General features: G+C 34.3%; 103 protein-coding genes, 1 tRNA gene and 1 other annotated feature (1 of these 105 running past the window's edge). Of the genes, 19 read left to right on the top strand and 85 right to left on the bottom strand.

From position 1 onward, the window contains the following. The 4 genes from C8E03_RS10240 to C8E03_RS10225 all read right to left on the bottom strand — a co-directional run. Window positions 1-2,435, bottom strand: the 5' portion of a protein-coding gene (locus C8E03_RS10240; RefSeq protein WP_110290993.1) for a hypothetical protein. Its footprint begins 2,986 nt before the window's first position; the window shows 2,435 of its 5,421 coding nt (coding positions 1-2,435); the start codon lies at window positions 2,433-2,435; its stop codon lies beyond the left edge, outside the window. A gap of 685 nt (window positions 2,436-3,120) precedes the next feature. Continuing rightward, window positions 3,121-3,393 carry a septation regulator SpoVG gene (spoVG, locus tag C8E03_RS10235; protein ID WP_094377767.1) on the bottom strand — a complete coding sequence of 91 codons (273 nt, stop codon included), beginning with the start codon at window positions 3,391-3,393 and terminating at the stop codon, window positions 3,121-3,123. Between the two features lie 34 nt (window positions 3,394-3,427). Further along, entirely contained in the window at window positions 3,428-4,546 is a 1,119-nt protein-coding gene (glgD, locus tag C8E03_RS10230) for a glucose-1-phosphate adenylyltransferase subunit GlgD (RefSeq protein ID WP_094377766.1), read from the bottom strand. Further along, complete coding sequence (locus C8E03_RS10225; protein WP_094377765.1) at window positions 4,543-5,817, bottom strand: glucose-1-phosphate adenylyltransferase; 1,275 nt, start codon at window positions 5,815-5,817, stop codon at window positions 4,543-4,545. The genes glgD and C8E03_RS10225 overlap by 4 nt, the downstream gene beginning before the upstream one ends. A 669-nt stretch (window positions 5,818-6,486) precedes the next feature. On the opposite strand from C8E03_RS10225, the gene C8E03_RS10220 reads away from it, so the two are divergent. Together C8E03_RS10220 and C8E03_RS10215 are read left to right on the top strand one after the other, a co-directional pair. Beyond that, window positions 6,487-6,876, top strand: a complete 390-nt coding sequence (locus C8E03_RS10220) for a Fur family transcriptional regulator (RefSeq protein WP_094377764.1) — start codon at window positions 6,487-6,489, stop codon at window positions 6,874-6,876. Between the two features lie 159 nt (window positions 6,877-7,035). After that, window positions 7,036-7,578: an NADH peroxidase gene (locus C8E03_RS10215; protein WP_094377763.1), complete on the top strand. Its 543-nt coding sequence runs from the start codon at window positions 7,036-7,038 to the stop codon at window positions 7,576-7,578. Window positions 7,579-7,699: 121 nt separating this feature from the next. On the opposite strand, the gene ftsH is transcribed toward C8E03_RS10215, so the two are convergent. From ftsH to C8E03_RS10125, 18 genes are all read right to left on the bottom strand, one after another. Then, window positions 7,700-9,520 (bottom strand): ATP-dependent zinc metalloprotease FtsH, encoded by a 1,821-nt coding sequence (gene ftsH, locus C8E03_RS10210; protein WP_094377762.1) that lies wholly within the window; start codon window positions 9,518-9,520, stop codon window positions 7,700-7,702. 33 nt (window positions 9,521-9,553) lie between these two features. Further along, window positions 9,554-10,075: a hypoxanthine phosphoribosyltransferase gene (gene hpt, locus C8E03_RS10205; RefSeq protein WP_094377761.1), complete on the bottom strand. Its 522-nt coding sequence runs from the start codon at window positions 10,073-10,075 to the stop codon at window positions 9,554-9,556. After that, window positions 10,075-11,457 (bottom strand): tRNA lysidine(34) synthetase TilS, encoded by a 1,383-nt coding sequence (gene tilS, locus C8E03_RS10200; protein WP_170122966.1) that lies wholly within the window; start codon window positions 11,455-11,457, stop codon window positions 10,075-10,077. The genes hpt and tilS overlap by 1 nt, the downstream gene beginning before the upstream one ends. 83 nt (window positions 11,458-11,540) lie before the next feature. Beyond that, a complete protein-coding gene (locus C8E03_RS10195) occupies window positions 11,541-12,953 on the bottom strand; it encodes a SpoIIE family protein phosphatase (RefSeq protein ID WP_094377759.1) in 1,413 nt (470 codons plus the stop codon). Window positions 12,954-13,195: 242 nt separating this feature from the next. Then, a tRNA-Met gene (locus C8E03_RS10190) sits at window positions 13,196-13,269 on the bottom strand. A 47-nt stretch (window positions 13,270-13,316) separates the two neighbouring features. After that, window positions 13,317-13,610, bottom strand: coding sequence for a septum formation initiator family protein (locus C8E03_RS10185; protein WP_242993492.1), 294 nt, complete (start codon window positions 13,608-13,610; stop codon window positions 13,317-13,319). A gap of 13 nt (window positions 13,611-13,623) precedes the next feature. Then, window positions 13,624-14,070, bottom strand: a complete 447-nt coding sequence (yabQ, locus tag C8E03_RS10180) for a spore cortex biosynthesis protein YabQ (protein WP_094377757.1) — start codon at window positions 14,068-14,070, stop codon at window positions 13,624-13,626. Window positions 14,071-14,077: 7 nt separating this feature from the next. After that, the gene (yabP, locus tag C8E03_RS10175) at window positions 14,078-14,362 is read right to left on the bottom strand and encodes a sporulation protein YabP (protein WP_094377756.1); all 285 of its coding nucleotides are present in this window, start codon (window positions 14,360-14,362) and stop codon (window positions 14,078-14,080) included. Window positions 14,363-14,453: 91 nt separating this feature from the next. Further along, window positions 14,454-14,693 (bottom strand): RNA-binding S4 domain-containing protein, encoded by a 240-nt coding sequence (locus C8E03_RS10170; protein WP_094377755.1) that lies wholly within the window; start codon window positions 14,691-14,693, stop codon window positions 14,454-14,456. Window positions 14,694-14,851: 158 nt separating this feature from the next. Then, window positions 14,852-15,127, bottom strand: coding sequence for an HU family DNA-binding protein (locus C8E03_RS10165; protein ID WP_094377754.1), 276 nt, complete (start codon window positions 15,125-15,127; stop codon window positions 14,852-14,854). A 177-nt stretch (window positions 15,128-15,304) separates the two neighbouring features. Then, the gene (mazG, locus tag C8E03_RS10160) at window positions 15,305-16,015 is read right to left on the bottom strand and encodes a nucleoside triphosphate pyrophosphohydrolase (RefSeq protein WP_110290991.1); all 711 of its coding nucleotides are present in this window, start codon (window positions 16,013-16,015) and stop codon (window positions 15,305-15,307) included. 19 nt (window positions 16,016-16,034) lie between these two features. After that, entirely contained in the window at window positions 16,035-17,768 is a 1,734-nt protein-coding gene (locus tag C8E03_RS10155) for a phospho-sugar mutase (protein WP_110290990.1), read from the bottom strand. Window positions 17,769-17,829: 61 nt separating this feature from the next. Continuing rightward, the gene (locus tag C8E03_RS10150) at window positions 17,830-19,116 is read right to left on the bottom strand and encodes a hypothetical protein (RefSeq protein ID WP_094377751.1); all 1,287 of its coding nucleotides are present in this window, start codon (window positions 19,114-19,116) and stop codon (window positions 17,830-17,832) included. Window positions 19,117-19,221: 105 nt separating this feature from the next. Then, complete coding sequence (locus C8E03_RS10145; RefSeq protein WP_094377750.1) at window positions 19,222-20,217, bottom strand: CotS family spore coat protein; 996 nt, start codon at window positions 20,215-20,217, stop codon at window positions 19,222-19,224. A 183-nt stretch (window positions 20,218-20,400) separates the two neighbouring features. Beyond that, window positions 20,401-21,741 carry a CCA tRNA nucleotidyltransferase gene (locus tag C8E03_RS10140; RefSeq protein WP_094377749.1) on the bottom strand — a complete coding sequence of 447 codons (1,341 nt, stop codon included), beginning with the start codon at window positions 21,739-21,741 and terminating at the stop codon, window positions 20,401-20,403. A 46-nt stretch (window positions 21,742-21,787) separates the two neighbouring features. After that, on the bottom strand, window positions 21,788-23,227 hold the full coding sequence (gene proS / locus C8E03_RS10135; protein WP_094377748.1) for a proline--tRNA ligase: 1,440 nt from the start codon (window positions 23,225-23,227) through the stop codon (window positions 21,788-21,790). Window positions 23,228-23,487: 260 nt separating this feature from the next. Beyond that, window positions 23,488-23,692 (bottom strand) — a binding site (T-box leader). Between the two features lie 78 nt (window positions 23,693-23,770). Beyond that, window positions 23,771-25,648 (bottom strand): glycosyltransferase, encoded by a 1,878-nt coding sequence (locus C8E03_RS10130; RefSeq protein ID WP_110290989.1) that lies wholly within the window; start codon window positions 25,646-25,648, stop codon window positions 23,771-23,773. A gap of 56 nt (window positions 25,649-25,704) precedes the next feature. Continuing rightward, the gene (locus C8E03_RS10125; RefSeq protein WP_094377746.1) at window positions 25,705-26,376 is read right to left on the bottom strand and encodes an RluA family pseudouridine synthase; all 672 of its coding nucleotides are present in this window, start codon (window positions 26,374-26,376) and stop codon (window positions 25,705-25,707) included. 177 nt (window positions 26,377-26,553) lie between these two features. Here C8E03_RS10125 and C8E03_RS10120 point away from each other — a divergent pair, with 177 nt between their 5' ends. Continuing rightward, a complete protein-coding gene (locus C8E03_RS10120; RefSeq protein WP_094377745.1) occupies window positions 26,554-27,624 on the top strand; it encodes an HD-GYP domain-containing protein in 1,071 nt (356 codons plus the stop codon). Window positions 27,625-27,799: 175 nt separating this feature from the next. Here C8E03_RS10120 and C8E03_RS10115 read toward each other — a convergent pair whose 3' ends face one another. The 3 genes from C8E03_RS10115 to C8E03_RS10105 form a co-directional block, all read right to left on the bottom strand. After that, a complete protein-coding gene (locus C8E03_RS10115; protein WP_094377744.1) occupies window positions 27,800-28,489 on the bottom strand; it encodes a response regulator transcription factor in 690 nt (229 codons plus the stop codon). Next, entirely contained in the window at window positions 28,482-29,987 is a 1,506-nt protein-coding gene (locus tag C8E03_RS10110) for a sensor histidine kinase (protein ID WP_110290988.1), read from the bottom strand. The genes C8E03_RS10115 and C8E03_RS10110 overlap by 8 nt, the downstream gene beginning before the upstream one ends. A gap of 113 nt (window positions 29,988-30,100) precedes the next feature. After that, window positions 30,101-30,979 (bottom strand): helix-turn-helix domain-containing protein, encoded by an 879-nt coding sequence (locus tag C8E03_RS10105; RefSeq protein WP_094377742.1) that lies wholly within the window; start codon window positions 30,977-30,979, stop codon window positions 30,101-30,103. A gap of 212 nt (window positions 30,980-31,191) precedes the next feature. Here C8E03_RS10105 and uxuA point away from each other — a divergent pair, with 212 nt between their 5' ends. Further along, window positions 31,192-32,259: a mannonate dehydratase gene (gene uxuA / locus C8E03_RS10100; RefSeq protein ID WP_094377741.1), complete on the top strand. Its 1,068-nt coding sequence runs from the start codon at window positions 31,192-31,194 to the stop codon at window positions 32,257-32,259. A gap of 19 nt (window positions 32,260-32,278) precedes the next feature. Further along, entirely contained in the window at window positions 32,279-33,895 is a 1,617-nt protein-coding gene (locus C8E03_RS10095; protein ID WP_110290987.1) for a mannitol dehydrogenase family protein, read from the top strand. 69 nt (window positions 33,896-33,964) lie between these two features. Here C8E03_RS10095 and C8E03_RS10090 read toward each other — a convergent pair whose 3' ends face one another. From C8E03_RS10090 to C8E03_RS10045, 10 genes are all read right to left on the bottom strand, one after another. Continuing rightward, a complete protein-coding gene (locus C8E03_RS10090; RefSeq protein WP_110290986.1) occupies window positions 33,965-35,023 on the bottom strand; it encodes an FAD:protein FMN transferase in 1,059 nt (352 codons plus the stop codon). Window positions 35,024-35,235: 212 nt separating this feature from the next. Then, complete coding sequence (locus C8E03_RS10085) at window positions 35,236-36,342, bottom strand: hypothetical protein (RefSeq protein WP_094377738.1); 1,107 nt, start codon at window positions 36,340-36,342, stop codon at window positions 35,236-35,238. A gap of 105 nt (window positions 36,343-36,447) precedes the next feature. Further along, the gene (locus tag C8E03_RS10080) at window positions 36,448-37,347 is read right to left on the bottom strand and encodes a UbiA family prenyltransferase (protein WP_094377737.1); all 900 of its coding nucleotides are present in this window, start codon (window positions 37,345-37,347) and stop codon (window positions 36,448-36,450) included. A 54-nt stretch (window positions 37,348-37,401) separates the two neighbouring features. Continuing rightward, window positions 37,402-38,349, bottom strand: coding sequence for a polyprenyl synthetase family protein (locus tag C8E03_RS10075; protein ID WP_242993489.1), 948 nt, complete (start codon window positions 38,347-38,349; stop codon window positions 37,402-37,404). A gap of 22 nt (window positions 38,350-38,371) precedes the next feature. After that, the gene (locus tag C8E03_RS10070; RefSeq protein ID WP_110290984.1) at window positions 38,372-40,384 is read right to left on the bottom strand and encodes an NAD(P)/FAD-dependent oxidoreductase; all 2,013 of its coding nucleotides are present in this window, start codon (window positions 40,382-40,384) and stop codon (window positions 38,372-38,374) included. 376 nt (window positions 40,385-40,760) lie between these two features. Further along, complete coding sequence (locus C8E03_RS10065; RefSeq protein WP_094377734.1) at window positions 40,761-41,459, bottom strand: TrmB family transcriptional regulator; 699 nt, start codon at window positions 41,457-41,459, stop codon at window positions 40,761-40,763. Window positions 41,460-41,498: 39 nt separating this feature from the next. Beyond that, window positions 41,499-42,767 (bottom strand): diaminopimelate decarboxylase, encoded by a 1,269-nt coding sequence (locus C8E03_RS10060; RefSeq protein WP_110290983.1) that lies wholly within the window; start codon window positions 42,765-42,767, stop codon window positions 41,499-41,501. Window positions 42,768-43,039: 272 nt separating this feature from the next. Further along, on the bottom strand, window positions 43,040-43,249 hold the full coding sequence (copZ, locus tag C8E03_RS10055; protein ID WP_207657801.1) for a copper chaperone CopZ: 210 nt from the start codon (window positions 43,247-43,249) through the stop codon (window positions 43,040-43,042). Between the two features lie 79 nt (window positions 43,250-43,328). After that, window positions 43,329-44,042 (bottom strand): hypothetical protein, encoded by a 714-nt coding sequence (locus C8E03_RS10050; RefSeq protein ID WP_110290982.1) that lies wholly within the window; start codon window positions 44,040-44,042, stop codon window positions 43,329-43,331. Continuing rightward, the gene (locus tag C8E03_RS10045; RefSeq protein ID WP_110290981.1) at window positions 44,039-46,534 is read right to left on the bottom strand and encodes a heavy metal translocating P-type ATPase; all 2,496 of its coding nucleotides are present in this window, start codon (window positions 46,532-46,534) and stop codon (window positions 44,039-44,041) included. Before C8E03_RS10045 ends, C8E03_RS10050 begins: the two co-directional genes overlap by 4 nt. Window positions 46,535-46,827: 293 nt before the next feature. Here C8E03_RS10045 and C8E03_RS10040 point away from each other — a divergent pair, with 293 nt between their 5' ends. After that, window positions 46,828-47,214 (top strand): winged helix-turn-helix transcriptional regulator, encoded by a 387-nt coding sequence (locus C8E03_RS10040; RefSeq protein ID WP_110290980.1) that lies wholly within the window; start codon window positions 46,828-46,830, stop codon window positions 47,212-47,214. Window positions 47,215-47,380: 166 nt separating this feature from the next. Here the strand turns inward: C8E03_RS10040 and C8E03_RS10035 are convergent, their stop codons facing one another. The 17 genes from C8E03_RS10035 to C8E03_RS09950 form a co-directional block, all read right to left on the bottom strand. After that, window positions 47,381-48,298 (bottom strand): zf-HC2 domain-containing protein, encoded by a 918-nt coding sequence (locus tag C8E03_RS10035; protein ID WP_094380249.1) that lies wholly within the window; start codon window positions 48,296-48,298, stop codon window positions 47,381-47,383. Then, window positions 48,288-48,785, bottom strand: a complete 498-nt coding sequence (locus tag C8E03_RS10030; RefSeq protein WP_094380247.1) for an RNA polymerase sigma factor — start codon at window positions 48,783-48,785, stop codon at window positions 48,288-48,290. Before C8E03_RS10030 ends, C8E03_RS10035 begins: the two co-directional genes overlap by 11 nt. 331 nt (window positions 48,786-49,116) lie before the next feature. Then, entirely contained in the window at window positions 49,117-49,518 is a 402-nt protein-coding gene (locus C8E03_RS10025) for a hypothetical protein (RefSeq protein ID WP_110290979.1), read from the bottom strand. A 104-nt stretch (window positions 49,519-49,622) separates the two neighbouring features. Then, window positions 49,623-51,374, bottom strand: coding sequence for an Ig-like domain-containing protein (locus tag C8E03_RS10020; protein ID WP_094380243.1), 1,752 nt, complete (start codon window positions 51,372-51,374; stop codon window positions 49,623-49,625). A gap of 59 nt (window positions 51,375-51,433) precedes the next feature. Next, window positions 51,434-52,564, bottom strand: coding sequence for an HlyD family secretion protein (locus tag C8E03_RS10015; RefSeq protein ID WP_094380241.1), 1,131 nt, complete (start codon window positions 52,562-52,564; stop codon window positions 51,434-51,436). Continuing rightward, the gene (locus C8E03_RS10010) at window positions 52,557-53,027 is read right to left on the bottom strand and encodes a hypothetical protein (protein ID WP_110290977.1); all 471 of its coding nucleotides are present in this window, start codon (window positions 53,025-53,027) and stop codon (window positions 52,557-52,559) included. The genes C8E03_RS10015 and C8E03_RS10010 overlap by 8 nt, the downstream gene beginning before the upstream one ends. A 93-nt stretch (window positions 53,028-53,120) precedes the next feature. Further along, window positions 53,121-54,263: a site-2 protease family protein gene (locus C8E03_RS10005; protein WP_110290976.1), complete on the bottom strand. Its 1,143-nt coding sequence runs from the start codon at window positions 54,261-54,263 to the stop codon at window positions 53,121-53,123. A 1-nt stretch (window position 54,264) separates the two neighbouring features. Beyond that, the gene (locus C8E03_RS10000; RefSeq protein ID WP_094380235.1) at window positions 54,265-54,453 is read right to left on the bottom strand and encodes a hypothetical protein; all 189 of its coding nucleotides are present in this window, start codon (window positions 54,451-54,453) and stop codon (window positions 54,265-54,267) included. Window positions 54,454-54,544: 91 nt separating this feature from the next. Continuing rightward, window positions 54,545-54,946 carry a hypothetical protein gene (locus C8E03_RS09995; protein WP_094380233.1) on the bottom strand — a complete coding sequence of 134 codons (402 nt, stop codon included), beginning with the start codon at window positions 54,944-54,946 and terminating at the stop codon, window positions 54,545-54,547. 749 nt (window positions 54,947-55,695) lie between these two features. Further along, window positions 55,696-55,878: a hypothetical protein gene (locus C8E03_RS09985; RefSeq protein ID WP_094380230.1), complete on the bottom strand. Its 183-nt coding sequence runs from the start codon at window positions 55,876-55,878 to the stop codon at window positions 55,696-55,698. Window positions 55,879-56,104: 226 nt separating this feature from the next. Beyond that, window positions 56,105-56,464 (bottom strand): hypothetical protein, encoded by a 360-nt coding sequence (locus C8E03_RS09980; RefSeq protein WP_110290974.1) that lies wholly within the window; start codon window positions 56,462-56,464, stop codon window positions 56,105-56,107. Between the two features lie 84 nt (window positions 56,465-56,548). Next, window positions 56,549-58,783 (bottom strand): peptidase domain-containing ABC transporter, encoded by a 2,235-nt coding sequence (locus C8E03_RS09975; RefSeq protein WP_110290973.1) that lies wholly within the window; start codon window positions 58,781-58,783, stop codon window positions 56,549-56,551. A 97-nt stretch (window positions 58,784-58,880) separates the two neighbouring features. Then, entirely contained in the window at window positions 58,881-59,156 is a 276-nt protein-coding gene (locus C8E03_RS22595) for a LytTR family transcriptional regulator DNA-binding domain-containing protein (protein WP_110290972.1), read from the bottom strand. A 179-nt stretch (window positions 59,157-59,335) separates the two neighbouring features. Next, window positions 59,336-60,085 (bottom strand): MBL fold metallo-hydrolase, encoded by a 750-nt coding sequence (locus C8E03_RS09965; protein WP_094380222.1) that lies wholly within the window; start codon window positions 60,083-60,085, stop codon window positions 59,336-59,338. Window positions 60,086-60,266: 181 nt separating this feature from the next. Next, complete coding sequence (locus C8E03_RS09960) at window positions 60,267-61,352, bottom strand: substrate-binding domain-containing protein (RefSeq protein WP_094380220.1); 1,086 nt, start codon at window positions 61,350-61,352, stop codon at window positions 60,267-60,269. Between the two features lie 70 nt (window positions 61,353-61,422). Further along, a complete protein-coding gene (locus tag C8E03_RS09955; RefSeq protein ID WP_094380218.1) occupies window positions 61,423-61,698 on the bottom strand; it encodes a hypothetical protein in 276 nt (91 codons plus the stop codon). Beyond that, window positions 61,691-62,971, bottom strand: coding sequence for a Y-family DNA polymerase (locus tag C8E03_RS09950; RefSeq protein WP_094380216.1), 1,281 nt, complete (start codon window positions 62,969-62,971; stop codon window positions 61,691-61,693). The genes C8E03_RS09955 and C8E03_RS09950 overlap by 8 nt, the downstream gene beginning before the upstream one ends. Before the next feature lie 276 nt (window positions 62,972-63,247). On the opposite strand from C8E03_RS09950, the gene C8E03_RS09945 reads away from it, so the two are divergent. The 4 genes from C8E03_RS09945 (at window position 63,248) to C8E03_RS09930 (ending at window position 66,485) form a co-directional block, all read left to right on the top strand. Then, window positions 63,248-63,484 (top strand): uberolysin/carnocyclin family circular bacteriocin, encoded by a 237-nt coding sequence (locus C8E03_RS09945; RefSeq protein ID WP_094380214.1) that lies wholly within the window; start codon window positions 63,248-63,250, stop codon window positions 63,482-63,484. A gap of 204 nt (window positions 63,485-63,688) precedes the next feature. Beyond that, complete coding sequence (locus C8E03_RS09940) at window positions 63,689-65,314, top strand: hypothetical protein (protein ID WP_094380212.1); 1,626 nt, start codon at window positions 63,689-63,691, stop codon at window positions 65,312-65,314. Continuing rightward, on the top strand, window positions 65,292-65,813 hold the full coding sequence (locus tag C8E03_RS09935; RefSeq protein ID WP_094380211.1) for a stage II sporulation protein M: 522 nt from the start codon (window positions 65,292-65,294) through the stop codon (window positions 65,811-65,813). Before C8E03_RS09940 ends, C8E03_RS09935 begins: the two co-directional genes overlap by 23 nt. Window positions 65,814-65,837: 24 nt before the next feature. Further along, entirely contained in the window at window positions 65,838-66,485 is a 648-nt protein-coding gene (locus tag C8E03_RS09930; RefSeq protein WP_110290971.1) for an ATP-binding cassette domain-containing protein, read from the top strand. 371 nt (window positions 66,486-66,856) lie between these two features. On the opposite strand, the gene C8E03_RS09920 is transcribed toward C8E03_RS09930, so the two are convergent. From C8E03_RS09920 to C8E03_RS09865, 12 genes are all read right to left on the bottom strand, one after another. Continuing rightward, the gene (locus tag C8E03_RS09920) at window positions 66,857-68,536 is read right to left on the bottom strand and encodes an ABC transporter transmembrane domain-containing protein (RefSeq protein WP_170122964.1); all 1,680 of its coding nucleotides are present in this window, start codon (window positions 68,534-68,536) and stop codon (window positions 66,857-66,859) included. A 209-nt stretch (window positions 68,537-68,745) separates the two neighbouring features. Beyond that, window positions 68,746-69,633: a zinc dependent phospholipase C family protein gene (locus tag C8E03_RS09915; RefSeq protein ID WP_094380203.1), complete on the bottom strand. Its 888-nt coding sequence runs from the start codon at window positions 69,631-69,633 to the stop codon at window positions 68,746-68,748. A gap of 259 nt (window positions 69,634-69,892) precedes the next feature. After that, a complete protein-coding gene (locus tag C8E03_RS09910) occupies window positions 69,893-70,474 on the bottom strand; it encodes an SOS response-associated peptidase (protein ID WP_110290969.1) in 582 nt (193 codons plus the stop codon). Window positions 70,475-70,582: 108 nt separating this feature from the next. Continuing rightward, a complete protein-coding gene (locus tag C8E03_RS09905; protein WP_094380200.1) occupies window positions 70,583-71,338 on the bottom strand; it encodes an exodeoxyribonuclease III in 756 nt (251 codons plus the stop codon). A 266-nt stretch (window positions 71,339-71,604) separates the two neighbouring features. Further along, complete coding sequence (locus tag C8E03_RS09900) at window positions 71,605-72,045, bottom strand: RbsD/FucU family protein (RefSeq protein ID WP_094380198.1); 441 nt, start codon at window positions 72,043-72,045, stop codon at window positions 71,605-71,607. A 134-nt stretch (window positions 72,046-72,179) separates the two neighbouring features. Further along, window positions 72,180-73,313, bottom strand: coding sequence for an ABC transporter substrate-binding protein (locus tag C8E03_RS09895; protein WP_110290968.1), 1,134 nt, complete (start codon window positions 73,311-73,313; stop codon window positions 72,180-72,182). A gap of 109 nt (window positions 73,314-73,422) precedes the next feature. Then, window positions 73,423-74,448: an ABC transporter permease gene (locus tag C8E03_RS09890; RefSeq protein WP_094380194.1), complete on the bottom strand. Its 1,026-nt coding sequence runs from the start codon at window positions 74,446-74,448 to the stop codon at window positions 73,423-73,425. 16 nt (window positions 74,449-74,464) lie between these two features. Beyond that, on the bottom strand, window positions 74,465-75,958 hold the full coding sequence (locus tag C8E03_RS09885; protein WP_094380192.1) for a sugar ABC transporter ATP-binding protein: 1,494 nt from the start codon (window positions 75,956-75,958) through the stop codon (window positions 74,465-74,467). Window positions 75,959-76,217: 259 nt separating this feature from the next. Further along, complete coding sequence (locus C8E03_RS09880) at window positions 76,218-77,189, bottom strand: substrate-binding domain-containing protein (RefSeq protein ID WP_242993487.1); 972 nt, start codon at window positions 77,187-77,189, stop codon at window positions 76,218-76,220. Further along, on the bottom strand, window positions 77,179-78,978 hold the full coding sequence (locus C8E03_RS09875; protein WP_094380188.1) for a sensor histidine kinase: 1,800 nt from the start codon (window positions 78,976-78,978) through the stop codon (window positions 77,179-77,181). Before C8E03_RS09875 ends, C8E03_RS09880 begins: the two co-directional genes overlap by 11 nt. Then, window positions 78,979-80,595 carry a response regulator gene (locus C8E03_RS09870; protein WP_170122963.1) on the bottom strand — a complete coding sequence of 539 codons (1,617 nt, stop codon included), beginning with the start codon at window positions 80,593-80,595 and terminating at the stop codon, window positions 78,979-78,981. Window positions 80,596-80,768: 173 nt separating this feature from the next. Further along, window positions 80,769-82,562 (bottom strand): L-fucose isomerase, encoded by a 1,794-nt coding sequence (locus tag C8E03_RS09865; RefSeq protein ID WP_094380184.1) that lies wholly within the window; start codon window positions 82,560-82,562, stop codon window positions 80,769-80,771. Between the two features lie 299 nt (window positions 82,563-82,861). Between C8E03_RS09865 and C8E03_RS09860 the strand changes: the two genes are divergently transcribed. Next, entirely contained in the window at window positions 82,862-83,788 is a 927-nt protein-coding gene (locus tag C8E03_RS09860) for a helix-turn-helix transcriptional regulator (protein WP_094380182.1), read from the top strand. Between the two features lie 23 nt (window positions 83,789-83,811). On the opposite strand, the gene C8E03_RS09855 is transcribed toward C8E03_RS09860, so the two are convergent. The 5 genes from C8E03_RS09855 to C8E03_RS09835 all read right to left on the bottom strand — a co-directional run bounded on the left by C8E03_RS09855 (window position 83,812) and on the right by C8E03_RS09835 (window position 91,003). Next, a complete protein-coding gene (locus tag C8E03_RS09855) occupies window positions 83,812-85,134 on the bottom strand; it encodes a glycoside hydrolase family 28 protein (protein ID WP_094380180.1) in 1,323 nt (440 codons plus the stop codon). Between the two features lie 72 nt (window positions 85,135-85,206). After that, complete coding sequence (locus C8E03_RS09850) at window positions 85,207-87,642, bottom strand: hypothetical protein (RefSeq protein ID WP_110290967.1); 2,436 nt, start codon at window positions 87,640-87,642, stop codon at window positions 85,207-85,209. 24 nt (window positions 87,643-87,666) lie between these two features. Beyond that, entirely contained in the window at window positions 87,667-88,539 is an 873-nt protein-coding gene (locus C8E03_RS09845; RefSeq protein ID WP_094380176.1) for a carbohydrate ABC transporter permease, read from the bottom strand. Between the two features lie 14 nt (window positions 88,540-88,553). Continuing rightward, window positions 88,554-89,459 carry a carbohydrate ABC transporter permease gene (locus tag C8E03_RS09840; protein ID WP_207657800.1) on the bottom strand — a complete coding sequence of 302 codons (906 nt, stop codon included), beginning with the start codon at window positions 89,457-89,459 and terminating at the stop codon, window positions 88,554-88,556. A gap of 92 nt (window positions 89,460-89,551) precedes the next feature. Next, window positions 89,552-91,003, bottom strand: a complete 1,452-nt coding sequence (locus C8E03_RS09835; RefSeq protein WP_110290965.1) for an ABC transporter substrate-binding protein — start codon at window positions 91,001-91,003, stop codon at window positions 89,552-89,554. Between the two features lie 316 nt (window positions 91,004-91,319). On the opposite strand from C8E03_RS09835, the gene C8E03_RS09830 reads away from it, so the two are divergent. Next, window positions 91,320-91,649, top strand: coding sequence for a cupin domain-containing protein (locus C8E03_RS09830; RefSeq protein WP_094380171.1), 330 nt, complete (start codon window positions 91,320-91,322; stop codon window positions 91,647-91,649). A 197-nt stretch (window positions 91,650-91,846) separates the two neighbouring features. Here C8E03_RS09830 and C8E03_RS09825 read toward each other — a convergent pair whose 3' ends face one another. The 11 genes from C8E03_RS09825 to C8E03_RS09775 form a co-directional block, all read right to left on the bottom strand. Beyond that, complete coding sequence (locus tag C8E03_RS09825) at window positions 91,847-93,655, bottom strand: sensor histidine kinase (RefSeq protein ID WP_094380169.1); 1,809 nt, start codon at window positions 93,653-93,655, stop codon at window positions 91,847-91,849. Window positions 93,656-93,680: 25 nt separating this feature from the next. Further along, window positions 93,681-95,315, bottom strand: coding sequence for a response regulator (locus tag C8E03_RS09820; RefSeq protein ID WP_110290964.1), 1,635 nt, complete (start codon window positions 95,313-95,315; stop codon window positions 93,681-93,683). Window positions 95,316-95,339: 24 nt separating this feature from the next. Beyond that, window positions 95,340-95,825: a deoxycytidylate deaminase gene (locus C8E03_RS09815; RefSeq protein WP_094380165.1), complete on the bottom strand. Its 486-nt coding sequence runs from the start codon at window positions 95,823-95,825 to the stop codon at window positions 95,340-95,342. Between the two features lie 97 nt (window positions 95,826-95,922). After that, the gene (gene upp / locus C8E03_RS09810) at window positions 95,923-96,552 is read right to left on the bottom strand and encodes a uracil phosphoribosyltransferase (protein WP_094380163.1); all 630 of its coding nucleotides are present in this window, start codon (window positions 96,550-96,552) and stop codon (window positions 95,923-95,925) included. Between the two features lie 18 nt (window positions 96,553-96,570). Continuing rightward, the gene (rpiB, locus tag C8E03_RS09805) at window positions 96,571-96,999 is read right to left on the bottom strand and encodes a ribose 5-phosphate isomerase B (protein WP_110290963.1); all 429 of its coding nucleotides are present in this window, start codon (window positions 96,997-96,999) and stop codon (window positions 96,571-96,573) included. A 45-nt stretch (window positions 97,000-97,044) separates the two neighbouring features. Then, on the bottom strand, window positions 97,045-98,097 hold the full coding sequence (locus tag C8E03_RS09800; RefSeq protein WP_110290962.1) for an L-threonylcarbamoyladenylate synthase: 1,053 nt from the start codon (window positions 98,095-98,097) through the stop codon (window positions 97,045-97,047). A gap of 57 nt (window positions 98,098-98,154) precedes the next feature. Then, window positions 98,155-98,847: an N-acetylmuramoyl-L-alanine amidase gene (locus C8E03_RS09795; RefSeq protein ID WP_110290961.1), complete on the bottom strand. Its 693-nt coding sequence runs from the start codon at window positions 98,845-98,847 to the stop codon at window positions 98,155-98,157. 65 nt (window positions 98,848-98,912) lie between these two features. Next, window positions 98,913-100,670, bottom strand: coding sequence for a glycosyl hydrolase family 18 protein (locus tag C8E03_RS09790; protein WP_094380155.1), 1,758 nt, complete (start codon window positions 100,668-100,670; stop codon window positions 98,913-98,915). 268 nt (window positions 100,671-100,938) lie between these two features. Continuing rightward, a complete protein-coding gene (locus C8E03_RS09785; protein ID WP_094380153.1) occupies window positions 100,939-101,145 on the bottom strand; it encodes a hypothetical protein in 207 nt (68 codons plus the stop codon). 111 nt (window positions 101,146-101,256) lie between these two features. Next, entirely contained in the window at window positions 101,257-101,862 is a 606-nt protein-coding gene (locus C8E03_RS09780) for a hypothetical protein (RefSeq protein ID WP_110290960.1), read from the bottom strand. Further along, entirely contained in the window at window positions 101,859-103,202 is a 1,344-nt protein-coding gene (locus C8E03_RS09775) for a serine/threonine protein kinase (protein ID WP_170122962.1), read from the bottom strand. The genes C8E03_RS09780 and C8E03_RS09775 overlap by 4 nt, the downstream gene beginning before the upstream one ends. A gap of 289 nt (window positions 103,203-103,491) precedes the next feature. Between C8E03_RS09775 and C8E03_RS09770 the strand changes: the two genes are divergently transcribed. From C8E03_RS09770 to C8E03_RS09740, 7 genes are all read left to right on the top strand, one after another. Continuing rightward, on the top strand, window positions 103,492-104,301 hold the full coding sequence (locus C8E03_RS09770) for an adaptor protein MecA (protein WP_110290958.1): 810 nt from the start codon (window positions 103,492-103,494) through the stop codon (window positions 104,299-104,301). Window positions 104,302-104,515: 214 nt separating this feature from the next. Next, a complete protein-coding gene (locus C8E03_RS09765) occupies window positions 104,516-104,722 on the top strand; it encodes a DUF1858 domain-containing protein (RefSeq protein ID WP_094380145.1) in 207 nt (68 codons plus the stop codon). Window positions 104,723-105,045: 323 nt separating this feature from the next. Continuing rightward, window positions 105,046-107,085, top strand: a complete 2,040-nt coding sequence (gene pflB / locus C8E03_RS09760) for a formate C-acetyltransferase (protein ID WP_094380143.1) — start codon at window positions 105,046-105,048, stop codon at window positions 107,083-107,085. Window positions 107,086-107,112: 27 nt separating this feature from the next. After that, on the top strand, window positions 107,113-107,322 hold the full coding sequence (locus tag C8E03_RS09755) for a hypothetical protein (RefSeq protein ID WP_094380141.1): 210 nt from the start codon (window positions 107,113-107,115) through the stop codon (window positions 107,320-107,322). A 63-nt stretch (window positions 107,323-107,385) separates the two neighbouring features. Next, on the top strand, window positions 107,386-107,637 hold the full coding sequence (grcA3, locus tag C8E03_RS09750) for an autonomous glycyl radical cofactor GrcA3 (RefSeq protein WP_094380139.1): 252 nt from the start codon (window positions 107,386-107,388) through the stop codon (window positions 107,635-107,637). 41 nt (window positions 107,638-107,678) lie between these two features. Further along, window positions 107,679-108,458 (top strand): pyruvate formate-lyase-activating protein, encoded by a 780-nt coding sequence (gene pflA / locus C8E03_RS09745; RefSeq protein ID WP_110290957.1) that lies wholly within the window; start codon window positions 107,679-107,681, stop codon window positions 108,456-108,458. A gap of 122 nt (window positions 108,459-108,580) precedes the next feature. Next, window positions 108,581-108,748: a DUF362 domain-containing protein gene (locus C8E03_RS09740; protein WP_094380135.1), complete on the top strand. Its 168-nt coding sequence runs from the start codon at window positions 108,581-108,583 to the stop codon at window positions 108,746-108,748. Between the two features lie 67 nt (window positions 108,749-108,815). On the opposite strand, the gene C8E03_RS09735 is transcribed toward C8E03_RS09740, so the two are convergent. The 5 genes from C8E03_RS09735 to C8E03_RS09715 all read right to left on the bottom strand — a co-directional run bounded on the left by C8E03_RS09735 (window position 108,816) and on the right by C8E03_RS09715 (window position 114,826). After that, a complete protein-coding gene (locus C8E03_RS09735; protein ID WP_094380133.1) occupies window positions 108,816-109,478 on the bottom strand; it encodes a helix-turn-helix domain-containing protein in 663 nt (220 codons plus the stop codon). 290 nt (window positions 109,479-109,768) lie between these two features. Next, on the bottom strand, window positions 109,769-111,100 hold the full coding sequence (gene dnaB / locus C8E03_RS09730) for a replicative DNA helicase (RefSeq protein ID WP_094380131.1): 1,332 nt from the start codon (window positions 111,098-111,100) through the stop codon (window positions 109,769-109,771). A gap of 12 nt (window positions 111,101-111,112) precedes the next feature. After that, window positions 111,113-111,559 carry a 50S ribosomal protein L9 gene (gene rplI / locus C8E03_RS09725; RefSeq protein ID WP_094380130.1) on the bottom strand — a complete coding sequence of 149 codons (447 nt, stop codon included), beginning with the start codon at window positions 111,557-111,559 and terminating at the stop codon, window positions 111,113-111,115. 65 nt (window positions 111,560-111,624) lie between these two features. Continuing rightward, window positions 111,625-113,667, bottom strand: a complete 2,043-nt coding sequence (locus C8E03_RS09720; RefSeq protein ID WP_094380128.1) for a DHH family phosphoesterase — start codon at window positions 113,665-113,667, stop codon at window positions 111,625-111,627. A 70-nt stretch (window positions 113,668-113,737) separates the two neighbouring features. Further along, window positions 113,738-114,826: a PucR family transcriptional regulator gene (locus C8E03_RS09715; RefSeq protein ID WP_094380126.1), complete on the bottom strand. Its 1,089-nt coding sequence runs from the start codon at window positions 114,824-114,826 to the stop codon at window positions 113,738-113,740. Window positions 114,827-115,343: the final 517 nt, after the last annotated feature.

Genomic DNA, 115,343 nt, shown 5'->3' with positions numbered 1-115,343 from the left:
GATAAGTTAATTGGCGAAGAATCATCTACCTTTATTGTTATATCCTTAACTGGCCTTGTCATACCACCTGCATTGTCTGTGGCATAACAAATAAATTGGTTAGATCCCTCATTTGTGACTTTAATGCTTCTTTTGTCTCCTACAGTTGCATTATTATTCACTGTGATAGATTTTACGCCTGAACCTCCTGTGTCCGATGCAGTTAGATTCAAATTTGCTGATTCCTTGTACCATCCATTCAAAAAATTTCCTGTAACAGCATGGGAAAGTTTTGGATCGTAAACATCAATATTAGTTACCTTAAAAACAGAACTTATTGTCGTATGTCCTACCCGATCAGTTGCCATTACCCGATAATATCCGTTATTAGTTGCGTAGATTGATGTCACTGTCTCTAATGCTGTGCTGCCCATATATTTTACCATTCTATAGTCTGTCCATAGACTGTTATTTAATGAATACTGAACTTTTAACGATTCAAGTCCTGAGTATGTATCCTGCCCTTTTACGGTTAGCTGCACATTATTTTTTGTCCATTCCGTTGGAGCCGTGACCGACACATTTATCGGAGCCGACGCATCTACGCTGAGTGAAATTGCCTTTGTGCTTTCTATATTCCCAGTACCATCTACACTATAATAATAATAGATATTATTTCTTCCTTCTGCTACATTTATCACTTCTCCATTTTCAATGTTTACATTATTACGGTACAATTCCCCTATCCCTGTTAAATTATCCATACTACTGATTGTTAAACTTGTATCATCCCTATACCAGCCATTGATAAGAATACCATTAATCGTTGCCGTAGAAATTGGCGCAGTATAGTCCATCCGCTTAGTAAAGTAGGCCGTTGCATTAAAAGCGCACTTATCATAAATAACAGCACGATAACATCCATATCCCTCTTCAGTCGTCGTAAACTGGCTCGTATAAGAATTTTGTGTATCACCGCTTGCCACAGAGTCTGCCTTTAATGTCTCCCAATTCGTGCCGTCATTTGTTTTTTGCCATACCACACGAGAAATTCCTGATTGTTGATCATAAGCATTCACGGTAAAGGTAAGGCTTTTTACGTTCGTCCATGGACCGTTTTGAGTATCATAATGATTCGTAACAGAAGTAGTATACGTCGGTTTTTGTCGATCTATCGGAATACTAATTTTTTTAGATTTTGGCCATGTTAGACGTCCGTTTGTGGATAGCTTTACCGTTACATTTTTATAAATACCGTCCACTTCCAACCCATAACTCATATTTTCTTTATTGGGAGTGAAAGGAAACACCCAGCTTTTCAAACTTTTAATAAAGTGGTCAGGACAATTTTTATCACATCCATTATATTCGTCAGAGCCTGTATACCAAGTTCGTAGAACCCCTGTTGATTCATTATAATTGCTTACAGTTGCTTTCACACATACTCCATATCGGTACCATCCATTATCTGACACTCCCTGACCATTGTCACATGTATAATGAGAAGTATCTATATCCTTGTATTTAGAAGGTGCTGCATTTAACCTGTCTAAAATTTCTAAGACCAATGACTGGCCATATGCCGTCTGCGCCTCAAGTACCAATTGTTGTTTTGATAATAAGGAGGATATTTGATCAGACTGTTGATCCGGTTGAATCGTAACCGTAATGAATGGTAATGTAAGTTCACCATTTTCATACTTTTCTTTTAATTCATCCATTAAAATATAATCTTGAGGAAGAGTTAATTGATAGCAATAAGAAATATAATCCGTTGTTAAAATATCATTTTCACATATCCAAACAGCGTCTATCTCCACTATTTCATTATTCACGTTCAATATTGAAATTTTTGTCGGTAAAGAAAGAGCATTTCGATCCGAAATCGCAATCTCTCCAAAAGGCTCTTGTCTATACAAATCATATTCCTCAAAACCAACTATAATTGTTTCATTTTGCTTTTGCTTTTCCTGTTCCTCTGCTAATGTTTTCTTAATCGCAGCCTCTTTCTCCGTTATTGTGGTTGCTTGGTTTTCTATTGTACTGTCTGTTTGTTCATTACTCTTTCTTGTATCCTTGCTTTCTTCGCTCTCTTGCGCAGCTTTGTCATCAATGCTCTCGGCGCGCTCCGACTCTCTTTCGTTTTCTAAACCCTCTTCACTCTCTGACACACCCTTTTCTGTGCTTTCTTCGTTTTCTTGCTCTTGTATTTTTTCAACTATTTGTGTGCCGTCAGTTGTCTTATCACTATCTGCTTGTATATTTATTTTTGTTTCAATTTCTATTTTCTCATCCGTTTCTTTCGTCTCAGCTAAACCGTTTGTCATTCTAAACATGCCTTCAGACTGTATATTTTCTATTTGTACACTTTCTGCCATCACATTTTTACTAAACATGATAGGCATTAATATGATACCTGCCAGCGAGACAGCTATGTATTTTTTTAATTTCCTCATTGATATACCCTCTTGAAATAATAATGATAAGCCTACTTTTTCAGATCTTGCAGGCTTGTGTTTTAAGTAGTAAAATATATCTATCTATTATTCTATAAAGCCATTTTTTAGAGTTCCTCCTTTCTTATTCTTTCGCTCTAAGTTAAATATTGACAATTTTGCTCCATAATTGGGGGAATAAATACATTTAAGATGACAGGATAATAAGAAAAATATGAAACATATTTCCAATGATATAAATCTAGATATAATATTAATACAAAAGCTCATATAAAAATAGTACAACGAATAGACATGTTAAATATTGTAAAGAAATAAATATAAATTTAAAAATGGAAAACTCTCTGAATTATAGAGATAGATTTAATCAGATAAAATCATAAGCGTAAAGATATTAAAATTATTTATTAAAATTTAACTTAGAAACTTACTATAAAAAGAATAAATTATTTAGTAGCTCTATATTACAATAAGATTTCACATAATGCAAGCGGATAATGCAAATTATATAATTTGATTCTTAGAATAACTTCTTCTTATTGTATTTTTGCTCATTTCGAACAATTGAATTTTCTTAGGATTCATACACTTTATCATTTTGTGATCGTTATGTATTTCTTGTAAAAAGAATAGAGCCGCACACTGATACAGCGTCACAGCTCTATTATTTAACCGAAATATCCGGCTATTCTTCTGATTCTTCAAGAAGCGCCGCCGAATACTTATCTAAAATAATCTGCTGAATCTTCTCTCTTGTGTCAGAGTTAATTGGATGAGCAATATCTCGATATTCTCCATCTGATGCTTTTCTACTTGGCATAGCAATAAACAAACCTTTTTCTCCTTCAATTACCTTAATGTCATGAACTACAAATTCATCATCAATTGTAATTGAAACTACTGCTTTCATTTTTCCTTCTTTCGCTACCTTGCGCACACGCACATCTGTAATTTTCATGTCTCGTACCCCTTTCATCTGCCATTGATTTTAGCTATAAAACATACCTCTCGTTTTTCTCAACCACAATTTTTATTCCATCTTCACCACAGTGGTATGAGTTAGCTCGAATTGTATCACGACTCTCAACAATACAATTCTCTATATGAATATTATCGCCAAGATAAACATCATTCAATATGATAGAATTCTTTATAACACAATTGTTTCCTACAAAAACCTTTTTAAACACAATAGAATTTTCAACCTGTCCGTTAATGATACAGCCGCTGGATATCAGACTATTTTTAACATCTGCACCAGGGTTGTACTTTGCGGGCGGCAAATCATCCACCTTTGAATAAATATCAGGATATTGTTTAAAGAAATAATCTCGAATTTCTGGCTTTAAGAAATCCATATTAGTTTTAAAATAGGCCTCGACAGTTGATATATTACTCCAGTAATCCTTTATTTTATAACCATAAATACGTTTTAGATTCTTATACCGGATTAAAATATCCTTGACAAAATCATGCCTGTCCTCCTGTGCGCATCGCTCAATTAATTCAATGAGCTGGCGGCGTCTTATTACATAGATGCCTGTAGATATTGTATTTGATCTAGCAACCATAGGCTTTTCGTCAAATTCTTCAATTCTAGCATCTTCATTCATACGTAGTACTCCAAAACGTCCCACATCTTCACTGGCAGGCATATCCTTACAAACCACAGTAATATCAGCTTTTTTAGAAATATGATACTCCAAAACCTTATTGTAATCCAATTTATAAATGCAATCTCCAGATGCAATTACCACATATGGCTCATGACTATTTTTTAAAAAACTTAAATTTTGATAAATTGCATCGGCCGTTCCTCTAAACCACCAACTGTTATCTATTGTAATAGTTGGTGTGAATACAAACAGCCCGCCTTGCTTTCTGCCAAAATCCCACCATTTTGAGGAACTTAAATGCTCATTCAGGGATTTCGCATTATATTGTGTCAAAACGGCTACCTTTTGAATATGAGAATTAGACATATTACTTAAGGCAAAATCAATGCTTCGATAGCAGCCCGCAATAGGCATTGCAGCAATGGCACGTTTATTAGACAATTCTCTCATTTTATTATTATTGCCGCCTGCTAATATGATACCGATTGCTCTCATCGTCTGTCACCTGCCTTAATCAATGTTTCTCCACCTGCCAGAATGGAATCCGGATAATCTTCCACTTTTGTAACCCCGGATATCGCTGTGTTTTTTCCAATCTTAACATTAGAAGGAATAATTGAATTTTCACCTATTGTAACTAATCCAAATGCATAGACATTTGGTTTTAATTTATTCGGAACCTCTTCACCAATTCCAAGTTCAACATTATTTCCAATTACTGAGCACTCAGCAATAATGGCTTTATTTATAATACTATTATCACCTATCTCCGCATCTTTCATTATAATAGAATCACGGATGACTGCTCCTTTTCCAATGGTAACTCCTGAGCCAATAACAGAATTGTAGACTTTTCCGTAAATACTTGTCCCCTCACCAATAATACTCTTTTCTATATTAGATTCGCCCGAAATATACTGCGGGGTAATCCTGTCACTTTTTGTATAAATTCTCCAAAACTCCTCATAAAGATTAAATTCCGGAATCAAATCAATAAGCTCCATATTTGCTTCCCAATAGGAGGCTAATGTACCAACGTCCTTCCAATAACCATTATATTCATAGGCAAACAGGTTACCTCCCTGTTCATGGCAATATGGTATAATATGTTTACCAAAATCACAAGCATTTTGCTCTGATAACGTGATCAATGCTTCCTTGAGTACTTTCCAAGAAAATATGTAGATACCCATAGATGCAAGATTACTACTTGGATTTTCTGGCTTTTCCTCAAATTCGATGATTTTATTTTCGTCATCTGTAATCATAATTCCAAATCGGCTTGCTTCCTCCATTGGCACAGGCATAACTGCAATGGTTATATCCGCATTCTTTTCTTTGTGAAAATCAAGCATAACCTCATAGTCCATTTTGTATATATGATCACCTGATAAAATAAGAACATATTCCGGATTATACGATTCCATATAATCCAAATTCTGATAAATAGCATTAGCTGTTCCTGTATACCACTCACTGTTTCCGCTTTTCTCGTAAGGCGGAAGAACTGTAACACCTCCAATATTTCTGTCCAAATCCCATGGAATACCAATACCAATATGTGCATTCAGTCGTAACGGCTGATATTGTGTAAGTACACCAACTGTATCAATTCCAGAGTTTATACAGTTACTTAACGGAAAATCAATAATTCGGTATTTCCCACCAAAACTAACCGCAGGTTTCGCTACTTTCGAAGTTAGTACCCCTAATCTGCTTCCTTGCCCACCGGCAAGCAGCATCGCTATCATTTCTTTTCTGATCACGTAATCACCTCTTGTTGTTTTAGTAAATTTATATCATAAACCAACGTGATGTTTATGAATATTTCACAATAAACTTTTTAAAGTCAAATTGTTTATAGTTATTATAACATAAATACTATAAATAATGAATAAATTTTATGAAATAATTATAATTTCATAGATTAGAACTTTTTAAATTTAATTATATAAACTTATTTTAGTTTTTACTATTTAAAATTAATTTTTAAAGGTTGATTTTCGCATTCTTTCAATATAATTAAAGATAATTAGTTTTTAACTTTATAATTCCTATATAATTTAAAAATACTAAAAAACTCTATTTTTATAAATATTCTTATTCATTATAATATATGTACAAGCCAATTATTTATGACTTAATTAAATAATTACTTAATAATAATTTATGTCATACTTGCAATGTAGGTAGTTATATAATTATTAAACATGCATAATTAAATTATGTTTTGATAATATGTATCTAATATACAAAGCTACTGTATACCACCTTTTGTATATATTCTTAGAAAAATACAAATTGACATACTATGTATATTCTCTTATAATAATATTAGTAATTATTATCATAATATAAAATTTATAACTACGTTCGCATGGAATCATTTTAATTATGATTCAATTTATGCGAAATATCTTGAAAGGAGGATTATTATGCAAGCCTTAAAATACAGCAGGCAGCGAGAGGCAATTAAAGAATTTTTGTTAAGCAGAACTGACCATCCAACCGCAGATACTGTATATACAAATATACGTCAGGAATTTCCGAATATAAGTCTGGGAACTGTATATCGCAATCTTTCACTTTTGGCAGATATTGGCGAAATATTAAAAATCTCAACAAGTGAGGGGGGCGACCGCTTTGATGGCAATACAATGCCGCATTATCATTTTATTTGCACCAAGTGTAATAGTGTTATAGATTTAGATCTTAAAAACATGGAGCATATTAATGAATTGGCCTCTGTTAACTTTAACGGAAAGATAGAAGGACATATTGCACATTTCTATGGTCAGTGCGAGAAATGTATTAGCAAGCATTAAATTTTAAAAATTTCACAAACTACTATTGACACATTTTATCAATTGTGATAAATTAATATTAGTAACTATTACTGATTAGCAATTAAAATTGAAAAGTTGTCAATTGCTAATAAAAATTAATCTAATATTAAAATTCATATAAGAAAAGGAGATTTTAAAATGAAAAAATTCGTATGTCAAGTTTGTGGTTATGTTCATGAGGGAGATTCTGCTCCGGAAAGCTGTCCAATTTGTAAGGCACCAGCAGAAAAATTTACCGAACAGGTTGGAGAAATGACTTGGGCTGCTGAGCATGTTGTAGGTGTTGCTCAGGGTGTAAGTGAGGATATTCTAAAAGATTTAAGAATGAATTTTGAAGGTGAATGTTCAGAGGTCGGTATGTATCTTGCTATGTCAAGAGTAGCCTTTAGAGAAGGTTATCCAGAAATTGGTTTATACTATGAAAAGGCTGCTCATGAAGAAGCAGATCATGCTTCCCGATTTGCAGAATTACTTGGTGAAGTAATCACTGACAGCACAAAGAAGAATCTTGAGCTGAGAGTTGCTGCAGAGAATGGTGCTACCGCTGGTAAGTTCGACCTTGCTAAACGTGCAAAAGCTGCTAACCTTGATGCAATTCATGATACAGTTCATGAAATGGCAAGAGATGAAGCTCGCCACGGTAAAGCATTCCAAGGCTTATTAAATAGGTATTTTGGTTAATTGATTCATAAAATATTTAAAATTGGTTATTTTTTAGTATAGCTTATTTCTTTCCAAATAAAAAAATGGTTTCTACGCATTTCTGTGTGAAACCATTTTTTTCTATTACAAAATTTTCTAATTATTCTGTTGCAAACAAAGCTTCAAATTCTTCTCTTCCAATTTTTTCTTTTTCAAGAAGTACCTGTGCACAGCTATGAAGTACCTTTTCATTTTCTCGTATCATAGTTCTTGCTTTATCATAACACTCATCAATAATGCGCTTTACTTCTGCATCTATAATGGATGCTACATTTTCACCGTAGCCCCTTGTATGAGCCAGATCACGGCCGATGAAAACCTCATCATCATCTCCGCCGCCGTAGTCAATTAAACCAACCTTGTCTGACATACCAAATTTAGTTACCATTGATTTTGCAATTCTGGTTGCCTGCTTGATATCTTGTGATGCACCTGTTGTTATATCATCAAATATCAGTTCTTCTGCAACTCTTCCACCTAGGTCAACAACAATATCCTGAAGCATTCGCCCCTTGGTATTAAACATCTCATCCTTTTCCGGAAGTGGCATGGTATAACCTGCTGCACCCATTCCTGTAGGAATGATGGATATTGTATAAACAGGTCCAACGTCAGGAAGCAAGTGAAATAGGATTGCATGCCCAGCTTCATGATATGCAGTAATTTTCTTTTCCTTTTCAGTCATAACACGGCTCTTCTTCTCTGTTCCAATTCCAACCTTAACAAAGGAATGATTAATGTCCTCTTGCTGTATATAGGTTCTTTCTTCTCTTGCTGCAAAAATAGCTGCTTCATTTAATAAATTTTCCAAATCTGCACCTGTAAATCCGGCAGTTGTTTGTGCTATCATGCTTAAATCCACATCATCACCAAGAGGTTTGTTCTTGGCATGAACCTTAAGTATTTCTTCACGTCCTTTTATATCCGGACGACCGACTCCGACTTTTCTGTCAAAGCGTCCCGGCCTTAAGATAGCAGGGTCTAATATATCCACTCGATTAGTTGCAGACATGACAATGATTCCTTCGTTGACACCAAAACCATCCATCTCAACCAAAAGCTGATTAAGCGTTTGCTCTCTTTCATCATGTCCGCCACCCATTCCTGTTCCTCTTCGTCTGGCTACCGCATCAATTTCATCAATAAAGATAATACACGGTGCATTCTTCTTCGCTTCCTCAAATAAGTCTCTTACTCTGGAAGCACCAACACCGACAAACATTTCTACGAAATCAGAACCTGATATACTAAAAAACGGCACACCTGCCTCACCTGCAACCGCCTTGGCAATCAAGGTTTTTCCGGTTCCCGGAGGGCCTACCAGTAATACACCTTTTGGAATTCTTGCTCCAACCTGAATATATCTTTTCGGATTCTTAAGGAAATCAACAATTTCCTTTAGCTCCTCTTTTTCCTCGTCAAGTCCTGCTACCTCTTTAAACGTCACTTTTTTTCCATCATCTGTACTCATCTTGGCACGGCTTTTTCCAAAGTTCATAACCTTACTTCCACCGCCACCGCCTGCTGCCTGGTTGCTCATAAGCGTAAATAATAAAAATACGATGACAAAAGTGACCAAACAAGGAAGTAGGGTTGTTGTTATCCAACTTTGTCTTGAAACATCATTGACCACCGGATCAATTCCATATTGCTGCAATAATTCTTCCGCCTTATTAACATCAGTCACATATAAGGTTTTTATCACATTATTTTCTAATACTATATCAACCTGTCCTGTAGGCTGCTCGCTATTTGGATTAATCTGCGCGCTCACCACCTTAGAGGCCGTAAGATCCTCCGTTAGTTTTCCGATTGTATAATTATTGTCACGTTTTACACTGTCATTAACCAAAATAGCAACCATTAAGGCTACTACTAAGATTAACAGATAAAAACCAATCCCTTTAAATTTTCGATTCATTTCATTAACCTCCCATCACAGCTTTTTCGCTCCCTATTCCTCTACTACTCCGATAAATGGTAAGTTTCTATATTTTTGTGCATAGTCTAAACCATATCCAACCACAAACTCATCCGGTATGTTAAAGCCCACATAGTCAACAGTTACATCCGTAACACGTCTTTCTGGTTTATCAAGTAAAGTACAAATTTTAAGGCTTTTGGGATTTCTCTTTTTTAAGATTTCAACCAGATAACTAAGTGTTCTTCCAGAATCAATGATATCCTCTACTATAATTACATTTTTACCTTCTAGTGATTCATCCAAATCCTTAATAATTTTAACAACACCGCTTGATTGCTTCTCACTACCATAACTTGAAACAGACATAAAATCCATAGATAAGGGCAACGTTATTCTCTTTGCAAGCTCGCACATAAAGAATACTCCACCCTTTAACACACAAATTACATGAACTTCCTGACCCGCATAATCTTTACTGATTTGCTCTCCAACTTCCTTTATTCTCTTATCGACCTCTTCCTCCGACACTAATACTCTAATCTTATCAGACATTATTCTTTTCCTCCATTTACTTGTACTTTTAAAACCTTCTTGGTATCCAGACTTATTTTATATTTTTCGCTGATTCGATATCCAACCGCCCAAATAATATGATTATTGTCACATAGCAATGGGATACTATCTCGTTTCTCTTTTTCTATTTTTTCATCTATAAAATAGGATTTTAACTTTTTTGTACCACCACAAGAATTGACTACCAAATAATCTCCTGCTTCTTTGGTTCTTAATCGCAAATCATTCCCTATTTTATCATAATCGAACCATTTCGTATATATATTTTCTGGAATAATTTGATTTTTTTCATACTGTTCCAGACTAAATTCAAATTTATAACCCATAAATAAATAACTCCCTGGTGCTTGAATCAATATTTCTTCTTTTTCTAACAACAAAGCTTTGCTTTTAAAGCCTATAATAATTTCATTATATCCACGGCTTGCCTGTAGGGTATTTGGAAGATGAATTGACTTTCCTGTATGATTATTGACCAATGTTAATATACAATCAATGTGTTTATTTGTAATATCCTTAAGACCTTTCTGATAACTTTCAAGACATTTTCTTATTATATTCTTCTTAATAACATCTGATACATGAATAAACTCCGGAATACGAATTACCATATTTTCATCTTTACGTAAAACACATTTACTATATACCTTATCCGTCTCTTCTTCTAAATATTCCCATGTCTCATAAATTATTCTAGAAGCCTGGTCAATGTGTGTCAGTGCTTGTTTATTAATATTTTTCTGTACATATGGAAGAACATTTAGTCTGAGTCGGTTTCTTGTATAATCTTCCTCAAAATTAGTCTGGTCAGTACGGTATGCTATGTTATGCTCTGCCAGCCAAGTCTCTATTTCCTTACGTTCTATACACAACAGAGGACGAATAATATTAAATCTTACGGGTAAGATACCGCTAAGCCCCTTTAAGCCGCTTCCCCGAAATAAATTAAACAGCATTGTCTCTGCATTATCATTCTTATTATGCGCAACCGCAATCTTGTTACAGTCAAATTCCTTTCGAACATTCTCGAAAGCTTGATACCTTATGATTCTTCCCATCTCCTCGGTTCCAAGACCGTTCTTTTTAGCCTCTGTTGCAACATCATAAGAAAATCTGCGAAATACAAGCTTATACTGCAGAGCCATTTTTTCAACAAACTCGGCATCTTTTTCACTTTCAATTCCTCGTATACCATGTTCGATATGTACAACATAAAGCGTAATTGGTATCGTTTTCTTAACCTCCAGCAAAATATTCAAAAGACAAACAGAATCAGCCCCTCCCGACACCCCAACAATAACCTTGTCATTTGGAAGAAGCATTCTATTCTCCACGATATATTTAAGCACCTTGTTTACCATATATTCCACCATTCATTCAAACGCTAAAAGCTTACTATAACTGTACTGTATATCGTAACAAAATATATTGTAAAAATCAAATATTATTTCCCCCACATTCCGGCAACCAGTATTGTCATATCATCTCCCACGCATCCATTGTTATATTCCAATACTCGTTCCAGCAGCCTAGAAGCCATTTCCTTTGGATTATTGCTATCAATTTCTGCAATGATATCCTTTACCATTTCTTCTCCACATTCTGGCGCAAATGCATCAATAATACCATCAGTTACCATGATTATGTAGTCACCATCATACAGTTTTTTAGACATTGCTTTCATTTCAATGTCATAGATAAGACCTGCTGGTAGTGTGGATGCCTCAATCATTTCAACCCAGTTTTTACGCTTAATAAAGGACTGTGATGCACCGACCTTAACAAATTCACACAAACCATTATATAAATCAATTTCACACATATCAACTGTTGTAAATAAAGGCTCGTCCGCTTTGACAACTAAGAGCGAATTTATCATCTTTATTGCAGCTTCTTTTACAAAACCCGCCTCTGTCAACTCTTCAATCAGTTCAATTACCTTTTCGCTTTCACTACAGGCATTAAGACCGGAACCCATTCCATCTGCCAGACATATAATTTTTTTACCTTCTTTGTCCTCCATGAAAGAAAAGTTATCTCCTGATACCCTTTCATTGTCTTTTATCTTTCTTGCAACTCCATATAGCATTTTGAAATTAACGTCCTCTACCAAGGTGACAGGATACCAATCACCATTCACTACATTTTTGCAATCCTTTCCAATCGTATATTTCAAGTTGCAAATACTTCCTAACATATTTGCAATCTCTTTCGTTGGAATGCACCTACCATTCTTGGTTTTTATGGTAAGCCGCATTTCCTTTCTCTTGTCTGTACGATTGATTAGAAATATATTTTTTACAATTATTTTATTGTTTCTTAGAATAAATCGAATGTTTCGCTCGGTTGCATCATTTAGTTTTTCTACAAGGCATACCTCATCCTTTATCTGCATAATTATCTGAGACATTGCTTTTAACTGCTCTGTAACCGCTTCTCTTGCTGAGATTATTTTGTTATTCCATTTTAAATTCATCCGTTCTTTTTGGAATAAAATGCGAGTTTCCTCCAATATTTGAGCAGCTGCAATACACCCCTTTGTAAAACCATGCTCAAGATCTTTGTAGCCTTCGCTCTCCTCTTCATCTATTTTAGTCAAAATATCATATGCAGTCTGATATGTTTTAAAATAGTTTTGCTCCCAGCATAGTTCACATTTGGGACATTCCTTACAAAATTTTTCTCCCAAACTCTCGAATATATTATTAAGCTCTTGTTCAGAAAGCTTGTCCTGTCCCTTAGGCAAACTAGAAAAACTGGCTGCTAACTCATCAAATGCTTTAGCAAGCGTTACAAGTTTTTCCTTATTAAGCTCCCCATTTAAAAATACGGCCTCATCAGCTACATTCGCTTTCATTTATTCCCCTCCCGCCCTAATAGCAGTGAGAATATTATAAATATAATTTGCTGAAATCTTTGTCAAAACGTTGTAAAGATTTAAAAAAGTTTTTGACAAAATATTGCAATTGCAGGCTCTAAAAGGTCTTTCTTATGAAAGTACAAAGGACAAGTGCGCATCCTGCGGAGCATTTTTATGTAATAGGACGCCATTTCCTATTACATAAAAAAAGTGCTCCCAAAAGGAACACTTCAACGAAGTAGCGGAAAAGGGATTTGAACCCATGACACCACGGGTATGAACCGTGTGCTCTAGCCAACTGAGCTATTCCGCCATAACTGACGAAATCCATTATACCCAATTCCACTGCTTTTTGTCAAGTTAATTTTTCGACTTAAATATTATTTCATCATCATAAACCAACCCAAGTTTATCTTTTGCTACATCCTCAATGTATTTTTTTGTTTCCACATATTTTGCATACTCTTCTAAATCTTCCTGCCGATCTAATTCTTCATCACGTTCTTTGACAAGCTGGGTTTCCTTTTGAATGTATTGTTCGTTTTTATCATAAAGCTCTACACTCTTGATTGATACTACAACTAGTAGCATAATTACAACTGCACTGATGGACAGTATACCAAATTTATTTTGTTTTCTCCGCTTACGCTTCATACGAGACATACATTCACCCACTTTCGCCTTTTTGCTTGCTTTCCTTTTTATGTCTGACTAGCATAATTTTAACAGCTTTGTAATATTTTTTCAATATTTTTGAGCACATTTTAATAATCCATTTTATGGGTGCTGTTAAAAAATCCTTTATTTTGTTCAATATCTTAGATATGTATTTCACTAGCAGACTGCTTATTGTAAGATTGTATATCAGCATTCCTAAAATAATTGCTAAAATAGCAAAACCTCTGAGGATTCCATCATTTCTAATGTAAATAATATGAAACACAAAGAAACCGCAAACTACCCAATAGATAAAATCTTCTATACCAATCGCAATTACTCCATGCTTTACTATTCTTCGTAATATCCTAATTAAATCATAACTCGATATTACTGCAATCCCAGTTAATACACAACATCCAAAAAAATATGACTCATTTATAATATTTTGGCTCATTTTGCACCTACTTAAATAATCTTCCAAGGAATGATTCGCCCTGCTTGTTATATCCGGCAATTTCAGAGTATGTAAGGCTATCTATTCTTCCTTCTATTTCCACCTCTCCTTTCTCCAAAGTTAGACGGTTTACGTGTAAATCATTCCCTTTTATCATAAGCATGCCTTGATCTGTCTCCAACAATATTTCCGAAATATCAAAAGATAAAACATCCGAAACTCCATTGATAATACCTGTCCTTCTATTGTTTAAAGTAAGCTTGTGAGCCTTTGGCATCGGTTTTTCTTCCACTAAATATCCCTCCTTACATCAATTGATAAGAATTCTTCCAAGTTAGCATCATTCTTATAAATTATATTAGGAGGGATATCATAATATGCCATTATAAATATTTGTATAATTCTTTTGCCTCATCTTTTTTGACCGTCTCTTGGACATCTGTTACTTGGACTTTAACGGCCTTGGTTCCAAACTGTATCTCAATAATATCGTTTTCTTTTACGTTAACGGAAGCCTTGGCAGGCTTACCGTTTACAAGAACACGTCCCGCATCGCATGCTTCATTTGCTACCGTTCTGCGCTTTATTAAACGAGATACCTTTAAATATTTATCTAATCTCATGTTATTTCTCCTTACAAAACAATATCACTCTTCCTCTTATATTGGTAAACATCTTGCACAGAATAATTTATATAATAGGAAAATCAGAATAATTTCCAATTATATAAAAAGCTGCTGCAAACCACAATTCAGTGCTTCGCAACAGCCTTTTATCATTTTTATGCGTTGATGATATCTTTTAAAGCTTTTCCTGCTTTGAATTTAGGTGCTTTTGAAGCATCAATCTTCATCACTTCACCAGTCTGTGGATTTCTGCCTTCTCTTGCAGCTCTTTCTGCAACTTCAAATGTACCAAATCCTACTAACTGAATTTTTTCACCTTTTGTCAGTTCTTCTGTAACTACGTCAACAAATGCCTTTAAAGCCTTTTCTGAATCTTTCTTTGATAATTCTGTTTTCTCAGCAATCGCTGCAACTAATTCTGCTTTGTTCATGGAAAACTCCTCCTCTAACTCTTTTCTTATAGTTTTTAATATTTTAAATTCACTAAAATTGAATTTTTATAAAACAAGCAAATACGCTACTTGCCTCTTTTCTATTTATATACGTTTCTGAACCATTTGTCAAGGAAATTCATGCATATATTAGTATTTTTCTGCTATTTTTAATTTTTATACCTTCTTTTGCTCTTCTATGCATAAAATCAGCTCATCCAACCTATCAGTAAGTGCCTGTTCCCCATGTACTTTACTAAGTTTTGCTATGGTTGCACAGTTCAGCAGCAAGTTTCCAATGGTTTCATCCAGCTTGCTATTATCTTGTACACTTTGCACTTCAATTTCATTTAGATTTTGTTTAATATTCTCAATTGTTTCTTCCAAATTTTGTGAAATACCATAAACAGAATCCATTTTTTTCAGTACTTTTTGCGCTCTGATTAATGCTGGCAATTCTATCGGAACTTCTCTTAATGGAGAGGTAATCCACGCTTGAGTTTCCTTTTCTTTCTGCTTAATCTCTTCCCAATTTCTTAAAACCTGTTCTGAGTCAGCTACATTAATATCGCAAAACACATGGGGATGCCGTCTTATCATCTTCTCACTGATTTCATCTATAACATTATCTACAGTGAAGCGCCCCTCTTCCTCTGCTATCTGGCTATGCATCATAACTTGAAGAAGTACATCTCCCAATTCCTCTATCAGATTGGTATCATCCTTTGTTTCCCTGTAAATTCGAATAGAGGCAGCTAATTCTGCTGCCTCTTCAATCATACATGGCCTTAAGCTTTCATGTGTTTGTTCCTTATCCCACGGACAACCATTTTCTGAACGCAGAGTCTTAATTATATTTCTAAGCTCTTCAAAACTATATTTTGCCATATTCTACTCCTACTTACATCTATAGCATTGCATTTATCATTTTCAATACTTCATCACCCAATTGTGCTGATTTGAGTTCTGCATCCTCTAAAGATGAGCCTTTAATTCCATAATAGAATTTTACTTTCGGCTCAGTTCCTGATGGTCTGACACAAACCCATGCATCATCACTAAGCTCATAATACAATACATTTGATATCGGAAGCCTCGTCGTACTAGTCTTTCCTGTATTCATGTCCTTTATTACATCTTTTTTATAATCTCGGGCTGCTAATACCGTATAATTACCAATCTTCTTTGGCGTTTCACTTCGTAGAGTTTCAAGAATAGTCTGAATCTTTTCTATGCCTTCGATCCCCTTTAATGTGATGGATTTGATATCATCCTTATAATAACCGTACTTCTCATACATTTGAATCATGGCATCCCAAAGTGTCATTCCCTTTGTTTTATAGTAAGCTGCTGCCTCGCAAAGAGCCATTGTAGCAACAATTGCGTCCTTATCTCTTGCATGTGTTCCGATTAAACAGCCATAGCTTTCTTCGAAACCAAACAGATAATGCCCTTTGCCGCTTTGCTCAAACCCTAAAATTTGCTGTCCAATAAATTTAAAACCAGTCAGTACTTCAATTAATTTAACGTCGTAATACTTAGCAATTGCATCCGCCATATTGGTAGTAACAATAGTTTTTATCAAAGCTCCGTCCACCGGAAGTCCTTTGGACTCTTTCATCTGTCCTATTTCGTAATCTGCAAGTAAACAACCAGACATATTCCCTGTGAGTGTTATATATTCTCCGCACTTTGAATCTTTAACATAGACACCCAATCGGTCAGCATCCGGATCAGTTGCCAGCACTAAATCAGCATCCTTTTCTTTGGCTAAGTCAAGTGCCAGCTTAAATGCTGCTTTATCCTCCGGATTTGGATAACTGACGGTTGGAAACTCTCCGTCTGGAAGCTCCTGTTCAGGTACTACATATACATTTTCAAAACCAAGCTCGTTCAAAACTCTTCTTGCAGGAATATTACCTGTTCCATGAAGAGGAGTGTAAACAATTCTAAGTTCTTTTTGAACCTCGTTAATGCTGTCTGAATGTAATACATTTTTCTTAAGCTCTTCAATATATGGAGTGTCAATGTCCTCTCCGATTACAGCATATAACCCTTGTTCTTTTGCTGATTGCTTGTCCATTGTTTTAACCGTATTAAAATCAACTACTTTTTTTACTTCATCCATAATACCAATGTCATGAGGAGGTGTAATCTGAGCGCCATCCTCCCAATATACCTTATAACCGTTATACTCCGGGGGATTATGACTTGCAGTAATGTTTATTCCTGCTATACATCCAAGCTTTCGAACCGCATAAGAAAGCTCAGGAGTTGGTCTGAGACTCTCAAAAACATAAGTCTTTATTTTGTTGGCACACAAGCATAAAGCTGCTTCATCAGCAAATTCAGGTGACATTCTGCGTGAATCATAAGCAATTGCAACACCCTTATTTTCACCCTGTACGCTCTTAATATAATTAGCAAGTCCTTGTGTTGTTTTTCTTACCACATAAATGTTCATTCGATTGGTACCTGCTCCGATAATACCTCTTAAGCCAGCCGTACCAAATTCTAAGTCAGCATAAAAACGTTCCTTTATTTCATCATTATTATTTGCTATGCTTTTTAATTCCGCTTTCGTTTCTGCATCAAAATATGGGTTATGCAGCCAATCCTCATAATTCTTCTTATAATCCATTTTTGTTCCTCCTTAAATACATAATGTATGAAAAACATTCTTCCCTTTCAATGCTTCCATTCTAATCACTCAATGCCTTATTTAAAGCATCGGTTAATACATTTGAAAGACTTGTACTGTCAGTTGTTTTATCTGTGTCCGTTAATGAACTGCTGCCTGTACTTGTTCCGGTTGAATTTGTGTCTCCTGTTTTATTAATCTCTGGCAGATTAATTCCTGAGCCTAATCCCCCTGTTGATGTACCATTTGTTGAAGAGTTTGTTGTTCCACTGCTTTTCGTTGAATTTGTGGTCGTACTGTCAGAGCTTGCATCCTTGGTTGAATCTGATGTACTTGAGCTAGAAGCGTCTTCTGCATTAATTTCTATTTCCGCATAGCTGCTGCCTACTACTATAGTTTGTGAAATATCAGAGTAACCCTCTGCTTTCACAATAATTCTATGTGCTCCATAATCAACAACAACCAGCTCACTATAGTCGGTTTTAGCCCCATCTACATATAGCGATGCTGTATTTGGTGTTATCGTAAATTTTAAGCTTCCTGATTTTTGTGTTTCGCTTTTTAAGTCTCCTACATCTACCACGGTTTGTTCAAAACGCTTTACTGCAATGCTTTTTGTTCCTCCAACTCCATCTTTAGCAATGGTTACCTTATGGTTTCCCTCAGAAGCTACCACCAGCATATCCTCGGTAATTGGCTTTGCACTTTCCTGTCCTACATCAATCCATCCTCCGATAAAACTGTCTTCGTTTTCGAGAATAATGTATCCATGCCCTTTTGTTACTATGACAGAGCAGATTTTCTTATTGATGCCTTTCACTGTAACAATATCAATTGGATTTAAGTCTAATAAATCTTTTTCCTCACCATTTGAGATAACAGTCAGGCTTTCGCCATATTTATACTTTTCTCCTGCTATATACATAATTTTTTCTGTTCTGTCATATGTTAAGTTCTCAACCTGGGTATATTCCCATGCATCTTCTGAAATCTCTATTTTTCTTGCTATTTTATCCTCAGAATTGTAATAAACATTAATTATTTCACCGATCTGTACCTGCTTGATTGCCAGCACACTGCTATATTTATCGGTAATATTGGTAGCCCCAGAATAGTTAATTGTAAACTTTTCTCCTGAATCTATTCTTTTAATTGTGACCGATTGGCTGCTTTCGTCAATATTGAGTAACACCCCACAATCTTCACTATTATAATTTTCCCCCCATGCTATGCTTTTGTCTGCAGCTACTAACTCAATTGTACTTGGACTATTTATATTTACTCTCTGGCATCCGCCTAATAATCCAACAGTTACAACAAAAAGCATTAATTTTACCCTTCCAGACACGATATCACCTCTTTTGTTCTCTATATCATTACGGTTATTATAACCTAATTTGCTTTAAAAGAAAACCTAAAACATTTCTATGATTTTATCTTATTTTATCATTTACTACATATAACTGCCAAATATTACTTTTAAAAAATTCCATTTTATTCTATTTTGTGCGGCAAGCATTTCTAGCTTTTCTATATTTTTTACTGGTGTCCACGCTTTATTGGAATTATAATAATGGTTTGCTATTTTCCAAAATTTTTCAGGATAAATAAATCGAATCAACAAATTTTCTATTTCATTTTTACTTAGATGTCTTACTTCATCATAGGTATTCAGCATATTTTTTCCAAGATCAATATCCCAATTATTTTTCTCTAATATTTTTCTCATAAAATTGTATAAATCCGTAACCTGAATTCCCACCCTGCACTTATCAAAATTCGTAATTGCAGGCAAACTCTTTGTAATGAGTACATTATGTTGATTATAATCACCATGACATACTGTATTTTGCCTTGCTGACTCTAAAACCAACTCATGATATTTTGACAACTTTAACCGCTCAACAGCGGCAGCTCCATCTTTTTGAAACATATTAAAAACATTAATAAAACAAATTTCATAATCTGACTTTTTATTTTTATCTCTTATAAAATTTCTAACCTTTTTTAGTTCCTTATTATGCTTCTCAAATTCTAATATTAAATCTTCATATCGATAGTTTTGTGTATTCTCTGATTGCCCTAATAACATATTGCAATGAATTGAGGCTAGTAAATTTACAGCTAATAATACTTCATTTTTATTTTTAACATCAATTTCTCTGCCCTCAAACCAATCTTTCATCACGTAGAGAGATTCATCCTTATCTTTTGTTATTAATTCTCCATCCCTATTTTGCACAAAGCAATCTATATCATAAAATTTTGAATTTTTCAGCATACTTTTAACATAGTTTTGAAAGTCTATTTTCTGACTATGGCAATTTAGTTCTTTAACAAGCTTTAACCCTTTGTCTGTTTCGCAAATAATACTTTGTCTTCCTTTATAAGTGCGAATCACATTTACATCATACTTTTCCCATATACCAAGCTCCTTATCACTCACCACAGATTCCCCCTATTAAATATTCTTCTCTATCTTATGTAGCTCATTAAGGAATTATGAATTAAGCATGACAAGATAAAAAGAAATGTAATGAGACAATTTATTTTGATTTTTTATTGTGGATGTTCGTAGAACTTTCCTATTAAATGAAAAAAGACGAGGTGCTTTGCCTTTTTACTTGGCAAATCACTCCGTCCCTTCTTTCATTTGAACTGCCTTATTTATCAGATATTCGTAATGATTACGATTTGGATGATCAATCACTTCTGCTAATAATTCATTTAAAATATCTCCAATCTGCTTACCTGGCTTGATTCCAAGAGATATCAGATCCTTTCCCGTTATGGCCAGAGTTTTTAAGGAAACACATTCCTCATCCTTACAAATTTCATAATAAAGCTTCTCAACTGACAAAAGATTTTCAAACTTTTCTTCTCTCTTATAATAGCTCTGCGCCAATATATCAGCTCTTTTTACCTTAATTAAATCAATAAAATATTCTTCACCTATTTTATGAATCGCTCTGCGAACTGCCTTTTTGGTATTCATAATATCAACATCATGATATTGAATCAAAAGACATACCCTGTTCAAAGTATCATTATCAAACCGAAGCCTTTTTAAAATTTGTCTTGTCATCTCAACTCCAAGCTCAGGATGACCGTGAAAATGATCCAAACCAGCTTTATCCGTCTTTCTAGTCCTAGGCTTAGCAATATCATGAAACAGCATAGTAAGACGAAGTACTTTCGTGTTTTCGATATACCCAACCGCCTTTAGTGTATGTTCACCCACATGATACAAATGATGAGGATTGTTTTGCTCACACAACATCATTTCGTCAAATTCAGGTAATATCACCTTAGTAATACCGGTTTCATACGCCATTTCAAGCTTTTCCGGATGCTTTGATACTATTAATTTAACAAGCTCAATCTGTATTCTTTCCGCACTGATATGAGTAAGATTTTTGGAAAACCTCTCAATTGCTTTTTTAGTTTTTTCCTCAATGTCAAAACCTAACTGAGCCGAAAATCTTACTGCTCTTAAAATTCGTAAAGCATCTTCATGAAATCGATCCTCTGCATTTCCAACACATCGAATTATTTTATGCTTGATATCCTCCATACCACCGAAAACATCTACGATTCCTTTTACCTCATTATATGCCATAGCATTGAGAGTAAAATCTCTTCGCTTTAAGTCTTCTAGCAAATTATCTGTATAAGAAACGCTATTTGGATGCCTGCTATCCCCATATTCTCCGTCAATTCGATAGGTAGTCACCTCAAAACCCTCGTGCTCTAGCATAACAGTTACTGTGCCATGTGCAATTCCTGTATCGATGGTTCGTTGAAATATTTTTTTTACCTCAATCGGCGTAGCAGAAGTAGTAATATCCCAGTCATCCGGAATTCTTCCCATAATGCTGTCACGGACACACCCACCTACTGCATAGGCGTCAAATCCATTCTCAAGCAGCCTGTTAATAATGCAATTTACTTTTTTTGGAAGTTCTATTCTCACTCTATCACCACTTATTATATATTTTAGATAACGATAGTTACTTTTTTTAATATGCTTTTCCCCAGTATACTAATTTTTTGGCTTCTTTTCCACAACAAATACATTTTTCTGAAAGTTTTTCCTGATTAAAAGGCATACAGCGTGAGGTAGCTGTTGTATCATCTTTTATTTTCAGTTCACAGGCTTCATCTCCACACCACATTGCCTTGACAAAGCCTGGTTTCGTATCTAATAATTTATTAAATTCTTCATACTCAGTAGCTTCATAAGTATGCGCATCTCTGTGTGCTCTAGCTCTTTCTAACATATCCCCTTGCATTGTTTCTAATGCTTCAGCAACTTTTGTCTCTAATTCATCCAGAGAAACAATGACCTTTTCTCTTGTATCACGTCTTACAATGACGCACTGTTTTGCCTCCAAGTCCTTTGGTCCGATTTCGATTCGCAAAGGAATCCCTCTCATCTCGGCTTCAGAGAATTTCCAGCCCGGGCTCTTATCCGTATCGTCTACCTTAACTCTAAATCCAGCCTTTAATAGCTGTTCCTTAAGAGCTGCTGACTTTTCCAAAACACCTTCCTTTTTCTGCTGGATTGGAATAATCATAATCTGAGTCGGTGCAATTCTTGGTGGAAGCACTAATCCACTGTTATCACCATGTACCATTATGATAGCACCAATCAATCTGGTTGTCATTCCCCATGATGTCTGATGTACATACTGAAGCTTATTTTCCTTATCCGTATACTGAATGCCAAATGCCTTTGCAAAGCCATCTCCGAAATTATGGCTGGTTCCTGATTGAAGTGCTTTACCATCATGCATTAATGCTTCTATGGTATAGGTAGATTCAGCACCGGCAAATTTTTCTTTGTCTGTTTTCTTTCCTTTAATTACTGGCATAGCTAAGACACTCTCACAGAAATCTGCATAGAGATTCAACATCTGAATTGTCCTTTCCTCTGATTCTTCTTCTGTAGCATGTGCAGTATGGCCTTCTTGCCATAAAAATTCTCTGGAACGCAGGAAAGGTCTGGTTGTTTTTTCCCAACGGACAACGGAGCACCATTGATTATACAGTCTTGGCAAATCTCTGTGTGACTGGATATCCTTTGCATAAAAATCGCAGAATAGTGTTTCAGATGTAGGTCTTACACACATTCTTTCCTGTAACGGTTCTAAACCTCCATGCGTTACCCAGGCTACTTCCGGAGCAAACCCCTCTACATGATCCTTTTCTACCTGAAGCAGACTTTCTGGAATAAACATCGGCATATATACATTTTCTACTCCTGTTGCTTTAAATCGAGTATCAAGCTCCTTTTGAATATTCTCCCAAATAGCATATCCTGCCGGCTTGATTACCATACATCCTTTTACGCTGGAATAGTCAATCAACTCTGCTTTTTTTACTACATCTGTATACCATTGCGCAAAATCCTCCTCCATTGAGGTAATTGCTTCTACCAATTTCTTTTCGTTTGCCATATTTTTGGCTCCTTTCCAAAGTTTTGTAATATCTAAGAATACAACTATTTTTTTCTTTAATCACTCAACATTCTATAACAAAGCGGACAAGTCAGCATCAGCTCCCTAATCTTTCACTCATGAGGGACTTGGCCGCTTTGCCGCGCCGAATGCTGTCACGCAGTGACATTTTTCCACTTGCATTCGTGCGCATCCTGCGGAGCATTTTTATGTAATAGGACACAATATCCTATTACATAAAAAAGCCCTTCAAATCCCCTGAAAGGGACCGAAAGGCTATATCGGCGGTACCACCCTAATTAACTGTTTAAAACAGCTCTGCTTAGATTCTTTATCGCAGAATATACGCTATACTTTCATATAGAGCTCAAAGGCAGGTTCTATAAAATCCAAACAAGAGTCTCACACCATTAACTCTCTCTCTGAGATTTTCATTTATATACTATTCCTCGTCATTGCCATGTTTAAAGGTAAATTCACATTCTTTATGATGTATTCTATGCCATCATGTTTCATTTGTCAACCCGTAATATATTCTTACTTTTATTCTCCCAAGCAAAACTTATTGTAATATTTGTCAATAATCTGGCTTATATCCGCTGTGACTGCCTCTGTCATTTCACCCAGTCCAAGCTGCTTTACACTATCTAGACACAGTTGTTTGCATTGATCACAAATGTTTGTGTAATCATTTTGATAGTACCGTTTGCGAAGTGAAATAAGGAAAAAGGTTTTCCAGCATAAAGATGTATAAGCCCTTACTTTTGCTTTCGCACTTTGAAACTGTACTTGTGCCAGCAATTCTGTAAAGCCCGTATGTTGTGCAAAACGACTTTCGTAATTTCTGTATTTTATCTCTGAGGCAACTTCATCTTCTGATTTTCCATGCTCGAAAATCGGGAGATTGTATTTACAAAAATCATAGTGTAAGCAAAGATACATATCCACAAATTCGTGAGGGTAATATAAATAGGCTATATTATCTTTGTATGTTTCATTCAGTTTCTTGGAAAATTCTTCCGTAATAAAATCAGTTCGATAAATAATTCCTGTCATATAATTATTACCAAGAAAGAATTTATTAAATGCTTCATCTCCTGCTCTGGCATATACCTCCCCACCATCACTATAATATGCTCCTATTCCTGCTGACCTTACTACACCCAGAGATTCGTTATATTTGAGCAAATTGATATATTCGCGAATATTTTCGATTATCACATTATCCTCATCACTGATTAACATGGCATATTTTCCGTTTGCCATTAAAATAACCTTCCAAAAATTTCCTAAAAAAAGTTGATTTTCTTCAAACTCATTATAAATAATTCTTTCATCCCGTTTTGCATATTCCTTGATTTTGGCATATCCTTCTTGATTCCTTATACTACCGTTGTTTGATATTACAAATTCTACCTCTAACTCCTTTGGTACATCCATTAACCGTTCGATTAGTTCAAGTGCTCTGTGCCCTCTGTTATAGGACGGAATACAAATACTTAGTATAATCTCCTTTTTGGTATCTATATTTAGTATCTTCTGTTTTATTTCTGAAGCAGTTGTTGCTGCTTCTATTACAGGTACGACATTTTGTGCCAGCTTAGCAAGCATGCTCCTGCCTAAGTCTATCACACACATTGGCTTTAATTGTTCAATTGTATCAATCAGGGTATCAATCGTTGCTTTATCCGGCATATTATTATCACACTGAAAATAGGGTATGGAAACCCCTTTCCAATTTATTGACTGTTCATATATTTTGTCCTGTATGTATTCTGACGTATGAATCTGATAATATTCAACTGCACCTTTTTGTGAAAGCCGTTCTGCTGTATTAATTAGTAACACATTCTTGTGTAAATCTGTTATGACAGCTTTACTGCATTCCAATGCTTTTAAGGTACTCTCATCCTCTTCTTCAATAAATTTATCTGTGATAATTATAATTAAATTTTCATTTCTCTGATCCTTTGGTATCATACTTAACTCTTTAAAATCATCTAATTTAAACAAGTCTGCTGAAGAATTATAAAGTCTCCACATTAAATATCGTCTTTGCGTGGATGGAATGTTATTTTCTTCTAGTAAAAACCTTATTTGGTGGTAAATAAAAAATTTTGTATTTGCTTTTAAATGCGTATTTCTAACCACAAAATCAATATACTGGCACATTAACTCATCACTAAATTCGTATCTGCACAAAAAAGAATATATATAAACGCTAATATAAGTTCTTTTTTCACTGATATACTGAAGAAGGGTGATAGCAACTGACTGAGACAAAGTTTCATCCGTAGCCTCTTTTTGCAAATATAAGTCATCTAATAAACGTTTAAATTTGGGTGAAACATAATCATAGTATAATAGTACTTCCTCGTTGATTTCACCTATAAGTTCTTCTATTACCTGCAAATTTTCCATAAGATTTTACCTTTCCGTTATGATTTTTATATTAATATTGTCTTATGACCACAACATCAATAATATTTATTAAATATTTGAAAAATATCACCTTCCGGCTCTATTTTAAAAATCATTTTCTCTTTCGTTTTTGGATGTAAAAATTCAAGCTTATAAGCACATAATGCAGGTGTAACATTTCTTTGGTTCAAGAATTTTTGATTGTATTTAACGTCACCCCATAGAGGAAAACCTGCATTTGCCATTTGAACCCTGATTTGATGATGCCTTCCAGTAATCAATTCAATTTCTGCTAAGGATAGATTATCAATCGTATTCAAAACTCGATAGATAAGCTCACTTTTTTTTGCATCCTTTGTCTCTTTATTTACTACAGAAGATGTATTTGTCTTTCCGTTTTTCAGTAAATAATCAACTAACTTTTCTTCTTTATTATCCATCTTACCGCACAATACTGACAGATAAAATTTCTTCATTTTATTTTGACTGATCTGCTTACTTAGCTCAGCTGCTGCAAATGGATTCTTTGCAAATACCATAACCCCTTCAACAGGTTGGTCTAATCTGTGAACTACTCCAATATAGGAACTGCCCGATTTGTCTTTTACATAATTTCTTAATTGACTGACCAGATCAATTTCTCCTATTTTAGCTGTTTCAACAGCCATATTTTTCCTTTTTTTACATATTATTACATAATTATCTTCAAAAATTATATTTAGGTTCATTCTATTTTACCATTTCCCTGTTTTTTCTTTGAATCTATTGAAAAATTCATGCTTATATGGTAGTATTTGTTACAAATGTTCTAACTATATTTATAAAATATAATTACCATACGTTTACTATGACATTATACAATTATTTTTAATGATACACAACATTCGACTTAGGAGCGTTTATTAATGAGATACATCCCTATACATAATATAAAACCCGGTATGGTACTTGGAAAAACTATTTTTGATAAAAATGGTATCAAGCTGCTAAACATGGGTAACTTAATTACAAATGATTATCTGGAACGTATCAAGTCTTTAGGATATCCTGGCTTGTATATTGATGATGAGCTATCTAAAGACCTTCAAATTGATAATATCATTATCGATACGCTAAAAAATGAGGCGGTACAATCCTTAAAAAAAATTTTTGTATCTACCTCCACAGACTCTTCCTCTTATCAGGATGAAATCAATTTTCTTTCTTCTAATTTATTAAAAATTATTGATGAAATTATTTCCAATAAAGATGTCATTGTAAATATGGTAGATTTAAAAATATATGACGATTATACCTATTATCATAGCGTAAACGTTGCTATCTTGTCACTTATCGTAGGAAATGCGCTTAAATTTCATAGAGCAATGCTGATACAGCTTGGCATGGCAGCAATATTACATGATATTGGTAAGAAATTTACACCAATCGAAATTTTATCAAAGCCGGGGATGCTAACCGATGAGGAATTCGATATTATTAAAGAACATCCTACGAATGGTTACCATTTCATTAAAAGATTTTTTCCAAGTATTTCTTCTGCTACTTACGTTGGCATTTTGCAACATCATGAACGCTATGACGGCTCTGGCTATCCATCCGGCGCACAGGGGGAAGGAATTTCATTATTAGGACGTATTTTAGCGGTATGTGACGTATATGATGCCCTTGTATCTGACCGTCCGTATCATAAGGCTTACCTTCCTTCGGAGGCTCTGGAGTTTATTCAAGGCGGTTCGGGAAGCATGTTTGATCCTGCCATTGTAATTACTTTTTGTTATAAAGTAGCATCGTATCCTTTAGGCACAGCAGTAACCTTAAGTAATGGAGAGGTTGGCATCGTTGTTGAAAATTACGAAGAATTTAATACACGTCCTAAAGTTAAAATAGTAAAAAATAATATAGTAACTCATTATATTGATCTAAAATCAGACTATAATGCAAGAAATATTACAATCGTAGGTATTGCAAATCTATAGCTTTCACTCAATTGTTGTGAATTTTTACATAATAAGTACTATCTATATTCGTAAAAGAGCGTTTGTAATTTTATATGTTCAAAAAGACTTTTGAAAAAGAATTTAATTCCTTTACAAAAGCCTTTTTATCGTTAAACAGTTTATTATGTATGTACCTGCTTTTCTGAAGCTTTCATCACACCTTAAAGCGGTAACCTACTCCCCAAATAGTCTCAATATACTGTGGTTTGGCAGTATTGTATTCGATTTTCTCTCTGATTTTTTTGATATGTACGGTTACGGTAGCAATATCTCCAATAGATTCCATGTCCCAAATTTTGTTGAATAATTCTTCTTTTGTAAAAACATGGTTTGGGTTTTGTGCTAAAAAGGTAAGTAAATCAAATTCTTTCGTTGTAAATGTTTTCTCTTCATCATTTACATAAACACGTCGTGCCGTCTTATCGATTTTAATTCCTCTGATTTCAATCATTTCGTTTTCTTGTGAGTTACTTCCTATTAATCTTTCATAACGAGACATATGCGCCTTTACTCTTGCAACAAGCTCGCTAGGACTAAAAGGCTTTGTCATATAATCGTCTGCGCCCAATCCTAGTCCTCTTATCTTATCAATATCGTCCTTCTTTGCTGAAACCATAATAATGGGTGTGTTTTTAGTTTCTCTTACTTTTTTACATATCTCAAAGCCATCCACATTTGGTAACATTAAATCTAAAATAAGCAAATCAAATTCTTCATTAAGCGCTCTTTTCAGCCCTACATCTCCCGTATTTTCAACCTCTACCTGAAATCCACTAAGCTCTAAATAATCCTTCTCCAAATCTGCTATACTTTCCTCGTCCTCTACTATAAGAATCTTACTCATACATCTGAACCTCCTGATACTTTCTTAGTTTAAAATACATTACTGTTCCTGTTAACTCTTTACTTGTTGCCCAGATTTCACCACCATGATCTTCAATTATCTTTTTTACAATAGACAGACCAATTCCACTTCCCCCTTTAGCGGAATTTCTCGAAGTATCTGTACGATAAAATCTGTCAAAAATATATGGCAATTCATTTTCCCCTATTCCTTTACCATTGTCTTCTATCTCAACTAGTATAAAGTCTCCGTCATCTCTTATTCTAATATTTATAAAGCCTTTTGGCTTATCTAAATATTTTATAGAGTTACCTACAATATTATTAATTACTCGCTTTAATTGCTCTGCATCTGCAATGATTTGTGTTTTAACGGGTGCATAATTAAAAAATGCAAGCTCTATATTTTTTGATTCCAAATCCAGTCCAACTTCATCAATGCAATCATTAAAATAGCTCTCAACGTTTAATTTCGTGAACGTATAAGGAATACGATTGGTATCAATTTTAGAATAAAAAGTTAATTCATTAATTAATCTGTCCATCTCATTTGATTTATTATATATTGTTTTGATATACTTTTCCATTTTCTCCGGCGTATCTGCTACTCCATCAATAATACCTTCCACATAACCTTTAACCGCTGTAATCGGAGTTTTTAAATCATGTGAAATATTACTGATCAGTTCCTTGCTTTCACTGTCATATTTTACCTTCTCTTCTGCCTGTAGCTTGAGTCTTTCTCTCAATTCATCAAAATCATCTGCCAGTTCTTCAATTTCTTTTACTGCCTTGACCTGAACCACAAAGTCAAGATTACCTTCTTTAATGCTTTGAGTAGCTTCTTTAATTTGAGAAATCGGAATTGAAATACTTTTATATAAATTGCTTGTTATGATAGCAACAGATAGAACTAAAATTACTATCATGAGATACATAAACAATTCAAGCATCTTTCTCATACTGATAATTTGATCACTTAAATATGTAACAATATAAATCGTTCCTGCCTCATTATTTGGATATTGAAATTTAATTTCTCTTATAAAAGACAGTACTTTATGGTTCACATACACCATTTTCTCCAGACCATTATTTAAGATAATATATTCCTTCCAGTTATAGAATGAATTAATTTCTTGATCATTCCATAACTGATTCTCCTCACCAAAAACAAAAAATTTATTTTTCTCAACCAAAAGAAAAGAATCCTTTTTTAACAATTGCTCATTTATCTCCTCTAAATAACTGATATCCATAAGTTTTTCCGGAGCAATTGCTGCCACTTGATTTAGCTTTTCATAAGCTTCATCGGTTAATCGACTAAAATATCGAACTGGATTAGTTATTATTTCGAAGCCATGACTATCAATATGATAAAAATTTTCTGTGTTTTTTATACTAATAAAACTTAAAAAACCAATAACAATGACAGTTATAATAATAGGTACTACGATTAATGATAAAAATGTAAAAAATATACGAGTTTTTAATTTCATATAAGAAATTCCCTCTCACGAAATAATTTCAGACTTTTTCACAAAAATTTTAATTTTAATATACATTATATCATATTTATTAAATCTACTAAAGGAATATAATATAAATTTAACTAAATGTTTTTACTTATTTCATATTTATTCTTATACTCTTTTGGCGAAATTCCATATTCTTTCTTAAATGCCCGATAAAAGCTGGAGTAATCATTAAAACCATACCGCCTATAGACATTGCTGATTATTTCGCTTCCTAATATAGCATCCTTACATATCTGCAGCCTTTTTTTCATAATGTACTGATGAATGGATATACCAATATTATTTTTAAAAGCATGTGCAATATAATACTTACTAACATAAAATTCACTTGCAAGCTTCTCTAATGATAAATCTTCTTCAATATGCTCGTTGATATAATCGCATAAATTTAAATACAATGCCTTTTCTGTCTTAAAAGGCTTATTTGTATTGTGATCATAAGCAATACGATTTAAATACATAAGTAAGCTGTTAAGCCTGAGAAAAATCTCAGCTTCACGTCCAAATCTCTCACTCTTAATTTCTTCAATCAAACTAAATATCATGGACTGCATAGCATTAAAATTAATGATATCATTATGAAATACATAATTCTTGGTAATTAAGACATGCTGCATAATATAACCATAATCCTTTGATATTTGCATAAGCTCATTGAGATACTCTTTACTAATCCAAAGTACAAATCGCCTGTAGGGCTTACTTTCATTAATAAAGCTTGGATTATGGCTTGTTCCCGGTGGTATCAAAACAAAGTCTGCATGTTTAATACGGTAGCATTTATCATCAACACATAAATCAATATCGCCTTCCAAAAAAAAATAAAATTCATAATAATCATGCGTGTGAGGCTGAACCGGAGATAACACTTTATCGCTATAATAATATATTTCAAAGTCTTTTGACAGCATATATTGTCTTGTACTAAACTTAGTTTGCAATTTTTTCTTCATTCTGTTACCTCCCTGCAACTAGCTTAACAGAATATAGCAAGTTTTGCAATGTATATAACAACTCTATCAATTGGATATTTACAAATATGAAGTATAATATGATTATATGATACCAAAGTGCGTAACAATCCGCAGGTATCGGGGGGACAAAATACCTTTTGACCTCAACATCATTACATTTTAAAATAAATGATAAAAGGATGGGATAAACAATGGAAATGACACTTAGATGGTACGGCAGTAAGCATGATAGTGTAACACTAGAACAAATCAGACAAATTCCTGGTGTAACAGGCGTAATCACTACACTTTACGACTCAAAACCGGGTGAAGTTTGGAGCGTGGATGAAATACGCGCAATGAAAGAAGAGATAGCAAAAGCAGGACTTCATGTATCAGGCATTGAAAGTGTTAATATACATGATGCAATTAAAGTCGGCTCTCCCGACAGAGACATGTATATTGATCATTATATTCAAACACTTGAAAATCTGGGTAAAGAAGACCTTCACCTTGTATGCTATAATTTCATGCCTGTATTTGACTGGACTCGTTCTGAATTAGCAAGAAAAAGAGCCGATGGTTCGACCGTTCTTGCATACAATCAAGACGATATTGATAAAATAAATCCTGAAAACATGTTTGAATCAATTGATTCTAGTTCGAACGGATTTGTTCTTCCTGGCTGGGAGCCTGAAAGAATGAGCAAAATTAAGGAACTGTTTGCAATGTATCAAGATGTTGATAGTGAAAAGCTTTTTGAAAATTTAAAATATTTTCTTCAACGTATTATGCCTACCTGCGACAAGTATGATATTAATATGGCAATTCATCCAGATGATCCTGCCTGGAGTGTATTCGGACTTCCTCGTATCATTATAAACTTAGAAAACATTCAACGCATGATGAAGATGGTTGATAATCCACATAATGGAATCACTTTTTGTTCCGGATCCTATGGAACCAATCTGGCTAATAACCTTCCCGAAATGATTCGTGCTTTAAAGGGGAGAATTCACTTTGCACACGTTAGAAATTTGAAATTTAACTCTCCGACTGATTTTGAAGAATCTGCTCATTTATCGTCAGATGGTACCTTTGATATGTTTGAAATTATGAAAGCTCTTTACGATATTGGCTTTGAAGGACCAATTCGTCCAGACCATGGAAGAATGATCTGGGGCGAAGTGGCAATGCCTGGATACGGCTTATATGACCGTGCTCTTGGTGCAACCTATTTAAATGGATTATGGGAAGCTATATTAAAAAGCTGCCGATAACATAAACGGAGGAGTTTCTATGAAATTATTACAATCTGATTTATCAAATAAAGCGGAATGGGAGGCATTGGGCTATGAGCTTCCCCAATTTGACAGTGCTTTGGTTAAAAAAGCCACTAAAGAAAATCCTTTCTGGATACACTTTGGCTCCGGCAATATTTTTCGTGCTTTTCAGGCAAATGTTGTACAAACTTTGCTCAATAAAAACATATTAGACAGAGGTTTAATTGTAGCAGAAGGTTATGATTATGAAATAATAGAAAAAATAAATCATCCTCATGATGATTTAAGCATTTTAGTAACTCTTAAGTCCGATGGCAGCGTTTCCAAAACTGTAGTTGGAAGTGTTGTGGAATCTTTAACAGTGAATTCTCATAATAGAAAAGATTTTGACAGGCTGAAAGAAATATTTAAAGCAAACTCTCTGCAAATGGTTTCCTTTACCATCACAGAAAAGGGGTACAGCCTTGTGGATGGACTTGGCAAAGAACTGCCTAATGTAACACAGGATATGTTAAATGGTCCTGCTGACCCAGAAAGCTACATTGGAAAGGTTGCTTCCTTATTATATACCCGATTTCAAAATGGCAAGAAGCCGATTGCTATGGTAAGTATGGATAATTGTTCTCACAACGGTGATAAATTATATGATGCTATGATTGCCTTTGGTAAGAGTTGGGAGGAAAATGGACTTGTGGAAAAAGGATTTTGTGAATACCTGAATGATTCTTCTAATGTCTCATTCCCTTGTACGATGATAGACAAAATCACTCCCAGACCGGATTCCTTTGTTTGTGACCTTCTAAATAAAGATGGATTAGTAGGACTTGCTCCTCTTGTTACCACCAAAAACACCTACATTGCTCCTTTTGTAAATGCTGAGGAATGTGAATACCTGGTGATTGAAGACAGCTTTCCAAACGGTAGACCAGCACTAGAAAAGGGAGGATTTATTTTTACCACCAGAGAAACCGTAGATAAGGTAGAACGAATGAAAGTGTGTACCTGCTTAAATCCTTTGCATACTGCACTTGCAATATTTGGATGTTTACTTGGCTATGATTTGATTTCAAAAGAAATGCAAAACCCTATCCTTAAGAAGCTAGTAGAACTGATTGGATATCAAGAAGGTTTGCCTGTTGTTGTAAATCCAGGTATTATTAATCCCAAAGAATTTATTGATACAGTTGTAAATGTGCGTATTCCTAATCCATTTATGCCTGATACACCGCAAAGAATCGCAACTGATACATCACAAAAACTGGCAATCCGCTTTGGAGAAACCATAAAGGCTTACGTGGCTTCTTCCGATTTGAATGTATTGGATTTAAAATATATTCCTCTTGTTTTCGCAGGATGGCTTCGTTATCTTATGGCAATAGATGATAAGGGTAACTCATTTGAATTAAGCCCGGATCCATTATTGGATCGTGTATGCCCTTATGTAAATACAATAAAACTTGGTGATCATGTAGATGCATACAGCAGTTTAAAGCCACTACTTCAGGACAAAACTATATTTGGTATTGATTTGTGTGAAGTTGGACTGGCAAAGCTTGTTTGTGATTATTTTGCAGAAATGATTATCGGTGAAGGCGCAATTGAGGCGGCCTTAAATAAATATGTAACAATCTAACAAAGTGACAAGCCACTTATAACTCCTTAATCATAAAGTTATAAGGGACTTGCCACTTTGTCTTATTTCCTACTTGATAAATTTGTCAAAACCTGAACTGTATTTCATTGAACCATCCTTGAATACCCAAAGAGCCTCGGTTTCTTCCAAAGACTCGATTAATGTTACACCGTCCTCGTAAGGCATATTAAATACTGCCGTAGACAACGCATCTGCATTGCCTGATTCTTTGCATACAATAGAAACTGATAAAAAATAATCGGCCGGCATTAAAGTACTCGGGTTAATAATATGATGGTATTCCTTTCCATCTACTGTATAATATCTTTGATATACACCACTTGTTACAAGCGAGTAGTCTTTTAAATTTAGAATATATAAATTAGTATTTTCACTTTCGGAATCAGGATTTTGAATTCCTGCACTCCACGCCTGTTCTTTACCATCTATTATTTTTGTACCAAGTGCTCTTACATTTCCCCCAACTGATATCACAGCATGAGTAAATCCTTGCTCTTCTATATACTGACTGACTGCTTCCACTGCATAACCTTTTGCGATTGCCCCGACATCTATACTCATCAACGAATCCTGTATATACACAGTTGACTCCTCTTCGTTAATGATTATATTATTAATATCTGTATGTTTGAATTTCTCCTCTAGCAAATCCATAGGTGGAAGCTGTGCATTTTCAGGATCTTCTATACCACGAGTGCGGTAGTCATGCCATACAGACAATACAGACCCCAATGCAATATTTGTTTTTCCATTCGTTTCTTCATAAGCTTTCTTTGAAAATTTTAATAAATCTATAATTTTTTGATTCACCTTAACCGGACTAATTCCAGCATTATCATTAATTGTTTTAATATTGTTAATTCCTTCATAGTCATTATATATATTATACAATTGATGATATTCACTTAATTGATTATAAATTATTTGAACATACTTGGTAAACTCATCTTTATTCTCAGCATATCCCACTATCGTAGTAACTGTATCAAATAATTCCAAAAAACTGGCTTCATATCGTGATTCTTTTGTACCAGAGCAAGCTGTTAAATTAATTGTCATTACCCAAAGTAAGAAAATACTCAATACTCTTTTTGCCAATACTTTCACCTCTAATATTTCCCTAATCTATTGTAACCAGACAGCATTCAGGATTTATTAATACCTTAAGCCCTTAAGAAGCTCCGTGGCAATTCAGCAAGATGAGTCATTAAAACATTTCATCTTGCTATGAATTTAAATTGAGGATGCATCTTAGAATTGAAATGCATCCCCAATCAAACAGGTGTCTGAAATAAACCTATTTCTATTATAAATAAATTTTATTGTGCATTTGCCACAGCTTTTTCAACAATTGAAATTAATGGTGCAATGTGAATCGTAACCGAACTTACTAAGTCGGTATCCTCTGCTAAGCCTTCATCAGAAACTGCGATTCCCTTTACTTCATCTATTGTCTTTCCAGTTACGTAGGTTGAGAAAGCATCTGCTTGTTCATTCCATTCTTTTCCTATGCCAGACGCTTTCGCCATTCCATAATCGCTTCCTAGCTCTTGCTTTGTCTGAACTTGTGCTGTTAAGTCAGTTGTAATAGCACCTTTGGTATCAAAGTTAACAGTTCCTTGAGTTGAATCAACTACACAGCTTGTAATTTTGCCATCTGTACTTGTTGTTACAACTGTATAATAGGAATATGCCTGAGCCACTCCTTCTGCATCCGACGTTGCATCCGTTGATTTATCAATAGTAGTATTAATAGCTAGTCCCAGCTTATCTGTACTTGATGCACCTAGATCCTTCGCATTTGTTACCGCTTTTTCAACAGTAGAAATGAAATCTCCAATATGAATCGTTACGGAAGAAGCTAAGTCCGCATCTGATGCCACACCTTCGTCTGTAACAGCAATTCCTTTTACCTCTTCTATTGTTTTTCCAACTACATATGCAGCAAAAGCATCTGCCTGCTCATTCCACTCTTTTCCGATTCCGGACGCTTTCGCCATTCCATAATCACTTCCCAGCTCTTGCTTTGATTTCATTTCAGTAGTCAGATCAGTAGTAATTTTTCCGTCTGTTGAAAAGTTAATTTTAGTCTGAGCAGAATCAATTTTACAATTCAGGATTTTTCCATCTGCGTCAACAGATACGGCTACAGCTAATGAGTCCGTCTGCGCCACTCCTTCTGCATCCGCTGTCGCATCCGTTGAACTGGCAAGTGACGTATTAATTGCAATACCGGTTTTTACACCCGTTCCATCAGAAGTTGTTGTATCAGTTGTTGTTTCTTTCGTATCCGTTGTTCCAGCAGATTCCTCTGTTTGTGTTGTCTGTTCAGTTGTCGATTCTTCTGTTGTTTTGTTGCTGCCGCAGCCAGCGAGTAAAGAAACGACCAATACTGAACTTAATAATAACGATGTCATCTTTTTCATATTTCCTCCATTCCACCGCCAAAGCGGTAATAAGACAAGTTGTGCTTATCACACTAAACCAAATCTTATATTGATTAATTTTTATTTCAGTCCAATCTCAACAGATCAGAAGAATAAACTTATAAATATAACTGTAGTATTTGCTCCCATAACTATAACAAAGTTTTTTATGGAACACATAAAAGTACTTGCTTTTTCCTGCTTTTTCAAAAACTGATTAATATTCTTTTGTACTAAAATGATTGAAAGCAAAGAAAATAGGCATATCGGTGACAATATTTTAAAAATTACCATTAAAACAGTGGCAATATAAGTAGCGTAATACAACCCTGCGAATAAAGGAAGTGCTTTTTCTCCTATATAATAGGGTAGTGTAAATCGTTTTACTTTAATATCCTTTTCCAAATCACAGATATTATTTGCCAGCATAATATTCGCCGTGAGACAAAAAGGAATTGCCGCGAAAAGAAGCAGACTGATGATTGGCGCAATTTGAAGCTTTAAATAAACAGATTCCAGACTCATCTGATAGGACAAAAAAGTCCCGGAAGGCGTGTTAATATACATTAGAATAAATGGTATCATGACACCATAAAAAAATCCGGATAAAATTTCACCAAGAGGTTGTCTTGATATCGGAACCGGTCCATATGTATAAAGTACACCGCATAAGAAACACACCGCACCTGTTGCTAAAATAACAAGGTCTGATAAATACGCCAAATAAAGTCCCAGCACTGTACTAATTGCAAATAAAATATATATAATATACAGCGAAGTCTTTCTGCTAAAATCCAAGATTTGTCCATTATCTTTAGAATCGATATAATTATTAATCGCAGTTGTTGCTAAATCAAATAAAAACATGGAGAAAAAGAAAATGATTGTTAGTTTCCAATTAATTACCTGCTTATGATATAATAAAAATCCTATCGTCATAGCAAATGTAAACGTACTTGTGATTTTTGTTTTTATCTCTATATAATTAAAAAACTTTTTAATCAAAGTGTCCTCCTCCCTAAATACAGGAAATTCAAGCATCCAATTTCATCTAATTATTTATTGAATGCGTGCTGCTTTATTTAGGATAAAAATAATTTTCGTTTTCTTTTCCTCGTTAATCTCCAGTTCATTGATACGATGCATTGCTTTATCATAGTATCTCTTAATCAGTCCTTTTGTAAAAGCAAGACCACCTGTCTTCATTATTGCCTGATTGATTTCTTCTCTTGTAATCTTTGCTTTTGCTGCTTTTTGTTTAAACTCTTTCAGATTTTGAAAGGCATGAATTAACGGTAACGTAATCACACCCTGTTCATAATCAGATTGAACAGGCTTATTAGCTATATCAGCCGAAGTATCAAAATCAATACAATCATCCGACAATTGAAATATCATTCCGATATAATATCCAATTTGCTTATAATTTCTAAGCTCTTCATCACTTACTTTTAACACCGCCGCTCCTGCAAAAAAAGATGCTTCAAACAATGCGGCAGTCTTTCCTGATATAATCTTTAAATACTGAAAAATAGAAAGGTTCAAATTTAAATTATTAATATGCTGTTCCAATTCTCCCAGGCAAATTCTGCTGATATAATCAGGAAAATCAATCTCAGTACCTCTATTTTTGTCATTAGCTTCTGAAGCCATCTTAAGAGCCAGACTAAGAAGATAATCTCCACAGATAACAGCAGTTCTCTTGCCATATTTATTCTGCAAAGTAGGTTTACCTCTTCTTATATCAGCATTATCAATAATATCGTCATGCACAAGTGATGCAAGGTGTATCAGTTCTATAACTCCTGCTGCCTTAACTGCATCAGAATGGACATAACCGTTCCCATCCTGAGCAGCAACAATAACAGAGGTTGCTCTGATATATTTTCCTTGAGTTAAAGCCAAATGGCTTAAGTACTCACGAATAATAAACGGCGATTTTACTAATGCCCGTTCTACTTCTGCCTTCACAAGCTTCACTGCTTCATCATAATTAAGTGTTTCCATATTTTCATCCAAGGTATTGTTATTAATCATTGTATAGATACAACTTTCTAATTAACGGTAATTTCTTCCATACTTTCTTTAACGCCGGTATTGCATAATAATCTAAGCCAAACGTTCTTCCTGCTCCGATCAAAACTGCGACTCCTGCAAATATCATCCAAAACGTTCCAAGATATAACCCTGTCGTGCAAACAAACATAAATTGCAAAATAAGTGAAAATGCTGCCGCTGGTGATGTAAATAACCCACCTAGTAAAGCCAAGCCAACTAAAATTTCTGCAACTACAATAAATATCTGCATTGCAATTTGTACACCGTCATATGGGAGGATAAATTTATCAAGGAACCAATTCATCATTGGAATATCAAGTTTAAATGCATAATCACTAATAGTAGAACTGGCTAAATCCTTACCACTTACAAAAATAATCCGAATCAGTCCTAAAATATCAAAATTCATCAAAACCTTTCCAGCCGCAGTTGCTGCTGTTGCTACCGCATCCGATGCCCCAGTTGCCGCTGATACTGCATCTGTCGCTTGTGCTGCTGCTCCGGTTGCTGATGTCACTGCATCTGTACTTTCTGCGACCGCTGTATTTAAAATACTGTTATACCAACTGTTTGCTCCACCAAAGAAATTCGTGAGCATAGGATTTACAAACCATCCCTCTACAATCTTCATAATTCCCTCAAATAACCAGACTGCTCCAAGCCATACCCTCAAAGGTGCCAGCAAAAAGCTTGGTGTGCGGTTTGAAAAATGCCCTCCCACAAAACTACGGCAATTACGTATGGTAAAAAATTCATGTTTCATGTAGCTAAATACCTTGTTCCAACCTAACACTTGTACAAAATAAATAATATTTATAAAGTGCTTTGCAAACATTGCAAAGAAAGATGCCAGACTAAAAAAATGATTTGGCAATCCTACATGTGCAACTGCATAACGTCCTCCTATACTAACCATAACACCATGAAAAGCCGGCTTGTAAATCTTTTTGTCTTTCTTTCCTGTAATTTCACATACAAGATTATGAGCTGCTGTATCTGCACTTTGCTCACAGTTTTCAACCATCTGTGGAACCGGAAACTTGTCCCCCTCCGGAACAAAGTACATATTATCCCCAATAACATAAACGTCATCGGCTTTTGTTGATTTTAAATATTGATCTACCTGAATGCGACCGCCACGCTGCGTTTCAAGGCATTTTCCGGCTTCACCGGTTATGTCACAACATTGAATCCCGGCAGCCCAGATTACCGTCCCAGCGCTGTGATGCTCTATCTTATCATTCTTCTTTAATTCAATAAAGTCTACACCCACACTAGACACAAATGTATCAAATGAAAGTGAAACTCCCATTTTTTCAAGGCGTCTCGTTACCTTATTCGAAAGCTTCTCAGGCATATTAGGTATTGGCCTGCTAAGTCCATCTACATTCACTAAAGTTACATCTTTTCTATCTATATCAAATTGTTTACAAAGGATAGGCACATATTCAGCCAACTCTCCGATCATTTCTACACCGGTAAAGCCTGAACCGACTACATAAAAAGTTAATAGTTTTTTTCTAATCTCTTTATTTGTCTCGCAAGCTGCCTGACGAAACACATTTAAAATACGTTCTTTTAAAATAATTGCATCATCATATGACCAAAGTTTATAAGTAAATTCCTCTGCTCCAGGTGTGTTGTAAAAAGTTGGCTTAGATCCGGCCGCCAGCACTAAATAGTCATACGAATAAGCTTCCAGCTCACCTATTACATCTTTTTTCTCAAAATCTATAGAGATAACTGTATCTAACTTTACCTCTACCTTTCTCCCTGCAAATACCTTTTTTAAACTAATCTTAATGCTGTCTTCATCCACTCGGTCCGCTGCCACTTCATGCAGCTCAGTAAGCATGGTATGAAATGGTTTTTTATCAATGATAGTAATTTTGACATCATCGTACTTCTTCAATCTTTTTGCAAGCTTTTTAGCAGTCAGTATTCCGGCATACCCAGCTCCTACGATAACAATTTTTTTTCCCATATATCCCTCTCCTTAAATTTGTAAGTCTAAGAGCAGTATTTATATCTTTTTATAGTGTCACTATCTCATTCCAATTTGACAAATTATTAACATTAAAGTCTACTAAAACACTATGTTTGTACCTTATGTTAGCAAATTGAAGTCCATTAATCAAGTAGGTACTTTTGAGTATAAAAGTATAAAAAAGATAGTTATTCACTTTTTAACTCAAAGCATTAAGTTTAAGTTAAAAGTACATATAAACGGTCTGTTTGCAATATATAGTTCTTCCCTTGTGTATATTATTTATACTATCAAAACCGATTTCACACAATTTAATACTAATATCTTTCGTTCATTTCTTTGAAAGCCAGTTAACTTAACAATTTACTTCTTTTCAATTAGTTGTTTTCCCAGTCTGGATAAGTGTTATTTCATTTTGAAGCATTTCCTTAAAAACATCGATAAGATTGTGATTTTGTGAATACAGACAGGTTGCTTCTCCCTTGTTACTTAACTGTCCTGTCAAAACCTTTTGTGAATCACAAATTAAACGGATTTGACAATCAATTTTTTCCTTAAAATAAATAATCGCTCCATCTAACTCAAACGGTTTATCCACAATGATAACCACTTTAATGCCTTTTTCCACAAGCACATTAAGCTCTTTGATGTACTGACCCAAAATTTCACTACTTACTGCTACATAAATACGATATTGAGTTTCGAGCAACATAGTTCTGAGTTTGTCCAGTATATTTTTGTTCCCTCTGATTGTTATATAGCCCTGTGATTCTTCCTTTCTGGCAGGAAGACTCTTTATTATCTCATTTCGCGTTTCTTGCAGATTATGAATGAAATTACTGCTGAATTCCTGAAAGCTTACGGGAGTATATTTCGACACACTTTCCTCTAATACATAGGCAACCCCTTTTTCTACCAATCCTGCCAGTGCAGTATACACATTTGAGCGTGAAATCCCTGTAAGCTTCGCAACTTCGTATCCGGTCAGTTCGCCATCGGAATGCAGCGTCATATAGATGATTGCTTCCTGCCTTGTGAGTCCGTATTTCATTAATTGTTCAATTAATTCCATGTTACGTACCCCTTCCTGATTCTGTTGAACAATATATGATTATTTAACATTATTATTTTCAAATTCACTAAAATCCAATGTAGCAAAATAATCCTCGGGTGTCTCTGCACGGCGAATCAGCTTTGTTGATCCATCTTCCTTAAGTAAAAGCTCAGCGGAACGAAGCTTTCCGTTATAGTTATAGCCCATGGAAAAACCATGTGCTCCCGTATCGTGAATAACAAGATAATCACCCCTGTCTATCATCGGCAAGCATCTGTCAATTGCAAACTTATCATTATTTTCACACAAGCCGCCTGTTACATCATAGATATGGTCACATGGCTTATCTTCCTTGCCAAGTACCGTAATATGATGGTAAGAGCCATACATAGCAGGACGCATCAAGTTAGCTGCGCAGGCATCCAATCCAATATATTCCTTATAAATATGCTTCTCATGGATCGCTTTGGTTACCAGACAACCATAAGGTCCCATTACGAAGCGCCCAAGCTCAGTATAAATGGAAACATCGCCCATACCGGCTGGCACCAGAATTTCTTCAAATACTTTTCTTACACCTTCTCCAATTGCCAGAATGTCATTTCCTCTTTGGTCAGGCTTATATGGTATCCCTACTCCACCTGAAAGATTAATAAAAGCTACGTGAACTCCCGTTTCCTTTTTAAGCTCCACCGCAAGCTGAAAGAGAATCTTTGCGAGCTGTGGATAATAATCATCTGTCACTGTATTACTTGCCAAAAATGAGTGAATTCCAAAATGCTCTACACCCTTTTCCTTTAATTTTATAAATGCCTCTGCCATCTGTAGTTTTGTCAGTCCATATTTTGCATCCTTTGGTGTGTCCATTATCTGATTGTGAAGCGTAAAATCACCGCCCGGATTGTAGCGGCAGCTCATCGTTTTTGCAAATGGTGCGATGTTTTCATAAAAATCAATATGTGTGATATCGTCAAAGTTTATAATTGCGCCAAGCTTTGACGCCAATTCAAAATCTTTTGCTGGTGTAACATTTGAAGAAAACATAATGTTGTCTCCCCCAAGCCCTATCTTATCAGACAATAAAAGTTCTGTGTAAGAGGAACAGTCTGCACCTACACCCTCCTCCTTTAAGATTTGCATCAAATATGGATTGGGAGTTGCTTTTACTGCAAAATATTCTCTATAGCCATTATTCCAAGAAAATGCTTTCTTTAGTTTTCTTACATTTTCTCTGATTCCCTTTTCATCATACAAATGAAAAGGAGTTGGATATTTCTTTGTCATCTCTTGTACTTGTTCTAAGCTTACAAATGGTTTTTTTTTCATAATATGTGTATCTTCCTTTCCCGTACCTTCGTAATTAGCTATCAGTAATACTATTTAGGAACACTATAGTAAATTTTGATTGATTTGTCAAGTGACTTACCATAAAATCCTTCCTTTATCTTGTACCATTTTCAAGAATTATTACGTCAAAAGCAAGCAAAGTAATTTTATTTTATAAGAATCAAACTTTTTACGGTACCACAACAAGGTCATTCCTATGAAATCAAAAAAAGAGAAGCACATCGAAATGATGGCCTCCCTATTTGAATAGATTACTCTATGATATCATAACCCTGCTCTTCAATCTCTGATTTGATTTGATCAAGTTTGCTTTGTGAAGAGTCATATTCCACTGCTACGGTACCTGCTTTTAAATCAACTACTACGCTGCCAATACCCGGCAGAGCTTTCAACGCATTGGTAATTGCTTTGACACAGTGGTCACAAGCCATTCCATCTACTTTAATTACTGATTGAATCATTGTAAATCCTCCTTTATTTTTTAATGTCAGCTTATTATAATTTTAAACTGTCATATTAAACTAAAATAATTTTTATTTCCTATTTTATATCAAACGGCTTTAAAAATTTATATACCTGTAGTGTTTTCCCATTTTCCATTACTTCTACCTGCGCATAAGTCCATTCTTCTACCTTATCAGGTACCGTACCTGCTTCAATAAGAGGTTCTGAATTTAATACAAATACAATATCCTTGTCTTGGTTTTCCTCTGTAGACCCATTCGTTTTCATGTCCTTAGCCCATTCAAACAGATTACCGTCACCCAGCTTCACACCGAAATGATCAAGTGCAGTATGATAGTTAATTGAAGTACGGTAGTGATTGACTATTTGCTCATACGAGGTGAGTGGAGTTGTATTAGCACTATAAGTCAGCTCCTCTTTACCAAGCTTTGTGCCCACCTTTAGCATACCATTATCATAAGTATAGTTATTTGGAAGCTTGTCTGGATCAAGACCTGCATTGATAAAAGGAGTAGCATCCACCTCTATCATTACATCATACAAAGGACTTTTACTATAATCCTGACTCCATATAAAGCGTGCCGAGTCGTCCGGTGCCTCCAATGACCAACTGGCATTAGTTTCATCCACAGTTATCTGATCAGGTAATGTCTTTAATACCTCATCAAAGGATTTTATGGATTGTTGACCAACTACATCCAGTTCATTCCATCCTGAGCATGCGGTAAGTGAAATCATGACAACGAATCCTGACATAGCAGCTAAAAATCGTTTAAATATTCTTTTCATGATGATGCACCTGTCCCTTCTTGACGTGTGGCCTTAAATCTCTTCAACCGTAATGCATTAGTCAAAACAGAAACGGAACTTAGGCTCATGGCCGCAGCCGCAAAAATCGGGTTAAGTAACGGTCCGTTAAAAAGAAGATGCAAGATTCCTGCTGCAATGGGGATACCAATCACATTGTATCCAAATGCCCAGAATAAATTCTGCTTGATATTGCGTATGGTTCGTTTGCTCAAATCAATAGCCGTTGGAACATCCATCAGATCACTTCTCATCAATACAATGTCGGCAGATTCCATTGCTACATCAGTTCCTGATCCTATGGCGATACCGATGTCGGCCTGTGCTAATGCCGGTGCATCATTAATTCCATCGCCTACCATCGCCACCTTACGGCCTGTGCCTTGCAGCTTTTTGACCTCATTTGATTTATCCTGTGGCAAAACCTCAGCCAGTACCTTATCAATTCCAACCTGTCTGGCAATCGCTGCTGCAGTTTTTTGATTATCACCGGTAATCATTGCTACCTCAATCCCTAGCTTGTGAATACTTTCGATTGCTGCCTTACTGGAAGCCTTTACCACATCGGCTACGGCTACAATACCTGCCAGATTTTTGTCAACTACAACATACATCGGAGTCTTTCCTTCACTTGCCAGACGATCAGATGCAGCTTCCAACTCTGAAAGAGAAATGCTTCTTTCCTCCATTAACTTGCGGTTTCCAGCAAGAATCATCTTACCATTAATCATTGCTTCAATTCCTCGCCCTGTAATGGAATTAAAGTTGTCGACCTTATAAAGTTCAAGTCCCTTAGCCTGTGCTCCTGCGACAATAGCTTGACCAAGCGGATGTTCAGAGGATTTTTCAGCCGAAGCTGTAAGCCGAAGCAAGTCATCTGCATCACCTTCCTTTGCAGTCAGTACATCGGTAACTGTAGGTTTTCCCTCTGTAATCGTACCCGTCTTGTCAAATACAATGGTATTGATTTTATGTGCCGTTTCTAGAGCTTCGCCGCCCTTAATCAGTATTCCGTTTTCCGCACCCTTTCCCGTCCCTACCATAATAGCAGTAGGTGTTGCTAAGCCAAGCGCACATGGGCAAGCAATGACCAGTACGGAAATAAAAATGGTAAGTGCAAATTTAATGTCACCGCCCGTGCCAAAGTACCAAGCAATTCCTGCAAACAAAGCAATCAGACAAACCACAGGCACAAAGTAACCAGATACAATATCTGCCATCTGTGCTATCGGTGCTTTGGAACCCTGCGCGTCCTCTACCAGCTTGATAATCTGTGCCAGTGCCGTATCACTTCCAATCTTTTCAGCTTTAAATTGAAGTGTTCCGGTCGTATTGAGTGAAGCTGCATAAACGCTGTCTCCTGCTTTCTTATCCACCGGCATACTCTCACCTGTCAGCATAGATTCATCTATGGCTGTGTGCCCATCCGTCACCATACCATCTACAGGGATTTTAGCTCCTGGCTTAACAACAATGATATCCCCAATTTCTACCTCATCAATCGGAATCTCTTTTTCTATGTCACCTTGCAAGATAATGGCTGTTTTTGGAGCAAGTCCCATTAGCTTTTTAATTGCTTCACTGGTTCGGCCTTTCGAAACAGCTTCGAGTGATTTGCCTAGTAATATCAGTGTAATAATAACTCCTGCCGTTTCATAATAGAGGGACTCTACCGCCAAAAAATTGCCTTCTGCAATTTGTATAGTATTGTATAAGCTATACATTACAGCGGCAGTTGTACCGATTGCAATCAGTGAATCCATATTTGGGCTTCTGTTCCACAGAGCTTTAAAGCCCACGGTATAAAATTTGTATCCGACGCAGATAACTGGTATTACCAGCAGAAGCTCAGCCAAGGCATAAATTAGGGGATAATTCATTGGGTCAAGCCCCGACGGGAAAGGAAATCGGATAATTTTAATCATCGGTGCCATTGCAATATATAATAGTGGCAGCGAAAACACAGCTGAAACAATAAATTTCGTCCAGAGAGTCGTAATCTCCTTTTGCTTTCGAACCCTATCCTCATCTGCAGCGTCTGCCTTATTGATTTCTTGTACCTTGTAGCCTATCTTTTCGATTGCCTCTTTCATTGTTGAAAGTCGGACTTGCTGAGGTTGATAAGTAACAGTTGCTTTTTCAGTTGCAAAATTTACCGATACATCTTCTACCCCATCCAGCTTTTTAATCACCTTTTCGATTCGCTGTGCACATGCAGCACAAGTCATACCACCAATTGGAATTGTCACTTTTGGGTTGTCACTTTTTTCTACTACCTGATAGCCTATTTTGGCAACAGACTCTTTAATAGCCGAGAGTTTCAACACCTCACTGTCGTACTCCACAAACAGCTTCTCACTCGCCAGATTCACATTTGCTTGTGAAATACCGGAAAGCTTACGTACCGTTTTCTCTATTCGCTGGGCACAAGCTGCACATGTCATGCCTCGTATACTCAATACTTGATTCTCCATTTAATAAAATCTCCTTTCCTAATTTCTAAACGACTACTTCCTATTGATTCTTTTTCCCGTATCAGCAGCTTTTAATATATATTCTTTCATTTGTAAATATGCACTTTTTAGTTATGTCGTGCCCCTAATGATTCTATAAGTTTTATCATACATCTGAACTTTTACTATATGATACTTGCTACTTGATTTATTGCATCATTCATGATATTATTATGTCATATATTTTTATTTATACAAGTATGTACTTAAAAGTAATATAGTACCTATAAAGATACTAAAGGAGAATGTGTACTATGTCTTGCTGTTCTGAATATAATTGTCCTGTTGATACAACACTTAAAATGATTGGGGGAAAATATAAATCCTTGATTTTGTGGCATCTAATTGGCTCCACATTGAGATTTGGCGAACTTCGTAAGCTTATCCCTCAGGCTACACCCAAAATGCTGACACAGCAACTTAGGGAGCTGGAGGAAAACAACTTAATCTCTCGTACTGTGTATCCGGTTGTTCCTCCAAAGGTTGAATACTCTTTAACTGATTTAGGTCGAAGCATACGCCCAATCTTATCAGCTATGTATGCTTGGGGAAATGAATATCTCGTAAATAATGGCATAGAGGCTAACTGTTCCATGACCGTTATCGAATCATCAAATAACAATATCAAACACAGTGAATAAGGTTTATACCAAGAGATAAAGACCAAGTCATGGGGCTTTAATAAGTCATAAAATTAGTCCCTATCAGATTTATTTACAATTTGAAGACAGAAAAGAGAAAAACGCGTGAATCTTCTTTGATTTTTAAGCGCTTTTCTCTTTTTGATTAATTGTAATTTGAAAGGTTTTACTTCTGATCATATATTTGATAAGTAACTCTTTTTATTTCATCATCATAACCGAAACGAAAGTACTCATTGTTATCCTTGCTGTTTCCTACTGCATATGTCATGTGATAACCCTCTTCTGCCACTTGATCATTTACCGGCTCATAGGATTGCATATCTGATTTTGCCTTTTGGTATTCTGTATCGTTATCATATGTCCAAGAAATTGAAAGAGTCAAATAAGTGTCATCAAAAATAGTTTCATACTTATATACATAATCAACATCCTTGCTATTCTCGGGTATGCTCTTAGGTAAGATAGTAAATTCTTTGCTAATCAGCAGCTCATTCGCATATTCATCTCTCTGTCCGTAATACGAAGCATTGGTTGTATAGGATGGCATTCTCAGGCTTAAAATAGTTCCAATGATAAATGCAAAGGGTAGGATAATTAGCAAAATTACTTGTAGCAAGCCTTTCACAATAATGAGAATATGAGTGTCCTTCTTAATAAACAAGGTTGCGATCAATACACTGGGAATCAATAACGTAATGGAAAACAATAGTAATGTATTTTGAGCCGTAGTTTTTTCTGTAATAGTATAATATTTAGTATTTGATGCAATGATGTAAATTAATACAATATTCATAACTGAATATAAGACGACAGTTAAAATCCGAAGTACCTGTAATATTCTTTTCATTGCATATCCTAACTTTGCTTTACTTAAAATGTCCTTCATACTCTTTTCTTTCGCTAACTCTTCCTGCACAGTACTAATTTCCATTTCTGATACCATTTTTTCATATTTTGCATTGCATCTAGCGCAATCACCAAAGTGCTCTTCAAGAATGGAATTAGTCTCATCACATGTTAGTTTATCAATATAGTTTGGCAATAAATCTTGTACTATACAGCAGGTTACTTTATGATTCATCTTTCTTCATCCCTTTCATTATTTTTAATTTGCTTCGGTAAAAGGATACCCTTGCCCAGTTTTCTGACTTTCCTAAAATTTTCCCAATCTGTGCAAAGCTTAACTCTCCTGTAATTCTTAAATAAACTACTTCTCTCGATATAGAATCCAAACATTGTAATGACATAAACAATTCAATTTTCTCGGAATTTAATATATAATAATCTTCTACGCTGTCATCCGAATTCATTTCTATTATATCATCCAGCGGAATCGCATTTCTGTTTTTAGATCGTAATTCCTTATACCACAGGTTTTTACCAATTTGACAAAGCCAAACCGATATTTTACATTCTCCTCGAAATCTATCAATTCCTTTTATTGCCTGATAAAAAGTTTCCTGCGAAAGTTCTTCAGCCATACATGCATCTCCAGTGAGACATAATAAATATTTATATACAAGTTCAATATATTCACAATATATTTTTTCTATATCATCTTTATTCATCTATTCACCTCCTATTTATAAGTTCCATTAGTATTAAATTCGTTACAAAAATTATAAAATTATTATTTATATAACCCATACTTATTTTTTTTAATATTTGTTTAACCATAATCAAATGCATGAGGTTTTAAATAACTTATGTTTTTATTTAACTTAACGTACCGTTTGTTCCTATTCATGAAAATATTAATTATTCTATTTATTTAAATTTTGTTAAACTATAAAAAATCAAGACTAGTTTAAAATTTTAATTAAATACATATATAATCCTACCCTAACTTAAAAATTCAAGGGTAGGATTATATATGTATTTTAAACTTTTTAAAGCTAGTTAATAAGAACCTGTAAAAGTACCTTCACTCTTAAATGTATTCCATATTATGTCAAAAGCCGACTGATACTTATCTACTACATTATTAATATCCACACCATTAGCAACATGGCTATAAAAATTAGATCCTTTAAGGTCAGGAATAATCTTTAATAATGCTGCCAATTTGTAATAGCCTACTGCATGTCCAAAAATTTCATGTGCAATTTGTGTTGCCGTTACATTTGTCCATTTCCCATCTCGCACCCACTGACCAGCTACATAAAGACAAGCTTCCTTATTCAAATAAGTTCTATACATACCAATATTAACACCTCCATCCACATATGTCATCTCTTCCTCGTCCATTAAAACACAATTAGTTGGCATTAATAAAGTTCCTTCACAATTCATTTCCATCATATATTTCCTCCTTATTTTTATTGTTTGTAATTGTTTGCAACCAATTACAATTTATTTAAACATATGTTTAAAACGTTATTAAATAGTAATCAATTATACTCTATTCACCAAAACCAATATTGCTTCTTAACTACAATGTAAGTTATTACTAATCCTAATGCGATGACTGATGCAATAATAATTGCTATTATACTGATTGGAATTACATTTAGCTTGTCTACACTTAGTGTGTATTTACCGCTTGTGTCGATATCAAAATTGGAGAAATCTTTGACTTTGAGCTGTTGGTATTTATTTTTGGCTTCATTAAATAAATAGAGATATTTGTATCCGCCCTCTGATAGCTGTAGGGTAATTAATCCGGGCAAATTCTTCCCCTCATTTATCACAAAGGTCAGCTTATTATTCTCTTTCTCTACATTAATATTTGTATTTAGTTCATTTTCATAATTAACAATATCGCTTCCCTTTATTGTTAAGGTATAACCTTCGCCCAAAATATGTATTGTTTTCCCTGTTTCATATAATGCTTTTAGAATACTCTTATTAACTACGTTACACTCTTTTACATTTACCTCTATATCATCAAAATTATTTTCTATTTTACTTATTAATTCTGCGTCATTTTCACTTATATTTTGCACTCTATTACTGGTTGCTTCTATACTTACATTTTCTTCAGTTGTTTGTTCACTGCTTCCGATTTCATTTACAATAACGGTTATTGCTGTACTCATATCCCCATTGGATGCAAGAATAGAGGTTGTGCCAATGCTTTTTGCATGAATCGTTCCATTTGACTCAACTGTTGCAATCTCTTTATCCTCTGCTTCATAGGTCATTGTCTGTAATGCATCACTTGGAAGTGCGTTTGCTTTTAATTGAAACTCTTCTTCTGGTTTTAGCACTACATAAGATTTATTTACCTCAATTTTCGTAGTCGCTACCTTGACAGTAATTTCAATTTCCTTGGAAATATCTCCTGCTTTTACCGTTATGACAACCGTTCCTTTTGCTTTGGCTTTCACTTCTCCTGTAGATAAAACGGTCGCTACTTCACTATCGCTTGAGGAATATTTTACTGTTGTATCAGTAGCATCGGACGGTATTACTGTTGCAGAAATAGCCTGAGACTTATCTACCTCCATTTCCTCCTCGTAATTGCCAATCTCAATGTCAGTGACTTCAACATCATTTGATTTTTTTACTTGTAATTTGAAACTGTTTTTTACTTTTCCACATTTTACAGTTATCTTTGTTGTTCCTACTGAAACTGCCGTAATCCTTCCAAGTCCGTTTATCGTAGCTACCTCTTCATTACTGGATGAATAGGCTAGAGTCTGATCCGTTGTATCAGTTGGTATTACTGTTGCCGAAATTAATTGCTTTTCCCCTATTGCCATTGATTCCAGATAATCACCTAAATCAATTTCTTCTGCGTTTACTACCGATACTTCTGTTGCCGAATCAATTTTACTTGTATCCGTGGTAGTAGTACTAGTATCGGTTGAAGTTGTTCCCATATCTGTTGTCGTTTCCGTTGTCGTATCTGTTGTCGTATCTGTTGTCGTTTCCGTTGTCGTATCTGTTACACTTGCTCCTGCATCTGTTGTGTCTGTCGTTGTTGTCGATTGTGTATCTGTCGTTCCTACGTCTGCTGTCGTCGTATCTGTTGTATTTATTTTTTCTGTGTTTGTTGTTTTTGCTTCTGTTGTAATTGTTGCTTTATTCACAGAGTTTATATTTGATGTAGAGCCATTCATTAACTCTAGCCTGCTTTGCGAAGCAATACATATATTTGCACTCTTAAAAAATAAAACACATAAACATAATATGATTATATTTAACTTTTTCATCTTATCAACCCATCACCCTGTATTTTGATTTATACTCCATTCGTTACAAAACTTTTTATTTATCTTGTTAATACACCAAGTCCTTCTAGTACGTAATTAAAATAGGTCACTTTGTCATATTGAATCCTTGCTTCTACCATTAAACCATTGCTAAGATTAATCTTATCTCCTGCTTTACTAACTAAGTAGGTATAATCCGGTTCTATCATTATTTTAAAATAGGCACTTGGACTACTTGAGTCACTGCTTTCTGATGTTGATACATCGCTGTCAATTTCTGTTACCTTACCTGATATGGTTCCATACACACTCTGCGTCAATCCAAGCACTGCAACATCCGTCATATCTCCTACCTTTATTCTTGCTGCATCGTCTGCTGAAACATTGGCCTGTATCACATACTTATCATTTTCAGAGGAAATGCTGGCTAATGCCTGAGTCGCCTGAACTACCATTCCCGTTTTATATTCCGCCATCATATGAACTTTCCCTGAAGTATTTGCTTTCACACTATACTGTTCCTGCCCTGTTCCGATTGCATCCAGTTGTGCACGAATAGAATCTAATTGAGTTTGACTTTGCAAAATGGAATCCTCTGCGGATTTAATCGCAGAATAATATACCTCTGTAATTTTATTTTGATTTTTAATGAGTTCATTTTCAATTTGCTCATCCGAATAACCTGAGGCTTTATACACAGAAGCATCCATCGTATTTTGATCCACCTGGCTCTTATAAGCCTCATACTGACTGTAATACAAACTATCTTCTGTGTTAGACTGGTTAAAATAGTTGGTGTCATCTTTGATGGATTTTACCAGCTTTTGGTATTGTGCAATCTGGGTTTCATAGATTTGCTTTTGCCCTTCTAACTGCTCTCCCTGTAAATCCAAGTCGCCACTTTTAATTTCGAATAGCACATCTCCTTCTTCAACATTCATACCTTCCTTGATATTAATTGTCACAATCTCTCCTGTATAAGGTGACATGGCATAATTTTTATTCATGCTTTGCACGACACCACTTGATTTTATTATGTATATCTTAGGTGTCTTAATGCTCCATATGATGACTGCAACTAACAGTAAAGTGACGGTTATGAGAATCATATAACCAAAGGGTGGAACTTTCTTATCATAGAGAAGTTTGCTATCCTTTAATTGATCCATTGTTTTTATTTGTTTACTCATGGTCTGCTCTCTCCATAAATACATCTGCTATCATATTGTCATCTTGTTTGTCAACAAATATGGTATAACTATCGCCTTTTAAGGGGATATCCTCCTCGAAAGCCTCTAGATTAATTTTATCATAGGCAAATTTTAGCTTAGTTTCTTCACCAATAAATCTTACATACATACATTTTTTTACTCTTATTACAGAATCAATCTTATAAAACGAATCCATATTGTTAATGTAATTATTTACTTGCTGTAATATTCTTAGCTCAACATTCATTTCTCCCCTCTGATTAACAGTAGCTTTTGTATACTGAATAATCGGTCCCAAAGGTTTTACACCTTTAATTTTAATATAATTATGCATCTTTTCCACTTCCAAAGCATAATTTTCTATTTCATCAGGCATTAATATCTTACTTATTACATTTGAAAGTTTTAACGATTTACTCTGCTCAATTTTTAGTTTACCCATAATTCCTCCATTTTCCCTATCGTTGGATAGACAATATAATTACTTACAGTATTCATAAATTTATCTCCCTATATGGTTAAAAAATCAATCTACTTATCTGTTTATTATATTAGCTTCCAATAGCTCTATCATATACATATAATTATTAATATACTGAAATAAACTGATAAATCCAAAATAGTTCCATTGTTTATTTGCATTTGCATTTTTGGAATCTATCAGTTTTAATAGATTGACTTGGTATTTCTTTACATAGTTAAAAAATGTATTGTTGTTAGAAAATGAATCTAAAATAAAATTGTGAAGCAAATCATACATTGACTCTAGATAGTTGCTTTCATAACAATATTCGTATAATAAAAAATGATATATTAACCTACACATTAATAAGTTATAATAAATATCGTTTTTACTTTCTAGATTTTGCTTTGTAAATTGAATAAGATATTCTTCCATTTTCTCTTCTTTTTCATCTAAATTGATTATCTTATAAACTAATAGATTAATTAAATTGCATATTTTTAAATAATTGTATTCTTTATTAATTTTTTTACTGTAAACAAATTCTTCACACTTTTCTAGAATAAATTGATTGACAGGAAATTCTATTAGCAGGCTATTATATAAGATAGCTATTATCATATCTTCGTTCTGAGTTAAAAATTTTGCCATTTTAAAGTCACCCATCACATTTCCCGTTTTTTTAAATAGTGAGATTAAAATTGACCAGTTAATATAAATACATATAGGTGAAAATAAATAATTTGTACCATCAATAAAACAGAAAAACAAAATACAAATAACATAAGCTACTAAACTAGAATAAACTCCTCCCATTAGCATATACACATAATCATTTGCATATTGCTCTAAACTTTCTTGATTTTTTATTCTGCTATTTACATATGGAATAACACAACCACCCCATATTAATTCGCCCTTGAATCTTACTTTTATTTTTATTCTATTTGTACTTTTTACAAAAAGAATAGGTCCTATTACAAACATGGCAACTTCTATATTTCTTTTTTTCATAAATAGCAAATGACCAAATTCATGAATAAATACAAATACATAATGTGCACAGATAAAAAATATTGCATATACTATGATAAATTGTATCTTGTCAATCTTAAAATTTTTATTATCTATTATAATTTTGTATACAACTTTTAATATAACTAGAATGATTGCAGCGTTTATACCTGATTCAAAAATTCTTTCATTCTTTATCATTTTATTTATTCCTATGTTCTTCGTCTATTCTTTTTTTAACTAAGAATAAAGTATCTGTTATTAACAAGGGAATTACTATAATTAAAAAACTCTGCCATGACAGTGCATTGTAATTTAATCTGTCCGAAACCGTAAATGCAATAAACGCAACACAAGCATATACGAATAATTCTATTTTTGATAATTTCATTTCAAAGCCACCCTTTCTATGTAGTATTATAAGATTTATATAGAATACGCCAAATAGATTACCAATTTGGCGTATTTTTCTATGTATTAAATTAGATTGTCAAAGTAAATGACGGAACTAAAGATCCACTCGCAACTTTCAATGTTATATCTCCACCCGTATAAACTCCAGATGCAATATTTTTAACAATTTTTGCCGCTGCGGCAGCAGCAACAGTTGAACCGTACGCCAATACTAATCCAGCAACTAATGTTCCTGTTCCCGCTGTCCCTAGTTCAATTGCCGTGGCCACACCAATTGCTGCTGATTCTAAAAGAGCGGTAACTGCCGCCTTTGTGGCCACACCACCTAAAACACCAATAGCGTTACATATTGTTGACTTAGTAAATGTAACATATAATGTACCGCCTCCCTCTACATATGTCATTTCTTCCTCATCCATCATGGCACAATTATTGGGCATTACCAATGCATCTTCATAAGTCATATCCATTATATATTTCCTCCTTATTTATTTTTTATAAATGTTTGTAACCAATTACAATCTGTTTAAACATTAATGCTTAAAACACTTCTATTAGATAATACTCATCTCATCTTCATCTGAAAATCTCTTATTCTCTAATTACAAAATCCCCTTGTTGCATCTGTTTTTCATTAATATTTTTATACGGCTGTTTAAAAATAAATACAGTAAAATACTAACTACTGTCTTCATCGTAAAAGCCACATCCGTTACCAGAGCCTTACAAAGCTTTTTACTACGATGAATCGTAAAACAATGAAAATCATAACTAACGTAGTAGTTTCTCATTATTTTCTAGCTTCATATAATTAATAGTATAGTATATAGTCTAATCTACATCTTATGTTCACTTAAATATAAAAGCTAAAATAGAGTATTTTTTTGATTACATACTTTTCACTTACTATTTTTAATTAATTTTATAATAGTTATCCAAACTATTCCCACTCCAATGGTTACTCCAAATGACACTGATACGTCTTTTAAGATACTACTATTTGGTAATTTTAATAAAATATCTGACATATAATTCATCAATAATAAAAGAAGAAATATAATAATCAATGAAACAACCATTATTTTTCTATTATTCATACACTATCCCTCGCTTTGTTATATAAGTTTACATTAGAATTTACTTATATTTTAACTATACTGCTAACAGCCGCTATTAGGCCATGCAACATGAATCTTTTAAACTATTTCTTAAATTATATTTATTTTTTATTCTGAATGTTAAGAATTAAATCTGTTACAAAAGACACTATTATACCAGCCCACACTAGTATCATTAAATAGTATGGTACAGGAAAACCACTTAATGCTGTCGCAGCAATAATGAATAAAACTCCAATATAAAGTATCCTTGAAATTTTTCTTGTTAGTTTGAGTTTATTCATTTATATCCTCCTATTTTTAGTATTATTGATAAAATTTAAGTATCAATTACCAGTTAATAATGATTACTCTTATTTTAAAATAGGAAGCTTCTTTTTACATCTTCACCGTTTTCTTACACTATTCTCCCTATCATAGCTGGAGAGGTTAAATCTTTCAATATGAATGTATTTATAATGTAAAAAGCTTTTATTAATTTTATAAGAATATCATTTACAACCTTATCTCTTACTTTAAAGCAACACTATAGCCTGTAATAATGTCCAACAAAGTTGTATACTCTGTTACTTTTACTTTACTTGAACTACTATATGATTCCAACCATGTTTTGCATTGATTTAAGCAACCTATAGCTGAACCTAATATAACTCCATAATAAAAAGTACCAATCTCACCAACATATTGTATTGCAGCGGATCCTGCTGCAAAAGCTGAAGCAGCCGCCACAACCATTGCAAAATAATCACTTGCGCCACTTAAAGTCATAGTATATTTATTATCACCACCTTCCACATACGTCATCTCCTCCTCATCCATCATCACACAACCATTTGGCATTACCAATGCATCTTCATAAGTCATATCCATTATATATTTCCTCCTTATTTATTTTTTGTAAATGTTTGCAAGCAATTACAGTCTATTTAAACATTAATGCCTAAAGCACTGCTATTAGGTATAGCTTAACTCATCTGCATCTGAGAGAGGCTCCTCCACTATGACTTCATTTTCTTCCTCTCTGATTACAAAGTTCCCCTGCTGCATTTCCCATAGCTTATAGTACTGACCTTGCTTTTTTAGTAGGTCTTCATGCGTTCCCTTTTCGACTATCTCACCCTGATCAATCACTATGATTTCATCACAGTTTTTAATTGTTGACAGTCTATGCGCAATGATTAACATAGATTTTTTTCTAAATTTATTATAAATCATATCAAAGATGATATTTTCTGTCGCAAAGTCCAAGTTACTGGTACTTTCATCCAATATGTAGAACTCATTCTTTTTTAGAAACGCTCTTGCTAGTGCAATTCTTTGCTTTTCACCACCGCTTAGTCCGTTTCCTGCTTCTTCCAGATAGGTGTAGTACTGCATCGGAAGCTTTTTAATAAAGTCATGGGCATCTGCCGCCTTTGCAGCTTCTTTCACTTCATCCAGTGTAGAATTCATTTTACTGACGCGAATATTGTCATAAATACTTTTAGAAAACAATTCTATTGACTGAGGTACATAAGAAATTGCCTGACGTAGTGATGTATTGCTGTATTCATTGATGTCCACTCCGTCAATCAGAATTTCTCCTGCTTCCGGCTCATAATATTTTAAAAGCAGCTTGGCTATTGTCGATTTCCCGCTTCCGCTTGCTCCTACTAATGCTACCTTTTTTCCCTTGGCTATCGTAAAGCTGACATCCTTAAGTACAGGCTTTCGGTTGCCATAGCGAAATGTGATATTTTTTACTTCAATATCTCCTGCTATGCTTTCCATATCCTGATAGGTATTTCGGTTCTCTGTCTCCTGTTCTTCTTCATAATCTAAAATTTCTGTCATTCGTTTCATCGAAATATTAGCTTCCTGAATCTGCAATTGAAGTCCGACCAGTCTTGATACGGGATCCATAAAATAGCCTGACAGGGTCATAAATGCCATCATGGCACCTAATGTGGTATCATTGTTAATGACCTGCATGATTCCAAAATACATTAATATTAAGTTTCCTACTGAGGAAATAGTCCCTGAAATAGAACCTTGAATATTAGAAAGCATTCCCTCCTTTAATCCAATCCTTAATGACTTAATATACTCCCTCTCGATATTTTCAAGCTCTGTCTCCTCATTCGCATTTCCTTTTACAGTCTCCACTGCCCGAAGGCCTTCTATAATCTGCGAATTTAAGATGGATGACTGCTGCATTTGTTCTTCATTGATTTTTTTATACGGTTGTTTAAAGATAAAAACAAGTAAAATACTAATTATGGTCATAAACAAAATAATGACAAACAATCCCGTATTCATCTTAAATAAAATAACTCCGGTTACCAGTGCCATTGCGATATCCATAATTAACGTCAGTGCAATGTTTGTAAAAATATCCTTTATGGTAAAGGCATCGGAAAATCTTGTGATAATATCGCCTGTTTTTCTGGTAGCAAAAAATTTCATCGGTAATTTATAAATATGTTCAAAATACCCAAGCATTAATGGTATATCAATTTTCTGTGACAGATAAATCATCATCCATTGCCTTACAAATCCTATGACCACCTGAGTGACAGATAAAAGTGCAAATACGATTAATACCATAATCAGTGTATTTTTAAGCTTATAGGGTAAAATCTCATCCATTAATATTTTATTAAACAGAGATGACACAATTCCAAGCACCGTTAATAGAACGGATGCCATAATGGAAAAGATAAACAGCTTTTTCTGTGGTAACAATAGCTTCACATAGCGGCTGAATAATTTTTCATTTTTTACTTTCCCCGATGTAAACTGCTGATTCGGCTTAAGTATTAACATAGCTCCTGTGAAGTTCTTATAAAACTCATCAATTTCTACTCTGATTAAATCTTTGGCTGGATCACCTAGTATTACATGCTTATCCGTTATTTTGAATACCACCACGAAATGACTTAATCCTTCTTTCGTTATGATATTGGCAATGGCAGGAAGTGTGTACTTACTTATAAAGCCTTCCTTGTCTACCCGCACTGCCTGTGAAGTAAATCCAAGCTCATCTGCACATTTGCTAAGACCTATGAGATTTGTTCCTTTCAAATCAGTTCCCATCATATCTCTGAGTCTTGTAATCGTTGTTTCTTTTCGATAATGTAGACATATCATTGCCAAACATGCTGCTGCACAATCGGTTGCATCCTGCTGCTTTACATAGGTATATCTCATAATTTCCCCCTAGTATCTACTTACTCTACCCACTCATAGACTATTTTTATATAGGTAATAAGTAAAATTAACACATAGTTTTTAACTATAATTATAGTTATATTGTAACAAAAAGTATCATATTTTTCAACCATAAGTCCGTAAACGGTTGAATTGAAACCAGAAATTCTTTTTCATCTATGATAATTACGCCATCCTGATATGTATCAATCGCAAGCATATTTACAGTCATATTTCTATGAATACGATAGAATATTCTTGGATCCAAAATTGTTTCCAGCTTACTTAAAACTTCCTTGATATCACAATAATCAAAAGGCTTTCTTATAAAGCGAAAATTGCGTGTAAAGCAAGTTTCTACTATTATAGGCAAATTAAGAAAATAATTTAACTATAGTGCGCTAAAATCATCATAAATTCAACAAAAAAGCCTATGAATCAAACCATTCATAAGCTTTCTGTTTTTTTGTTTATTTTAAAATTTCTAAGCTAAGGAGTCATTAAACCATCTAATTTAAAACGCCCTTATTATGTAAAAAGTACTTCTTTGTTTTAAGATAGCTTCATAATCTCTTTATTTAACAACGAAGTTAAAGCCTCAGGAGTATGAGTAGACAAATAAATTGTATTGTTTTCCTTTACAAACCTGCGTACCTTATCAAGCGTTTTTCTTGCTTCTTCCTTATCTTCAAACACAACGGATAATTCATTTTGTCTTAGAGCCTCATCCGTATAGGTTACATCACCTTGAATCATGTAATATAAATCATCGGCTTCTATCACTGCAATGGAATTGCCCCTAGTATGCCCAGAGGCAGGAAGCATTACAATATGCTCTGCTATTTTTTGACTCTTGTCGAAATTTTTATAGCTTCCATCGGTGAAACAGACACGGATAATATTATCTCCCTTTAAATTCATAGCCTCTGCTTCAATCTCAGAGATATATATTTTTGCATTTGGAAATGCTCGTAGCTCTCCTGTGTGATCCGGATGCTTATGTGTAACGATGATTTTATCAATATCCTCAGGCTGATATCCTACCTTTCTAAGAGCTGTTAAAAAGTCATTTATCTTATCTCCGGTGTATAATTTTTGATTTGGTTCTCTTTTAAACTCAGGTGTTTCAACAGGAAGTCCTGTATCTACCAATATAACTTCTTTTCCGGTATCTATTAAATAATTTTGTAAACTGGCCGGATATGTTTTAGCACTTAACTTTTCTGATTCTCTTGAGCCTCCAAATGCAAATGCTTCCTGCATTTCTCCGTTTTTATAAAATTCTAATGCGATTATCTTCATATTATTGTCCAAATATTATAGCTATTCTACAATATTGCCATTACTTTTGCATACTGTGCTTATGGCTTCCCTTTCTATTTTGTTTTATTTTATTGTTATAAATTTAATTGCGCGCAATTCATCTAAACAAATTGTATACAATTAAATGTCATTTGTCAATAGCAATTTTGTTTTACTTAAATCACTGATAATTTATAAATTGATACGTTGCTCCGTTATCTATGTGAGGTTTTCCAGTTTGATCGATCAAATAAATTTCTGTGTATAGCTCTTTCTTTTCGCTATCATCGTAGGTTATTTCTCCATTTGTTAACAGAGTATAAACCAGTTCTACACCCAATTGTCCCATCTCGTATGGGCGCTGTGCAATTGTTCCCTGCATATAGCCTTCCTTGATTGCCTGAATAGCTGTTGGATCTCCATTAAATCCAATCACCATAATTTGTCCCTTTTTTCCCACTTCATCGATTGCCTGTGCTGCTCCAAGAGCCATAGGATCATTTTCAGTAAATACTACCGCTATATCATCTCCATAGGTTTCCAAAAGTTCTTTCATTGCACGATATGCATTTTCTCTTTCTGATTCAGCATTTATTATTGTAGCAATATTAAAACCTGCTTCCTGCATAACATTTTTAAAACCTTCTCCACGTCTTCTGGCAAATTCCGAGCTTTCTTTAACTTGAATAATAGCGGCATTCTTGCTTGTCAGTTGATACTCCTTAATAAGCCTTATCGCATATTCTCCTGCCAATACTCCGCCTCCAAAGGAATCTGACAATATACTGGCATCTACCTCACTTCCTCCGGTGCCGACATCAACCACTATGACAGGGATTCCTTTTTCTTTCGCCTGCTTAACGATATCACTTAGCACTTCCGGATTATATGGAGAAATTACCAATGCATCGATATCCTGCTGAAGAAGCTGGGTCACACCACTAACCATTTCTGTTGTATTGCTCTTTTCATCGTGTGTAACCACACGAATTCCCAATTCCTCTGCTTTGTCTAAAACTCCTTCCTGGATCGTATAAAAATGTTCTATTCTATTATCAAACGATGACCACCCAATGGTATATTGTTTCGCACTATCATATGTCTGGGTGTTTGTGGTTGTCGTTTGGTTGCTGATTGTTCTGGTTATATTTGCTACCTTGCTCCAGCCTGATGCAGCCATCACCACTATAAATAAAAGTAAATCTATACAAAACAATAATTGATTGACCTTTCTTATTTTACTGTATTTATTGGTTGATAAGCTCAATTATAACGCCCTTTCATACTCTCTATCTTTTAAAATATGCAAACAATTTTTTATTTATTACAGTAAGCTCCTACTGCTCTATCATCCATTTGTGAGAAGGAACATAATAACGCAGCTTAATCTCTCTTAGGCATTCTTCTATTGCAATATGACAGACAAATAATATAGAACTGATACCTGAATACTTTTCCTCTTTGACATTACTAATGCTTTGTATCTTGTAAGTGTGAAGCTGATGCTGCTCGTCCTCTAATCGGATGTACATCGGCTTAATCTCTCCCAATGGGTTAAAGGTTGCATTTGCATCAATGGAAATGAAGTGCTTTATCTGACTCTGATTATTCATATAAAATTTCTTCTCCTTTTGCCTTTAATTTTTCTTTACTGATTCCCCCATTCAACGGACGTATTCTTGCATTTACATAGGATGCACGAAAGACCGCCTCTTCTCCATAACGTCCCCTTATTTTATCAATTGCGGCATCTAATTTCTCATATCTTTCGTAGTCTTGCATATCGAATAAATTCAACTGCCGCTCTGTATTAGAGTCTACTACTCTGCCTGTATGAATCCCTAACTGTCTGATTGGAGTATACCCATCCCATAATTCGTCAAATACCTGACTCACAGCCTGAAATACTTCGTTGGTTATATTCGTAGCAGTAAATAAAGTCTTTTGATGCCTTGAACTGCTTAGTTCGAAATCTTTTATTGATACAGCAATTACAGAAACCTTTACATTATCCTTTCTAAGCCTCATACAGACAGTTTCACATAAAGATAACAATACCATCTTAGCCGTTGAAGCATCACATACGTCAAAGGGAACGGTCATACTGTTTCCATAGCCTTTATTGGCCGGTGCAATACTCTCTACAATGGAAACATCAATACCATTTGCAAAGCACCACAAGATTTCACCATGCTTCTTTAAATGCTTTTTAAGTAATTGAATATCTGTATTTGCCAATTCTCCAATTGTAAGAATGCCCAATTTTTTCAACTTATTCTCAGTTGCTCTGCCACAAAAGAAAAGGTCTCCCGTTTGCAACGGCCACATCTTTGTTTCAATTTCATCCGGAAATAATGTGTGTACCTGATTGGGCTTCTTAAAATCAGAAGCCATTTTTGCCAACAGTTTATTGCTTGATATTCCAACATTGACTGTAAATCCAAGCTCTTTGTAAATTTTATTCTTAATTAAATTAGCTGCTATGACAGGTGTTCCCCACAATGCATTCATTCCTGTCATGTCCATATATGCTTCATCAATACTGTATTGCTCTACCTCTGGTGAATATGTCCTTAGTATTTCCATAAGTGCCTTTGATGATGCCTCATACAAATCATAATGCGGCTGTATTAAGACTAAATTGGGACACTTTTTTACCGCTTCGCTAATTGTTTCAGCCGTTTTTATATTGTACTTTTTCGCGGGTGTGGATTTTGCTAAGATAATACCATGTCTCTTCTTAATATCACCACATATTGCAGATGGTATTTCTCTTAAATCTAATTTTTCTCCTAAGCATTTAACCCGATAAGCTGCCTCCCAAGACAAAAATGCGGAATTAACATCTACATGAAAAATTATTCTGGAAACCTTTTTAGAACACATGTTCGATCGCCTCAATACCACTATACAACAAATACTGAAAAAGTAAAGAGGTAAATTCTGCAAAAGAATAATGAAGCATTTAGTTCTTATTCTGTACTCATATACCCGACAATTGTATCTATAATTCTGACTGATATAAGAATAAATTTTACTTGACTACAACATTAGACTGGATGTATAGTAATAAATAAGTAGAATCGAGATTAAATATTTTTATTAATCGTTTTTTACTTGCTTATAGTCAGATAATAATTTCGTACAGAAGGGGAGGCATATATGATTGGTACATATTTAATGGATCTTGCAGGTTATTTAGGAATTGCTTCTGGAATTGCACAAAAAGTGGTAGATGCAATTGATTGGGGTGGAGCAGCATTTGTTGTTCTTTCTATTTTAGGAACTGTTATGAGTGCTGGTGCTCTTGGAGCAGCATCAGCCTCTATAGATTTCATTATTCTGACAGTTAAAAGTTACATTTCTCGTAGTTTAAAGGCTCAGGCTGTTGTTTGGTAATATGAAACGGTTTACTTGATGTCTAATCAAAATATAAAATGTAGTCACAAATAAAAATAATACTGTGTACGGAATTATTACTGACTAAATTAAACTTTTCAAATGTGCCTTTTAATTTGTAATTCCCATGCCCAAATAGATTGCACTAACTATAAGATATATAATAAGTGATAAAAATATACAGAAAAAACGAAAGGAAACTCTATGAGCAATTTTGATAAAGAGTCAAATACTATTGACTTAACATTATTGAAATGGATTGTTAAAAATGAATTTAATCACGAATTTAATTTTTTAATGAATGAAATAAAGAAGCGGCTAAATATAAAAGTACCAAGAATTATGCTATTATTTATTGTTATAATATATCAATATACCTTTATTTTCTTGTTATTACTAATATGTTATAAAATAAAAGATAGCAAAATTTTTATTATTCTTTTTATAATAACATCAATATTTAATAGTATTTTACCGGCAACTATCGCTAGATCATCTCAATCACGTGTAGATGAACATCCAATTTTTGATTATTTATTAATGTCAAAATTATCTATTCAAAATTCCAAAAGAATTATTATACTCTCAGAATTAGCTAATTTTTGGATACATAATTTCTCATTTGAATTTATAACAATTTGGCTGTTTTTTATTAAGTTCAAAATGATTGGTCTTTTATATGGATTTTTTTGGATTATATTTACCTCTTTTATTTTTGTAAAAGTTATAAATAAAAAAAATAAAATAAGAAAATTGGAATTGAATTCTTTTTCTTCTTTTACAATAAATATAATATTAAGTGGGTTTTTATCATATTGTATTTTTTATATATTCATAGGTACTATTAATAAAATATCGGTTAATGAATTTTTTAATACTAATTGTTTAAAAATATTTGTATCTTCTTATCTTACAAATATAGTAATTGCAGTAAAAGAAAAAGGAATTAGATTTATTTTAATTTTATTATTATTATTTGTTTGTTTGATGATTTTTAAATGGATAATAAAAGCATTTATTATTATTAATAAAACTAAAATATTGTTTCTTAGAACGTATTTACAAAAAATATATAAATTATCAAATAATATGTTTGTTAAACGGGATTTAAAAATTATTTTTAATATTTTACCTAAATTGGAAATGAATATTTTTTCTCTGGTTCTTCCATTCGGAATAATATTTATAGTAATTGGATTTGTATTTTATATGATACAAGGTGAAGATGTAAATAGTATTTTAATCTCACAGGATTTTATTTTTTGGATTTCATCGTATCAATTTTCAACACAGCTTGTGCAAAAAATACCTATCTTCCATATTTCCAGTGAGTTAAGAAATATAGAACTGCTTAACTTTTCAAAAACAAAAACTATCAAGGATTTAATTGAATCAAAACATATTTTACTTGCAATATTTAATTTACCAATACTAATCGTTATGATAATTATTAAATTTTTATTATTATTATGGGGAATAAATCCATTTATATTGTTGGCTAGTATAATTAATACATTTGGTATTTTACTTATTTGTTTAGTATTAACATTACGTTGGACTACAATTTTTCCCAAATTTAGCTGGTCAAATATTTTTATGATTAGACAGGATAATTTTGACGCGCAAATATTGCAACAATTTTTATTAATTCCTAGTAGAATCATATCTTTATTTTTTACTATTAGCTTTGTATTTGTAAATGTAATAGACTTCTATTTTACAATATCGGCTACCTTTCTATATTATATATTAAGCTATATTAGTATCGCGATAATATTTATCATATTGAAAAGGGGGCAAAATAAAGATGAATTTAATACAGAATTGTAAATACAAGAAATATGTAATCATACATACATTGATTTTTATTTTCGGTATTATCGTTGGAGTGATGTTAGGAAATGTGATTGGAGATATTGGAGAAATTCCCATTTTGTCAAAGCCATTCTACGACTATTTTATTCATAATTTAATCACTTGTATTACTATAATATTATTTGGAGTTATCACATTTGGATTTTTAACTTGGATTCCATTAATCTACAATGGAGTGGTTTTGGGAATGGCAATTAATTTTTTATCATATCATAATGATTCTTTCCAAATCCTTATTTACTTTGCACATGGATTTGTTGAAATTCCTTCCTTAATGTTATCAATTTATTTAGGAAAGCTAATTTCAATGAATATAAGGGAAGCACTTATTGCATTAATCAAAAAGAAAAAATTTGCAATAAAAAGTAGTTTTTTTAAGGAAATAGGCATAATGTTTTCAATTATAACGGGACTACTATTGTTGGCCAGTATCATTGAAGCGCTTCCCAAATAGTCTTATGAAAGGAAAAGAATAAAAATGATTAAAATTTTAAACTTAAACCACGAATTTGAAGAGAAAATTGTCTTTAAAAACACTGACTTAATCATTGATGATGGCGAAATCATCTGGATTCAAGGAGAAAACGGTAGTGGAAAGACAACTCTTTTTAGAATTTTAACCGGATTATTGATGCCCCAATCCAATTCATTGGAGCAATTAAAGGTTTTTCTTAATGATGAACCAATAGAACTTAGCGAATTAAAGTTTGAGATTAACTATATTCCTAGTAAACCATATCTATTTGAATATCTGTCAGGAAATGACAATGTAGAATATCTTATTTCTTTATTTGATCTATCTGATAAGAAAGAACAAATATATGATAATCTAAGAAAATTAAATATGGAAGCTGATTTAAATATGGAGATTCATGCCTATTCATTGGGGATGAAAGCAAAGCTGTATTTCGGAATCGTAATAGAAAGAGAAACTTCTCTCATAATAATTGATGAATTATTAAATAATATTGATGTCGAATCTTTGAGTGTGGTTTATAGAATAATACATAATAAAATTTCTGAAGAAAATCGCAGCTTACTATTTACATCTCATACGAAACTAATAGAAAATAACGAAACTATTAAAAAAATATATATTATGGATAAAAGGTTGGTGTTTAAATGAAAAAAAAGATTATATTAAGCAGAATTTTTTTGGGAATCGGAATTGCATCTGTGTTATTAACAATTATCATCCCGGGTTTAAAAATAAGTCTAGGGAATGTATTTTCTCATTCATATAATGGCTTTTTTTCTGTCATAATATTTTGTATTTCATTGGGAATTTTCTTTAAAATTTCAAGTGGAATAGACGATATTTGTATTAATAGAATGAAATTTGTACTTTCGTGTTCTTTCTTATTATCATTGTTTACTAATATTTTATTTCTTTAACATGTATTACATATGGAAAAAATGATTATAGCATATAAGAAACTCTTCTTTAGTTGTAACAAGAGAAGAGTTTCTTAGTTTTTTATGTCAGAAATACCATAATTATACGCTTACAGCCCCCAGCCCCCCATGATCCGTGACATTTATTTCTCCTTTTTTAATTTCTACCATGCGGTTACAATATTTTAATATCTCTTCCCTACGCGTAATCACAATAATTGTGCTGTCTTTTTTTCTTCTGAAAATGTTTTTTAAAACGATATTTTCTTCCTCCATGTCAATAGCTGAGCCAGGCTCATCCAATATAATAATGGGATAATCATTCAGCAAAAAAATTCGCGCCAAGCATAATTTTTGCGCCTGCTTTTCTGATAAATGGATTCCCCCCTCTCCAATTATTGTATCGACTCCTTGCTTCATAGCATCCACGTCATTTTTTAGCTGCACCAAGGACAACGCTTCATAAACCTTTGCATTTGTTATATTTTCAGCTCCCATAACCAGATTTTCTAAAATGCTGCCACTGAAAATAAATGGCTCTTTACTGATTAATAACATTTTATCGTAATAGGAATCATCTATATTTTTTATATTATTATCACCAACATAAATATTTCCTTCTTCATAGTCATGCATTTTAAGCAGCAGATTCATAAGTGAAAATTTTTTATATTTATCATCTCCGATTAATCCAAGCTTTTCTCCCTGTTTTATCTCTAAATTAAAATTAGAAACAACGAACTCTTGATTATAATTGAATTTTACATTCAAAAAATGGATGGTATAATCATTGTTCCATCTCATATCTCCCGATGGAATTCTATATTGATTATTTTCTAAAATATAACAAATTCTGTCAAAAGAAACCTGTGCCTTTTTTATTTCCTCATAATTATTAATCAGTCCTATCAATGTTCCAAGTAGTTTTCCTATATACAAAGTCATGGCAAAAATCGTACCAATTTCTAATTCTTTTTTTAAAACAAGATACCCTCCATAACCAAGTAATAACGTTAGATTTGCACCATCAATTACGCCATCTAACACATAATACTTTGAACTTACCTTAGTACCTTCCAATTGAGCTTTATGATACTCTATTATTTTTTCATCATATTTATTTTTGAAATAGTGAATTTGATTGTGCAATTGGATATTTGTAATATGCTCTAACATTTCATTATTAAATGCCTGAAATTCTATTCTCTTTCTACTAATCAGACCGGCAGCACTTTTGATTGGGTTATCAAAGCAATTTTGAAGGATCAAATAAATATCTGCAATAATCAAGGCAAATAATGCGATTTCCCAATTTAAAATAAAAAGTATAATGATTAATCCAATCAAAACCACAATATTACTAAACATATCATGAAAGACACTTACAAACAGCACCAGCATCTCTGGTACATCTCGTTCAAGTATAGTTATGATATTATCTTTTTTATAGTCCTTAAAAAAGCTTATATTACATCTAAAAATACTGGTTATTATATTATTCTTTAAGTATAAGCAGATTTTCTTTTCTAAATTGCAAAAATATATTTCTTTTATGTATTTAAGTAGTATCGATAATACAATAAAAATAACAATCGTACTGATGTAAATCCACAGTTTTTGCAAATTCTTACTGGTAACTGCATCATCAATAATCAATTTACTAAAGTAAGGATATACAATACTGATAATAGAATATATGAAAACGATTAACAAACCTGTTGCATGTGCTCTCACGAAATCCATCATATAATTCTTATAAAAATTAACATATCTTTTTATCACCCTGTATTTCCTCCTGTATTCTATATCGCTAAATTTCCAGAAATTATTTATAGAATTTACTTTATTTTTTTTAATAATGTGTAATTTCATAATATTAAGAGAAAAAGAGCAATTATACTAATCGCTCTCTCCCTTCCGTTTGTATCACCTATATACTCTTGCTCTTGATCTTTTATACAAGAGCTTTTTTTAATATGAATAATTTAAATTTAATAAATTCCTACTGTTTTTCCAAATTTATAAATATACTGTGATACAGAAGTGATTGCATTGGTCACACAAGCTTCTCCTGCCTGAGCATAGGAAGAGGTATCCGTAGCTAAAGGTACTAACGCTTTTGATTTCACTGCCCAGCTTTTCATTAAATTATTGACTGAAGTATTTGATGCAATCTGATACACATTGGAAGGTAAAATATCGCCATCAATTTTATAGGAGCTTCGATTCGTGTCTACATACTTTTCAAATTCTGAATGATTACTGTTTAAGGCTGTTAAGTTTGAAGCATGATGCGGCTCATTAACATCCGATACATAATGCGTCCCCCTGCCTAAATATTGCATGGCAATCTCAGTATAACCATTTTGATAAGCCGTCACGGCTTTATCAAAATATGTATTTGCCCGGGTCTTACAGGTTGGTGAAGACTGAGCTAACCAGTTTTTCTCTGTATCAGGATCATAGAAATGTCCGGCAAATGTATAATAATCTGTCTCATTTCCAAACACATCAGGCCAGTCTGTATTGGTCATTAGAAGTTCAGTATAAGCAGCATTATTTAAAATAGAATCCCCCATGTCATTATTTAAAATTACTAGTGCAGATGCCAAAATATATTGATGTGTATGATCAACTCCTCCACTATTAAATGTCTGCGCTTCAAAGGACATTGACCCCGTGAAAGAACCTGACGACCTCATATTATGAACCAGTGGTACTCCTGTTCCATAGATTTCATCTGTTCCATTTGTAATGCTTAATACCTTTTGCTGTACATTATTTCCTGTACTGTTTGCCGCATGTGCGAATCCAGTCGAGCAAAGGAGAAGCAAGCTTAGCATAATACTACATTTTACTAGTTTATTCTTTATTTTCATGTAAATAACCCCCTTTACCGTGTATTATACTCTGCATTCCTCTATTTGTATAGACATTTTTGTGTATTTTATGCTATTTTATAATAACTAAACCAATTATATTAAAACATGATACTTTTAAAAAGTATATATTTTGCATAAATTGCAATTTAGAAAAAATATTTGAAAAAATAACCTCGACGTTATATAAAAATTTTTGCAGATATTACAGATTTGAATAGTTAATAAAATATAATTATTATACGCATCAAAAATGAGGCTAATAAAATTCCAGCCTCATTTGTTCCATATCACTACTTCGCTCAAGAAGCGGTGGCAATTTATTTAATATATTAATTGTTTCTTGTGAATCAAACAGCCAGTCATGAACAAGATTCTCTGACAATACTAAGGGCATCCTGTCATGAATTTTTTCCATGGATTCGTTCGCCTTTGTTGTTATAATGACAAATCTGTTATCGGCATTATACAGACCTGCCATCAACATGATTCTTTTCTTCGTATTCTGAAAAGTAAATTTATTCCTGGACTGATCCCATTCATAGAAACCTTTTGCTGGAATAATGCACCTTCTATCTGATAAGCAATCTTTAAAGCTTTTCTTCTCCGAAACCGTTTCTGCTCTGGCATTGATAATCAAGCCCTTTTGATTGTAGCCTAAAAAGCCCCAGTTAAATAGTTCCAGTGACATTTCGTTGCTGCCATTCGTAATAACCGGAGCCAATGCAGAAGGCACGATATCCCTTGAATAATGAGCAGGATTTAACTTTTTATCAATATGAACTACTATTTTTTGAAGCTCCATTGCCGTTTCTTCATCTATATAATAACGTCCACACATGCTTCTATCACCTCTTACTTATTTAGTACTAGTATTGCATTAATCTATACTATTATTCCTTCCTAATCTAACCGTATTACAGTTTAGAATAAACAACTTTCTTTTACTTTACAATTCTATATTTAACTCAACCGGACAATGATCAGACCCCATAATCTCTGTATGAATTTGGGCATCCACTAATTTTTCCTCTAACGTCTTAGAGACTACAAAGTAATCAATTCTCCATCCGGCATTTTTTGCTCTGGCACTGAAACGATAAGACCACCAGGAGTAAATCCCTTCCATATCAGGATAAAAATATCGAAAGGTATCGATGAAGCCTGCCTCTAAAAGCTCAGTAAATTTTCCTCTTTCTTCATCTGAAAATCCTGCGTTTTTTCGATTGGTTTTTGGATTTTTTAAATCAATTTCCTTATGAGCTACATTCAAATCTCCACATACAATTACCGGCTTGTTTTCCTCCAGTTTATTAAGATATGCTCTAAAATCATCCTCCCACTTCATTCTATAATCTAATCTTGCAAGGCCTTCTTGTGCATTGGGTGTATATACTGTAACCATATAGAATTCCTTATATTCCAGTGTTATGACTCTGCCTTCTTTATCATGCTCTTCCATGTCTATTCCATAAGAAGCATTTATTGCCTCTTCTTTTGAAAATATAGCTGTACCTGAATAGCCCTTTTTTTCTGCATAATTCCAGTATTGGTAATATCCATTCAGCTCTAAATTAAGCTGACCTTCTTGCATTTTACTTTCCTGTATACAAAAAATATCCGCATCAATTTCTTTAAAAAATTCTAAAAAACCTTTTTGTACACATGCTCTTAATCCATTTACATTCCATGATATCAGTCTCATTTTTCCTCCTATCCATTATCACATAGAACAAAGTGTCTTCGACACTTCAACTCCCCTTCCCCTCACTCATGAGGGACTTGGCCGCTTTGCCGCGCCGAATGCTGTCACGCAGTGACATTCTCCACTTGCATTCGTGCGCATTGTGTTTTTATTTCATAGGAATCAATACTTTTATACGTTACCACAATAAGGTCTATCCTATGAAATAAAAACAAGCTAGAGTATATGCTCTAGCTTATACATTTATTCTTATTATATTGCATTTTTTAGTCTACTACAACGCCCTTTTGCAACATAATATTGGCATACAAAGCCTTTTCACTTGTTGCAATTATTGCATAGGCTGTTCTTGCTTCATCATAAAAGGCAAATCTCTCAATATTACCTACGCAATCTGCTCCACGTTTTTCATATTTTGCTACGATTTCTTTGTAGGTGTCCCAAATAGGTGTTTCTACTGGATCTCCTGGAACGACCTCCATGAGATTCACTGGCTTTTCTTCGTACTGATCAAGTGGAAATAGCTGTAATATGGCATCCAGAATTTCGGGAACTCCATGCCCGTCACAACGAATCACAATTGCATCTTTACCCATTTCTTCTGCCGGAAAATTTCCATCTGATATAACAAGTCTGTCACTATGTCCCATTTCACACAATACCTTTAATAATTGAGGTGACAAGATTGGTGGTATTCCTTTTAACATAACTGCATCCTCCTATTATTTTATTTATGAAAGTGCAGCGATTACAAAAACCCTGTAACATTCAGTACTTTCATACTTATTATTTTGAGGGGATTGCCTCAGCAACCCCCTCTTATTATAGCATATATTTTTAATTAATCGTATAAGTTTGGAGCAATATCAGCATCATCCATATTATTTGCTGTATACCATTTACATCCAGTATCGACGTCTGCTACTGTCTCGCCTTTTGCTGCTTTTACTGCCAGTTCTACTAAATTGCGTCCGATGGCAACCGGATCCTGCGTTACAGCACCAGCAATTTTTCCTGATTTTACTGCGCTCTTAATTAATTCACCTGAATCAAATGCGATACCAACAATGCTGTTTCCAAGCTTGCCAAGATTAGCATCACCATTAATCAGACCTTCTCCTGAATGCTGATTGGATGCATAGATACAAATTGTATCCGTCTTATTAAGCAAATTCTGAGCATCAATAGCCGAAAGCTCAGCAGTTACCTGTGCAGGCACTGCAACATCAATGATTACATTTGCGCCCTCTACTTTATTTTCCCATTTGTCATGACCTTCAATTGAAACCGTTTTTCCATCTGCTTCAATCAATGTTTTCATCTTATCAATAAATCCTGAACCTCGATTTGTAATGGATTCCGAAGTTGCATCCTGATTCATAACACCAATTCTAACCGTTGCAGTTGCCGAAGAAATCTTATCTTTAATTAGAGTATAGGTTTCTTCTGCTGCCAATTCACCTGCTGCGTAGTTATCGGTTGCGGCATTTGCAACAATTGCACCGTCCGGAGCACCCGGTACACCGGAATCAAAGCCAATAATTGGGATTCCTGCCTGTTGAGCCTTTGTAATACCTTCCAAACAAGCCTGCGTATCAAGTGCAGCCAATCCAATAGCATCTGGGGAATTATTCAGTGCGTTGTTTAGCATCTGTACCTGCTGTGCAATATCACTCTCTGTATCAGGACCTTTAAAGTCAATCGTAACTCCTAATTCATCTGCTGCCTCCTGAGCACCCTTTAAAACTGCCTGCCAGTATTGATGCTGGAAGCCTTTTGACACAATATAGATTGACATATCATCACTTGCTGATGTATCCGTTGTTGCAGTGTCAGTAGCTGTTGCATCTGTTGTTGTCTTCGTTTCTGTTGTTGTGTCAGTTGTTGTATCAGCAGATGATGAGGAACCACAACCAGCCACTAGTGCTGACACCATTGTTGCACACATGATTACGCTTAATAATTTTTTCTTCATTGTAAACCTCCCTTTAATGATTTAATTTATACTTACCAGGCTCTTTGCCTAATAAGGTTGTGATACTTGTTTACCTGAATCAGGTGAAGCCAAGTAGTTACCACTTTCGTTAATTTCTTTTCTTTCTATTTGCTACATCCATAAATACCGCAAAAATTAATACCAGTCCTGTTGCAACTTGTTGATAATGTGTTTGTAATCCAATAAACGGCAAACCTGTTTTCAGCACTGACATAATAAATACACCAATTAATGTACCTGCAATTGTTCCATATCCTCCACTCATAGATGTTCCACCGATTACCACACCTGCAATGGCATCTAGTTCAAAGCCTGCACCACCACCAGGTAACAAAGTAGAATAAACTGCTGCATAGGCAATTCCTGCAATTCCTGCCATTGTTCCACTGATGACATAAGCTAACGTCTGCCATTTAGCAACATTTACACCTGATAGTCTGGTTGCCTCAATATTACTTCCAAGTGCTACAATATAGCGTCCCGGGCGAGTCTTATTTAATAAAATTGCCATTAAAATTGCCACTGCCAAAAGTAAAATAAAACCTGTCGGAATAGGTGTGGAAAGTCCATTTGCATTTGTTATATTTACTTTAAAAATACTGCGAAACCAACCGTCAGCTTCGGTAGCCTGAGGCCATGTTACACTTTGCGCTTTGGTAAAAATAGAACCAAGCCCTTTGGAAAGCATCATAGAACCAAGTGTTGCAATAAATGGGGGTAACCCCATATAAGATATCATTAAGCCATTCATTAAACCAAAGATTGCTCCAATCAGTATGCAAAGTATAAGGGTAAGCGCAATCGGAACATTGTACTTCGTAGCTAACGCACCGGTTACAAGAGAAGAACAAACCAGTACCGTACCAATTGATAAGTCAATTCCACCTGTTGTGATTGCAAATGTTACGCCGATTGCCATAAAGCCGATGTAATAAGATGCATCAAAAATATTGACAAGCGTAGAATACTGTCTAAATGCAGGACTGATTGCCCCAAACACAATATATATAATAATTAATGCTAACAGTGCGATTAATCTTTGTGTACCAATTGCTTTAACAATTGGATTATTTAATAAAACTCCTGACTTTTTTTCTGTCTTTTTTGCTATCATCTTTTCATCCTCCCAATTAATTTCTAAGTGTTGCCGCATGCATGATTTTTTCCTGTGAAGCTTCTTCTATACTTAGCTCACCGGTCTTTCTTCCCTCACACATAACAATAATTCTGTCACTCATTCTTAGTACCTCCGTTAATTCGGAAGAAATCATAATAATGGACTTACCTTGCGCTGCTAATTCATTCATTAAGTGATAAATTTCACTCTTTGCCCCTACATCAATTCCTCTGGTAGGCTCATCAAAAATAAGAATATCACAATCTCTAATCAGCCATTTTGCAATTACTACCTTTTGCTGATTTCCACCTGACAAATTCATCACTGCCGTATCTACATCAGGTGTCTTGGTTTTAAGCTTATCCACGTATTCCTGTGATACGTCTTTTTCCTTTTTTTTGTCAATAAAAATACCTTTCATAAAGCTTTCAAGAGAGGGCATGGTTGAATTTTCTGCAACTGATTCTGCAAGCACAATCCCGTATCTTTTTCTATCCTCTGATAAATATCCAATTCCTGCATTAACCGCATCCTTGGGACTATGAATCTCCACCTTTTGACCATTTACATAAATCGTACCCGAGTCTTTTTTATCTGCTCCAAATAAAGCTCTTGCAGTTTCCGTTCTGCCTGCTCCCATAAGTCCTGAAAAACCTAATATTTCACCTTTTCTAAGCTCAAAGCTTACATTTTGAACCATCTTTCCAGCATTTAAATTCTCAACCTTTAGAATAACCGGAGCATCTTTTAAAACATTACTTTTTTCCTTTGGTTCCTCATAAATGGTTCGTCCTACCATCATGTTTATGATGTCATCCTTGGTAGATTGCTCTGTTATCAAAGTGCCTACATATTCACCGTCACGCATTACGCTTACACGATCTGTTATTACTTTAATCTCATCCATTCTGTGTGAAATATATACAATTCCAAGCTCTTTCTTTCGTAAATCTCGAATAATTTTGAATAATTCAGCAATTTCAGATTCGGTCAGTGCCGCTGTTGGTTCATCAAAAATAATAACCTTAACATCCTTAGAGATTGCCTTGGCAATTTCACACATCTGTTGCTTACCAACCGTTAAGTCTCCCATTACCATACTTGGATCTATGTCAATATTAAGTCTTTCAAAAAGCTTAGCTGCCTCTTCGTTCATTTGCTTATCGTTGATCAGTTTACCGTTCATTAGCTCTCTTCCGATGAATATATTTTGCGCAACGCTCAGATGGTTCATCATATTAAGCTCCTGATGTACGATTGCAATCCCTGCTTCCTGGGCTTCCTTGGGGTTCGTAAATACTACTTCCTCACCCTCATAAATAATTGTGCCACTGTCCTTTGAATAGATGCCTGTCAACACTTTCATGAGTGTAGATTTGCCAGCACCATTTTCTCCCATCAGGGCATGTACTTCCCCTTTTTTTACTTCAAGGCTAACACCCTTTAGTGCATGTACGCCAACAAAGGATTTATCAATATCTTTCATCTTTAAGATTACGTCGCCCACTTTTTCACCTTCCCTTGTGTAATTGATTGTTTACTCTACTTAATATCTATATTATATTTAGAAATCTTAAGTATTTTAATAGAATATTCTCCTTAAAAGGGTAACGATTTTACTTTTGCAAATACTTTTGCTGTAACGTAAACTTGAATGGCTGATAATATAACAAAAAAGCTTTTGCACAACGGGTAATCACCTGTGGAGCAAAAGCTACTTTTTGTTAAGATGAATCTACTATATATGAAATACTCAGATAAAATAATTACCGAAACGGAAATAACAATTTCTGATTTTCCTCCGTATAGATATCGTTTTTCCTTACAATATTACTACCCGAATCAATATTCGTCAAAACTTCTTCGCCATTTAATAATTTAACGGCTGTTTCCAATCCGATATAGCCCATATTGAAAGCCTTTTGAACCACGATTCCATCAAATATCCCAGCTTCCAATAATTGTATCTCTTCTTTCGAGCTGTCAAAGCCCACCAGCTTAATTGAATCGCTAAGGTTTAAGTCTCGAACTGCCCTTGCTGCTCCAATGGCAGAATATTCATTTAAACCTGCTATTATATCCACATCGGGATGAGCCTCTAGAAGCTCCTTAGTCACCTGATACGCCTTTTCATATTCTGAATTGCTAAATACCACCTCAACAATTTTAGTCTCCTCTTCTCCCAAGGCAGCTCTTAAACCTGCTTCTCTTTCAATTGCGGTAGAGGTTCCCTTAACATGACTTACAATAGCAATCTTAGAATCCTCTTTCATTAAGTTCTTTACAAGTTCACCTACCTTTTTTCCAGCCTCATAATTATCCGTAGCAATCAATGCATCCTCAATTGGCTCCTCCATTTCAGAATCAACTAAGATAAGCTTAATACCCGCTTCCTTTATCTTCTTAGCCGCCAAAAGTGTTTTCTTATGATCTGCCGGTGATAGTAAGATTGCATCTGGTCTTTGTTCAATTGCTGCTTCAATTAATTCATTTTGTTTTTCAACATCACTTTCTAAGTCCGGAGCAACCACGGTTAGATTTACCCCATACTCCTTAGCTGCTGTTTGCACTCCTTCAATCAAAAAAATCCAAAAAGCATTATTTTCATCCAGTACCTTAGAAATATATATTATGTTAATCTCTTGTTTATCCTTACTTTGACACTGTGACAATATACTTATACACAAGATAAGCACTACTGCTATTGTAAATGAGATAAAAACTTTTTTATTTTTCATGATCTTTATCACCCCCATCAGTCACAGGAATTCTAACCTCAACAATAGTTTTATCATTCATCTTGCTATCGTACTTAAGTCCATAATGGCTTCCGTAATATAACTTGAGTCTGTTATTTACATTGTTCACTCCAACTTTGCTTCCTCTTGCGTTATTCTTTTTTTCAAATATGTGCGATAGTTCCTCTGCACTCATTCCTTTTCCATTATCTTCAATGCTGATAATAATATCGTTTTGCTCCCTGTGTCCTGTTATTTTAATGAAACCCTTTCCTTCCTTATATTTGATTCCATGATAAATTGCATTTTCAACCAAAGGCTGTAATACCAGCTTTACAATCGTTTCCTCCTGAATCGCTTCCTCTACATCAAACTCAAATTCCAACTTATCCTTATACCTCATTTTTTGAATTGTTAAATAGCTTTTTGTATATTCTAACTCACTTCGTATGCTGACTATCTCATCCTCATTGCTGATACTTTGGCGAAACAATCTGGCAAGCGAGGCAGTCATAAGGACAACCTCTTGATTTTTACCGCTTTCTGACATCCATATAATGGAGTCTAGCGTATTGTATAGAAAATGTGGATTAATCTGAGATTGAAGCGCCCTTAATTCACTTTTTCTTTTTGCTTTTTGCTCTCTTACAATTTCCTCCATCAGCTCCTTAATCTTTTGAGTCATGATATTAAAAGAATTACTTAACATTCCAATTTCATTTTTTTCCAAAACTTGAATTTCTGCATGCTCAAAATGCCCTTCCTGCACTGCTTTCATGGAACTGGCAAGTTCTTTGAGTGGCTTTGTAATTTCACTGGATAAAATAATGGCTATGATACCAGAAATAAGAATCAAAAATAATGCTGTCATGAGATACGCAAGTTGAGTTTTTTCTCTTCCCGCCATTAGCTCACTTAAATAGGCAACACCTACCACTGTCCAGCCCGTTTTTTCTGACTGAAACACGGTATATAATTTGCTTTCATCTCCCTCTGAAGTAGTAAAATTAGTTTGATTCCCCTGTAAAACCTCCTCAACCTTTTCATTTTTAAGCCCACTGTATAATAATGTTTGTCTTGGATGGTATACGATTCTTCCCTGTGAATCAACAATAAATACATAACCTTTACTGCCTAGGCTGATTCCCTCACACAGGTTATTAATGGCACTGTAATTTAAGTCAACAAATAAAACCCCCTCAATTTTACCAGTGTTTGGATTTTGAATCCCACAGCTTAGTGTAACCACCCACTTGTAATCATCCTTAATGACGTTTTGTACATGCGAAGAAGACAAGATCGCCACATCCTTACTTTCTCTTGCCTTTACATACCATTCCATTTCATTTAAATCTGCATAAGGATTTAGTTCATCCTTTCCATTATTAATCACGTTACGTCCATTATCACCTAATACAGCAATATTATAAATATCTTCTCTTGCATCTGAGATGGTCTGAAATTGTGTTACGACTCTTTCTTTTATCTGCTCAGCTTCTTCTTTTGAACTATTCTCATCGTACAAATAATCAATAACATCCTTATTAGCAGAAATTAACCTGGCTATATTTTCCATATATTCAATATAGGAATCAATATCTCCATTTACCTGTTCCATTAACTGCATTGTGTAGTTCTTAGAATTCTGTGTGATTGTCTCTTTCGTATAGCTAAGTGAAATAATAAAGAATACCATAAGCGCAATTGTAATAATCATAGAAAAGAAAAAAATCATGGTACCTCGTATACTTTTAAATCGAAACAACAGATTGCCTTGCTTTCTTGTCATTTATTGTCTCCTCTTATTCTTGGTATATTCGGTAGGAGTTAATCCTGTGTGCTTTTTAAATATGATGCTAAAATAATGTGGGTCACTAAACCCTACCTCGATTGCAATCTCATAGGCTTTAAGGGCAGTGTTTTCCATCAGACTTTTTGCTTTCTCAATTCTTTTTTTCGTTAAAGCTTCAATAAATGTCTCACCCGTACAGCTTTTAAATATTGAGCTAAAATAGCTCGTACTGATAGCCAGATAGCGACAAACCGAATTCAATGAAAGCTCTGAATTACTATAATTTTTATCAATGTAATCCAATGCCAAAACAGCTTGCTTATTCCCATAACTTTCTTTTTCGCTGGTCATTTTTTGTGATATCATACTACAAAATTCAATCAGCTCTGCTTCCATGTCCTTTAAATGATTGAGTAAATAAATTCGATTAATAAACGTATTTTCTCCTTCCAAAAAAGCTTCATCACTTAACCCTGCCTCATCCAACATATTAACAATAGAAAGCACAATATTTTGAAATAAAATAATAATACGATTCTTTGGTACATAATCCGCTCTCAACTTCTGAATAAAACTTTTGATTACCCTTTCTAGCTCTGCATGCTCTCCCGCTTTGATACTTAATAAAATATCATCTGTCCAGGCGGAAAGCTCTCTTTCTGTTGTATGCTTACTCTTTCCCGGATCTCTTGCATCTAAGACAACATTTCCACCTAGCAAAAACCGATATTCCAGCATTTCTTTCGCTGATTCAAGTGACTGATTAAGCGCCCCTGTGCTTGTAACGGTTCTTCCAATTCCAATCGTAACATCTAGTTTAAGATATTCATTCAAGGCCGTTCGAATCTCTGTACATACGTCAAAGATACCAGCCCGAAAGCCTTCGTCTCGATCTGATTTAAATATGATAATTGTCTTATCTTCACCATTTTGGAAAGTAATTCCACTTTGATTCTTTATTACAATTTCTTCAGTAATATTGTAAATTGCAAATAAAACCAAATCCTCTTTGATACCATGATGTCTCTTTAGAAATTCTCTTAAATTATCTCCTTCTACAACAGTAACAATAAAATATCTGCCAGACAAATCAATATGAAAATCTTCTGATTTCTTCTTAATCTCCTCAGCATTCATACTCCCCTGCATTAACCCATTTAAGAATCTTCCTTTTAATACGGGCAAATTACTGATGTATGCCTCTCTGATTTTCTTTAAACTTTTTTTCTTGGCTGCTTCCTCATCAAAATCCTCTTTAATTTTATCAAGTAATTCTGTAAGCTCGAATGCTGTCACCGGCTTTAATACATATTCCAAGACCTTATATTTTACAGCCGTCTTAGCATATTCGAACTCATCATACCCACTAATAATGATTACTTTTGTAACCGGATATTTTTCATATACATATTTCGTAAGCTCAATTCCATCCAGATATGGCATACAAATATCCGTGATCAACAAATCAGGTACTGTCTGCTCAATTTTTTCAATTGCATCTTTACCATTTTCACAGGCTCCCATAAGCTCAAACCCATGCTCTTTCCATCTAACATTTTCACTGATTGCTTCTCGGATTAATGCTTCATCATCTACTAGCAGAACTTTGTACATAGTTACCTCCATTTTAGTAATTATTGTAAACATAGGCTGCTGTAGAGAGCCTAAATTCTGATAAGCCAAAAAGTGCCTTAAAGGTCATAGCCTTCAAAACACTTTTTTAACTGCTTATTTCATATAGCTTCAGCACTTTGTATGATTGAGTTAAGCTTTTCAATCATTCGTTATTAACGGTACATCGGTCCATAAACTGTGCAAGCTCTATAATCTGCACTTTCTTTATCCATTCCAAATGCATTCCAGCTGGCTGGTCTAAAGATTTGTTCCTCTGACACATTATGCATACACACCGGAATACGAAGCATAGAGCATAGAGTAATTAAATCTGCACCAATATGTCCATAACTGATAGCACCGTGATTCGCACCCCAGTTATTCATAACATCATATGCCGTCTTAAAGGCACCTTCTCCTGTCGTTCTTGGCGCAAACCATGTGCATGGCCATGTATAATCGGTTCTCTTCCACAATTGGTCAGATACATCATCTGGTAAATTAACGGTCCAGCCTTCCGCTATCTGAAGCACTGGTCCAAGTCCCTTGACTAGATTCATACGAACCATTGTGCATGGCATTTCAGCTCGGGTCAAGAATCGGGAAGAATATCCACCTCCTCTAAAATACCCCTGATCAGCAGCATTCCAAGTAGTTGCCTTAAGGCAGGCATCGATATCCTTTTCTTTCATTTCCCAGAAAGGTTTCATTAATGCATTGCCTGAATCATCCTTTACTTCTGCGCAGGCATCCAAACAAGCAGCACCTGAGTTAATAAGATGAATCATACCACCTGATTTCTTGGCGACCCCTTCTAAATCATATCCAGTGGCTTTCTTTACTGCCTCCGGGCTCCAATAAGTTCTGACATCTGCAAATATTTGAGCCGTATTCGTCAACAATTTTCCAAACAACATACCCACACCGTTTAAGCTGTCATTTTCCGTAGCCAGAATATATGGTTCTCTGGCTCCTGTCCAGTCAAAAGAGGAATTAAGCAACGCTTCTGGATAGTCGCAATTTGGATAAAAATCTGTCCATTGTCTTTGTCCTTGAAAGCCTGCTGCAATTGCATTATGTCCAACCATTTCTTCCTCACAGCCTTTTGGAAGATTCTGATTTCCATTCATTAAATCCTTAATGATACACATCATCTTAACAACAAATTCCCAATCTTTTTCCTTTTCCTCAAGAGTTTTTTGTGCACTCGTTGGATTTTTATCAAAGCCTTCCTTGCATTTTTCCTTTGTCCATGCCATTGCCTTCTTAAATTCATCTTCATCGTAGATATTTTCTGTCATTCTGCGGATAATTTCTACCTCATCTACTGATTCCACTCTCATTCCAAGATATTCTTCAAAAAACTCTACATTGACAATAGAGCCCGCAATCCCCATACAGATTGAACCAATTTGCAAATAGGATTTACCTCTCATGGTTGCTGCGGCCACAGCTGCACGTCCAAAGCGAAGTAATTTCTCCTCTACATCCCTTGGAATAGATGTATCATCTGCATCCTGAACATCATGACCGTAAATCCCAAAGGCCGGAAGACCCTTTTGTGCATGACCTGCTAAAACAGCTGCCAAATATACTGCACCAGGTCTTTCTGTTCCATTAAAGCCCCAAACCCCTTTAATCGTCATTGGATCCATGTCCATCGTTTCCGAACCATAACACCAGCACGGAGTTACCGTCAAAGTTATATCCACTCCTGCTTTTTTAAATTGATTGGCGCAGGCTGCTGCCTCTGCAACACGACCAATTGTAGTATCTGCAATGACTACCTTAACAGGCTCACCGTTTGAATATTTAAGATTTTTAGTAAATAAATCTGCCGCCGCCTTTGCCATGCCCATCGTCTGTTCTTCCAAAGATTCTCTTACCTTAAGAGTTCCTCTTCTTCCGTCAATCGTAGGTCTGATGCCGATTACAGGGTAATCACCAATTAATCTGCTCTCTGCCATTTAAATTACCTCCCATTTCTTTTTACTTTTATAGTTATCAGCCTCTCAATTAACTATGATTTATTCTCAACATTTACCATAACAAATTATAGTTTTATCTAAATCATAGTAGTTTTGTCCAATAATTGATACATATCATTTTTATTTATATGCCAATTATACAATAAGTACTTCTATTTCGCTCGCAAATTTCTGCTTTTATATGGACATTTTTTGATATTGTTGCTATAATATCTAGTCAAAGAGCATATTAATAATCCGCTACGCTACTTGACTATATTTTTTACAGGAGGCTGTATATGAAAGCATTTCACGAGGTGCGAAGCTATGATTCTGATTTTATGGTTTGGCATTCCTCTTATAAAAACATAAGTTTTTTAGCACATTGGCATAAGGAAATAGAATTTATTTATATTCACGACGGCAGTGCAAGAATCAGTATCAATGATCATATTTTTGTCGCAAAAAAGGGAGATTTAGTTATCTGTGACAGTGGAAATATTCATTACAGCGATTCCTATGATGTGGACAATTCGTTAGATTTCGTAATTTTTGACCCAAACCTCATAAGTCCGTTGTATGAAAAATCAAACCTTGCGCATCCATTAGTAACCCATGAAATGCTAGAACAGTTTCATCTAAATGAGGAGCTGCTTCACCTGATCAATATAGTAAAAACAGAGACAAAGGCGAAAGAAACTTACTATCAGGAAATTGTTATCGCAACACTGACTAAATTTTGGTATCAGCTTTTACGTAAGATACCAAAGAATGAACTAATCTCCCTAGAAACGACCAACCGAGATGCCATGCTTTATGATTTACAACAGCTTTTGTCCTATATTGATTCCCATTATTATGATAATTTATCCTTAAGTTTTGCTGCAAATAAAATGAATTTTTCTAAGAGCCATTTTTCCAAAATATTCAAAAAGCTTACCGGTATTAATTATGTCCATTACATTAACCTGATTCGAATTGAACACGCTGCTGGACAACTTAGGAATACTCCTGATAAGGTGACAGACATTGCAATCAATTGTGGATTTAACAACGTGAGAAATTTTAACCGAGTTTTTAAAGACATTACCGGATTCACTCCAACTGCATTTGCAACTGACACCTATTTAGATATTTATTCTTTGTCCTGTTATAATAGAAAAACATCTGATAAAAAATTTGTAGAAAATGATTCCATTACACTGATAAATAATGAACTACCCTGAATATCAGAGTAGTTCATTGTTTTTTAGATATTTATGTTTTCAACCTGATCAGATTCTATCTCATCCCCCATAAAAGCTTTCATACTATCATCTATATGAATCTTTAAATTTCTAGCTTTTATATTTTTTGCATATTTTACAAATAATCCATTAATTTTGCGCTCTACGATTCCATCATGAGCACATGGTCTGATATCATTTCCGTAAATATCCCATTTGGAGATTTTCTTCATTGACAATAAAATATTATCAAACGTTATATTTTCAATATGATTATCTTCACTGCCCAAAATAAAGATTCCGTTTTCACTGTTGCAGTGAATATTTTCAAATTGAATATTTTTAATATGTCCTGCTTTTACTCCGTCTTTTCTGTCAATTGCAGTAATATAGATTGGCTCTGCACTCCCCCACCATTGATTGGAAAATTTTCTTGTCTCAATTTTAATATTAGAAAATTTTACATTTTCTATATTTCCACAGTCTCTAAGCTGTAGTGAAATTCCTCGGTTACTTCTATTTATTGTACAATTTTCCACCAAGATATTATGAAAATTATTTTCGCTTTCTGTCCCAAATTTGAGTGCTGAACTGGTAGATATCATGGTACAGCCGTAAACAAATATATTCTCACAATCTCCATATTGCTCAAAAGCTTTGGTATTCTTAAATACGATACAGTCATCTGCACATTCCAAATAACAATTGATTATTCTTACATTTTTACAATGATCTGGATCAATTCCATCTGCATTTGCCATTTTTAAATTATTTAAAATCTTGATTCCATCTATCAAAACATCATAGCAGCCTGCCATATGTACTGTCCAAAACCCACTTCTTGCTAAAGTAACATCCTTAATAATTAAATTCTTAATATTTTCCAGCAGCATCATTGGAATTCTGGGATAGTAGCTGCCTTCAATATGATATTGATCTATTTCACCATAATACAGCTCCTCCGTCCCATCTATTTTGCCTGGACCTGTAATACTAATATTTTTCTCATCCTTCGCATAAATGAAATATTGAAAGGGTTTACCATTGTACTCACAATTTACGTAAGACAAAACTTTGCTTTCACTATTTTGAGAGATCTTATTGATACCATCAACCCAATGATAATCCTCTAAACTGTCGCTAGCCTTTAAAAATGATCCCTGCTCAAGGTGAAGTTCAACATTTGTTTTTAATACAATCGAGCCTGCTTTAAACACCTTTCCCTCTGGTATCAAAACCCGTCCGCCTCCACTTCTTGAGCATGCATCAACTGCCTTTTGAATAGCCGGCGCATCATTTTGAATGCCATCACCAATTGCACCAAAATCTAATATATTGTATATCATTGCTATCCTCCTGTTATCTTCTTGATAAATTTCAATTAATATTTACAACAATATCTCACCTGACATAAACTTCTATATAAATTGAGTTTGATTAAAATGTCTTATGTATATCATGGAAAAATTATTTGCACAATAAAGTATCCTCTCTTTACTATGAAATTCAGGCTTTTGCATTTCTACAAACTTTCTGAAATTATCAAAGCTTTTATATTCGTCCTGGCTTCCTGCAATACAAAAATAGGCTGCCTGTCTGTCCATTACGCGAAATTCGCAGTCAAATAATTGATCCTGATAAGCCTTCATTTGTCCGCTGCACCATATTGCTACGTAGCTATTTCCCTTTTTACCAAACTTCCATCCTGCCTTATCTATCACCTTATCAAACTTATTACATGGAAAATAAATGTGCGTAAACGGTATCGGGCAATCCTCCGTGATATCATATATAATGCCAAGCCTATTTTTATCTTGCCGAATCGCTGGCATAATGCCATTTCCAAACCAGTATCCTGGCCTCATGGAGGTCGCATCACAGGTTCCTCCCGGATGATTGATAAACACCACTGTATCATTATCAATGCCTATATAATTCATGTGCTGTTGATATCCATATACTCCCGGCTCAAATCGAGAGGTTCCATGAAAGCATTCATTGATAGATTTGCAATACTGATAGGAATTGATGTCGGCATCCTGATTATTGCTTATATTTTCCCAATAATGCGGATTGGCATCTTGTCTTTCTGATTGAACTGAAGTAACGATATAATCCTTTTTCTTATATACCTTTATGAATGCATTCCCCGTAGTATATCCACAGTCTGCTTCTATCTCCATCCAGTCTTTAAGCCTGTATGGCAATAAATAGCTGCTGGTTGCCATCATGCTGACCCATTCACTGAAATAATATGGTTTACTCGAATCCAGCATATGCAACAATACCTGTACACTTTGATTACACGGATATAATACCTCCCGGTAAACTCTTCCCTGAGGTGATATGACACTGCCCTTAAAGGAATGAAGTGAAAGCATTTCAAGCATTTTATCCAATACCTTTGCCGCTTTATCGGAAAGCTCTCCCTTTTCAAAATCCACCAAATTTAATAGTCCTGAAAAGGTAATAGGTAAATAACCTCCGCTTTGGAATTCCTCAAAACCTTGTTTTAGAATATCATCCAGCCATTGATTCACCTTATGATATGCTTCATGTTCTAATTCTTTTCCTGTTTTTTTTGCCCTGATAAACCAATCCATTGGATAACGCTGACCGGCCATAAGTGCACTAATATAGAATAAAAGAGAATGATTCTCGCTCCAAAAACACATACCGTCAAAACCATCCTGATTCATCCAATACCTGTAATTTAAAAGAACTTCTTTTGTCCTCTTTTCCAGTCTGTCATTTAGCGGATACAGCCTTAAATATCTCATATACGCACACAAAATAAAATCTGAACAATCCCTTCTGTTTTCAATATGCATTAAATCATTTAATATCTCAGCTTCTTCGTCTTCTGACACGTTTCCAACTGCATGTCTTGCCAATATATTATACATAACAAATCGGTCGCTGCTTCCCCGAATCATAGCTTTTACCTGACTGATTTCATAATAAATATAATCTGTACTTTCTTCATTTCCCTCATAATCAACATACCTTGGGTGTACATTATCTGCAATCTCAAGCTTTCTTTGAAGATAAAAATCATCAATCCAGCCTATTACAGACAGATATTGTTCACCGGCTCTTATATCAATTTCTGTTTTACCGGTAATATCAATATCCTCATAGCGTTTTGACTGAGAAAAATAATCGTCTGTCTTATGGTCATATCTTACCACCATTTTCCCTTCAAATGCACGCTTAAATTTCAATTTACTTTTTGTTAGGCAACAGCTATTCAAAATTTCTTCAAGTTGTCTGAATTTCTCAGCTTTTCTTTCATCTGGAAGCTTTATCTCAAGATAACTTGTCTTTTCGAGTATTTGCAAACCTAATATATTTCTAGTATCCCGTACTCCCAGATTTTGAAAACGGATACGAAGCTCGTTGCATCCTTTATTTAGCGAAAGCACTAATTCATTCTTGTTAATGGGCTTATAGACAGGTTTCTTATTTTCCCCCTGCTTTTTGCCATTGATCCAGAGCTCATAGGCTCCATAAGTCCAAACGACTGCTTTCACTTTCATGCTTTCCTTAGCAAATATGTTAACAGCCGCCAACATTTCAACTTTTCGAATCATTGGATAAAAGCTGCTTTTATCGACAAACCAATTTCCATGCGAATAGTAATATTCCCACGGCTTGTTAAGGCTGCTTATTTTACCAATTGCTATTTCGCTATCTGTAAATTCATTTCTTGAATCAGCAACGATACTCCTTAAATTCGATTCCTGTCTTAATTGATTATTATCCGAAGCATCGCATTCTAACACAGATTCTTTCGGTCCTGACACCAAAAAGCTTGTAACAAAACCTGCTTCATTTAGCTTTATTGCTTTCATTCTTTTGTCACCCCATTTTATTGTTTAGCCCTTTACCGAACCAGCTGTTAACCCACCCATAAAATGCTTGCTTGCAAAAATGTATACTAGAAGAATCGGCATAATTGCAATCGTAGAGCCTGCAAACATGATATTCCATGCTGCTGCACCGTCTCCTGCCTTACGAAGTGCTACGACTCCAACGGTTAACGGACGCAATTTTTCATTTGTCATGGTAAATACCAATGGTAAGATATATTCATTCCATGCCCCGCGAAAAGAAAGCAATGCGATGGATGCCATAACTGGCTTTAATACAGGAAGCATAATTTTATAGTAAATTTGAAAAAAAGAACATCCGTCCAATGTCGCTGCCTCGTCAAGTTCCTTTGGCACTGCATTCATATAGCCTCGCACTAAGAATATGTAAGTTGCCTGTCCCATACCGGTTGATATTAGAATAACAGGCAGCAAAGAACTATTTATTTTTAACTTAACTGCCAGCTCAAACAATGGTCTAAGTGAAACGCTTCCAACATTGATAAACATAAATACTAAAAAAATTCCATATATAACCTCTTTCATAAAGAAATCTTTTCTTGCAAAGCAGTAGCCTGCCATAGTTGAAATTACCAGAGTCAATAGCATGACCGCGATGCTAAGAATCATACTGTTTAATGTATATCTTGCAAAATTAGCTCTTTGCCATGCCTCAACATAATTGCTGACTATAAAGGATTTAGGAAGAATATTAATTCCGCCAAGTACAAGCTCTTTGTTTTCTTTAAAAGAACCAAATACAACATAAATAATCGGGTAGATCGTGAGTAATGCAATCAATGTTAAGAAAAAATACTTGATTGTTGTTGCGAAATAGTAAGCTTTAGACTTAACTGCCTTACTTCTTTCCATTGCCATACGATTCATCTCCTTTAATAAACATCGTCTAACTTTTTACTTACTTTTAAATATATCAATGTAATCACACCTACAATAAACGCTGAAACAATACTAAGCACTGCACCATAACCAATTTGCAAGTTAGAAGCTCCATTTCCAAAGCATAGCTGATAAATATATAAGAACATAACTTGTGTTCTGTTATTGGGTCCGCCTCCCGTTAAAACCATAATTGATTGGTAATCCTTTAGGGCGGTTGTAATAGCAAGCATTAAGACAACCTTTAACACAGGACCTATTAACGGCAATGTTATTTTAAAAAAGGTTTGAAATCCATTTGCTCCGTCTATCTTGGCACTTTCGTAAACGTCCTCCGAGATACTGGTTAGACCCGATGAAAACAGTATCATATAGTTTCCAAAGCCACCCCAGATTGCAACAATCACAACTGAAATCATTGCAGTTGAGGAACCTCCAAGCCAATCAATTGGAGCATTGATAATTCCGAAATACTTTAAGAACCCATTTAATACACCATTATAAGCAGCAAAAATAAAATAAAAAATCAAGCAATAAACCGCGGAACTGATTACAGTTGGCAGAAAGAAAATCCCGCGAAACAGGCTGCTTGCCTTTAATTTTTGATTTAGCATAACTGCCGTTATTAAAGACAGAGGCATAATGACAATTAATTTCCAAAATGCATATTCAAAGGTATGTAACACACTCTGCCAATATAAGGTGTCATAAAAAACTCTTTTTATATTATCAAAGCCTACAAAATATTTTGTAAAACCATTATAGTCAAATGTTATATATTGAAATATCCAGCAAAAAGGATAGATGGACACTACGATTAATAAAAATAATGCTGGCGCAAGCATAAGAAATACGGTAAATTTATCTTTTTTTAACTTTTTACCTTTTGATTCTTTCATAATTTCTCCTTTTCTTGTAAAAGACCATTTGGGGTTCATAAAACCTTTCCTGGTCTTTTACTTGGAAATATAAGCTAATAATCCAAAATTAATTATTTATCTAAATATGTGATTGTTCCATCATTAGGATGTAACGAATCAAAATTTTCTATTACTAATCTTTGTACTTTTCCAGAAGCTACGTCCTTATCTAATGCTTCATTATAGGTTTTATTTAATGTTTCAATTGTTTCATCAATATCTGGTCCATTACTTAAACATGCATTCCATAAAGCATCTCTGTAAGTTTCACCTGCCGGTGTTACAGTTGGTGCCTGAGGATATACTGCTTCATAATCCTGAAGTGCAAACAGTGATAATCTACCCATTTTGGATTTATCAACAATAGAATCCATATAGGTTGATATAGGTAACGTATATCCACCTTCAATGTAGCCCTTTAAGAAATCTTCACTGTGGAAATATTCAATGACTTTCCAAGCCGCCTCCTTTTTTTTAGTTGTACCTGACATAAACCAGCCGGAATTTGGATTAGAGCTTAAAGCACCCTTAATTGTTCCATCAAGTGTTGGCAGCTGTGCCACTGACCACTCATATTCTGCCGGAAACTGCTCTGTCAATACACCTGCTTCCTGAGATGCATTTCCATAAAATCCTACATTACCTGCTGCAAACTGAGTACGGGTAGGATCGATTTCCATAGATGCTGAACCAGGTAAAACACTTCCATCATCAAACATTTGTCTCACTGCTTCAATAAAAGGCTTAAAGCCTGTAAAATCATACTTACCATTTACATAATCATAAGGTGTAACACCACTTAGCTCTGCACTATGCTCAATCCATCTTTCAAAAGGACTGCTAAGACCCGGGAAAATAGTTCCATAGGAAACTCCAGCGCCTGCTTTTGTTAATTTCTTTGCCACATCGACAGTTTCGGTTAAAGTAGTAGGTATCTCAACCCCTGCATTTTTAAATAATTCAACATTGTAAATTAATCTAGAACCGCTTCGCATACCACCTGCAACCCAGTAAACTTCCTCACCCAAAGCATTAATTCCTTCATAAGTATGTGTATCTACTTCATTGACCTTTTTAAATTCATCTGTCATCATATCGTTTAATGGCTGAATGATTCCTGCTTCTGCAAATTCAGATAAATTAACCATAGTGTTTGCAAATACATCCGGTAATTGTCCTGAGCTTGCTGACATTGTAATTAGATTAAGATAATCAGAAGAGGACTGTACCACATATTCAATCTCAATATTGTCAGTATTGGTAAGATTATATTCCTTTACTTTTTCTGTCATGTACTCAAGGTCATGGCTGTTTTTAGACCAAACGAGTACTTTTGTCTTGTCCCCACTGTTAGCTGTGTCAGTTGTAGTTGCTGTTTCACCAGAACTGCTGTCTGATGCTGCTTGTGTTGAAGTTTCTGATTGACTTGAAGAAACAGAGCTTGAACCACACGCTGTCAACGACAATCCCATGAGCAATGCTAAAGAAGCAGCAGTTACTTTTTTCATGTTCAACATTTTCATATTATCATCTCCTTTTTTATGATAAGATCATTATAGTATTGATTTACTTACTGATACATGAATTTTCTCCACATGTAAGTAACCATTCTCTAGCTCTTTTTCTAATTTATTGTTATATATTGACTTATTTTCATGAACATAATATAGTTTATTTAAACAAAACTATTCAGCTTCCATAATTTCAATGTAATTGCCGAAGCAAAATACCGAGTTTAGAAGTGCAAAAAAGCAATACAGTTGTATTTTGTGTGCATTGCGTAGCGGTAACTATGAAAGTATTGAATCGTTTATTTAAGGAAAAAAAGGAGAATACAATATGTTTACAGAAAATAAAAACATACCGATCACAGATTTAGGAGATGGCGTTACAAGAAAAATTTTATCCTACAGCGAAAATATGATGTCTGTAGAATTACATTTTGAAAAAGGTGCAATTGGTGCCTTACATTCACACCCCCATGAACAAATTGGATATATTATATCTGGCTCCTTGATCTATAAGGAAGCAGGACAGCAAGATAAACTTTTATCTGCCGGCGATACTTATTATGTTGCGCCAAATATAGAGCACGGTGTTGTGGCACAAGAATCAACCATGCTTCTAGATATCTTTACTCCTATGAGGAAAGATTTTATTCTTTCATAGGAAAGACCTTGCTATGGTAACGTAAAAGAGTTTGATTCCTATGAAATAAAATACAATGCGCACGAATGCAAGAGGAGTATGTCACTGCGTGGCAGCATTCGGCGCGGCAAAGCGGTCAAGTCCCTCATGAGTGAGCGATTAGGGAGCTGATGCGGACTTGTCCAATTTCTTGAATAATATATTTTTCTTTGCTTTTCTTATCTTTCTTTTATCTTTATAGGTATCACTATTTTTACTATATTTTTAAAAAAAGGTGTTGTATAAAATTCAAACTCTGCCTGTCCATAAACGGAGCATAAACGCCGATAGATATTATTCAAGCCTACATGATGATTTGTATCTTGCGATGTTACTGCGTTTAACAATTGTTTCGCTTTGCTAATATCAATTCCCGCGCCATTATCACACACCAAAATATTGATATGATTTACTTCCTGCTTGATATTTAATTCAATTGTGGGTACAATCCCCATTGCAGTAAAATCAACATTTGTAAATCCATGTTTAATCGCGTTTTCTACTAATGGCTGTAAGATTAATTTAACAATTCGATATTGTTCCAACTGCTTATCTATGCAACATATGAATTTAATATTCAATTCAGAGCGCTGATTCATAATATAGAGATAATTTTCTGCATGAGCAATTTCTTCCTTAAAGGTTATTGTCTGCGCACCGTGACTCAAACCAATCCTAAGGAAATCACTCAGACTCCCTATCATATTGGACGCCATTTCTTTTTCACCAGACAAAATTTCCCAATTTATACAATCCAAAGTATTATATAAGAAATGTGGATTTATTTGCTCCGACAAAATATTAATCTCCGCTTTCGTTCTTTCCTCCTCTTCTCTTTTTATTTTCCCAATCTGCGCTTGTATTGTCAAATACATAGAATTAATAGAATCCCTAAGTTGACCAACCTCATCTAGCGAATTGGAGTCTTTCACCTGATAACAGCCTCTTTCAATATTTTGAACATCTTTTGTAAGCTTTCCAATTTTTCTGGTTATAAAATGTGAAATAAGCAAAGATAAAAAAATCGAAAGCGCAGTACAAATTCCCCATATAGACACGATAAAAAGCTGAATCGTATTGAGCCTTCCTAGTAACTGATTTTTGGATGTGATACTAACTAGCTTTAAATTACAGATTCCAACATCCCTTGCCATAACAATATAGCTATCATAGTTCATTTCATAAGTAAATTTATAGTCGGTGGTAACGTTGGAAATTTCATCTTTAAACTCGTTCAAATCAGTAATTTTACTAATAAAAGTCTCTGCTTTCAAATTAATCGATTCACCAGCTTCATTTGCAATATAAATAATCGAATCTGGGCTTTTGTTTACTTTCGACAGGCTGTTAAGGATCTTATCAGAATTTAAATAAATAACTAAATTACCTGTTGCCTCTTCAATCGAACCACTTATAATTGGTCTATTCTTTTCCAGTGTAGTGATAGGAATCACTAAAGGGATTACTGTATTAAGCTTAGTTAATGGATTTATCTGCGCCGGAAGCATTCTGATTCCTTCTGCTTCTTGATCATCATTTTCAAATAAATCCTCTCTTTTATGATTCCAACCTATATCACTCACTCCATAAAAATCACCGTTTTCACCAATTAAGACAATGGTATCAATATACGAATTTGTCCTAATATAGCTTTTCAAAGGAGTCTGAATATAGTTATAGTGTTTTACATATTCCTTCATATCTTTTGGATTAGAGAAAGACTCAATAATATTGCAGACTCTGGAAATTGAAATAAATTTATTCGCATTCAAAATAACAGATTCCACCTCTTCCTTAAAATCTGATGCTCCTATGTCCAAGGCATATTCTGCATTTTCATATGTATCCTGTTCATATGTATCGGATAAATATTTATAGCAGGAAGCACTAATCAATATGAGACAAGCAGTTGAAATGAGTAAAATACCAATTAAAATTTTATATTTTAAACTTATATTACGATAAAAATATCTTATTTTGTTAGACATACACGCCTCCTAAATTCAAAAAATGTTATTTATATTGCTTATATTTATCTTGAAATTCAGTGGGTGTTTGTCCAAAATGCTTTTTAAAAATTCTATTAAATCCCCTATAATCGGTATATCCAATCATATGTGCTATCTCCGAAATTGTTTTATTTCCCTGCCTGATCAACTCTTTCGCTTTTTCCATTTTTAAATTTAGAACGTAGCTTTTAAAATTCTGATTTGTTTTTTCTTTAAAATAGTTCATAAAATACTTATCACTCAAATGAATATACTCAGCAATATTTTCTGCCGTAATTTTTTCATATATATGCTCATCGATATAATTTTTAACCTTTTCTATTACCTCGTCTTTTTGTGCATTTTTATTCTCACTGAAATATTCAGCATATATATGAAATAATGTCACAATCCATTCTTTTATTTTCTGGAATGAACTTAGTTTATTGATGTAAGCATAATCATTTTCCTTAAAAAGACTATCCTCTTCATTTAAATAGATTGAAAGCTCCTTTTGCACATTGATAATCAAATAAATACACATTCCTCTCACAAAATTAGGCGGCGGAAACTCTATATAAAAAAGTGATTCAAAAAATTCATCGGTGTAAGATAAAATCGTCTCATGATCGGATATATATATTGCATCAATTAGCTTTGTATTATTTCTCGTACTGGCGAAACTGTCTGGTGGCTGTCGTTTTGCCAAAATCTTTTCATCAAAAACAGTATTTTCTGACTCATACATACGATAGGATAAATATTCCCTTGCAGAGCGATAAGACTCATGAAGCTCCAATAGTCCAGATACCTCATTTCCAATCCCAGCGCACATCTCTACCCGACAAAAATCATTTACAATTCTAATAATGCGCTTACATACTCTTTCAAGAAATCTATCTTCATTTACACAAATGTAAGGCTTTTGCAATAACACAACTATAAAATCATTAGAGTCAGTGAATATTTCATTCACATTTTCTCCTAATATTTCATTCATGATATTACAAACAGCGGATTTAAACAAATGTATATCCCCTTTTAACGAGCCTAACTCCTTTTTTTCAAGTGCATGCTCATACGTAAAAATAAGAATATTAGTTAAATTTTGAATTTTTATTTTTGACTTGCAAACCTTAAGCTCTCTTTCAATTTCTAATACACTACGAAGTTGGCTATGAAGCAGAGACATCAAAAAATGCTGCTTCATAGCCTGTGTTCCTTGCTTTATTTTTCGAGTCACTACAGTTTTACTTTGATTTTCTTTATTCTGCTCTCTGATTTTATTACATACCTGCGTTACTTCTTCTATTAAAACAGCTTTTTTAATTGGCTTTAAAAGATATGAAGTTACCCCAAACTTCATAGCTTTTTGTGCATATTTAAAATCATCATAACCGCTAATAATTATGTAAGAAATCGTTGTTCCTTGTGACAGCGTTTTTTCAATCAGACTTAAACCATCACATACCGGCATTTTAATATCTGTAATAACAATGTCTGGCGGCTCAGCCTGTATCAATTTATAAGCCTCTTCCCCGTCTTTTGCTATTCCTATTACTTCTATTCCATATTCACTCCAGACAATTCCGTTTTTCAAACCATAACGAATGGATTTTTCATCGTCTACAATCAATAAGGATAACTTTTTTCCCCTCATAAGTACTGCCTTCCCCTAATTGCATTAAACTTTAAATTTAATTTCTCTATTTGATCTATTGTATTGATAGTAGCGAACACCTGCTGCATCTAACATTTTTTTAGATGCAATCACAGATGGAGTATCCTTATATTTGTCCTCATCATAAACAATTGTTTTTATTCCACATTGAATGATAGCTTTTGCACATTCATTGCAAGGAAATAATGATACATAAAGCTTAGCTCCTTCTAAACTTGTACCCCTATAATTTAAGATTGCATTCAGTTCACTATGAGTTGAATATAAGTATTTGCTATCCAGCGGCTCACCTTCTCTATCCCAAGGGAACTCATCATCTGAACACCCAATCGGAAATCCATTGTAGCCCATAGACAATATCTTATTATCCTGACTTACGATACATGCACCCACTTGAGTATTAGGATCTTTTGATCTCATTCCTGATAATATTGCAACACCCATAAAATATTCATCCCAAGAAATATAATCTGTTCTTTTACTACTCATTCAATTTCCTCCTTTTTTGTTTTCAACCTTATTTCTTTAAGACACTTTACTATGATTTACAAAAACGCCAGTGCATTATACACTGACGATTATACTTTTATTTTGTTCCAAAAATTCTGTCTCCTGCATCTCCAAGACCCGGAACAATATACCCATGTTCATTTAAATGTTCATCTAAGGCTCCTATAAATATATCCACATCCGGATGCTCTTTCTGCATTCTTTTTACACCTTCCGGTGCAGCAATAATACACATAAAACGTATATGCTGTACTCCTTTATCCTTTAACATTTGAATCGCTGCAACACTAGAACCCCCTGTTGCAAGCATAGGATCAACGACAAATACTTCTCTTTCAACTGAGTCTGCCGGAAGTTTACAATAATATTCCACTGGCTCTAAGGTTTCAGGGTCTCTATATAGCCCAATATGCCCTACTTTTGCTGCCGGTATCATTTCAAGCATTCCATCAACCATCCCAAGTCCAGCTCTTAGAATAGGAACTATCGCTAATTTTTTTCCTTGAAGCTCTTTAACTGTTGTTTCACAAATAGGAGTCTGGATTTTAACATCCTGAAGCTTTAAATCTCTGGTTGCCTCAAAACACATAAGCATAGCTATTTCACCAATCATTTGTCTAAAATCCTTAGAACCTGTATCCGTTCTTCTAATAATTCCTATTTTGTGCTGAATCAATGGATGCTCCATTACTGTTACCTTTGACATTCTTATTTCCTCCTAAATTTAGTCCTCTATTTGATTGATTCTATTTTTATGTCTATTTTCACCTGAAAATTCAGTATTTAAAAAGGTATCCACTATTTTTATAGCCAGGCCTGGACCTATAGCTCTTGCTCCCATAGCAAGTATATTTGCATCATTATGAAGCCTTGTAGCTTCTGCACTAAAGCAGTCCGAGCAAAGCGCTGCTCTAATTCCTTTCACCTTATTTGCAGTAATTGATATTCCTATCCCAGTTCCGCAAATAATAATTCCCTTATCACATTCTTTGTTAACCACTGCATTTGCTACAGCTTTTCCATATACAGGATAGTCACAAGCTTCCTCATTATAGCACCCATAATCCTTGAATTCTAAATTCTGTTCTTTCAAATAAGCAATAATTTCCTGCTTTAATGAAAAACCACCATGGTCACATCCCAGTGCAATCATCTTTGTTCCTCCTTAAAATATTGATGTGTAACTAAACAGCCACAATTATATATGAATTATTTTATGACCGGCGGCTTTAAGCAGTCGATTCATAATAGCAACTCCCAATTTTCCATCACTAAAGCTTTCTGAGTAAATAAAATCAACATTTATATCATCAAACTCTCTAAGCACATTATATAGATTATGGCTTATTGATTGTTCTTCGCTTCTCTTACCTATACTTTTAACTTGTCCAATTGAATATCTGCCAAAAGTTTCATCTGTAGCAATAATTCCAACTTGATAATTCGCAGCAATTTTTTCTTCTGCTAATTTCAGAATTCTTTCAACTACAACATTTTCATCTCCTTCAACAATTGTCAAGTCACCCTTTGGAGCATAATGCTTATATTTCATTCCCGGTGCCTTAGGCCTTTGTGATATATCTCCTTCTGCTAAAATAGTTTGATCTACATAAACCTCTCCAATTACTTCTTCGATCATTTCTTTCGTAATATACCCTGGCCTTAATATCATTGGATTATCGTTGCTTACATCTACTATTGTTGATTCGATACCAATACCAACCATACCACCATCCAGTATCATATCAATTTTACCATTCATATCTTCCGCCACATGTGAAGCTTTTGTAGGGCTTGGCCGGCCCGAAGTATTTGCACTGGGAGCAGCAATATACCCCCCTGACTCCTTAATAAGAGAAAGAGCCAGCTTATGATTTGGCATCCTTACTGCCACTGTATTCAGACCTCCTGTTGTTTCCAAAGGTACAATATCTTTCTTGTTAAAAATCATTGTAAGTGGGCCAGGCCAAAATTTTTCAGCAAGCATCCTAGCTTTTTCAGGCACTACCGTTACAATTTTATCCAAAGCATCAAGTTCTGCAATATGTACGATAAGAGGATTATCCGAAGGTCTGCCCTTTGCCTCGTATATTTTTGCAGAAGCTTTTTTATTCAGTGCATTGGCACCAAGACCATAAACTGTCTCAGTTGGGAAAGCAACCAGACCTCCCTCCTTTAAAATCACCGAAGCTTCTTTTATAAATTTCATACTAATATTGCATTCATCTACTTTTCTAAGTATTGTATTCATAATTTCCTCCATTTTTACAGTATACACATACTAACAGCCGTATCAATTTTTTATTATTTAATTTATAGAGTTAATATACTGTAATATTCCAAGATGAATTGCCCAAGCAAGCTTTTCTTGATACGTTTCATCCGTAAGCTTTGCTGCCTCTTCTCTGTTAGATAAAAATCCACACTCTACAATTACAGTGGTTGCGTCTGTTTTTTTAAGAAGATAGTAGCTAGAATTATTTTTAGCCTCTCGCTTATTATCTGGCTGAACATGATTTTTAATCTGTTTTTGCAAAACTTCTGCTAAGTCTTTCGCATTTTTTGAATGTTCATAATAAAACACCTGTGCACCATTTACATACTCTTCATGATAGCTGTTTTGATGAATACTCACGGCTACAACAGGATTTGTTTTGCTAATGAGACTAGTTCTATTTCTCATATCTTGGGCTTTCTTATTTTTAGAGCTTTCCTCGTAAAGGCCTGTATCGGTTTCTCTTGTCATTACTACTTCTACATCCTCTGCTTCCAGCATCTTTTTTAAAATCAAAGCTATACTTAAATTAATATCCTTTTCTAAAACTTCATTAATTCCAACTTTCCCTGGATCATTACCTCCATGCCCAGCATCAATTACTACTACTTTCTTTTGTTTGGCGCTTTTCATATTAGTGACTGTAACACTTCCCTGCTGGCCTATTACCAACGCACTTATCAGAAGTATCACAGTCATTATGATTTCTATATGTTTTCTCTTCATCCTACATATTCCCTGCATAAATATAATTAATACATTTTATGTTTATGAAGATAATAAAATACTGTCTAATTTACATATTTAATGATTGTATCCCATATACTTTGCTTTTCGAGTCCTAATTTCCAGCAGGCAACTCCCGCCAATTCAAACTCATCAATTAATTTCATCTTCTCTTCGATAGATGTTTCTTCTTCAAACCATATTTCATATGTTACACCGTCAATCTCATATTTAGAATAATACTGAGCTGTAGTTTCATCCCATTCCGGTGAAATCCCGTTTGCTGCAATCAGCTTATCCGCATTGGCCATACTATAGACTTCACTCGATAATGTATATGGTATATATTCTGTGTTTTCATTCTCCGCAGCTATTTCTTCTTCACTCTTTGGCGTTTCAATCCATAATCTGGTATAAAACGGTATAGCATTAATTACCTTTTCCTTAGGTACTTCCAGAAGGGTATTTTCTATACCCGAGCGCACAAAACTAATGGAAGAAACTGAACCTGGCTCCTCTGAGGTAGCGTAATGTTCATCATATCCCATTATTATAACATAATCTGCAACAATTCCCTGCTCTTTTCTATTATATAATGCAGAAAACTCAGTAGGTACATAATTATCAATTGACAAAACAATTCCATTGTTTCTGCATTTAATGGATAATTCTCTTATAAATTCAATAAAATGTTCTCCCTCTTCTGTCTTTAATTCTTCAAAATCAATGTTAATTCCATCCAAATCGTATTCAATTGCAGCTGCAATTATCTGATTAATCAGCCTTTCTCTCTTAGAAGTATAAGATAGCACTTCATAAGTGCTGACATTATCATTAAAATTATCAATTAAAGCCCATACCTCTATACCAAGCTGATGTGCATGTTGTACATAGGTTGAATCGGCAAGACTTGTTATATTACCATCATTGTCGGAAAGCGAGAACCAGGTAGGAGAAATTGTATTAACTCCCTTTGTATCTGCCAAAAGCGTAAGAAGCTTATCATTTGCTGTTTTTTCAGTTATCTGATGCCAGACAAGATTAATATCATAGTCCTTTGATATACTTGTATATACAGGTTCTTCAAAGCTTTTTGTTTCCGTCTGCTGTACGATATTAATCAAATTCTTGTTTTTGATATAACCTATATAAGCATCTGCACTTCGAACCTTGCTCCAAACCTCTCCTTGTTCTATAACAGTTAGCTTACTTCCTTTTGTTACATCAGTCAAAATAGGACTCTTAATTCCACCCTTTACTCGGACACTGTCATCCTTTTTAACCTCAGCATAAGTTACATCCCCCCACTCATTGGTAATATGAACTCTGTTAGGCTCGCTAAATTTTTCATATGCTATATTTGTATACTTTTGAACAAAATCCAATGCGATATAAGCATTGTTTCCATCTACCTTAACAATAACATAATTTTCTGTGTTCTTTGCTTTTCCTATATAATAATCCTTACTTCCCACACTTGCCGAAATAACATCCGTAGGCGTGGTGTAAAGAAGAATGTTCTCATTTGGATCCCAGTAAAATCTGGAGTTTAAATTATTTTTGACTGTACTATATTCTATATAAATCTCATCATTAAAAATTAAACCTTTGTCTTCTACCTTAGTATTTTGTAAAATTAATGCTACCTCATCTTCTTTACTAAGATTAAAATATTCTGCCAAAACTGCTCTTTCATCCGTTGGTGTATATTTTTCTATAATATTTCCTACAATGTAAATCATAATTACTATTACTAGTAAAATAATTGTAGCTAAAATAGAAATCATCTTTTTTCTTACTTCTGGAGATGTTTTTCTCCTCATGCAATTGTCCCTCCTCAACTTTCTCCTTTTTTGCTTTAAGTATGCAAATTCATTTATGGTATTATACCATGAACCTAGTACATCGTCATTACTATTTTCGACATTGTAAATTATTTTTAATGTTTTGTATCTTTTTTAGTCATATTTTGATAATACCCACCCAAGCTATCCTGAAACCACTACAACTAATCTATACATAGAGGGATATCCGTAATCAGTTACTTTTGCAGTGATTTCCCCATAATTACCATTATGACTTACCACTGTATTAAATATAATTTACTTTGTCAAATCTAATTTCTTTTAATTCTCCTTTTTCATTTCCTACATAGTCACTCATATAATCATTGCATTCCCGCAAAGCTTCATAAATTTGTATTGGTGTACTTGCATGCCCTTCTAACACTAATGGCACTCCATTTGTTACATAATTTTCAAGCTCTATCAAAAAATATAAATCTAACCCCTTTTTCATAATTCCTCCATTATTCTTATCTAATTGACAGGCAGCCGTTATTATTCTTATCAGGAGATGTGTGATATATTACTGATTACTGCATATCGTACCTGTCAATTAGGTAGAAATTTATCTTAGTATTAATTGATTTAAAAATTCAAAATTGCATCCATGAATTAAGAAAGGGTCGGGTTCAAACGGGGCACTACTCATATCGATACCATAAGCCTTCTTAACTTCACAAATATCAACAAACGTTCCAGATTGTACTACAAACTTTATTTTCTCAGCATATCCCAATGCAATCTGATCTTCAATATATTGAAAATACACCTTATTTTTCCACGGTTTTAAATTTCCAAGCATAATTTTGATATCACATTTTAAAAATTCGTCAATATTGCTTACATTATTCGTACCCATATCCAATATGATATATTCATATTCCTCATTGTAAATTTTACCTAGCATTTCTATTTGCACATTATAATAATAGGATACCTGAGATATTTCAAAGTAATTGAGACTTGTCTCTTTTTTTATATTCTTTCCATAACTTTCTTGCAGCTGGAGAAATGCCCTTGATCGATTTAATTCAAGAATCGCCGTTCTTTTCAATAATTTTGATGTAATATAGTTTCCCAGCATGATTGCTAAATGAGTTACTCCATTTCCTTTCTCTGTTCCCAATATTGCAACGGTTTGTAATAATGAACGTTCTTTTTGAATTCTCACCTTTTGCCTCTCATCCTCCTCTTAAAATGAAATGCATAGTCTTTTAGCACATCCTTAAACACCTGTTTTGATTTGCAGTTAGTTTGAAACGGATCCGTATACATCGGCATGCAATATGCTTTCTTTATTCCAAGATATTCTGCCGCCTTATACGCCTGTTTTTTTTCGCAAAGATTAAATATGTATTGTACATCGATGGCTTTTAATTCATCAACACAATCCTTTGCATACTTTAATTCCCATTCCTTGGTTCCAAGAATTACCATTTTTGTATCGGCTAACAAAAATTTATTACTTATTTCTGAACCACAACCGCAATCTAATACAATTACGTCGTAAACACTTTTGGCAATACAAATTGTTTCATTATATTTTGGAATTGCATGAAAATCCTTCCTATTATATACTCCATTTGTTTCATTAAACGATTTATTGATATGGCTCAAATGGCATATTAAACCATTATTATTATCCTCCTCATAAATCGCCCTTATTCCAATCCTATTAAGATAAGAAACCATTCCTATTGCGATATGCGATACACCGATTCGAGTTTGACTACCCATAACTGCAACTATAAGAGAATTTTTTTTATTTAAGCATACTGATAACTCTTTTTTTAATTCAGAAACATTTTTATACCTGTTTTGTGGATTTTCAGCCATACATTTCAAAATAATTTTTTTATAATCAACCGATATGTCTTTTATTTCTTTAAAAATTGGTTTTTGGCTATTAGATGGAGATGGATTTTTTCCAGTCAACATATAGAATATAATACATCCAATTGCATAGATATCTGTCTTAGAATCAAGCTTTAAGCTATTATATTGTTCAGGTGCAGCAAAACATGGTGTTCCAAAAGAGTAATCTACTTCCTCTTTTTCCATATAAATAGCTGCTCCAAAATCAATTATTTTGACACAATCTCTACATACTATAATATGATCTGGTTTTAAGTCTAAATATAGCACTGGAAAAGGTTCAATATTATGTAAGTATTCTATTATATTGCATATTTGGAATGTTATATCAATGACTGCTTCTCTTGAAATAGCTTTTTGATTAAGCATTACTGCTTTTAAAGATTCACCCTTAACATATTCTTCAATTATGTATAAGTACTCCTCATCTTCTTCTAGATCATAAATAATTGGAATACCCGGATGTTTAAGATTTTTCAGAAGTGTTGCTTCTGCAAGAAATTGTTGGTACATTAATTGTTTTTTACTAATGCATTTAATAACACGCTTGGCTTTCAGTTTCATATGCTCTGCCAAATAAACTGTACCGCTAAGCCCACAACCTATAGGCTGCTTAATTAAGTATCTGTCAAACAAAATTTTTTTAAATAAAAATCAACTCCTTTAATCAGTATACCTATGTTTCTCTTATAGTAGAATATTATATATAAAATTTATAAATATTGCAATATTTTTTTTAATATAAAGAGAAATATATGTAAATTATTAAATTACACAAATTACCTAAGAATAAATTTTTATTAAAATATTGACTTATGTAACGTTTTTGTATATACTGTGATATACTTATAATAGGATAATAATATAAAATCACAAAGTATATTTTAACATGATTCTTTTAACTTTATGTAAAGGATGTGATATTATGAAAATCGAAAAAGTTAATGACAACCAAATACGCTGTACTCTAACCAAAGATGATTTAGCAGACAGAGAATTAAAAATCAGTGAATTAGCTTATGGAACCGAAAAGGCCAAATCTTTATTTAGAGATATGATGCAGCAGGCATCCTATGAATTTGGTTTTGAAGCAGAAGACATTCCGTTAATGATTGAAGCGATACCTCTGTCACCTGACTGTATCATTTTGGTAATTACCAAGGTTGAAGATCCTGAAGAATTAGATACTCGATTTTCTCGGTTTGCTCCTTCTTTGAGTGATAAAGAAGACTTAGATAACACTGCTGAAGTGTCTCCGCTTACCGGCGCAGATGATGTTTTGGATTTATTTAAAAAGATTCATGAGGAAAAGTCAAAAGCAAATGTCAGTAATAAAGATAATTTTGTCCCTCTTTCAGAATCTTTAACACCATCAAAGGAAGAGTCTAAGTCTGCTAACAATAATACTTCAAAGGAGTCCGTTAAGGTTTCAGATTCTATAGATTTAACTAAGCTATATTCTTTTGATGATTTAGACACTGTAATAAGACTCTCTTGTGTATTAAATGGATACTACACTGGAAAGAGCTCACTATATAAAAATACAGCTAACAGCAAATACTTTTTAGTAATTAGTAAAACGTCTCATACCCCTGAGCAATTTAATAAAATTTGCAATATATTATCTGAATATGCTACACAAATTAAATATTCAACAGCGATTGAGGCTTATTTAAAAGAACATGAAGAAATATTTATTACAGGCAATGCAGTACAGATTTTAGCTCAATTTTAATGAAAACAGCATAAAAGCCAAGAAGTTTTCTTGGCTTTTTAAGTATATCTAAAATATAGAGAAATTACTTTTTATTATAAGATAATTTCTTGTTTAAAATATTGAAGTATTGCTAAAGCTGATACTAAGTGTTAAAATATTTTTACTACGACTACGTCGTCTAAAACACATACAGATTAATTTCTGTAAATATACTTTTTAAGGAGGTTTTTTAATGGCACAAGTTACAAAAGACATGATTATTTCCGATATAATTGCAATTGATACGAATATTATTCCAATTCTGATGGAATCTGGAATGCATTGTGTAGGATGTCCTTCTGCTCAAGGTGAAAGCCTAGAGGAAGCATCAATGGTTCATGGTATTGATCCGGATGATTTAACCGCAAAAATTAATGAATATTTATCATTGTCTAAATAATTTTTATAAGAAAGCCTATAAATAGTAAATACTGTTTATAGGTTTTTTCGTAATACAAAATACGATAGATATTACTTATCATTAATTATAGTAATATTTTGTAAAAATGTAATAAAGTCCCACATTTTTATATTAAAAATTCGTAATTGATAATAAAATATCAATATTGTATACTGTATTCAAAAAAGAACATTTGCATTCTTGACGTGTATACAGTATTCCATTATAATGTAAGCAGTTAAACTGTTAACGTTACTCTTGCTTCGTACTAAGAGTAATATTGATACTTATTCACTTTATACATTTTTAGGAGGTAATACAAAATGAGATCAGAATGGAACGATTTCGTAGGTGGAATTTGGGAAAAAGAAATTAATGTAAGAGACTTCATTCAGAAGAACTACACGCTTTATGAAGGGGATGACTCCTTCCTTGCAGGACCTACTAAAAACACTACTGAACTTTGGGAACAGGTAATGGATTTAACTAAACAAGAGCGTGAGGCTGGCGGCGTCCTTGATATGGATACCAAAATAATTTCTACCATTACTTCTCATACTGCTGGCTACTTAAATAAAGAAAAAGAAACTATTGTTGGCTTTCAAACCGATAAACCCTTCAAAAGATCCATGCAGCCTTATGGTGGTATACGTATGGCAGAAAAAGCTTGCGAAGATAATGGATATAAAGTTGATCCGGAAATCGTAGATTTCTTTACAACTCATAGAAAAACTCATAATGCCGGTGTTTTTGACGCTTATACTGCTGAGATGAGAGCTTGCCGCTCCAATCACATTATAACCGGACTTCCGGACGCATATGGGCGTGGACGTATTATAGGAGACTACCGTCGTGTAGCTCTTTATGGTGTGGATCGTCTTATTGAAGATAAAACAGATCAAAAAAATACAACTCGCACAATTATGTACTCTGATGTGATTCGCGAGCGGGAAGAATTGTCTGAGCAAATCAGGGCTTTACAAGACTTAAAGAAATTAGGAGCATTATACGGATGTGACATTTCAAAACCGGCTACAAACACTCAGGAAGCGATTCAATGGCTATATTTTGGATACTTAGCGGCAGTAAAGGAACAAAACGGTGCTGCTATGTCGCTTGGACGTACATCCACTTTTATCGACATTTATGCTGAAAGAGATTTGAATGATGGCAAATTTACTGAACAACAAATACAAGAATTCATCGATCACTTTATTATGAAATTACGCCTGGTCAAATTTGCACGTACTCCGGAATACAATGCGATTTTTGCAGGTGATCCAACTTGGGTCACAGAATCTATTGGCGGTGTAGGAATTGATGGCCGCCCGTTAGTAACAAAGATGTCTTTTAGATATCTTCACACATTAAGCAACTTAGGAACTGCGCCAGAACCAAACTTAACTGTCCTTTGGTCAACAAAGCTTCCACAGAATTTCAAAAAATTCTGTGCTAAAACTTCGATAGAATCATCTTCTGTACAATATGAGAATGATGATTTAATGAGAGTTACTCATGGTGATGATTACGGAATCGCTTGTTGTGTATCTTCTATGAAATTGGGAAAAGAAATGCAGTTTTTCGGGGCTCGTGCTAATTTGGCAAAATGTTTATTATATGCAATCAACGGCGGTGTAGATGAAATTAGCCATAAGCAGGTGGGACCGAAATACAGACCCATTACTTCTGAATATCTTGAGTTTGATGAAGTGATGGAAAAATATAATGACATGATGAAATGGTTAGCTCAAGTTTATGTAAATACATTAAATATTATTCATTTTATGCATGATAAGTACAGCTACGAAAGATTACAAATGGCTTTACATGATAAGGAAGTAACTCGCTGGTTTGCAACTGGTATTGCAGGACTTTCCGTAGTGGCAGATTCTCTTTCAGCCATTAAGTATGCTAAGGTGAAGACTGTCAGAGATGAAAGTGGACTTGTTATTGACTATAAAATAGAGGGAGATTTTCCCAAATATGGTAACGATGACGAGCGTGTAGATGAGTTAGCAACCAATCTGGTTCATACTTTTATGCAGCATGTTAGAGCGAATCACACGTATCGCGGAGGTATTCCAACTACTTCTATCCTAACAATTACTTCAAATGTAACTTACGGAAAAAATACTGGTTCTACTCCTGATGGTCGCAAGCAAGGAGAACCATTTGCACCCGGCGCTAACCCAATGCACGGACGTGACGCTCATGGTGCAGTTGCATCACTTGCTTCCGTTTCTAAGCTTCCATTTAAAGATGCACAAGATGGTATTTCTAATACCTTTACCATTATACCTGGTGCACTAGGTAAGGAAGATCAGATTTTTGTTGGTGATATTGATATTGATTTAGGTAACTAAATTTTATTTTATAGAAGGACTGATATTATGGAAAATAAGGATATGATCGAGGATATAATTACTCTGCTAGATAGCTCTGTTTTAAAGGGAGTTGGCCATCTTAATATTACCGCTTTAGATTCTCAATGTACGGATAGAATCGTCAATCAATTAGGGTGTGTTGATTGTGAAAATAGTAACCTTGCATGCAACATTCCTACGTTGCATGAAGGAATTGATACTACAGAAGAGGAGTAACTAAAAATACAGAATCAACTCAAATTTAAATGTATATTGGTTATAAATTAGGAGGAATTCATAATGACAAATGTTAAAGCTAGTGAAATACAAATAGATAATTTAATTTCAGTTTTGGATGGTTATGCAGAAAGTGGCGGACATCATTTAAATATCAATGTTCTTAATAAAGAAACTTTATTGGATGCTCAGGCTCATCCGGAGAAATATCCACAGTTGACAATCCGAATCTCAGGATATGCCGTTAATTTTATAAAGCTAACAAAAGAACAGCAGGATGAAATTATTTCACGTACTTTCCATAAGGCAATGTAAACCTTTGAATCTCTAAAAAGAGAATTAAGGAGGCTAAATTTATGAAAGGATTTATTCATTCCATTGAAAGCTTTGGAAGTGTAGATGGGCCCGGTATTCGTTTTGTAGTTTTTATGCAAGGCTGTCCAATGCGCTGCCTGTACTGTCATAATCCTGACACTTGGCAGCCAGATATCGGAAATCAGATGAGTGTTAAGGAAATATTAAATTCTTTTGAGAAGAATAGAGCCTTTTACAAAAATGGCGGACTCACTGTATCAGGTGGTGAGCCGCTGATGCAGATTGATTTTTTAATTGAATTATTTGAAGCTGCAAAGGCAAAAGGCATTCATACCTGCCTTGATACATCGGGTATCATATTCAATGAAAGTAATACTAATTTATTAAATAAATTTGACCGTTTAGTCAGAGTAACAGATTTAGTTATGCTTGATATTAAGCATATTAAAACGCAGGAACATTTAAAACTCACAAAGCAGCCGAATGCTCAAATTTTGCAGTTTGCCAAGTATTTAGATTCCAAGCACATTGATATGTGGATACGGCATGTAGTTGTTCCAACATTAAATGATAGTGAAAATTTTCTCTTTGAGCTTGGCTATTTCATTGGAGGTCTGACTTATCTAAAAGCCTTGGATGTTCTGCCTTATCATACTATGGGTAAAAACAAATATAAGGAATTGGGTATTGATTATTCATTGGAAGAAATACCGGATATGGACAAAGAAAATGCAATCATAGCTAAAAAGTTTATTATTGAGGGAATTAAAAAACGTCGTTTTGAACTAAGTCAAATGGCAACAGATATAGAAAAAACCTGATATTTAATTTACAGTTATGCTTGTCATATCATTAATTTTGTATTAAAATGTATGTTGTAAGAGTTTATCTTGCAGTAATGATTCAATTAAAAAATTGAACGAATATTAAGGAGGATTATATTATGGCTTATGTTATTAGTGACAGCTGTGTAAGCTGTGGAGCATGCGCTGGCGAATGTCCAGTAGGAGCAATCAGCGAAGGTGATGGAAAATATCAAATCGATGCTGATGCATGTGTTGATTGCGGAACTTGTGCAGAAACATGTCCAACAGGTGCAATTTCTCAGTAGTAGATATTGCTGATTTTAATAAAACAAGTAGAATGATTGCATCTGCATAAATTCTACTTGTTTTATTTTATAATAGCTTAAATCTTTTTTTCTTTTTTCCTTTTCCAGCTTCTTCTGTCGCCGCTATTTCCTTTCTGTTTTTTTGATGTATTCTCAATAGCTCATCCAGTTTTTTAAAGCGTTCTTCTTCTCTTTCATCCTGAACTTTCATTAAATAATCCATTTCCTTTAACACGCTGTCCGATACTCTTGTGCCAATCTCTTTTCCCAGTTCAAAATTATTTTCCATTAGAGCATCACTTACAATATTTTTAATTATATTATGAAATTGCTGCATTTTATCATCGGTTAAAGGATTTACAGCTCTCTTAGAGGATATTGCAATCGTTTTACTCTCTATTTCTTTTTTTTCATGATTACCCTCGCTTAATTTACTATAATCAATAACATTATAATTAATATCACTTTCCAAGGGCAATAGTTCGTTTAACTTATCTGCATTACAATCTTTTAATTTGGATACTAACGTTTTAACTGCTTTTAACTGGAATCCCTTTTCTTTTAATATTTTAACATTTCTAAACAGATTGATATCACCGTCTGTATAATATCTATGCCCCATTTCATTTCTTAATATGCTAAGCTCAAGCTCCTCCTCCCAATACCTTAAAACATGTGTTTCAACATCAACAAGCTTTGCCGCGTCTGATATCATATATCTCTTGTTCATAAATATTCCACCCTCCTTTTATATTCTTACCTCTTTGTCTATGTAGCCAAGAAACTTTTTATCTGATACGGCTTGTCCTCCCGCCACAATGACATAGCTTCTCTATATTATATATATTACTAACAGCATAAGAATATACCTAAAAGTGTTAAATATAACTAATACCTATTGGAATAATATTCATTAAGAGTGAAATTCAAAAATTATATTGATACAAATAAAAATAATTTTCATTAACTAAAAAGGAGATTGCCCATTGGATTACCAAATGCAGCATTCTCCTTATTAGATTATTTATTTTCCATATTGGCAAATTTCGTATAATTAGGCAGCCATACCAAATTAACGGTTCCAATGGGACCATTTCTTTGTTTGGCTATAATCACTTCGGCTATATTCTTATCCTCTGAATCCTTATTATAATAATCATCTCGGTATAAAAACATAACAACATCGGCATCCTGCTCTATTGCTCCTGATTCACGAAGGTCAGATAGCATAGGTCTATGATCCGGTCTTTGTTCTACGGCACGGCTAAGCTGTGACAGGGCTATAACCGGCACATTTAACTCTCTGGCAAGCCCCTTTAGAGAACGTGATATGTCGGATATTTCCTGTTGTCTGGAATCCCCTTTACCACTGCCAGACATCAATTGCAGGTAGTCAATAATAATAATTCCAAGGTTGTGTTCTAATTTATACTTACGACATTTTGAACGCAACTCAGAAATGGATATTCCTGGGGTATCATCAATAATTAAATTAGACCGTCCAATAATACCTGCTCCTTCTATTAACTTCTCCCAATCAGAATCTGCCAGATTACCCGTCCTGATTGCCTGTGAATCGACTCGTGACTCAAGTGCAAACAAACGATTTACAAGCTGTTCCTTTGACATTTCCAGACTAAATATTGCTGCTGTAATGTTATGTCTAAACGCTACATTCTGAGCAATATTAAGTACAAAAGCTGTTTTACCCATTGACGGCCTTGCCGCCACTAATATAAGATCAGACGGCTGTAATCCAGAGGTCTTATAGTCTAAATCCATAAAGCCCGTTGGGACTCCAGTTACTGTTCCTTTCGTTTTAGAAGCTAATTCAATTTTCTCAAGAGCATTAATTACTACCTGCTTGATTGGTACATAATCACCAGAATTTCGCCTTTGCACTAAATCAAATATTTTTTTTTCTGTACCTTCTAAAATATCTTCAAGTTTATCCTTACCCAAATAGCAAATATTTGCTATTTCTTCATTTACTTTAATAAGTCTTCTAAGCATTGCTTTTTCATTTACAATGCTAGCATAATATTTAACATTAGCAGAAGTCGGTACAGACATTAACAAATCTCTTACGAATTCCAAACTGCTTATTTCAGGTGGAACGTCTTTTTCTTTTAACCGATCCTGCAATGTTACCATATCGACTGGTTTATCTTCCGAATAAAGTTCAACTATAGCTTCAAACAGCACACCGTATTGATGTTGATAAAAGTCTTCACTCGTAATGATTTCGGAAGCGGTTAAAATTGCCTCCCTATCCATAATCATGGCACCAACAACGGATTGTTCAGCCTCTATACTATGTGGCAATACTCTTTTAATGAGTGCTTCTTCCACTATAGATACCTCCTATGCTTCCTTTACACTTACCTTTAACTCAGCCATAACCTTAGGATGAATTTTAACTGGTACTATCGTAGTTCCTAATGTCTTAATTGGTTCGGGAAGCTGTAATTTTTTTTTGTCAATCTCAAGACCTAGCTGCTCCATTGCAGCTTTTGCAATTTCCTTTGAAGATATGGAGCCAAAGGTCTTCCCTCCTTCTCCACTTTTAATTGTAAGAACTACTGCTTTTTCAGCTATTTTTGAAGCAAAGACCTTCGCTTCCTCATATATTTCTTGTGCCACCTTTTCTTCGTGTGCCTTCTGAAGCTTCAAATCATTCAGATTTCTATCTGTTGCTTCCAGTCCAAGCTTTTTCGGAAGAATATAATTTCTGGCATAACCGTCATTTATATTTACAACTTCATCTTTTTTACCCAACGATTTTACGTCCTCTAATAGAATAACTTTCATTTTAATACTCCTTTCAAAACGTGCTTTTCACGCTATTTTGGGAATTATCTGCATCCCTGTTATGTTTAAGATAACTCACCATTATCGAGCATAATATCCAGAGTCTCTTTTATAATGCTTTTTGCATCATTTATATTACACTCAAGTTGAGCTCCTGCTACATTTAAATGTCCACCGCCACCTAATTTCTCCATAATAAGTTGAACATTAATTTCATCTATGGAACGCGCACTTACATATATTTTCCCATTGTATTCTGTTAAAACAATGGAAGCCTTTACCCCAATAATGTTAAGAAGCTCATTTGCCGCCTGTGCTCCTACTACAGTTGGACTTTCTAATCCTCCTGTCGGGCACACAGATATGGCAAATTCCCTGTAAACCTCGGCATGGCGAACTGCCTCTGCTCTTGCCTTATACGTGATCATATCATCTCGAAACATCTTTCTTACCCGGGAAACATCAGAACCGCATCTTCTTAAAAATGCCGCTGCTTCAAAAGTTCTAACTCCTGTTTTGGACATAAAATTGTTTGTATCAATCATAATTCCTGCATATAAGCAATCTGCCTCAACACCTTTTATTTTAATGCTATCATCAAAATATTGAAGTATTTCTGCAACCATTTCACAAGCAGAAGATGCATACGTTTCCACATAAGACAACACTGCATTCTCAATACTTTCTACTCCCTGTCTATGATGATCAAGAACTACAATGGTCCGCGCCCTTTTTAACAATTCTTCACATTCTGTGTAACTTGGTTTATTTACGTCTACCACTGTTACAACTGTATTATTATCAACCAGCTCCAGAGCTTCACTGCTGGTTACAAACATATCTTCATCATAATCCTGATTATTAACAAAGCATTCAAGCAATGGTCTTACTGAAGTAGTAATATCATTAATTACAATGTAAGCCTTTTTATTCAGAGTCTTAGCTGCTCTATATATGCCAATAGAAGCACCAAAGGAATCAACATCTCCTATTTTATGTCCCATGACAATAATCTTATCATTGGCTTCCATTAGTTCTCTCAGCGCATGAGCCTTTACTCTTGCTTTCACTCTGGTACTTTTCTCCACCTGCTTTGTCTTGCCGCCATAATAATATATTTTATCATTATCCTTAAGAACCGCTTGGTCACCTCCACGTCCTAATGCCAAATCAATCGCCGTTCTAGCATAGGCATAATTTTGAATATAGGTGGAACCATTCACTCCAAAGCCGATACTTAAGGTTACAGCCATTTCATTACCAATATTTACTGTCTTTACTTCATCTAATATAGAAAATTTATTGCTTTGCAAAGTATCCAGACACTTTTGCTTCATAACAACAAAGTACTTATCTTTTTCAAGCTTTTTCACTATCCCATCCATACCTGAAATGTACTTATTAATTTTTCTGTCAATTAATGCAATCAGTAATGAACGTCTGACCTCCTCTACACTTTCAAGAGCTTCCTCATAATTATCTAAATAAATAAGCCCTGTTACCAATCTTTGTTCCTTATTCTCCTTAATATAAGAATTAAGTTCTGTTCTGTCAAACAAATACATTGCTATAATATAGCTTTTCTCTGCTTCAACCTTAACAATAGAAGTAGTTTCTAATACGCTGTCCATTGAAACTTTCTTCATCTGTGCTTCATAGTCTCTTGACTCATACTCAAATGATACTTGACATTCATTCAGCTCATTTGGTAATAAATCTTTAGTAATGTTAGGAAACAAGCCCGTAATAGATTTTCTGTAATATCTATCCTTTTTGACTATCTTGGCAAATTCTTTGTTCATCCACAGAAGCTTCCCATCATCATCCAGTATTGCATAGGGAATTTTCATTTCAAGAAGGAGCTTTTTTTGAATCTGTCCGTATTGTGTTGCAAATGTAATTAAGTCATTCATCAGGGTATTTTTTGTTCTTAAATACAGCACCAAAATAAAGACAATATAAATAAATGTAAAGGTAGCCATTGCACCACCAGCTTTTCTGTCTATCGCAAAAACTACACCATTCATTATAAAAATAAGTATTGTCAATATCAGTGGCCACTGCAAATAAATCTTAATTGACCCTTTCAACTTAACCTTTTTATTCATCGTTTCCTCCATTCATGGAATTCCTAATCACTTACCAGACAATGCTTGTACATTATCCACTTAAAAAAAATTAAAATTCAATGCTTTCCATATATTTCATATAGTTTACTACCATCATAGCAATTTTAAATGTAAGCGCATCATCAAAAATACGAATATCAAGACCTGTACTTTTTTGCAACTTTTCCAGTCTGTAAACAAGTGTATTTCTATGAACATACAACTGTCTTGATGTTTCGGAAACATTCAAGTTGTTTTCGAAAAATTTATTTATAGTCGTAACCGTTTCTTCATCAAAACTATCCGGCATATTATCTCCAAATACTTCTTTCATAAACATTTCACAAAGAGGAATCGGAAGCTGATAAATCAAGCGCCCTATTCCTAAAGTATTATAGGCTACTATATTTTTTTCACTATAGAATATTTTACCAACATCGAGTGCCATTTTAGCTTCCTTATAGGATTTAGACACTTCCTTAATTTCATCTATAATTGTTCCGTAGGCTACTCTGACCTGCGTCATTGCTTCTGTATTAAGCATATCTACTAACACATTAGCTGTCAGCTCTAAATCATTATAGCTTTCCTCAGCCTCTAATTCTTTTACAAGTATAATATTTCTTTCGTCTACCGCAGTTATAAAATCCTTTGATTTAGATGAGAATATATTCTTCACAGTTTCCAACGCATTGTTGTCTTTCTCATTTTTGGTTTCTATCATGAAAACAACTCGTCTTGCTTCGATTTCAATGTGCAGCTTCTTTGCACGATTATAGATATCTACCAAAAGTAAGTTATCCAGAATCAAATTTTGTATAAAATTATTCTTATCAAACCGCTCCTTGTAAGCAATAATCAAATTCTGTATCTGGCACACGGCTACCTTTCCTATCATATATACATCATCACTAGACCCCTTAGCAACAAGTACGTATTCAAGCTGCCTATCATCAAAAACTTTAAAATAATGTAATCCTTGAATTTCCTGACTATCGGCTGGCGATAACGCAAATGAATTTATCATATCCGGATTTACTTCAAAATCCTCACTCGTACTTGCCATAGTCATTCCATCTATATCCAAAATGCATAAGTCGACTCTAGTTATCGCTTTTAATTCATTAATACTATTTTGCAATATCTGATTTGAAATCATCTATTCACTCCCATTCTTTCCTTATTAACCACAATTAGCTTGTTTACAAGTCATCAGTCTAACCTAATTCATTATTATACTACACCTATGCAATTATTTCAAATTTTTGGTTTTATATTATTGGGACTATTCTAAAAGAAACGTTTATTATTCCATAAGATACACTTACTTTCTTCCATATTTAAATAACATTTCCTCGTATGAAATAAAAAGCGGACTAAGTCCGTATCAGCTCCCTAACCCCTCACTCTTGAGGGACTTGGCCTCTTTGCCGCGCCGAATGCTGTTACGCAGTGACATTTTCCACTTGCATTCGTGTTAATGTGTTTTTATTTCATAGAAATCAAAACTTTAATACATTAACAACAAGGTCTTGTAGAGTAGGTCGGAGGTCGCAAGACCTCTTTCCCCTCATCAAACCATACGTGAGGTTTTCCCTCATACGGCTTTCCGACATTCTTCTTTCTACAGCTTTACGTCATGCAATCATTTGTTGCAAACCCTTGTCTACTAATTT

The organism is Lachnotalea glycerini, assembly GCF_003201285.1.
Classification (GTDB): domain Bacteria; phylum Bacillota; class Clostridia; order Lachnospirales; family Lachnospiraceae; genus Lachnotalea; species Lachnotalea glycerini.
The sequence above is the reverse complement of the archived record's forward strand: the minus strand, read 5'-3'. Positions and strand labels throughout refer to the sequence as shown.

Excerpts from the sequence above, each read along its gene's own strand:
- C8E03_RS09800 (WP_110290962.1), bottom strand. The coding sequence starts at position 98,097 with ATGAATACAATACTTAGAAAAGTAGATGAATGCAATATTAGTATGAAA.
- copZ (WP_207657801.1), bottom strand. The coding sequence starts at position 43,249 with ATGATTCAATCAGTAATTAAAGTAGATGGAATGGCTTGTGACCACTGT.
- C8E03_RS09995 (WP_094380233.1), bottom strand. The coding sequence starts at position 54,946 with ATGGATATGACTTATGAAGATGCATTGGTAATGCCCAATAATTGTGCC.
- C8E03_RS10125 (WP_094377746.1), bottom strand. The coding sequence starts at position 26,376 with ATGAACCTAAATATAATTTTTGAAGATAATTATGTAATAATATGTAAA.
- C8E03_RS10050 (WP_110290982.1), bottom strand. The coding sequence starts at position 44,042 with ATGAAAAGAATATTTAAACGATTTTTAGCTGCTATGTCAGGATTCGTT.
- C8E03_RS10085 (WP_094377738.1), bottom strand. The coding sequence starts at position 36,342 with ATGAAAAAGATGACATCGTTATTATTAAGTTCAGTATTGGTCGTTTCT.
- C8E03_RS09870 (WP_170122963.1), bottom strand. The coding sequence starts at position 80,595 with ATGTACAAAGTTCTGCTAGTAGATGATGAAGCATTAATCCGAGAAGCA.
- C8E03_RS09795 (WP_110290961.1), bottom strand. The coding sequence starts at position 98,847 with ATGAAGAGAAAACATATAGAAATCATAATGACTGTGATACTTCTGATA.
- C8E03_RS09900 (WP_094380198.1), bottom strand. The coding sequence starts at position 72,045 with ATGTTAAAAGGAATACCACCAATCTTGTCACCTCAATTATTAAAGGTA.
- C8E03_RS09880 (WP_242993487.1), bottom strand. The coding sequence starts at position 77,189 with ATGAAAAATAAAAAAGTTTTTATCTCATTTACAATAGCAGTAGTGCTT.
- C8E03_RS09755 (WP_094380141.1), top strand. The coding sequence starts at position 107,113 with ATGGAAAATAAGGATATGATCGAGGATATAATTACTCTGCTAGATAGC.
- upp (WP_094380163.1), bottom strand. The coding sequence starts at position 96,552 with ATGTCAAAGGTAACAGTAATGGAGCATCCATTGATTCAGCACAAAATA.
- C8E03_RS10030 (WP_094380247.1), bottom strand. The coding sequence starts at position 48,785 with ATGAATAAAGATGATATAGAAAAAATATATTGTGAATATATTGAACTT.
- C8E03_RS09890 (WP_094380194.1), bottom strand. The coding sequence starts at position 74,448 with ATGATAGCAAAAAAGACAGAAAAAAAGTCAGGAGTTTTATTAAATAAT.
- C8E03_RS10105 (WP_094377742.1), bottom strand. The coding sequence starts at position 30,979 with ATGAAGAAAAAATTGCAAACTAAGTTTAGTACAAGACAATATATGCTG.
- C8E03_RS09820 (WP_110290964.1), bottom strand. The coding sequence starts at position 95,315 with ATGAGGGGAAAAAAGTTATCCTTATTGATTGTAGACGATGAAAAATCC.
- mazG (WP_110290991.1), bottom strand. The coding sequence starts at position 16,015 with ATGGCAAAATATAGTTTTGAAGAGCTTAGAAATATAATTAAGACTCTG.
- grcA3 (WP_094380139.1), top strand. The coding sequence starts at position 107,386 with ATGACAAATGTTAAAGCTAGTGAAATACAAATAGATAATTTAATTTCA.
- C8E03_RS10045 (WP_110290981.1), bottom strand. The coding sequence starts at position 46,534 with ATGGAGAATCAAGTATTGAGTATACGAGGCATGACATGTGCAGCTTGT.
- proS (WP_094377748.1), bottom strand. The coding sequence starts at position 23,227 with ATGGCAAACGAAAAGAAATTGGTAGAAGCAATTACCTCAATGGAGGAG.
- rplI (WP_094380130.1), bottom strand. The coding sequence starts at position 111,559 with ATGAAAGTTATTCTATTAGAGGACGTAAAATCGTTGGGTAAAAAAGAT.
- C8E03_RS10115 (WP_094377744.1), bottom strand. The coding sequence starts at position 28,489 with ATGAGTAAGATTCTTATAGTAGAGGACGAGGAAAGTATAGCAGATTTG.
- C8E03_RS09835 (WP_110290965.1), bottom strand. The coding sequence starts at position 91,003 with ATGAAAATGTTGAACATGAAAAAAGTAACTGCTGCTTCTTTAGCATTG.
- C8E03_RS09830 (WP_094380171.1), top strand. The coding sequence starts at position 91,320 with ATGTTTACAGAAAATAAAAACATACCGATCACAGATTTAGGAGATGGC.
- C8E03_RS09945 (WP_094380214.1), top strand. The coding sequence starts at position 63,248 with ATGATTGGTACATATTTAATGGATCTTGCAGGTTATTTAGGAATTGCT.
- C8E03_RS09935 (WP_094380211.1), top strand. The coding sequence starts at position 65,292 with ATGAATTTAATACAGAATTGTAAATACAAGAAATATGTAATCATACAT.
- C8E03_RS09855 (WP_094380180.1), bottom strand. The coding sequence starts at position 85,134 with ATGATATACAATATATTAGATTTTGGTGCAATTGGTGATGGCATTCAA.
- C8E03_RS09875 (WP_094380188.1), bottom strand. The coding sequence starts at position 78,978 with ATGACAAGAAAGCAAGGCAATCTGTTGTTTCGATTTAAAAGTATACGA.
- C8E03_RS10185 (WP_242993492.1), bottom strand. The coding sequence starts at position 13,610 with ATGAAGCGTAAGCGGAGAAAACAAAATAAATTTGGTATACTGTCCATC.
- C8E03_RS09825 (WP_094380169.1), bottom strand. The coding sequence starts at position 93,655 with ATGTCTAACAAAATAAGATATTTTTATCGTAATATAAGTTTAAAATAT.
- C8E03_RS10065 (WP_094377734.1), bottom strand. The coding sequence starts at position 41,459 with ATGGAATTAATTGAACAATTAATGAAATACGGACTCACAAGGCAGGAA.
- C8E03_RS10220 (WP_094377764.1), top strand. The coding sequence starts at position 6,487 with ATGCAAGCCTTAAAATACAGCAGGCAGCGAGAGGCAATTAAAGAATTT.
- C8E03_RS09965 (WP_094380222.1), bottom strand. The coding sequence starts at position 60,085 with ATGAAGATAATCGCATTAGAATTTTATAAAAACGGAGAAATGCAGGAA.
- C8E03_RS10120 (WP_094377745.1), top strand. The coding sequence starts at position 26,554 with ATGAGATACATCCCTATACATAATATAAAACCCGGTATGGTACTTGGA.
- C8E03_RS10110 (WP_110290988.1), bottom strand. The coding sequence starts at position 29,987 with ATGAAATTAAAAACTCGTATATTTTTTACATTTTTATCATTAATCGTA.
- C8E03_RS09815 (WP_094380165.1), bottom strand. The coding sequence starts at position 95,825 with ATGAGTAGTAAAAGAACAGATTATATTTCTTGGGATGAATATTTTATG.
- C8E03_RS09785 (WP_094380153.1), bottom strand. The coding sequence starts at position 101,145 with ATGAAAAAGGGGTTAGATTTATATTTTTTGATAGAGCTTGAAAATTAT.
- C8E03_RS09975 (WP_110290973.1), bottom strand. The coding sequence starts at position 58,783 with ATGAGATATACCTATGTAAAGCAGCAGGATGCAACCGATTGTGCAGCA.
- C8E03_RS10155 (WP_110290990.1), bottom strand. The coding sequence starts at position 17,768 with ATGGATTATAAGAAGAATTATGAGGATTGGCTGCATAACCCATATTTT.
- ftsH (WP_094377762.1), bottom strand. The coding sequence starts at position 9,520 with ATGAATCGAAAATTTAAAGGGATTGGTTTTTATCTGTTAATCTTAGTA.
- C8E03_RS10060 (WP_110290983.1), bottom strand. The coding sequence starts at position 42,767 with ATGAAAAAAAAACCATTTGTAAGCTTAGAACAAGTACAAGAGATGACA.
- C8E03_RS10095 (WP_110290987.1), top strand. The coding sequence starts at position 32,279 with ATGAAATTATTACAATCTGATTTATCAAATAAAGCGGAATGGGAGGCA.
- C8E03_RS09950 (WP_094380216.1), bottom strand. The coding sequence starts at position 62,971 with ATGTGTTCTAAAAAGGTTTCCAGAATAATTTTTCATGTAGATGTTAAT.
- C8E03_RS09715 (WP_094380126.1), bottom strand. The coding sequence starts at position 114,826 with ATGATTTCAAATCAGATATTGCAAAATAGTATTAATGAATTAAAAGCG.
- C8E03_RS09770 (WP_110290958.1), top strand. The coding sequence starts at position 103,492 with ATGAAAATCGAAAAAGTTAATGACAACCAAATACGCTGTACTCTAACC.
- C8E03_RS09860 (WP_094380182.1), top strand. The coding sequence starts at position 82,862 with ATGAAAGCATTTCACGAGGTGCGAAGCTATGATTCTGATTTTATGGTT.
- C8E03_RS10165 (WP_094377754.1), bottom strand. The coding sequence starts at position 15,127 with ATGAACAAAGCAGAATTAGTTGCAGCGATTGCTGAGAAAACAGAATTA.
- C8E03_RS09940 (WP_094380212.1), top strand. The coding sequence starts at position 63,689 with ATGAGCAATTTTGATAAAGAGTCAAATACTATTGACTTAACATTATTG.
- C8E03_RS10015 (WP_094380241.1), bottom strand. The coding sequence starts at position 52,564 with ATGAGTAAACAAATAAAAACAATGGATCAATTAAAGGATAGCAAACTT.
- C8E03_RS09915 (WP_094380203.1), bottom strand. The coding sequence starts at position 69,633 with ATGAAAATAAAGAATAAACTAGTAAAATGTAGTATTATGCTAAGCTTG.
- C8E03_RS10215 (WP_094377763.1), top strand. The coding sequence starts at position 7,036 with ATGAAAAAATTCGTATGTCAAGTTTGTGGTTATGTTCATGAGGGAGAT.
- C8E03_RS10025 (WP_110290979.1), bottom strand. The coding sequence starts at position 49,518 with ATGATGGAAATGAATTGTGAAGGAACTTTATTAATGCCAACTAATTGT.
- C8E03_RS10020 (WP_094380243.1), bottom strand. The coding sequence starts at position 51,374 with ATGAAAAAGTTAAATATAATCATATTATGTTTATGTGTTTTATTTTTT.
- C8E03_RS09740 (WP_094380135.1), top strand. The coding sequence starts at position 108,581 with ATGGCTTATGTTATTAGTGACAGCTGTGTAAGCTGTGGAGCATGCGCT.
- C8E03_RS09905 (WP_094380200.1), bottom strand. The coding sequence starts at position 71,338 with ATGAGACTGATATCATGGAATGTAAATGGATTAAGAGCATGTGTACAA.
- hpt (WP_094377761.1), bottom strand. The coding sequence starts at position 10,075 with ATGTCTGATAAGATTAGAGTATTAGTGTCGGAGGAAGAGGTCGATAAG.
- uxuA (WP_094377741.1), top strand. The coding sequence starts at position 31,192 with ATGGAAATGACACTTAGATGGTACGGCAGTAAGCATGATAGTGTAACA.
- C8E03_RS10035 (WP_094380249.1), bottom strand. The coding sequence starts at position 48,298 with ATGAATCATAAAGTAACCTGCTGTATAGTACAAGATTTATTGCCAAAC.
- C8E03_RS09840 (WP_207657800.1), bottom strand. The coding sequence starts at position 89,459 with ATGAAAGAATCAAAAGGTAAAAAGTTAAAAAAAGATAAATTTACCGTA.
- C8E03_RS09865 (WP_094380184.1), bottom strand. The coding sequence starts at position 82,562 with ATGGCAGAGAGCAGATTAATTGGTGATTACCCTGTAATCGGCATCAGA.
- C8E03_RS09930 (WP_110290971.1), top strand. The coding sequence starts at position 65,838 with ATGATTAAAATTTTAAACTTAAACCACGAATTTGAAGAGAAAATTGTC.
- glgD (WP_094377766.1), bottom strand. The coding sequence starts at position 4,546 with ATGAGAGCAATCGGTATCATATTAGCAGGCGGCAATAATAATAAAATG.
- rpiB (WP_110290963.1), bottom strand. The coding sequence starts at position 96,999 with ATGATTGCACTGGGATGTGACCATGGTGGTTTTTCATTAAAGCAGGAA.
- C8E03_RS09735 (WP_094380133.1), bottom strand. The coding sequence starts at position 109,478 with ATGAACAAGAGATATATGATATCAGACGCGGCAAAGCTTGTTGATGTT.
- C8E03_RS10005 (WP_110290976.1), bottom strand. The coding sequence starts at position 54,263 with ATGATAAAGAATGAAAGAATTTTTGAATCAGGTATAAACGCTGCAATC.
- yabQ (WP_094377757.1), bottom strand. The coding sequence starts at position 14,070 with ATGAGCCAAAATATTATAAATGAGTCATATTTTTTTGGATGTTGTGTA.
- C8E03_RS09910 (WP_110290969.1), bottom strand. The coding sequence starts at position 70,474 with ATGTGTGGACGTTATTATATAGATGAAGAAACGGCAATGGAGCTTCAA.
- C8E03_RS09850 (WP_110290967.1), bottom strand. The coding sequence starts at position 87,642 with ATGAAAGCAATAAAGCTAAATGAAGCAGGTTTTGTTACAAGCTTTTTG.
- C8E03_RS09955 (WP_094380218.1), bottom strand. The coding sequence starts at position 61,698 with ATGAATAATCAGAGTCAGATAAAGCACTTCATTTCCATTGATGCAAAT.
- C8E03_RS09895 (WP_110290968.1), bottom strand. The coding sequence starts at position 73,313 with ATGAAGAAAAAATTATTAAGCGTAATCATGTGTGCAACAATGGTGTCA.
- C8E03_RS10040 (WP_110290980.1), top strand. The coding sequence starts at position 46,828 with ATGTCTTGCTGTTCTGAATATAATTGTCCTGTTGATACAACACTTAAA.
- C8E03_RS10000 (WP_094380235.1), bottom strand. The coding sequence starts at position 54,453 with ATGAAATTATCAAAAATAGAATTATTCGTATATGCTTGTGTTGCGTTT.
- tilS (WP_170122966.1), bottom strand. The coding sequence starts at position 11,457 with ATGGTAAACAAGGTGCTTAAATATATCGTGGAGAATAGAATGCTTCTT.
- C8E03_RS10010 (WP_110290977.1), bottom strand. The coding sequence starts at position 53,027 with ATGGGTAAACTAAAAATTGAGCAGAGTAAATCGTTAAAACTTTCAAAT.
- C8E03_RS10195 (WP_094377759.1), bottom strand. The coding sequence starts at position 12,953 with ATGAAAGCGAATGTAGCTGATGAGGCCGTATTTTTAAATGGGGAGCTT.
- C8E03_RS09790 (WP_094380155.1), bottom strand. The coding sequence starts at position 100,670 with ATGAGGAGAAAAACATCTCCAGAAGTAAGAAAAAAGATGATTTCTATT.
- C8E03_RS10170 (WP_094377755.1), bottom strand. The coding sequence starts at position 14,693 with ATGAGATTAGATAAATATTTAAAGGTATCTCGTTTAATAAAGCGCAGA.
- C8E03_RS09985 (WP_094380230.1), bottom strand. The coding sequence starts at position 55,878 with ATGAATAAACTCAAACTAACAAGAAAAATTTCAAGGATACTTTATATT.
- spoVG (WP_094377767.1), bottom strand. The coding sequence starts at position 3,393 with ATGAAAATTACAGATGTGCGTGTGCGCAAGGTAGCGAAAGAAGGAAAA.
- C8E03_RS10130 (WP_110290989.1), bottom strand. The coding sequence starts at position 25,648 with ATGGAAAATTTGCAGGTAATAGAAGAACTTATAGGTGAAATCAACGAG.
- C8E03_RS09720 (WP_094380128.1), bottom strand. The coding sequence starts at position 113,667 with ATGAATAAAAAGGTTAAGTTGAAAGGGTCAATTAAGATTTATTTGCAG.
- C8E03_RS09980 (WP_110290974.1), bottom strand. The coding sequence starts at position 56,464 with ATGGATATGACTTATGAAGATGCATTGGTAATGCCAAATGGTTGTGTG.
- pflB (WP_094380143.1), top strand. The coding sequence starts at position 105,046 with ATGAGATCAGAATGGAACGATTTCGTAGGTGGAATTTGGGAAAAAGAA.
- C8E03_RS09845 (WP_094380176.1), bottom strand. The coding sequence starts at position 88,539 with ATGGCAATGGAAAGAAGTAAGGCAGTTAAGTCTAAAGCTTACTATTTC.
- C8E03_RS09765 (WP_094380145.1), top strand. The coding sequence starts at position 104,516 with ATGGCACAAGTTACAAAAGACATGATTATTTCCGATATAATTGCAATT.
- pflA (WP_110290957.1), top strand. The coding sequence starts at position 107,679 with ATGAAAGGATTTATTCATTCCATTGAAAGCTTTGGAAGTGTAGATGGG.
- C8E03_RS10070 (WP_110290984.1), bottom strand. The coding sequence starts at position 40,384 with ATGGGAAAAAAAATTGTTATCGTAGGAGCTGGGTATGCCGGAATACTG.
- C8E03_RS10075 (WP_242993489.1), bottom strand. The coding sequence starts at position 38,349 with ATGGAAACACTTAATTATGATGAAGCAGTGAAGCTTGTGAAGGCAGAA.